Origin of the sequence: Sporosarcina quadrami, from assembly GCF_014836615.1 — a bacterium.
Lineage (GTDB): Bacteria > Bacillota > Bacilli > Bacillales_A > Planococcaceae > Sporosarcina > Sporosarcina quadrami.
In genome coordinates, this window is sequence record NZ_JACSQN010000003.1 from 57,672 (window position 1) to 173,014 (window position 115,343).

At 41.7% G+C, this 115,343-nt stretch carries 126 protein-coding genes, 5 tRNA genes and 1 pseudogene (2 of these 132 cut by a window edge); 88 read left to right on the forward strand and 44 right to left on the reverse strand.

Annotation, left to right across the window (positions count from 1 at the left end; genetic code table 11):
• From secY to rpsI, 14 genes are all read left to right on the forward strand, one after another.
• On the forward strand, positions 1 to 450 hold the 3' end of the coding sequence (gene secY, locus H9649_RS03925; protein WP_191693424.1) for a preprotein translocase subunit SecY. Its footprint begins 843 nt before the window's first position; the window shows 450 of its 1,293 coding nt (coding positions 844-1,293); its start codon lies beyond the left edge, outside the window; its stop codon occupies positions 448 to 450.
• A gap of 50 nt (positions 451 to 500) precedes the next feature.
• Positions 501 to 1,154, forward strand: coding sequence for an adenylate kinase (locus H9649_RS03930; protein ID WP_191693425.1), 654 nt, complete (start codon positions 501 to 503; stop codon positions 1,152 to 1,154).
• A 427-nt stretch (positions 1,155 to 1,581) separates the two neighbouring features.
• Positions 1,582 to 1,800, forward strand: coding sequence for a translation initiation factor IF-1 (gene infA / locus H9649_RS03935; protein WP_191693426.1), 219 nt, complete (start codon positions 1,582 to 1,584; stop codon positions 1,798 to 1,800).
• 39 nt (positions 1,801 to 1,839) lie between these two features.
• Positions 1,840 to 1,953: a 50S ribosomal protein L36 gene (gene rpmJ / locus H9649_RS03940; protein WP_076758849.1), complete on the forward strand. Its 114-nt coding sequence runs from the start codon at positions 1,840 to 1,842 to the stop codon at positions 1,951 to 1,953.
• Between the two features lie 24 nt (positions 1,954 to 1,977).
• Positions 1,978 to 2,343, forward strand: a complete 366-nt coding sequence (gene rpsM / locus H9649_RS03945) for a 30S ribosomal protein S13 (RefSeq protein ID WP_191693427.1) — start codon at positions 1,978 to 1,980, stop codon at positions 2,341 to 2,343.
• 25 nt (positions 2,344 to 2,368) lie between these two features.
• Positions 2,369 to 2,758 carry a 30S ribosomal protein S11 gene (gene rpsK / locus H9649_RS03950; protein WP_009499031.1) on the forward strand — a complete coding sequence of 130 codons (390 nt, stop codon included), beginning with the start codon at positions 2,369 to 2,371 and terminating at the stop codon, positions 2,756 to 2,758.
• Positions 2,759 to 2,894: 136 nt separating this feature from the next.
• The gene (locus H9649_RS03955) at positions 2,895 to 3,839 is read left to right on the forward strand and encodes a DNA-directed RNA polymerase subunit alpha (RefSeq protein ID WP_191693428.1); all 945 of its coding nucleotides are present in this window, start codon (positions 2,895 to 2,897) and stop codon (positions 3,837 to 3,839) included.
• A 30-nt stretch (positions 3,840 to 3,869) separates the two neighbouring features.
• Positions 3,870 to 4,250, forward strand: a complete 381-nt coding sequence (gene rplQ, locus H9649_RS03960) for a 50S ribosomal protein L17 (protein ID WP_191693429.1) — start codon at positions 3,870 to 3,872, stop codon at positions 4,248 to 4,250.
• 296 nt (positions 4,251 to 4,546) lie between these two features.
• Positions 4,547 to 5,392: an energy-coupling factor ABC transporter ATP-binding protein gene (locus H9649_RS03965; protein ID WP_191693430.1), complete on the forward strand. Its 846-nt coding sequence runs from the start codon at positions 4,547 to 4,549 to the stop codon at positions 5,390 to 5,392.
• Entirely contained in the window at positions 5,368 to 6,237 is an 870-nt protein-coding gene (locus tag H9649_RS03970) for an energy-coupling factor ABC transporter ATP-binding protein (protein ID WP_191693431.1), read from the forward strand. Before H9649_RS03965 ends, H9649_RS03970 begins: the two co-directional genes overlap by 25 nt.
• Positions 6,237 to 7,040, forward strand: a complete 804-nt coding sequence (locus tag H9649_RS03975; RefSeq protein WP_191693432.1) for an energy-coupling factor transporter transmembrane component T family protein — start codon at positions 6,237 to 6,239, stop codon at positions 7,038 to 7,040. The genes H9649_RS03970 and H9649_RS03975 overlap by 1 nt, the downstream gene beginning before the upstream one ends.
• A complete protein-coding gene (truA, locus tag H9649_RS03980) occupies positions 7,041 to 7,787 on the forward strand; it encodes a tRNA pseudouridine(38-40) synthase TruA (RefSeq protein ID WP_191693433.1) in 747 nt (248 codons plus the stop codon).
• Between the two features lie 166 nt (positions 7,788 to 7,953).
• Positions 7,954 to 8,391: a 50S ribosomal protein L13 gene (gene rplM, locus H9649_RS03985; protein ID WP_191693434.1), complete on the forward strand. Its 438-nt coding sequence runs from the start codon at positions 7,954 to 7,956 to the stop codon at positions 8,389 to 8,391.
• Between the two features lie 19 nt (positions 8,392 to 8,410).
• Positions 8,411 to 8,803, forward strand: a complete 393-nt coding sequence (rpsI, locus tag H9649_RS03990) for a 30S ribosomal protein S9 (RefSeq protein WP_191693435.1) — start codon at positions 8,411 to 8,413, stop codon at positions 8,801 to 8,803.
• Positions 8,804 to 9,550: 747 nt separating this feature from the next.
• On the opposite strand, the gene H9649_RS03995 is transcribed toward rpsI, so the two are convergent.
• A complete protein-coding gene (locus tag H9649_RS03995; protein WP_191693436.1) occupies positions 9,551 to 10,516 on the reverse strand; it encodes a nuclease-related domain-containing protein in 966 nt (321 codons plus the stop codon).
• Between the two features lie 273 nt (positions 10,517 to 10,789).
• Between H9649_RS03995 and H9649_RS04000 the strand changes: the two genes are divergently transcribed.
• From H9649_RS04000 to H9649_RS04010, 3 genes are all read left to right on the forward strand, one after another.
• Positions 10,790 to 11,089 (forward strand): rhodanese-like domain-containing protein, encoded by a 300-nt coding sequence (locus H9649_RS04000; protein WP_191693437.1) that lies wholly within the window; start codon positions 10,790 to 10,792, stop codon positions 11,087 to 11,089.
• A gap of 121 nt (positions 11,090 to 11,210) precedes the next feature.
• Positions 11,211 to 11,921: an N-acetylmuramoyl-L-alanine amidase gene (locus H9649_RS04005; RefSeq protein ID WP_191693640.1), complete on the forward strand. Its 711-nt coding sequence runs from the start codon at positions 11,211 to 11,213 to the stop codon at positions 11,919 to 11,921.
• Between the two features lie 77 nt (positions 11,922 to 11,998).
• Positions 11,999 to 13,057 (forward strand): Mrp/NBP35 family ATP-binding protein, encoded by a 1,059-nt coding sequence (locus H9649_RS04010; RefSeq protein WP_191693438.1) that lies wholly within the window; start codon positions 11,999 to 12,001, stop codon positions 13,055 to 13,057.
• 22 nt (positions 13,058 to 13,079) lie between these two features.
• On the opposite strand, the gene gerD is transcribed toward H9649_RS04010, so the two are convergent.
• Complete coding sequence (gene gerD, locus H9649_RS04015) at positions 13,080 to 13,679, reverse strand: spore germination lipoprotein GerD (protein WP_191693439.1); 600 nt, start codon at positions 13,677 to 13,679, stop codon at positions 13,080 to 13,082.
• 143 nt (positions 13,680 to 13,822) lie between these two features.
• Here gerD and H9649_RS04020 point away from each other — a divergent pair, with 143 nt between their 5' ends.
• Complete coding sequence (locus tag H9649_RS04020) at positions 13,823 to 14,530, forward strand: KinB-signaling pathway activation protein (protein WP_191693440.1); 708 nt, start codon at positions 13,823 to 13,825, stop codon at positions 14,528 to 14,530.
• Between the two features lie 135 nt (positions 14,531 to 14,665).
• On the opposite strand, the gene H9649_RS04025 is transcribed toward H9649_RS04020, so the two are convergent.
• On the reverse strand, positions 14,666 to 15,331 hold the full coding sequence (locus H9649_RS04025; protein WP_191693441.1) for a polysaccharide deacetylase family protein: 666 nt from the start codon (positions 15,329 to 15,331) through the stop codon (positions 14,666 to 14,668).
• Between the two features lie 186 nt (positions 15,332 to 15,517).
• Between H9649_RS04025 and H9649_RS04030 the strand changes: the two genes are divergently transcribed.
• The 13 genes from H9649_RS04030 to H9649_RS04090 all read left to right on the forward strand — a co-directional run bounded on the left by H9649_RS04030 (position 15,518) and on the right by H9649_RS04090 (position 26,350).
• Positions 15,518 to 15,592 (forward strand) — tRNA-Asn (locus H9649_RS04030).
• Between the two features lie 8 nt (positions 15,593 to 15,600).
• Positions 15,601 to 15,673: transfer RNA gene (locus H9649_RS04035), tRNA-Thr, on the forward strand.
• A 206-nt stretch (positions 15,674 to 15,879) separates the two neighbouring features.
• Positions 15,880 to 15,954 (forward strand) — tRNA-Glu (locus H9649_RS04040).
• 35 nt (positions 15,955 to 15,989) lie between these two features.
• A tRNA-Tyr gene (locus tag H9649_RS04045) sits at positions 15,990 to 16,074 on the forward strand.
• Positions 16,075 to 16,110: 36 nt separating this feature from the next.
• A tRNA-Gln gene (locus tag H9649_RS04050) sits at positions 16,111 to 16,185 on the forward strand.
• Positions 16,186 to 16,554: 369 nt separating this feature from the next.
• A complete protein-coding gene (locus H9649_RS04055; protein ID WP_191693442.1) occupies positions 16,555 to 18,654 on the forward strand; it encodes a sensor domain-containing protein in 2,100 nt (699 codons plus the stop codon).
• Between the two features lie 78 nt (positions 18,655 to 18,732).
• Positions 18,733 to 19,638: an arginase gene (rocF, locus tag H9649_RS04060; RefSeq protein WP_191693443.1), complete on the forward strand. Its 906-nt coding sequence runs from the start codon at positions 18,733 to 18,735 to the stop codon at positions 19,636 to 19,638.
• Positions 19,639 to 19,818: 180 nt separating this feature from the next.
• Positions 19,819 to 20,382: an RNA polymerase sigma factor SigW gene (gene sigW / locus H9649_RS04065; RefSeq protein WP_191693444.1), complete on the forward strand. Its 564-nt coding sequence runs from the start codon at positions 19,819 to 19,821 to the stop codon at positions 20,380 to 20,382.
• A 13-nt stretch (positions 20,383 to 20,395) separates the two neighbouring features.
• Positions 20,396 to 21,028: an anti-sigma factor family protein gene (locus tag H9649_RS04070; RefSeq protein WP_191693445.1), complete on the forward strand. Its 633-nt coding sequence runs from the start codon at positions 20,396 to 20,398 to the stop codon at positions 21,026 to 21,028.
• A gap of 134 nt (positions 21,029 to 21,162) precedes the next feature.
• Positions 21,163 to 21,993: a diadenylate cyclase CdaA gene (gene cdaA / locus H9649_RS04075; RefSeq protein ID WP_191693446.1), complete on the forward strand. Its 831-nt coding sequence runs from the start codon at positions 21,163 to 21,165 to the stop codon at positions 21,991 to 21,993.
• Positions 21,990 to 23,288 carry a CdaR family protein gene (locus tag H9649_RS04080; protein WP_225229659.1) on the forward strand — a complete coding sequence of 433 codons (1,299 nt, stop codon included), beginning with the start codon at positions 21,990 to 21,992 and terminating at the stop codon, positions 23,286 to 23,288. The genes cdaA and H9649_RS04080 overlap by 4 nt, the downstream gene beginning before the upstream one ends.
• Positions 23,289 to 23,332: 44 nt before the next feature.
• Entirely contained in the window at positions 23,333 to 24,685 is a 1,353-nt protein-coding gene (gene glmM / locus H9649_RS04085) for a phosphoglucosamine mutase (RefSeq protein WP_191693447.1), read from the forward strand.
• Positions 24,686 to 24,745: 60 nt separating this feature from the next.
• Complete coding sequence (locus tag H9649_RS04090; protein WP_191693448.1) at positions 24,746 to 26,350, forward strand: diguanylate cyclase; 1,605 nt, start codon at positions 24,746 to 24,748, stop codon at positions 26,348 to 26,350.
• 50 nt (positions 26,351 to 26,400) lie between these two features.
• Here the strand turns inward: H9649_RS04090 and pstA are convergent, their stop codons facing one another.
• The 5 genes from pstA to H9649_RS04115 form a co-directional block, all read right to left on the reverse strand.
• Positions 26,401 to 27,285, reverse strand: coding sequence for a phosphate ABC transporter permease PstA (gene pstA / locus H9649_RS04095; RefSeq protein WP_191693449.1), 885 nt, complete (start codon positions 27,283 to 27,285; stop codon positions 26,401 to 26,403).
• 1 nt (position 27,286) lies between these two features.
• On the reverse strand, positions 27,287 to 28,237 hold the full coding sequence (gene pstC, locus H9649_RS04100; protein ID WP_191693450.1) for a phosphate ABC transporter permease subunit PstC: 951 nt from the start codon (positions 28,235 to 28,237) through the stop codon (positions 27,287 to 27,289).
• A gap of 74 nt (positions 28,238 to 28,311) precedes the next feature.
• Positions 28,312 to 29,322 carry a PstS family phosphate ABC transporter substrate-binding protein gene (locus H9649_RS04105; protein ID WP_191693451.1) on the reverse strand — a complete coding sequence of 337 codons (1,011 nt, stop codon included), beginning with the start codon at positions 29,320 to 29,322 and terminating at the stop codon, positions 28,312 to 28,314.
• Between the two features lie 177 nt (positions 29,323 to 29,499).
• Complete coding sequence (pstB, locus tag H9649_RS04110; protein WP_191693452.1) at positions 29,500 to 30,318, reverse strand: phosphate ABC transporter ATP-binding protein PstB; 819 nt, start codon at positions 30,316 to 30,318, stop codon at positions 29,500 to 29,502.
• A 247-nt stretch (positions 30,319 to 30,565) separates the two neighbouring features.
• Positions 30,566 to 31,006 carry a YtoQ family protein gene (locus H9649_RS04115; protein WP_191693453.1) on the reverse strand — a complete coding sequence of 147 codons (441 nt, stop codon included), beginning with the start codon at positions 31,004 to 31,006 and terminating at the stop codon, positions 30,566 to 30,568.
• A 109-nt stretch (positions 31,007 to 31,115) separates the two neighbouring features.
• On the opposite strand from H9649_RS04115, the gene H9649_RS04120 reads away from it, so the two are divergent.
• The 10 genes from H9649_RS04120 to H9649_RS04165 all read left to right on the forward strand — a co-directional run bounded on the left by H9649_RS04120 (position 31,116) and on the right by H9649_RS04165 (position 38,045).
• Positions 31,116 to 32,687: an amidohydrolase gene (locus H9649_RS04120; protein ID WP_191693454.1), complete on the forward strand. Its 1,572-nt coding sequence runs from the start codon at positions 31,116 to 31,118 to the stop codon at positions 32,685 to 32,687.
• 82 nt (positions 32,688 to 32,769) lie between these two features.
• Positions 32,770 to 33,183 (forward strand): hypothetical protein, encoded by a 414-nt coding sequence (locus H9649_RS04125; RefSeq protein ID WP_191693455.1) that lies wholly within the window; start codon positions 32,770 to 32,772, stop codon positions 33,181 to 33,183.
• Between the two features lie 110 nt (positions 33,184 to 33,293).
• Positions 33,294 to 34,331 carry a hypothetical protein gene (locus H9649_RS04130; protein ID WP_191693456.1) on the forward strand — a complete coding sequence of 346 codons (1,038 nt, stop codon included), beginning with the start codon at positions 33,294 to 33,296 and terminating at the stop codon, positions 34,329 to 34,331.
• Positions 34,332 to 34,430: 99 nt separating this feature from the next.
• Positions 34,431 to 34,613: a hypothetical protein gene (locus tag H9649_RS04135; protein WP_191693655.1), complete on the forward strand. Its 183-nt coding sequence runs from the start codon at positions 34,431 to 34,433 to the stop codon at positions 34,611 to 34,613.
• A 28-nt stretch (positions 34,614 to 34,641) separates the two neighbouring features.
• Entirely contained in the window at positions 34,642 to 34,830 is a 189-nt protein-coding gene (locus H9649_RS04140; RefSeq protein ID WP_191693457.1) for a hypothetical protein, read from the forward strand.
• A gap of 82 nt (positions 34,831 to 34,912) precedes the next feature.
• Positions 34,913 to 35,566 carry a uridine kinase family protein gene (locus H9649_RS04145; RefSeq protein ID WP_191693458.1) on the forward strand — a complete coding sequence of 218 codons (654 nt, stop codon included), beginning with the start codon at positions 34,913 to 34,915 and terminating at the stop codon, positions 35,564 to 35,566.
• A gap of 34 nt (positions 35,567 to 35,600) precedes the next feature.
• Positions 35,601 to 36,116, forward strand: a complete 516-nt coding sequence (locus H9649_RS04150) for a GNAT family N-acetyltransferase (protein WP_191693459.1) — start codon at positions 35,601 to 35,603, stop codon at positions 36,114 to 36,116.
• Between the two features lie 75 nt (positions 36,117 to 36,191).
• The gene (locus H9649_RS04155) at positions 36,192 to 37,025 is read left to right on the forward strand and encodes an alpha/beta fold hydrolase (RefSeq protein WP_191693460.1); all 834 of its coding nucleotides are present in this window, start codon (positions 36,192 to 36,194) and stop codon (positions 37,023 to 37,025) included.
• Positions 37,026 to 37,122: 97 nt separating this feature from the next.
• A complete protein-coding gene (locus H9649_RS04160) occupies positions 37,123 to 37,584 on the forward strand; it encodes a DinB family protein (protein WP_191693642.1) in 462 nt (153 codons plus the stop codon).
• Positions 37,585 to 37,697: 113 nt separating this feature from the next.
• The gene (locus H9649_RS04165; protein ID WP_191693461.1) at positions 37,698 to 38,045 is read left to right on the forward strand and encodes a thioredoxin family protein; all 348 of its coding nucleotides are present in this window, start codon (positions 37,698 to 37,700) and stop codon (positions 38,043 to 38,045) included.
• A gap of 68 nt (positions 38,046 to 38,113) precedes the next feature.
• Here the strand turns inward: H9649_RS04165 and H9649_RS04170 are convergent, their stop codons facing one another.
• The 5 genes from H9649_RS04170 to H9649_RS04190 form a co-directional block, all read right to left on the reverse strand.
• Entirely contained in the window at positions 38,114 to 40,768 is a 2,655-nt protein-coding gene (locus H9649_RS04170) for an MMPL family transporter (protein ID WP_191693462.1), read from the reverse strand.
• A gap of 3 nt (positions 40,769 to 40,771) precedes the next feature.
• Entirely contained in the window at positions 40,772 to 41,218 is a 447-nt protein-coding gene (locus H9649_RS04175) for a MarR family winged helix-turn-helix transcriptional regulator (RefSeq protein WP_191693463.1), read from the reverse strand.
• 227 nt (positions 41,219 to 41,445) lie between these two features.
• On the reverse strand, positions 41,446 to 41,886 hold the full coding sequence (locus H9649_RS04180; RefSeq protein WP_191693464.1) for a hypothetical protein: 441 nt from the start codon (positions 41,884 to 41,886) through the stop codon (positions 41,446 to 41,448).
• A 161-nt stretch (positions 41,887 to 42,047) separates the two neighbouring features.
• On the reverse strand, positions 42,048 to 43,202 hold the full coding sequence (locus tag H9649_RS04185) for a S26 family signal peptidase (protein ID WP_191693465.1): 1,155 nt from the start codon (positions 43,200 to 43,202) through the stop codon (positions 42,048 to 42,050).
• Complete coding sequence (locus tag H9649_RS04190) at positions 43,186 to 43,695, reverse strand: RNA polymerase sigma factor (RefSeq protein WP_225229660.1); 510 nt, start codon at positions 43,693 to 43,695, stop codon at positions 43,186 to 43,188. The genes H9649_RS04185 and H9649_RS04190 overlap by 17 nt, the downstream gene beginning before the upstream one ends.
• Positions 43,696 to 43,792: 97 nt before the next feature.
• Here H9649_RS04190 and H9649_RS04195 point away from each other — a divergent pair, with 97 nt between their 5' ends.
• Positions 43,793 to 44,254, forward strand: coding sequence for a DUF2691 family protein (locus H9649_RS04195; RefSeq protein WP_191693466.1), 462 nt, complete (start codon positions 43,793 to 43,795; stop codon positions 44,252 to 44,254).
• Positions 44,255 to 44,697: 443 nt separating this feature from the next.
• On the opposite strand, the gene H9649_RS04200 is transcribed toward H9649_RS04195, so the two are convergent.
• The 5 genes from H9649_RS04200 to H9649_RS04220 form a co-directional block, all read right to left on the reverse strand.
• Positions 44,698 to 46,275, reverse strand: coding sequence for a DUF4179 domain-containing protein (locus H9649_RS04200; RefSeq protein WP_191693644.1), 1,578 nt, complete (start codon positions 46,273 to 46,275; stop codon positions 44,698 to 44,700).
• On the reverse strand, positions 46,253 to 46,819 hold the full coding sequence (locus tag H9649_RS04205; protein ID WP_191693467.1) for an RNA polymerase sigma factor: 567 nt from the start codon (positions 46,817 to 46,819) through the stop codon (positions 46,253 to 46,255). The genes H9649_RS04200 and H9649_RS04205 overlap by 23 nt, the downstream gene beginning before the upstream one ends.
• Before the next feature lie 283 nt (positions 46,820 to 47,102).
• Positions 47,103 to 47,309, reverse strand: a complete 207-nt coding sequence (locus H9649_RS04210) for a hypothetical protein (protein WP_191693468.1) — start codon at positions 47,307 to 47,309, stop codon at positions 47,103 to 47,105.
• Positions 47,309 to 47,497, reverse strand: a complete 189-nt coding sequence (locus H9649_RS04215; RefSeq protein WP_191693469.1) for a YvrJ family protein — start codon at positions 47,495 to 47,497, stop codon at positions 47,309 to 47,311. The genes H9649_RS04210 and H9649_RS04215 overlap by 1 nt, the downstream gene beginning before the upstream one ends.
• The gene (locus H9649_RS04220) at positions 47,463 to 47,975 is read right to left on the reverse strand and encodes a sigma-70 family RNA polymerase sigma factor (RefSeq protein ID WP_191693470.1); all 513 of its coding nucleotides are present in this window, start codon (positions 47,973 to 47,975) and stop codon (positions 47,463 to 47,465) included. Before H9649_RS04220 ends, H9649_RS04215 begins: the two co-directional genes overlap by 35 nt.
• Before the next feature lie 352 nt (positions 47,976 to 48,327).
• On the opposite strand from H9649_RS04220, the gene H9649_RS04225 reads away from it, so the two are divergent.
• Positions 48,328 to 49,443 (forward strand): S-layer homology domain-containing protein, encoded by a 1,116-nt coding sequence (locus H9649_RS04225; RefSeq protein ID WP_191693471.1) that lies wholly within the window; start codon positions 48,328 to 48,330, stop codon positions 49,441 to 49,443.
• 94 nt (positions 49,444 to 49,537) lie between these two features.
• Here the strand turns inward: H9649_RS04225 and H9649_RS04230 are convergent, their stop codons facing one another.
• Positions 49,538 to 50,812, reverse strand: coding sequence for a hypothetical protein (locus tag H9649_RS04230; protein ID WP_191693472.1), 1,275 nt, complete (start codon positions 50,810 to 50,812; stop codon positions 49,538 to 49,540).
• Between the two features lie 149 nt (positions 50,813 to 50,961).
• Between H9649_RS04230 and H9649_RS04235 the strand changes: the two genes are divergently transcribed.
• Positions 50,962 to 51,465, forward strand: a complete 504-nt coding sequence (locus tag H9649_RS04235) for a class I SAM-dependent methyltransferase (RefSeq protein ID WP_191693473.1) — start codon at positions 50,962 to 50,964, stop codon at positions 51,463 to 51,465.
• Positions 51,465 to 51,659: a YwbE family protein gene (locus H9649_RS04240; protein ID WP_191693474.1), complete on the forward strand. Its 195-nt coding sequence runs from the start codon at positions 51,465 to 51,467 to the stop codon at positions 51,657 to 51,659. Before H9649_RS04235 ends, H9649_RS04240 begins: the two co-directional genes overlap by 1 nt.
• Positions 51,660 to 51,663: 4 nt before the next feature.
• Here H9649_RS04240 and H9649_RS04245 read toward each other — a convergent pair whose 3' ends face one another.
• Both H9649_RS04245 and H9649_RS04250 read right to left on the reverse strand, forming a co-directional pair.
• On the reverse strand, positions 51,664 to 51,945 hold the full coding sequence (locus H9649_RS04245; protein WP_191693475.1) for a hypothetical protein: 282 nt from the start codon (positions 51,943 to 51,945) through the stop codon (positions 51,664 to 51,666).
• A 68-nt stretch (positions 51,946 to 52,013) separates the two neighbouring features.
• Positions 52,014 to 53,351: a nucleobase:cation symporter-2 family protein gene (locus tag H9649_RS04250; protein WP_191693476.1), complete on the reverse strand. Its 1,338-nt coding sequence runs from the start codon at positions 53,349 to 53,351 to the stop codon at positions 52,014 to 52,016.
• A gap of 187 nt (positions 53,352 to 53,538) precedes the next feature.
• On the opposite strand from H9649_RS04250, the gene H9649_RS04255 reads away from it, so the two are divergent.
• From H9649_RS04255 to H9649_RS04270, 4 genes are all read left to right on the forward strand, one after another.
• Complete coding sequence (locus H9649_RS04255; protein ID WP_191693645.1) at positions 53,539 to 54,516, forward strand: aromatic ring-hydroxylating dioxygenase subunit alpha; 978 nt, start codon at positions 53,539 to 53,541, stop codon at positions 54,514 to 54,516.
• A 109-nt stretch (positions 54,517 to 54,625) separates the two neighbouring features.
• Entirely contained in the window at positions 54,626 to 55,774 is a 1,149-nt protein-coding gene (locus H9649_RS04260; RefSeq protein WP_225229662.1) for a PstS family phosphate ABC transporter substrate-binding protein, read from the forward strand.
• Between the two features lie 98 nt (positions 55,775 to 55,872).
• Positions 55,873 to 56,877 (forward strand): NAD(P)H-dependent flavin oxidoreductase, encoded by a 1,005-nt coding sequence (locus H9649_RS04265; protein ID WP_225229663.1) that lies wholly within the window; start codon positions 55,873 to 55,875, stop codon positions 56,875 to 56,877.
• 123 nt (positions 56,878 to 57,000) lie between these two features.
• Positions 57,001 to 57,429, forward strand: coding sequence for a HEAT repeat domain-containing protein (locus H9649_RS04270; protein ID WP_191693478.1), 429 nt, complete (start codon positions 57,001 to 57,003; stop codon positions 57,427 to 57,429).
• 785 nt (positions 57,430 to 58,214) lie between these two features.
• Here H9649_RS04270 and H9649_RS04275 read toward each other — a convergent pair.
• Entirely contained in the window at positions 58,215 to 58,823 is a 609-nt protein-coding gene (locus H9649_RS04275) for a hypothetical protein (RefSeq protein ID WP_191693479.1), read from the reverse strand.
• Between the two features lie 40 nt (positions 58,824 to 58,863).
• Positions 58,864 to 59,367, reverse strand: a complete 504-nt coding sequence (locus H9649_RS18075; RefSeq protein ID WP_404828701.1) for a peptidoglycan-binding domain-containing protein — start codon at positions 59,365 to 59,367, stop codon at positions 58,864 to 58,866.
• 853 nt (positions 59,368 to 60,220) lie between these two features.
• On the opposite strand from H9649_RS18075, the gene H9649_RS04285 reads away from it, so the two are divergent.
• The 3 genes from H9649_RS04285 to H9649_RS04295 all read left to right on the forward strand — a co-directional run bounded on the left by H9649_RS04285 (position 60,221) and on the right by H9649_RS04295 (position 64,283).
• Positions 60,221 to 61,960, forward strand: coding sequence for a sensor histidine kinase (locus tag H9649_RS04285; protein WP_191693480.1), 1,740 nt, complete (start codon positions 60,221 to 60,223; stop codon positions 61,958 to 61,960).
• Positions 61,957 to 62,688, forward strand: a complete 732-nt coding sequence (locus H9649_RS04290; protein WP_191693481.1) for a LytR/AlgR family response regulator transcription factor — start codon at positions 61,957 to 61,959, stop codon at positions 62,686 to 62,688. Before H9649_RS04285 ends, H9649_RS04290 begins: the two co-directional genes overlap by 4 nt.
• Before the next feature lie 134 nt (positions 62,689 to 62,822).
• Positions 62,823 to 64,283, forward strand: coding sequence for a carbon starvation CstA family protein (locus tag H9649_RS04295; protein WP_191693482.1), 1,461 nt, complete (start codon positions 62,823 to 62,825; stop codon positions 64,281 to 64,283).
• A 31-nt stretch (positions 64,284 to 64,314) separates the two neighbouring features.
• Here the strand turns inward: H9649_RS04295 and H9649_RS04300 are convergent, their stop codons facing one another.
• Positions 64,315 to 65,061, reverse strand: coding sequence for a DUF3888 domain-containing protein (locus tag H9649_RS04300; RefSeq protein WP_191693483.1), 747 nt, complete (start codon positions 65,059 to 65,061; stop codon positions 64,315 to 64,317).
• A gap of 151 nt (positions 65,062 to 65,212) precedes the next feature.
• Between H9649_RS04300 and H9649_RS04305 the strand changes: the two genes are divergently transcribed.
• Positions 65,213 to 66,094: a DMT family transporter gene (locus tag H9649_RS04305; RefSeq protein ID WP_191693484.1), complete on the forward strand. Its 882-nt coding sequence runs from the start codon at positions 65,213 to 65,215 to the stop codon at positions 66,092 to 66,094.
• A 703-nt stretch (positions 66,095 to 66,797) separates the two neighbouring features.
• Here the strand turns inward: H9649_RS04305 and H9649_RS04310 are convergent.
• Positions 66,798 to 67,244: a hypothetical protein gene (locus tag H9649_RS04310; RefSeq protein WP_225229664.1), complete on the reverse strand. Its 447-nt coding sequence runs from the start codon at positions 67,242 to 67,244 to the stop codon at positions 66,798 to 66,800.
• 271 nt (positions 67,245 to 67,515) lie between these two features.
• On the opposite strand from H9649_RS04310, the gene H9649_RS18025 reads away from it, so the two are divergent.
• Complete coding sequence (locus H9649_RS18025; protein WP_191693485.1) at positions 67,516 to 68,259, forward strand: GyrI-like domain-containing protein; 744 nt, start codon at positions 67,516 to 67,518, stop codon at positions 68,257 to 68,259.
• Between the two features lie 152 nt (positions 68,260 to 68,411).
• Positions 68,412 to 68,831 carry a GyrI-like domain-containing protein gene (locus H9649_RS04320; protein ID WP_191693486.1) on the forward strand — a complete coding sequence of 140 codons (420 nt, stop codon included), beginning with the start codon at positions 68,412 to 68,414 and terminating at the stop codon, positions 68,829 to 68,831.
• Between the two features lie 48 nt (positions 68,832 to 68,879).
• On the opposite strand, the gene H9649_RS04325 is transcribed toward H9649_RS04320, so the two are convergent.
• Positions 68,880 to 69,875 (reverse strand): MraY family glycosyltransferase, encoded by a 996-nt coding sequence (locus H9649_RS04325; RefSeq protein ID WP_191693487.1) that lies wholly within the window; start codon positions 69,873 to 69,875, stop codon positions 68,880 to 68,882.
• Between the two features lie 236 nt (positions 69,876 to 70,111).
• Between H9649_RS04325 and H9649_RS04330 the strand changes: the two genes are divergently transcribed.
• The 12 genes from H9649_RS04330 to H9649_RS04385 all read left to right on the forward strand — a co-directional run bounded on the left by H9649_RS04330 (position 70,112) and on the right by H9649_RS04385 (position 83,350).
• Positions 70,112 to 70,831 carry a MerR family transcriptional regulator gene (locus tag H9649_RS04330; protein WP_191693488.1) on the forward strand — a complete coding sequence of 240 codons (720 nt, stop codon included), beginning with the start codon at positions 70,112 to 70,114 and terminating at the stop codon, positions 70,829 to 70,831.
• 460 nt (positions 70,832 to 71,291) lie between these two features.
• Positions 71,292 to 71,888, forward strand: coding sequence for a hypothetical protein (locus tag H9649_RS04335; protein ID WP_191693489.1), 597 nt, complete (start codon positions 71,292 to 71,294; stop codon positions 71,886 to 71,888).
• Between the two features lie 88 nt (positions 71,889 to 71,976).
• Positions 71,977 to 73,173 (forward strand): class I SAM-dependent rRNA methyltransferase, encoded by a 1,197-nt coding sequence (locus H9649_RS04340; RefSeq protein ID WP_191693490.1) that lies wholly within the window; start codon positions 71,977 to 71,979, stop codon positions 73,171 to 73,173.
• Between the two features lie 420 nt (positions 73,174 to 73,593).
• Positions 73,594 to 74,889: an ABC transporter substrate-binding protein gene (locus H9649_RS04345; RefSeq protein WP_191693491.1), complete on the forward strand. Its 1,296-nt coding sequence runs from the start codon at positions 73,594 to 73,596 to the stop codon at positions 74,887 to 74,889.
• Between the two features lie 63 nt (positions 74,890 to 74,952).
• Entirely contained in the window at positions 74,953 to 75,771 is an 819-nt protein-coding gene (locus H9649_RS04350) for an HAD family hydrolase (RefSeq protein ID WP_191693492.1), read from the forward strand.
• A 21-nt stretch (positions 75,772 to 75,792) separates the two neighbouring features.
• Entirely contained in the window at positions 75,793 to 76,890 is a 1,098-nt protein-coding gene (locus tag H9649_RS04355; RefSeq protein WP_191693493.1) for an ABC transporter ATP-binding protein, read from the forward strand.
• A gap of 1 nt (position 76,891) precedes the next feature.
• Positions 76,892 to 77,761, forward strand: coding sequence for a carbohydrate ABC transporter permease (locus tag H9649_RS04360; protein ID WP_191693494.1), 870 nt, complete (start codon positions 76,892 to 76,894; stop codon positions 77,759 to 77,761).
• Between the two features lie 16 nt (positions 77,762 to 77,777).
• Positions 77,778 to 78,602 (forward strand): carbohydrate ABC transporter permease, encoded by an 825-nt coding sequence (locus H9649_RS04365; protein ID WP_191693495.1) that lies wholly within the window; start codon positions 77,778 to 77,780, stop codon positions 78,600 to 78,602.
• A 32-nt stretch (positions 78,603 to 78,634) separates the two neighbouring features.
• Positions 78,635 to 79,375: a glycerophosphodiester phosphodiesterase gene (locus H9649_RS04370; RefSeq protein WP_191693496.1), complete on the forward strand. Its 741-nt coding sequence runs from the start codon at positions 78,635 to 78,637 to the stop codon at positions 79,373 to 79,375.
• Positions 79,376 to 80,353, forward strand: coding sequence for a glycosyltransferase family 2 protein (locus H9649_RS04375; protein WP_191693497.1), 978 nt, complete (start codon positions 79,376 to 79,378; stop codon positions 80,351 to 80,353). It begins immediately after the preceding gene.
• Entirely contained in the window at positions 80,343 to 80,711 is a 369-nt protein-coding gene (locus H9649_RS04380; RefSeq protein ID WP_225229665.1) for a GtrA family protein, read from the forward strand. The genes H9649_RS04375 and H9649_RS04380 overlap by 11 nt, the downstream gene beginning before the upstream one ends.
• On the forward strand, positions 80,708 to 83,350 hold the full coding sequence (locus tag H9649_RS04385) for a YfhO family protein (protein ID WP_191693499.1): 2,643 nt from the start codon (positions 80,708 to 80,710) through the stop codon (positions 83,348 to 83,350). The genes H9649_RS04380 and H9649_RS04385 overlap by 4 nt, the downstream gene beginning before the upstream one ends.
• Before the next feature lie 18 nt (positions 83,351 to 83,368).
• Here the strand turns inward: H9649_RS04385 and H9649_RS04390 are convergent, their stop codons facing one another.
• The 5 genes from H9649_RS04390 to H9649_RS04410 all read right to left on the reverse strand — a co-directional run bounded on the left by H9649_RS04390 (position 83,369) and on the right by H9649_RS04410 (position 86,882).
• The gene (locus H9649_RS04390; RefSeq protein ID WP_191693500.1) at positions 83,369 to 84,208 is read right to left on the reverse strand and encodes a metallophosphoesterase family protein; all 840 of its coding nucleotides are present in this window, start codon (positions 84,206 to 84,208) and stop codon (positions 83,369 to 83,371) included.
• 275 nt (positions 84,209 to 84,483) lie between these two features.
• Positions 84,484 to 84,894 (reverse strand): DUF3021 domain-containing protein, encoded by a 411-nt coding sequence (locus tag H9649_RS04395; protein WP_191693501.1) that lies wholly within the window; start codon positions 84,892 to 84,894, stop codon positions 84,484 to 84,486.
• Entirely contained in the window at positions 84,891 to 85,349 is a 459-nt protein-coding gene (locus H9649_RS04400) for a LytTR family DNA-binding domain-containing protein (RefSeq protein ID WP_191693502.1), read from the reverse strand. The genes H9649_RS04395 and H9649_RS04400 overlap by 4 nt, the downstream gene beginning before the upstream one ends.
• 53 nt (positions 85,350 to 85,402) lie before the next feature.
• Positions 85,403 to 86,146, reverse strand: coding sequence for an ABC transporter permease (locus H9649_RS04405; RefSeq protein WP_191693503.1), 744 nt, complete (start codon positions 86,144 to 86,146; stop codon positions 85,403 to 85,405).
• A gap of 16 nt (positions 86,147 to 86,162) precedes the next feature.
• Positions 86,163 to 86,882 carry an ABC transporter ATP-binding protein gene (locus H9649_RS04410; RefSeq protein WP_318241646.1) on the reverse strand — a complete coding sequence of 240 codons (720 nt, stop codon included), beginning with the start codon at positions 86,880 to 86,882 and terminating at the stop codon, positions 86,163 to 86,165.
• Positions 86,883 to 87,136: 254 nt separating this feature from the next.
• Between H9649_RS04410 and H9649_RS04415 the strand changes: the two genes are divergently transcribed.
• The 11 genes and pseudogenes from H9649_RS04415 to H9649_RS04460 all read left to right on the forward strand — a co-directional run bounded on the left by H9649_RS04415 (position 87,137) and on the right by H9649_RS04460 (position 94,925).
• Positions 87,137 to 87,682 (forward strand): AAA family ATPase, encoded by a 546-nt coding sequence (locus tag H9649_RS04415; protein WP_191693505.1) that lies wholly within the window; start codon positions 87,137 to 87,139, stop codon positions 87,680 to 87,682.
• Positions 87,676 to 88,221: a GrpB family protein gene (locus H9649_RS04420; RefSeq protein ID WP_191693506.1), complete on the forward strand. Its 546-nt coding sequence runs from the start codon at positions 87,676 to 87,678 to the stop codon at positions 88,219 to 88,221. Before H9649_RS04415 ends, H9649_RS04420 begins: the two co-directional genes overlap by 7 nt.
• A 77-nt stretch (positions 88,222 to 88,298) precedes the next feature.
• A pseudogene (locus H9649_RS17805) lies at positions 88,299 to 88,826 on the forward strand (GNAT family N-acetyltransferase); the annotation flags it as partial.
• Positions 88,827 to 88,841: 15 nt separating this feature from the next.
• The gene (locus tag H9649_RS17810; protein WP_318241650.1) at positions 88,842 to 89,240 is read left to right on the forward strand and encodes an NUDIX hydrolase; all 399 of its coding nucleotides are present in this window, start codon (positions 88,842 to 88,844) and stop codon (positions 89,238 to 89,240) included.
• A gap of 54 nt (positions 89,241 to 89,294) precedes the next feature.
• Complete coding sequence (locus tag H9649_RS04430; protein ID WP_191693508.1) at positions 89,295 to 89,798, forward strand: NUDIX hydrolase; 504 nt, start codon at positions 89,295 to 89,297, stop codon at positions 89,796 to 89,798.
• A gap of 130 nt (positions 89,799 to 89,928) precedes the next feature.
• Entirely contained in the window at positions 89,929 to 90,396 is a 468-nt protein-coding gene (locus tag H9649_RS04435) for a GNAT family N-acetyltransferase (RefSeq protein ID WP_191693509.1), read from the forward strand.
• Positions 90,397 to 91,362: a S66 family peptidase gene (locus H9649_RS04440; RefSeq protein ID WP_191693510.1), complete on the forward strand. Its 966-nt coding sequence runs from the start codon at positions 90,397 to 90,399 to the stop codon at positions 91,360 to 91,362. It begins immediately after the preceding gene.
• A gap of 109 nt (positions 91,363 to 91,471) precedes the next feature.
• Complete coding sequence (locus H9649_RS04445) at positions 91,472 to 91,858, forward strand: hypothetical protein (protein ID WP_191693511.1); 387 nt, start codon at positions 91,472 to 91,474, stop codon at positions 91,856 to 91,858.
• A gap of 240 nt (positions 91,859 to 92,098) precedes the next feature.
• Positions 92,099 to 92,815 carry a nicotinamide riboside transporter PnuC gene (pnuC, locus tag H9649_RS04450; RefSeq protein ID WP_191693512.1) on the forward strand — a complete coding sequence of 239 codons (717 nt, stop codon included), beginning with the start codon at positions 92,099 to 92,101 and terminating at the stop codon, positions 92,813 to 92,815.
• Positions 92,816 to 92,848: 33 nt separating this feature from the next.
• A complete protein-coding gene (gene nadR, locus H9649_RS04455) occupies positions 92,849 to 93,904 on the forward strand; it encodes a multifunctional transcriptional regulator/nicotinamide-nucleotide adenylyltransferase/ribosylnicotinamide kinase NadR (RefSeq protein WP_191693513.1) in 1,056 nt (351 codons plus the stop codon).
• A gap of 103 nt (positions 93,905 to 94,007) precedes the next feature.
• Complete coding sequence (locus H9649_RS04460; protein ID WP_191693514.1) at positions 94,008 to 94,925, forward strand: NUDIX hydrolase; 918 nt, start codon at positions 94,008 to 94,010, stop codon at positions 94,923 to 94,925.
• A 60-nt stretch (positions 94,926 to 94,985) separates the two neighbouring features.
• On the opposite strand, the gene H9649_RS04465 is transcribed toward H9649_RS04460, so the two are convergent.
• From H9649_RS04465 to dacB, 4 genes are all read right to left on the reverse strand, one after another.
• A complete protein-coding gene (locus H9649_RS04465; protein ID WP_191693515.1) occupies positions 94,986 to 95,216 on the reverse strand; it encodes an ATPase in 231 nt (76 codons plus the stop codon).
• A gap of 408 nt (positions 95,217 to 95,624) precedes the next feature.
• A complete protein-coding gene (locus H9649_RS04470; RefSeq protein WP_191693516.1) occupies positions 95,625 to 95,912 on the reverse strand; it encodes a hypothetical protein in 288 nt (95 codons plus the stop codon).
• A 60-nt stretch (positions 95,913 to 95,972) separates the two neighbouring features.
• A complete protein-coding gene (locus tag H9649_RS04475) occupies positions 95,973 to 96,923 on the reverse strand; it encodes a hypothetical protein (RefSeq protein ID WP_225229666.1) in 951 nt (316 codons plus the stop codon).
• Positions 96,924 to 96,996: 73 nt separating this feature from the next.
• Positions 96,997 to 98,523: a D-alanyl-D-alanine carboxypeptidase/D-alanyl-D-alanine endopeptidase gene (dacB, locus tag H9649_RS04480; protein ID WP_191693517.1), complete on the reverse strand. Its 1,527-nt coding sequence runs from the start codon at positions 98,521 to 98,523 to the stop codon at positions 96,997 to 96,999.
• 241 nt (positions 98,524 to 98,764) lie between these two features.
• Between dacB and pxpB the strand changes: the two genes are divergently transcribed.
• From pxpB to H9649_RS04500, 4 genes are all read left to right on the forward strand, one after another.
• Positions 98,765 to 99,463, forward strand: coding sequence for a 5-oxoprolinase subunit PxpB (gene pxpB, locus H9649_RS04485; RefSeq protein ID WP_191693518.1), 699 nt, complete (start codon positions 98,765 to 98,767; stop codon positions 99,461 to 99,463).
• Positions 99,460 to 100,455, forward strand: coding sequence for a 5-oxoprolinase subunit C family protein (locus H9649_RS04490; RefSeq protein WP_191693519.1), 996 nt, complete (start codon positions 99,460 to 99,462; stop codon positions 100,453 to 100,455). The genes pxpB and H9649_RS04490 overlap by 4 nt, the downstream gene beginning before the upstream one ends.
• An 11-nt stretch (positions 100,456 to 100,466) precedes the next feature.
• Positions 100,467 to 101,243: a LamB/YcsF family protein gene (locus H9649_RS04495; protein ID WP_191693520.1), complete on the forward strand. Its 777-nt coding sequence runs from the start codon at positions 100,467 to 100,469 to the stop codon at positions 101,241 to 101,243.
• 420 nt (positions 101,244 to 101,663) lie between these two features.
• Positions 101,664 to 101,864, forward strand: a complete 201-nt coding sequence (locus H9649_RS04500; RefSeq protein WP_191693521.1) for a cold-shock protein — start codon at positions 101,664 to 101,666, stop codon at positions 101,862 to 101,864.
• Between the two features lie 123 nt (positions 101,865 to 101,987).
• Here H9649_RS04500 and H9649_RS04505 read toward each other — a convergent pair whose 3' ends face one another.
• The 4 genes from H9649_RS04505 to H9649_RS04520 all read right to left on the reverse strand — a co-directional run bounded on the left by H9649_RS04505 (position 101,988) and on the right by H9649_RS04520 (position 105,714).
• Positions 101,988 to 102,707 (reverse strand): YebC/PmpR family DNA-binding transcriptional regulator, encoded by a 720-nt coding sequence (locus tag H9649_RS04505; protein ID WP_191693522.1) that lies wholly within the window; start codon positions 102,705 to 102,707, stop codon positions 101,988 to 101,990.
• Positions 102,708 to 102,870: 163 nt separating this feature from the next.
• Positions 102,871 to 103,575, reverse strand: a complete 705-nt coding sequence (locus H9649_RS04510) for a Crp/Fnr family transcriptional regulator (RefSeq protein WP_191693523.1) — start codon at positions 103,573 to 103,575, stop codon at positions 102,871 to 102,873.
• A gap of 13 nt (positions 103,576 to 103,588) precedes the next feature.
• Positions 103,589 to 105,478, reverse strand: coding sequence for a heavy metal translocating P-type ATPase (locus H9649_RS04515; RefSeq protein ID WP_191693524.1), 1,890 nt, complete (start codon positions 105,476 to 105,478; stop codon positions 103,589 to 103,591).
• A gap of 14 nt (positions 105,479 to 105,492) precedes the next feature.
• On the reverse strand, positions 105,493 to 105,714 hold the full coding sequence (locus tag H9649_RS04520; protein ID WP_191693525.1) for a heavy-metal-associated domain-containing protein: 222 nt from the start codon (positions 105,712 to 105,714) through the stop codon (positions 105,493 to 105,495).
• Positions 105,715 to 105,876: 162 nt separating this feature from the next.
• Here H9649_RS04520 and H9649_RS04525 point away from each other — a divergent pair, with 162 nt between their 5' ends.
• Positions 105,877 to 106,560: a phosphoribosylaminoimidazolesuccinocarboxamide synthase gene (locus H9649_RS04525; RefSeq protein ID WP_191693526.1), complete on the forward strand. Its 684-nt coding sequence runs from the start codon at positions 105,877 to 105,879 to the stop codon at positions 106,558 to 106,560.
• 164 nt (positions 106,561 to 106,724) lie between these two features.
• On the forward strand, positions 106,725 to 107,276 hold the full coding sequence (locus tag H9649_RS04530) for a superoxide dismutase family protein (RefSeq protein ID WP_191693527.1): 552 nt from the start codon (positions 106,725 to 106,727) through the stop codon (positions 107,274 to 107,276).
• A 37-nt stretch (positions 107,277 to 107,313) separates the two neighbouring features.
• Here H9649_RS04530 and H9649_RS04535 read toward each other — a convergent pair whose 3' ends face one another.
• A complete protein-coding gene (locus H9649_RS04535) occupies positions 107,314 to 108,444 on the reverse strand; it encodes a CAP domain-containing protein (protein ID WP_191693528.1) in 1,131 nt (376 codons plus the stop codon).
• Between the two features lie 126 nt (positions 108,445 to 108,570).
• Here H9649_RS04535 and H9649_RS04540 point away from each other — a divergent pair, with 126 nt between their 5' ends.
• From H9649_RS04540 to H9649_RS17930, 4 genes are all read left to right on the forward strand, one after another.
• On the forward strand, positions 108,571 to 109,434 hold the full coding sequence (locus H9649_RS04540; protein WP_191693529.1) for a putative RNA methyltransferase: 864 nt from the start codon (positions 108,571 to 108,573) through the stop codon (positions 109,432 to 109,434).
• Between the two features lie 569 nt (positions 109,435 to 110,003).
• Positions 110,004 to 110,651 carry a pentapeptide repeat-containing protein gene (locus H9649_RS04545; protein WP_318241651.1) on the forward strand — a complete coding sequence of 216 codons (648 nt, stop codon included), beginning with the start codon at positions 110,004 to 110,006 and terminating at the stop codon, positions 110,649 to 110,651.
• A gap of 44 nt (positions 110,652 to 110,695) precedes the next feature.
• A complete protein-coding gene (locus H9649_RS04550; protein ID WP_191693531.1) occupies positions 110,696 to 111,181 on the forward strand; it encodes a hypothetical protein in 486 nt (161 codons plus the stop codon).
• Positions 111,178 to 111,309: a hypothetical protein gene (locus tag H9649_RS17930; RefSeq protein ID WP_263613661.1), complete on the forward strand. Its 132-nt coding sequence runs from the start codon at positions 111,178 to 111,180 to the stop codon at positions 111,307 to 111,309. Before H9649_RS04550 ends, H9649_RS17930 begins: the two co-directional genes overlap by 4 nt.
• A 77-nt stretch (positions 111,310 to 111,386) precedes the next feature.
• Here the strand turns inward: H9649_RS17930 and H9649_RS04555 are convergent, their stop codons facing one another.
• The 4 genes from H9649_RS04555 to H9649_RS04570 all read right to left on the reverse strand — a co-directional run.
• Positions 111,387 to 113,516: an MMPL family transporter gene (locus H9649_RS04555; RefSeq protein ID WP_191693532.1), complete on the reverse strand. Its 2,130-nt coding sequence runs from the start codon at positions 113,514 to 113,516 to the stop codon at positions 111,387 to 111,389.
• Positions 113,517 to 113,713: 197 nt separating this feature from the next.
• The gene (locus H9649_RS04560) at positions 113,714 to 113,914 is read right to left on the reverse strand and encodes a cold-shock protein (protein ID WP_191693533.1); all 201 of its coding nucleotides are present in this window, start codon (positions 113,912 to 113,914) and stop codon (positions 113,714 to 113,716) included.
• A 165-nt stretch (positions 113,915 to 114,079) separates the two neighbouring features.
• The gene (locus tag H9649_RS04565; protein ID WP_191693534.1) at positions 114,080 to 115,078 is read right to left on the reverse strand and encodes an inorganic phosphate transporter; all 999 of its coding nucleotides are present in this window, start codon (positions 115,076 to 115,078) and stop codon (positions 114,080 to 114,082) included.
• 12 nt (positions 115,079 to 115,090) lie between these two features.
• Positions 115,091 to 115,343, reverse strand: the 3' end of a protein-coding gene (locus H9649_RS04570) for a DUF47 domain-containing protein (protein WP_191693535.1). It continues 368 nt past the right edge of the window; only the last 253 of its 621 coding nucleotides appear in the window; its start codon lies beyond the right edge, outside the window; its stop codon occupies positions 115,091 to 115,093.

Sequence of the window (115,343 nt, forward strand, 5' to 3'; positions counted from 1 at the left end):
ATTACACCACAACAATTAGCCACTTTCTTCGGTGAGAACAGCGTAACAACATTCATTGCGCGGACATTTGACTACAATCAACCTGTCGGCATGATCCTGTATGTTTCACTGATCCTCGCATTCACGTACTTCTATGCGTTCATCCAAGTGAACCCTGAGAATATGGCGGATAATCTGAAGAAACAAGGCGCATACATCCCAGGCATTCGTCCTGGTCAGAATACACAAAACTACTTAACGAGCACTTTGTATAGACTGACATTCGTCGGCTCGATTTTCCTTGCAGTCGTTGCAGTCATGCCGATTTTCTTCATCAATCTTGCAAACCTTCCTGCTTCTCTCCAAATTGGAGGAACGAGCTTGCTCATCGTTGTCGGGGTTGCACTTGAAACGATGAAACAATTGGAATCTCAACTTGTGAAGAGGCATTACAAAGGGTTCATGAAATAATATTTAATATAGGCGCCCCCTATATTGAGTACGGATGGAGGGCAAGACGTATGAATATCGTATTAATGGGTCTGCCGGGTGCTGGCAAAGGCACACAAGCAGACAAAATTGTCGAGAAGTACGAAATCCCTCATATTTCTACAGGCGATATGTTCCGTGCTGCAATTACAGAAGGCACGGAACTTGGAGTCAAAGCAAAATCGTTCATGGATAAAGGTGCTCTTGTTCCTGATGAAGTAACAATCGGCATCGTACGTGAACGATTGAGCAAATCCGATTGCGATAATGGATTCCTACTTGATGGTTTTCCGCGTACAGTTCCTCAGGCAGAAGCATTAGATGCACTGCTTTCGGATATGGATCGGAAAATTGAGCATGTCCTCAACATTAAAGTAGAAACAGATGAACTTATCGCTAGATTAACCGGTCGCAGAATTTGTAAAGTATGCGGCACATCCTATCATCTGCAATTCAATCCTCCAAAGGTTGAAGGCGTTTGTGATAAGGATGGCGGAGAACTTTACCAGCGAGCGGATGATAATCCGGAAACTGTCACGAACCGTCTGGAAGTAAATATGAACCAAACAGCACCTTTATTGGCGTTTTACGATGCCAAAGGCGTGTTGACAGACATAGATGGTCAAAAGGACATCAATGATGTATTTAAAGATCTGGACGCAATCTTACTAGAGAGTGGTCAGTGATCCTTTCCGGACGCAATTCATGCACGCCATATTGTGGGCAGCAACGGACTATTGCACGGAAAGAACGTTTAATTAACGAGCTGCAAAAGCATATGGTGCCCGGTATAGGAATTGGTGATAATCCATTGGTATTGCATGTTCAGGCCTTCATAAATGCATTTTTTCACTTAGGTGAGTATAATGTAAAAAGTGTCTTGAACTGTAGTGCGAAACTGGAGTACACCTGCGGCAATCCTGTCGTTTGTGTCTTTTCCGATGCGATTTTCCACAACAATAGTCGGGGACTGACTTACGGGAAACGAAGTGTGACATACGTCTTTCGAACATCACTCATGCAATCCGGACATATGTTGAAGGAAGCTTTGAAGGCGACTTCTGCCGCTCGATGGTTAAGACCTTTATTGTATATAGAAGGGAGACAGGATTGATGGCGAAGGACGACGTAATTGAAGTTGAAGGTACTGTTATCGAAACATTGCCAAACGCAATGTTCAAGGTGGAATTAGAAAATGGTCATACGATTCTTGCACACGTATCAGGCAAGATCCGCATGCACTTTATCCGTATCCTACCTGGAGATAAGGTAACGATGGAACTTTCACCTTATGATTTGACACGCGGTCGTATCACATACCGTTTTAAATAAACTTTTGCAACTCCGGAATATTGAAGGAGGTTGGGTAAGATGAAAGTAAGACCATCTGTAAAACCGATCTGTGAAAAATGTAAAGTTATTCGCAGACGCGGCCGAGTAATGGTAATCTGTGAAAATCCGAAACATAAACAAAGACAAGGCTAATACTAAGGGAGGTGCACAATCTATATGGCACGTATTGCTGGTGTAGACGTTCCGCGCGATAAGCGCGTAGTCATTTCGTTAACATACATTTTTGGAATTGGTAAAACAACTGCACAAAAAGTTCTTGCTGCAGCGGGCGTTTCTGAAGAGACACGAGTTCGTGATCTTACTGAAACTGAGCTTGATAAAATCCGTGAGCAACTTGACGGCTTGAAAGTTGAAGGGGATCTTCGTCGTGAAACATCCCTTAACATCAAACGTTTGATGGAAATCGGTAGCTTCCGTGGAATCCGTCATCGTCGTGGATTACCTGTTCGTGGACAAAACACGAAAAACAACGCACGTACACGTAAAGGTCCTAAGCGGACAGTTGCGAACAAAAAGAAATAATAGGTAAAGGAGGTTTTTCGTAGACATGGCACGTAAACAACAAACTCGTAAACGTCGTGTGAAAAAGAATATTGAAACTGGTATTGCACATATCCGTTCGACGTTCAACAATACAATCGTAACGATCACTGATAGTCATGGTAACGCCCTATCTTGGTCTAGTGCTGGTGCATTAGGATTCAGAGGGTCTCGTAAATCGACTCCGTTTGCTGCACAGATGGCTGCTGAAACAGCTGCTAAAACTGCTATGGAGCACGGCTTGAAGTCTTTGGAAGTTACAGTTAAAGGACCAGGTGCTGGTCGTGAAGCGGCTATCCGTTCACTACAAGCTGCAGGTCTTGAAGTAACAGCAATCAGAGACGTAACTCCGGTTCCACATAACGGATGCCGCCCACCAAAACGTCGTCGTGTATAATGGTTTGTACTCCATTTGATTGAAAAGCACAATTTTTGGCAAAAATGAATTGTGTAATTGCTTGTTGATTAATTTTGATAAACGATTTCAATATGGAACGACCAATATATTAGACGTTTTGAAGGAGGGTAAATGAATGATCGAGATTGAGAAACCGAAGATTGAATCAGTTATGATCAGTGAAGATTCCAAGTTTGGTAAATTCATTATTGAACCATTGGAGCGTGGATACGGAAACACTTTAGGTAATTCCTTGCGCCGCGTGCTTCTTTCCTCATTGCCAGGAGCTGCCGTTACTTCTATCCAGATCGATGGAGTACTTCATGAATTCTCTACAATTGAAGGTGTCGTCGAAGACGTTGCAACAATTATTTTGAACGTGAAGAAACTTGCTCTCAAAATCTATTCAGATGATGAGAAAGTGATTGAAATAGATGTGAAAGGTGAAGGCAAGGTAACTGCAGCAGATATCACTCATGATAGTGATGTTGAAGTGCTGAATCCTGACCTTCAAATTGCTACTTTAGGTAAAAATGGACACTTGCGCATGCGTATGTATGCTGTTCGTGGCCGAGGATATGCGCCTTCCGATCAAAACAAACGTGAGGATCTTGCGATAGGTGTAATTCCGATCGACTCTATTTACACTCCAGTTTCACGCGTCAATTTCCAAGTCGAGAATACTCGCGTTGGTCAAAGTACGAACTTTGACAAGTTGACGTTTGATATTTGGACAGATGGTAGCATCGGTCCGAAGGAAGCTGTTTCGCTTGGAGCTAAAATCCTAACGGAGCATCTGAATATATTTGTCGGTATGTCCGACGAAGCACAAACTGCAGAAATCATGGTAGAAAAAGAAGAGGACCAAAAAGAAAAAGTGCTTGAGATGACTATCGAAGAGCTCGATCTTTCTGTGCGATCTTATAACTGCCTGAAGCGTGCAGGCATCAATTCTGTACTCGAACTTGCTAACAAGTCCGAAGACGAAATGATGAAAGTTCGCAACTTAGGCCGCAAATCACTTGAAGAAGTGAAGGCTAAATTGGACGAGTTGAACCTTGAGTTACGCTCGGAAGATTAAGAACAAATAGATTGAGGGAGGGAAACTTCTATGGGTTACAGAAAACTTGGACGCACAAGTTCACAACGTAAAGCGATGCTTCGCGATTTAGCGACTGACCTTATCGTACATGAGCGCATCCAGACAACTGAAGCGCGTGCAAAAGAATTGCGTTCTGTTGTTGAAAAGATGATCACTCTTGGTAAGCGCGGTGACTTACATGCACGTCGTCAAGCTGCACAATTTATCCGTCGTGAGTTGGTTACAACTGAAGACGAAGAAGGCAATGAGAAAGAAATCTTTGCTATTCAGAAATTGTTTGATAACGTTGCACCACGTTACGCAGATCGCCAAGGCGGTTACACACGTATCATGAAAATGGGACCTCGTCGTGGAGACGGAGCACCTGTTGTCGTAATTGAACTAGTTTAATTACAACTTATATAAAAACATTAAAGGGTGTGTCTGGCACATACGCACAGCCACACCCTTTTTACAAACAAATTTATACGACAAAATATTAAAAGCTGAGTGTTACGATCGACGGTTTAGCCGATCGGTCTAGCTCTACGCATCTCATCCGCTGGTCCGGATTGAGCACCCGGCATCAGAATAGACTTGAGCGCATTTCTTCGGATGAGGTGCGCGCTTTTTTTATTTAAAGAAATATAATATTTCATTAATCAATTTTTTTATACATAATTAATACTTTGCCGGAGGTGGATAATGTGAAAGAAATATTGTCGTTGGACCATGTGTCTTATACATATGAAACAGAAGATGAAAAACCGCACAAAGCAATTGACGATGTCTCCTTCACTGTCCAAGACGGTGAATGGATTGCGATTGTCGGTCATAACGGTTCAGGCAAATCGACATTGGCAAAACTGATGATGGGTTTAATGTATCCGAATGAAGGGAAAATCCGTGTCTTTCTTGAAGAGTTGAATGATGAAACTGTCTGGGAGATCCGTTCGCGTATGGGAATTGTTTTTCAGAATCCTGACAATCAATTCGTTGGTTCCACCGTACAAGATGACGTAGCCTTTTCTCTTGAAAATAACGGTGTTCCATTTGAGAAGATGGTGCCACGAGTTCTCGACTCGCTTGCTCAAGTACAGATGGAAGAATTTCTTGATCATGAACCACACCATCTTTCTGGCGGACAGAAACAACGGGTGGCTATCGCAGGTGCTCTTGCAATGGAGCCACAAATGCTTATCCTGGACGAAGCGACTTCCATGCTTGACCCGCAAGGACGTGATGAAGTCATTCGTGTTGTGGATGATTTGAAGCGTGCAAAAGGATTGACAGTGCTTTCCATTACACATGATTTAGAGGAAGTACTACTTGCGGATAGAGTCATCGTTATGAATGAAGGAAAAGTGATGATGACTGGTAAGCCGGAAGAAATCTTTGCCCATGGAGATGTTTTGGAGTCAATTGGATTGGACTTACCATTTGCATCGAGGTTGTCGCGTGAATTACGGAAACACGGTGTTAATATCCAAGGGGAACATATGACAGAAAAAGAGTTGGTGAACGAATTATGGACATCTCATTTCAACAAGTAGGCTATTCGTATGCAGTAGGAACGCCATTTGAAAAACGCGCACTGTACGACGTTAACGGTTCAATCGCGTCAGGTTCTTATACTGCAATCATCGGTCATACGGGGTCAGGAAAGTCTACTCTGCTACTTCATCTCAATGGATTACTTAAGCCGACGGATGGCGTTGTACGAGTAGGGGATGTGAATATCACTTCACATACGAAGTCAAAAGAATTGAAAACGATTCGTAAACAGGTTGGCATTGTTTTTCAGTTTCCTGAACATCAGTTATTTGAAGAAACAGTTGAAAAAGACATCATGTTTGGACCGATGAACTTCGGAGTACCGGCTGAGGAAGCGAGAACTCGTGCACATGAATTAATTAAACTGCTTGGTCTTCCGGAAGATGTTGCAAAGAAGTCACCATTTGATTTATCCGGTGGACAAATGCGACGCGTTGCCATTGCGGGCGTTCTTGCTTTTCAACCGTCCATACTCATTTTGGACGAACCGACTGCAGGCCTTGATCCTAGAGGTCGTAAAGAGATTATGGAACTGTTTTATACATTACATAAAGAACAGAATCTGACGACAATTCTCGTTACGCACAGTATGGAAGATGCTGCTCAATACGCCGACAACATTCTTGTTATGCATGAAGGACGCTCTGTCTTGTCAGGGACGCCTGAAGAGGTATTCAGTAATGCTGACAAGCTGAGTGAATATCGGCTTGGTCTGCCGCGCACAGTGGCATTCCAGAGGGACATTGAGAAGTTGTTCGGCAAAAGCATTGGAAGACTAGCTTTGACTGAGGATCAACTAGCAATTGCTGTTTCACAAGCGCTCAAGGAAGAAGGTGAGCGTTAATGTTAGAAAAGATGATCTTTGGACGGTATGTGCCAGGCAATTCATTCGTTCATAAATTGGATCCCCGTTCTAAGCTTTTATTTGTTTTTTTATTCATTATTGCAGTGTTTCTAGCAAATAATACGATTACGTATGCACTATTATTGGCGTTCACCGTACTAGTCATCCTTATCGCTAGAATTCGTTTTTATTTTTTATTTAACGGATTAAAACCGATTTTGTTTTTAGTCGTCTTCACTTTGCTCATGCATTTCATTTTCACGAAAGAAGGAGCTTTGCTGTTTGAATGGAAATTCATCAAAATTTATGAAGAGGGAATCCGTCAAGGTATTTATATATCAATACGATTCCTCGTGCTTGTTCTAATGACAACGGTGCTGACTTTGACAACATCACCGATTTCAATTACGGACGGCATGGAGACGTTGTTAAATCCATTCAAGAAACTTAAATTACCTGTACATGAATTGGCTCTAATGATGTCCATTTCGCTTCGTTTCATTCCAACATTGATGGATGAGACAGATAAAATACTGAAAGCACAACTTGCACGCGGATCGGATCTCACTAGTGGAACGATTAAGCAGCGAATTCATGCTGTTGTTCCACTGCTAGTCCCGCTGTTTGTCAGCGCGTTTAAGCGTGCCGAAGACCTTGCAATTGCGATGGAAGTGAGAGGTTATCGAGGAGGAGAAGGACGGACGCGTTATCGTCAACTTGCCTGGAAGAACCGTGATACTTTTGTCATCTTTTTGTTCGCCTTTCTCGTTGCCGTGCTTTTCTGGTTGAGAGGAGGGAATTGAGTGAAACGTATAAAATCCACTGTCGCTTATGATGGGACAAATTTTGCCGGCTATCAATCACAACCGGGCCTGCGCACTGTTCAGGCGGAAATTGATAAAGCGTTACGAAAAATTCATAAAGAAGATACTGTCTTTTCTGTTGCAAGTGGTCGTACGGATGCTGGAGTCCATGCATGGGGACAAGTTATCCATTTCGATACACCACTCGGACTTCCAATTGATCGGTGGAAAACAGCGCTCAATGTTTTATTGCCGAAAGACGTTCGGATTGTGGATGCAGTTTTTGTGAATGATGATTTCCATGCCCGCTATTCAGCAGTAGGAAAGACCTATCAATTTAAATGGTCGGCAAGTGAAGTGCAAAGTCCGTTTGAACGAAATTATGCCGTCCATCTTGAAAAGTGGCGTCCTGATATCGAACGAATGCGGGAAGCGGCGCAGTACTTGATAGGTACACATGATTTTACAAGCTACTGTTCTTCTAAGACCGCAACGTCCAATAAAGTGCGGACGGTGAGAAAGCTAGAATTGGAACAAAACGGTGAAGATCTGATTATGACGATTGAAGGCGATGGTTTTCTCTATAATATGGTGAGAACGATTGCAGGAATGCTCTTTGCTGTCGGAATCGGTTGGAATGAACCTCTGGACATCAAAGAAATCCTTGAAGCGAGAGATCGGAAAAGAGCAGGGAAAACCGCGGCAGCACACGGTTTATACTTGATGAATGTCACGTATAATGACTGAGTCAACTTTTCCTGGTGTTTTCTCGGAAAACGCTTGACTTATTATCGAATTCAAGATAAGATGATAAATGGTATTTCAATAACCCCACAATAAGCCCCGGAAAGTTTATTTGTGTTTAGGGATAGAGAAAACGGAACAGATTGATATTTTTAGGAGGAAACAATACATGCGTACAACATTCATGGCTAAAGGTCACGAAGTAGAGCGTAAATGGCTCGTTGTCGACGCTGAAGGACAGACGCTTGGTCGTCTTGCTTCTGAAGTTGCATCTATTTTGCGCGGCAAACATAAACCTACGTTCACACCACACGTTGACACTGGCGATCACGTCATCATCATCAACGCTGAGAAAATCCAACTGACAGGTAACAAGTTGAAAGATAAAATCTACTATCGCCACTCTGGCTATACAGGTAATCTTAAACAACGTACTGCTTTGGAAATGCGTACTAACTATTCAACTAAAATGTTGGAACTTGCGATTAAAGGGATGCTTCCAAAAGGTCCACTAGGTCGTCAAACAATCAAGAAACTTCACGTCTATGCTGGAGCAGAACATCCACATACGGCACAAAAACCAGAAGCATTCGAGCTTCGTGGATAATTAAGAGGAGGAAACACCTTTGGCACAAGTACAATATATCGGCACTGGCCGTCGTAAAAGTTCAGTAGCTCGTGTACGTCTAGTTCCTGGCGAAGGCAAAATCGTCGTCAACAACCGTGACGTAGAAGACTACGTACCATTCGAAACACTACGTGAAGTTATTAAGCAACCGCTTGTAGCTACACAAACACTTGGCAGCTATGATATCCATGTAAACGTCAATGGCGGCGGATTCACTGGACAAGCTGGCGCAATCCGTCACGGTGTCGCACGTGCTCTACTTACTGTAGATCCTGACTTCCGTGGTACATTGAAAGCAGCAGGTCTGCTTACACGTGATTCACGTATGAAAGAACGTAAGAAGCCAGGTCTTCGCGGCGCTCGTCGTGCACCTCAGTTCTCAAAACGTTAATCGATTGTTTATACAAAACCCTTCCCCGGCTTTGCCGGGGAAGGGTTTTTTTGATGGTTGATAACTTTATAATTGGCGTTTGATTAGTTGGAAGCGCACGCGCACTCAGTGCACATGCGCGTGCAAAAATCGTCTAGTCGGTAATAGAGGATCGCTCTCAGTGCCTGTGCGCGTACAGAAATCGTCTAGCCGGTAACAGAGAAGTGCCCTCAGTGACCGTGCGCGTGCAGAAATCGTTTAGCCGGTAACAGAGGAGCGTCCTCAGTACCCGTGCGCGTGCAGAAATCGTCTTACCGGTAACAGAGAAGCGTCCTCAGTGCCCGTGCGCGTGCAGAAATCGTTTAGCCGGTAACAGAGAAGCGACCTCAGTGCCCGTGCGCGTGTAGAAATCGCCTAGTCGGTAACAGAGGGTCGCCCTCTGTGCCCGTGCGCGTATCGAAATCGTCAAACCGGTAACAGAGAAGTGCCCTCAGTGCCCGTGCGCGTGCAGAAATCGTTTAGCCGGTAACAAAGGAGCGTCCTCAGTGCCCGTGCGCGTGTAGAAATCGCCTAGTCGGTAACAGAGGGGCGCCCTCTGTGCCCGTGCGTGTATCGAAATCGTTTAGCCGGTAACAGAGGAGCGTCCTCAGTGCCCGTGCGTGTGTTAAAATCGACTTATCAGTAACAGAGGAGCTCCCTCAGTGCTCGTGCGCGTATCGAAATCGTCAAGCCGGTAACAGAGAAGCGACCTCAGTGCCCGTGCGCGTGTTAAAATCGACTTACCGGTAACAGAGGATCACACTCTGTAGCAGTTCGTTCGTCACCATAATGCCTATGTTTATTGTCCCCTGTAAATACGAAGTTCTGCGCAAGCACGCGTCTAATCGTTTTCTTGGAATCTACAATTGTACACCAATCCAATACAAGAGGCGTAGTAACCTTCATCTTCGGAAAAAGTAGTTTTAATTCATTAACGTTTCGAATGATGCTTACATCGAGTGCTTCTTCGAATCCACATGTCTTGCACATAATTGTGCGGATATTTTTCCTGCTCATAAATCTAGAACATTTAAGGCAAACGATTCCCTTCTGCAGCTGTTCGTATTGATAATCCGGCCCCCGTTCATAAGGTGAATTCGGCAAGTGCATATTCAGTAGGTGATCCGCCAGCTGACTATGTTGCTTGTTCAAAGAAGAGGGCGTCTGACTTAGGCGATTCAGAAAACGTTTTAGCTGAGACGGAAGAATGATCGGCATGTCTACAGGAGCTTGAAACAAAGTAAACTCTTCATTGACGAAAACAAGATACCCTTTAACCGGTATGGGCATCTTCATTTTAGTTAACAATGAACGTAGAAGAGAAACGCTTCGATTCAGCTGGTACAGGGGATTCAGAATTTCCTGGTTTGTCGCAAGAATGCGGAAAGCTCCTGAATCATAAACATATTCGCCTTCGTAATTTTTAATTTCAATTAGCCACACTACTTTTTCGGAGATCAGCAGTGTATCCATTTGAAAAACTGAATGATTCTGCTCCAGGCAAATATCATGCAGAACATAAACATCTGAATGCATTGCTTCTAAAAACTGTTCAAATCGTTTTTCGCCTTCCCAGCCTTTCGTGAGGTTGGAAAACCGTCTCGACTGATTTTCCGGTAGCGCCATCCTGCTATGTAGCAAGCGCAGAACTTCCGTTTCTTTGGCCGATGTACGATTCTTTAAAACAATTGCCATGCCTGACAACTCCTATTCTCTTGTGTTGTTTCGAATTGGGCGATATGAAAGATGGGGATTTGGTTGGAATAAAGGGAGCATTGCTATAAGGAGAAAATGACCACTTATTCTTTATTCTGCATACAGAATGAAAAACCTTCTTTATCCGAAGAGATGTACCGTGGAGTTGCTGCACCATGAACGGTGTTATCCATCTTCATTCAAATCAAACTGCTGGACGATGCATATGTCCGTAGATAAAATGAAAGAAATGAATGGTAAGGAGGAATCGAAATGAAAGAAATTTCGACAGTAGATTTACAGCATAAATTAGAAAATGGTGAAACAATCCATATGATCGATGTGCGGGAAGCAGATGAAGTGGCTGAAGGTATGATCGACGGTGCAGTCCACATCCCACTTGGTGAAATCCCAGAACGTATGGAAGAGCTTGATAAGGCGACTCCGTATGTAATAATTTGCCGTTCAGGAGGACGCAGCGGGCGTGCTACTGAGTTTTTAAATGCAGAAGGTTATGATGTCACTAACATGACTGGCGGCATGCTGGCGTGGTCTGGTGAAGTCGTGCTATAAGAGTTGTAAAGGAGCCCTAACGGCTTCTTTTTTTGTGGAATTAATTGCGAAGCTTATTTAGGAGCTCATTCATATCATGCTAAAGATTTACGTATAGTGGAGGAAAAAGGCGGTGTGGATGTTGAAACGATGGCTAGTCATTGGTTTGTTGTTTGCGACTTCTCTTCTTGTAGTAGTGTATGGAGTAAAAGCTTCAGATCGTGGTTTCTTTATGCCGGAACTGGGGGGAGTGAAGATTGTCATTGACCCTGGGCATGGCGGCTTGGATGGAGGTGCTTCAGTAGGCGATATTGTTGAGCGCGATATTACTTTGAGCATTGCACATGAGTTAAAGAAAAAGCTTGAAAAGAAAGGTGCAGTCATTGTGATGACACGAGAAAAAGAGGGAGATGCCATTGCGGAGCATGCGCCGAGTGAAAAGTTCAGCACAACGCGTCAACGGAAGATGGCTGATCTGAAATTGAGAGAAAGCATTGCCATTCAGGAAGAACCGGATATGTTTTTAAGCGTGCATGTTAACGCGATACCTGAAGAAAGATGGAGAGGCTCACAAGTGTTTTATCATGCAGAGGGACATGAAGGTGGCGAGCTATTAGCGAAGTCCATACAAAGTTCGTTCGCAGCTAATCTTCAAAACACGGATAGAGAAGCGATGGCTATCAAAGGGGTTTATTTATTAAAAAAGGTTCCAATGCCTTCCGTTCTTATTGAAACAGGCTTTATCTCTAATCCGGAGGAACGAAAACTGTTGACAGATCCGGCATACCATGCAAAAGTGGCAGATGCGATTATCGAAGGAATTGTTGAATTCCATACATCCGAGCAAAATTAAAGGCATATCCTCATTTGAAAAAGAATCACTATGGTATACTTAGGAGAGATTGAATTACCTTCTAAGGGGTGGCCATATTGTTGAATGAACAAATTATCCGTGACGTTGTAGGCGAATTGAAGGATCCATTTTTACATAGAACACTAGCGGAAACCGATGGAATCGTCAGTGTAACGGTTAAGCCGGAGAAGCAACATGTGAGTGTAAAACTGGCAATCGCCAAAATTAATACAGCGGAACAAATGACTTTGCAAATGAAAGTGGTTGAAGTGATTAAAGCGGCAGGTGCTGATTCTGTAGGCATCCGTTTTGAAGAACTTCCTGCTGAAACACTTGAAAAGTTCCGTGGGACAGCAACTGAATCGGAGGCACAAGATCTTTTATCTCCGCTAAATAATATTGAATTTATCTCGATTGCATCTGGTAAAGGCGGCGTTGGGAAATCTACTGTTTCGGTGAATTTGGCGGTTGGTCTTGCGAGACTCGGCAAGAAAGTCGGTCTGATTGACGCAGACATATATGGATTCAGTGTTCCTGATATGATGGGTATTACTGAACTGCCGGTCATCCGTGAAAACCGCATCATTCCTGTCGAGCGTTTTGGCGTCAAAGTCATTTCCATGGGCTTTTTCGTGGAAGACAATGCACCTGTCGTCTGGCGTGGACCGATGCTCGGTAAAGTGCTTGACCAGTTCTTCCGGGATGTGGATTGGGGGGATCTTGATTACCTCATTCTTGATTTGCCACCGGGTACAGGTGATGTAGCACTTGATATCCACCAAATGATTCCGGCTTCAAAAGAAATTGTGGTGACAACTCCGCATCCGACTGCAGCATTCGTTGCGGCACGAGCAGGAGCAATGGCATTGCAAACAGACCATACATTACTTGGTGTAATTGAAAATATGGCGTGGTTCCAATCACAGTCAACTGGTGAAAAGGAATACGTATTCGGCAAAGGCGGAGGTACTCGTCTAGCTGAAGAGTTGCGAACTGAATTATTAGGTCAAATTCCACTAGGGCAACCAGATTGGAATGAAACCGACTTCGCACCATCTGTCTATGCAAAAGACCATCCAATCGGTCAAACATATGCAACGATTGCGCAGGAAATTATTGATAAAACTTCAAAGTAAACAGTAAAGCAAGCGGTGAAGGTCATTTGCCTTCGCCGCTGCTTTTTTTGTCCCCACCTGAATCTCCACCACCATCTCCACCCTTTTCGGAAGGAGTAATTTCTCCTGCTTTCAAAATTAATTCTTGCCACTTGCCCTTTAGTAAAGGATTGTTAATAGTATCTTCTACAGATTTTTCAACTTGCTTTTTCATATTTGCTGACTGCAAAATTGTTTCCATTTGTTTTTGCATTTCAGCACCACCAAAAAAGGATTCCATCTCTTTAAGAAATGAAGAATCGTTCATCAGACTTGTCATAATATCCTGTTGCTGCTCTTTCATACTTTTTGCTATCGACTCAGTGAACTTTGGATCTTCAAAAGCGTGCTTCCAAAAGTCTTCTCCTTTTTTTGATAACAACACATCTTCAATGGACTTTTTCACTTCAGGTTGTTCCAAAACAATCAGTTCTCGGAATTCCGGATCGGCTAACATTTTTCGAATGGCTTTCTTTCCATCTTCTGTTTGCAAAGCATCCGTCATCATTTTTTTCATCTCATCATAGTTTGGACTTTGCGCTTGTTGGCTACAGCTTGCCAAGAGGAAGATGAGAAGTAGGCAGGAAACCCATTTATTCTTCATGGAATCAAAATCCCTTCCGTTATGCGTTTTCAATTATTGTTCACAATATAAGAAGGAATATGCATGAAGCGTACAATGAAATAGATTTTTACTTGAAACGTTGTTACACTATTGGAAGCAATTAAAAACGGGGGAACATAATCGTGACCATACGAAATTGGGTAAAATTCTTTTTTAATGCCTTACTAATAGGAGGAGCTGTCACGGCGATTGTCGGTTTGATCGTACGTTGGGAGTTTTTCTCGCAATATTTATCTAACGGAGAGTACTTTCAATTTTTCAGTGCGTTCGTTTGGATGATTTTCTTAGGTTTCACAATGAGTGTAGTCGCACAAATGGGATTCTTCGCTTATTTGACGGTTCATCAATTTGGTGTCAATATGTTCAAAACGTTGACATTATGGAATTGGGTTCAGCTACTCATCATTATAGTCGTGCTGTTTGACCTTGTCTTTTTCCGATTTAAATTAACAGAAGGCGATACTGGACGAACAGTTCTTTACTTAACTTTACTGTTCTCATTATTGGCAGTCTCTGCCATAACTGCTTATTTCAAAGCGCAATGGACTAAGAAACACGCACTCATATCAGCACTCTTCTTCATGATTGTCATAACGACACTTGAATGGTTGCCAGCATTAATGGTCCGTTCAGGTAACATCGATACATGGGTAACAATCTTATTGTTCCCGCTTTTAGCCGTCAATGCATACCAACTTCTCATGCTCCCAAAATACAATCGTCAATCAGACGAAGACAAAGCGAGATTGGACGCGCGTAGACAAGCACGTAAAGCCACTGAACAATCAGCTTCAAAAGGAAAAAAGAAAGCTTCAAAAAAAGCAAAATAACGTAAAAAGGCACAACTTCCACATACAAACGGAAGCCGTGCCTTTTTTAATTCAATAAAACCTTTCAAATCGTCCTCAGAAGTCCATAACTCCATTCAAAAGTCCATAAACGCGCATAGAAGTCCATAATCTAGATCACTCTGGTATTCTTTTCGTCTTAATGGACATCTTAAACAAGACGTTCTCTAAAGATGTGTATTTCCGCGTTTCGTTTAACTTTTTCAAAGAAGCGAGACTGACCCGCTCTTCCCTGTGATGGGGTAGTGAAATAATTTCTCCTTCGATAACCGGAGGCGGCTCACCATCAATCCATTTTACAGAAGAGCCGAGCGCATTTATTTCCACATCCCATAAAGCTGTACGCAACGAGAGTGGAAACTGTTCATCGGCAGTTCTGAACCATAAAGGATGTGTACCGAAATGACTTTCGAACTTACTGATTTGCTCCATCAATAAGGGAATGTCTTGTTCATATGCTTCGCCGGCATGTCCTAAAAGTCCAACGGGAATATTTCTCTTCTTTATGAGCGCGACAATTTCAGGAAATCTTTCTGCCCAATCCATGTCTAGAAATAAAACCGGATAAGGCGTCTGTAAATCACGTACTAGTTGCTCAACTTCTTCTTCTCCAAATGAAATATTGATGGTCAACGCAGATCCCGCCATACCACGGACAATGACTTCCCCTGGTTCATCCGTTAAACGGAAAACTTCTTTTAACGAGTCGGTCCCAGGAATAGTAGTGAAAAATAGTACGACAGCAGTTAAAATTACTGTGAGAACGAACAGTTTTACTTTCAAGACACACGTCACATCCCCTTTACCAACAAAATCTATACAGCATTTTATGATAGTCACTTGACCATTATGAATAAGACATGCTACTATTATGAAGGCTTCAAAAGACAAGTGAAAAAAATGTTGATTTTTAATTAGATCTTAGCTATAATAAATCTTGTCGTTGGAATGCAGAAAATATAATACGATTCCGCAGTAGCTCAGTGGTAGAGCAATCGGCTGTTAACCGATCGGTCGTAGGTTCGAGTCCTACCTGCGGAGCCATTTTTTATGCTTCCATAGCTCAGTAGGTAGAGTGCTTCCATGGTAAGGAAGAGGTCACCGGTTCGAATCCGGTTGGAAGCTTCCGATTGGATTTTACACGTTCTTCTATAAGAAAAGTAAGGCGCTTTTTTTATGTCTACGAATGAATGGATTCAGCTTAAAGGCTATCAGAAACAGAATTAATAAATTAAAAAGCAAAATAGGCTTGCACACACCGTATAAATTTGCTAATATAACATTTGTGCGATTCATCAACGGCTTTTGATAGACACATGCCTTCTTATTAAGGCCCCTTGGTCAAGCGGTTAAGACACCGCCCTTTCACGGCGGTAACACGGGTTCGAATCCCGTAGGGGTCACCATGTTTGTTTTCATCCTATTTTATATAACTAATTTTGGTGGGGTAGCGAAGTGGCTAAACGCGGCGGACTGTAAATCCGCTCCCTCCGGGTTCGGCGGTTCGAATCCGTCCCCCACCACCATTTTTTACTAACGACTTCCACTGACTATAAAAAAAATGGGGTATAGCCAAGCGGTAAGGCAACGGACTTTGACTCCGTCATTCGTTGGTTCGAATCCAGCTACCCCAGCCAATCTTTTTTAACGAGAAGCGTTAAAAAAGATTTGCGAGAAATACCGAAGGTATTTCGAGCACATGGTTCTAATATCCAAACGAAAAAAACAAAAAAACCGAGTACAAAAGTAAACAATAACAAATAATTCCATACATACAACAACCCAAAACCTTACAAAAATAAGGCTTTTTTTATTGCCTAAAACCAACCCCTCGCCTTAGCATCCCTTCACAAAACTTCAAATAAAATTCATATAGACCATACCCATCTAGCATCACAAAGAAGTATGATAGAAAAGGAATATATTACATAGATAGTTTAAACAACATCCCGCTAATACTTACAATTTACAATAAGTTTTTCCGAAGAAAGGAAAAGTGAATAGATATGCATGAGTATATCCATCTACTGCGCAACATGACCGATGTCAATTCTGAAGCGACGCTCCAAAGCTTATTAGGCGATATTGCATACGCTCTTAATCAATCCGTCATCATTGCCGTAACAGACCGAACTGGAACAATTACATATGTAAACGACCTATTTGTCAAAACATCAAAATATAGCGAAGCTGAATTAATTGGGAAGACGCACGCCATCGTTAATTCCAATTACCATCCTAAATCCTTTTTTAAAAATATGTGGGCGACAATAGGACAAGGACATGTCTGGCAAGGGGAAATCCGCAATCGAGCAAAAGATGGCAGCTTTTATTGGGTGGATACTAGGATTGTTCCGTTCTTAACGGATGCAGGTATACCAAACAGATATATATCAATCCGTTATGACATTACGGATCGAAAAAAAATGGAAGACCGTATACGGAAAGATAGCGAAGTGTACCGGCTCATTACGGAAAACTCTTTAGATTATATATCCGTTATTGATCCGTTGGGGAATTTTCAATACATGTCACCTACCCACGGGCATTTATTTGAATTGGACAAGATAGCAAGCAATTCGATATATGACGTCATCCATTCAGACGATCATGAAAAATTTGCGAAAGCGTTGAATTTAGCAAAGGAACAATTGAAGTCAATTCCTGCAGAGTTCAAAGTAATGGATAAAGAAGGATTGCCTATAACGATGGAAGCGAATTTACAGCTTATCGTTGAAGAGGGAGAGTTTTTCAATTGCGTTGTCGTTTCTATGCATGATATATCCAATCAAAAAGAATCAGAGTTGCTCATTAAAGATCTCGCTTATAAAGACCAGTTAACGTCATTATTGAATAGAACAGCTTTTAGTGAAAAGTTATTTAATCGGCTTCAAATTAATAAGAAGAATGATTCGCCAATGAGTCTAGTCTATTTAAATATTGACAGGCTACGATATGTCAATGATTCGTACGGTCAAGAAACTGGGGATTACGTATTAGCCGTTGTTGCGGAACGCCTACGTAATCTTTTATCCGATGAAGATTTGATAGGTCGTATATCTGGTGACGAGTTCGCTTTCACATTGCTACAAGGGACGACAAATACAGATGCGGAAAAGATGACAGCAAAAATAAAAGAAGAACTTGAAAAACCGATTTTGATGGCGGAGAAGACAAGTAGCATTTCTATCAGTTGTGGGATATCGATGTTCCCCAAACATGCAAAAACTCCGTCTGCCCTAATTACAAAGGCTGAAAAGGCACTCCATTATGTGAAGGAGCATGGGGGTGGCGGATTTAAAATGTATGAACCGGGCACAGCGACCAAAACGTTGGAACGTATATTACTGGAGAATGAATTAAGAAAAAGTGTGCAAATGGGGCACTTTACATTAGAATATCAGCCCAAAATGAATTTGAGCGAAGGTGAATTAACTGGAGTAGAAGCACTAGTAAGGTGGAATCATCCAGACCTAGGCCGAATAGCTCCTGATAAATTCATTCCGATTGCAGAAGAAACCAAAATCATCCTGCCACTAGGTGAATGGATTTTAAGAGAGGCATGCAAACAAGCTTATATATGGAAGCAACAAGGATACAAATCATTTCGCATAGCTGTGAATATGTCGACTGTTCAATTGGAAGAACCAACAATTGTCGAAACGATCAACAGAATCTTAAACGAAGAAAGGGTAACAGCAGAATTGATTGAAATTGAATTGACTGAAACGTCATTTGCTAACCGTGATGAAATGCGAGAAACGATTCAGCGAATAAGAGAGCTAGGTATTCAAGTAGCTATTGACGACTTTGGAACGGGATACAGTACATTCAGTTATATAAAAGAATTGCCTGCTGACACGCTTAAGATCGATATGTCATTCATTCGTGATATTGATGTGAATGAAAATAGCCGCGCCATTGTCCAAGCAATTATTACATTGGCAGGAACTGCAGAACTACAAGTGATTGCTGAAGGTATTGAAACAGAAAAACAGGCGAAGTTATTACTGGAACTTGGTTGTACAGAAGGACAAGGTTATTTTTATAGCAAACCCTTGCCTCCCGAAGAATGCGAATACATGATTTCGAAGACACATACATGAATAAATATTCGAAAACTTGTTAGGTTGAGCCATTTCATTTTAGGATTTACAATAGGAATGGTAAGGGAGGTCGTTAAGATGAAAAAATTAGACATAACTGTAGTTGGTGTTCCGCTTGATTTCGGTCAAAGCCGTAGAGGCGTCGATATGGGACCTAGTGCAATTCGTTATGCGGGCGCTATAAAGAGACTCGAAGCGATCGGGCATACGTTGAAAGATGAAGGCGATATCCAAGTAAGTGCAATTGAACGGTCACATCGTGAAGATACGAATTTAAAGAATCTTGAAGAAGTCGTTTCAGCGACGACAGAGCTTGCTGAAAAAGTAGCTGCTATCATCGAAAAAGGTGAGTTCCCGCTTGTGCTTGGTGGAGACCATAGCATTGCTATCGGTACAATTGCTGGATTGGCTTCAAAATATAAAAATTTAGGCGTTATTTGGTATGATGCGCATGCAGATATGAATACGGCAGAGACATCTCCGTCAGGCAATATTCACGGTATGCCACTTGCGGTAACAATGGGTCTTGGACATGAAAGACTCGTCAACATTTACAAAGACGGCCAGAAAGTTAAGCCTGAAAACATTGTTATCATTGGTGCGCGTTCGGTTGATCCCGGGGAACGTAAACTAATTAAGGAAAAAGGCGTCAAAGTATTTTCTATGCACGAAATTGATCGAGATGGTATGACGGTAGTTATGAACGAAGCAATTGCTTATTTGCAATCGAAAGATCTTGATGGCGTACATCTATCATTGGACCTCGATGGACTTGATCCAATTTATACGCCAGGCGTCGGAACGCCAGTACAAGGCGGTATTAGTTATCGCGAAAGTCATCTAGCAATGGAAATGCTCGAAGATGCTGGGATTATTACTTCGGCAGAATTTGTAGAAGTGAATCCGATACTCGACGAGAAAAATAAAACCGGTGAAGTGGCAGTAGAACTGATGGGTTCACTGTTCGGTGAAAAATTATTATAAATATCATAGACTGCTTGGATTATTCCAAGTGGTTTTTTATATATTCCAGCTGATAATTCTTATAAATAAGGAAATACTTCTCAAAGTTTGGTAAAATAAAAATATATATAAAAAATGAAACCTGTTGCACCCTTCAAACGTATAGAAGGAACAGCCGCATAGAGCGGAGGATGAAAGTCATTGGATGAATTAGTTAATAAACGAATAAATCAAGTTCTTAAAGGTAATCAGGAAGCGTTCGAAGAAATCGTAACGTTATTCCAGCAACGGCTGTATCAAGTCTGCTATCGAATGTTAGGCAATGCCCAGGAAGCTGAGGACATTGCACAAGAAGCATTTGTGAGAGCATACGTGAACATTCATACGTACGATCAAAAACGCAAATTCTCAACTTGGCTTTACAGAATTGCGACAAATCTATGTATTGATAGAATCCGTAAAAAGAAACCGGATTATTATCTTGATGCGACTGTACCTGGTACAGATGGTCTGAATATGTATTCCCAGATTGCTGCAACGGGCGACCTGCCGGAAGAAGAAATTGAACGTATGGAAACGCAAGATCGGGTCCAATATGAAATTAGCAGGCTACCTGATAAATACCGTACAGTTATCATACTTCGGTACATGGAAGAATTGCCGTTGCAAGAGATTAGCGATATTTTAGAACTACCGTTAGGAACCGTAAAGACCCGGGTTCACCGTGGACGTGAAGCGCTTCGGAAACAAATGGGTAATATGTAGGAGGGAATTAAGAATGAATACGTGTCAGCAACCAGTTATCCATTTAATGCACGCGTATTTAGACGGAGATATTAGCCGTGATGAAGAGCAGGCATTGCAACAACATCTTTCATCATGTCCTCAGTGTAATGACATGATGGAAGAATTTAAAATGTCGGAGCAGTTGCTTCAAAGCGCATCTCCCATAAGGGCACCGGAAGGGTTCGTTTCAGGTGTCATGACGCGACTGCCGAAAGAAAAGTCGCAAGCAGGCATTTCACGCATTTTAAGAAGACACCCGTTAATAGCGGCAGCAGCATTATTTTTCCTCTTAATGAGCGCAACGCTCTTTTCGAATTTTAGTAACAATCAGCAGTTTTCATTCACAAAGCAGCCGAATCTGATTATTGAAGGCGAGACTGTTGTTGTGCCAGCAGGTGAGATCATTAAGGGCGATTTAGTCGTGAAGAACGGAAATGTTCGGATCGAAGGAGAAGTGGATGGAAATGTCACTGTCATCCGCGGTTCTAAGTATATGGCTTCAACAGCTGTTGTAACTGGTAGTATTGAAGAAATTGACGAAGCCTTTGATTGGCTTTGGTATAAAATCAAACTGTTCGTCAAAGACGTGATTCCGTCTTCAGACAGCGAACCTACAACAGAATAGAACAAAAAGTCGATCGGCTGCTCGTTATCAGATGCAACCGATCGACTTTTACGTATAGCTTTTTCAAGGCATTGGCCTGCGCCTATATGTTATACTTATTGTATAAGAATGAGGGATGAAGGTGAGGGAAGCGCATGCCAGTCTGGGAAATGATTACAAACTTAAGTCCGATTGAAATAATTAAAAATATAGTGGATGTGCTTCTCGTTTGGTTCGTCTTTTATAAATTAATTACCATTATAAAAGGAACGAAAGCCGTTCAGTTGTTGAAAGGAATTTTTGTCATCCTATTCGCTCGTATTCTGACTGAATACCTCGGTCTCGATACATTGAAATGGATGATGGAACAGGTGGTGGTATGGGGGTTCCTAGCCATTATCATTCTCTTCCAACCTGAAATCCGTCGTGCACTTGAACAACTTGGACGAGGACGTTTGTTTGCAAGTTCTGCAATGCATGAAGATGAGGAAAGAGACCGTCTAATCGAGGCATTTAGTAAGTCTGTCAGTTATATGGCGAAACGGCGTATCGGTGCGCTTATTTCCATTGAAAAAGAAACCGGTTTAAGCGAATACATAGAAACCGGAATTCAGATGAATTCAAATGTCACATCAGAACTAATTATTAATATATTCATCCCTAACACGCCACTGCATGATGGTGCTGTTATCATTCAGAAAAACCAAATTGCAGCAGCAGGTTGTTATTTACCACTTTCAGAAAATCCCTTCATCTCTAAAGAACTAGGTACGAGGCACCGTGCTGCAATAGGTTTGAGTGAAGTGACCGATGCTATTACGATTGTTGTGTCAGAAGAAACAGGTGCAGTGAGCCTTACAGCAAACGGAGATATCAATCGGAATCTGACAATGGAGGAATTTGCTAAGCAGTTGCGTGAAGCTTGGTTTGGCGTGGATAATGAAGATACGCCTAATCCATTCTGGAAATGGGGGAAAAGAAAATGATCGATAAGCTCATGGACAAACCGTGGTTTTTAAGAGTCACGGCATTGGCACTCGCGATCATCTTGTTTTTTTCTGTACAAGTGGAAGATTCCAAAACGGATCGCAACACGGTTGGAGATACATGGGATGTCATCCGCGATGTTCCTGTCGAAGTGTATTATGATAACGAAAATCTAGTCGTAACAGGGGTTCCTGAAAAAATAGATGTCACGATTGATGGCCCAGTGAATATTGTGCAGACGACAAAAGTGATGAGGGACTTCATCTTGAAAGTCGACTTGAGAAGTCTGAACAACGGCAAGCATACAGTCCGTATCGATACGGAAAACCTGTCTGAAAAGCTGAATGTTCGGCTTGACCCTGCCACTGTAGATGTAGTCATCGAAGAGAAGATTTCAAAGACATTTAAAGTAGATCCTGAATTGAATGAACGATTACTTGCAGAAAACTATAATCTAGTCAAAATGGAAGTTGAACCTTCAGAAATTCAAGTAACTGGAGCGAAGAGTGTTGTTGACGCGGTTGAATTCGTAAAGGTTTCAGCAACTGGAGATAAAGGTATTAATAAATCATTTGAACAACGCGCGAAAGTCCGTGTACTCGACCGCGAACTGAACAAACTGAATGTCACAATCGAACCTGCTGAAGTAAATGTTAAAGTTGATATTGAAGAGAATAACAAAGAAGTTCCTATTGTATTACGTAAGCGTGGCGTTCCTGGTGACAATGTTACAATCGATTCACTTACGACAGAATTGAAAACGGTCAAATTGTACGGGTCTAAGAAAACACTCGATTTGATAAAGGATTTAAAAGTGGATGTAGACATATCGAAGGTAAAAGAGTCTGGCACAATTGAATTGACTTTACCGAAGCCAAAGGGAGTTACTAAGCTTTCTGATGATAAAATCACTGTCAACGTAGCGGTGACAATCCAGTCAGAAGAAGATCCCCCACCTGATATATCAATGGATCCGGGCATAGAAGAGACTACTGAAGAGGCAGAAGCTGACGTGACGAAACAATTTAAAGATGTTCCTGTCGCAGTGAATGGGCTTGACGAGAAGTATACTAGTTCCTTTCTCAAGCCTACGCAAGGCGTTGTAGACGTTACAGTCACAGCCAAGAAAGACTTGATAAATTCCTTGGAAAAATCGGATTTCACAATTACAATCGACGCATCTGAAACAGATGCTGAGGGAGAGCACAGTTACCCATTATCGGTAAATGCTCCGAATGGTGTCGCTTGGAAACTATCAACTGATGAAGTTACTTTGGAAGTAAAACTTGCATAATGATGAACAAGCTGTTGACTCAGCATTGAAAGGGAGAATGGATTATGACTAAGTATTTTGGAACTGACGGAGTACGTGGAATTGCCAATAAGGAACTGACACCTGAGTTAGCATTTAAATTGGGGAGAATTGGCGGCCATTTATTAACGAGAGATTCACATGAAACGTCCCAAGTACTTGTTGGTCGGGATACGCGCATTTCAGGTCATATGCTTGAAAATGCTCTCATTGCTGGACTTTTATCCATCGGAGTGGAAGTGATGCGCCTTGGTGTCATCAGTACACCGGGGGTTGCTTATTTGACTCGTGCTATGAACGCGGAAGCAGGCGTCATGATTTCCGCGTCTCACAATCCTGTTGAAGACAATGGCATCAAATTTTTTGGTGCGGATGGCTTTAAACTGACAGATGAACAGGAAGAGGAATTCGAAGCGTTGCTAAATGAAGAGACTGACAATCTTCCACGTCCTACGGGAGATGCAGTTGGAACTGTAACTGACTACTTCGAAGGCGGCCAGAAATACATCCAATACTTGAAACAGACTGTAGATGAAGAGTTTACAGATCTTCACATTGCGCTCGACTGTGCACATGGCGCGACATCTACATTGGCGACACATATATTCGCGGATTTAGATGCAGACCTTACGACTATCGGAGCTTCTCCTAACGGTCTAAATATTAATGATGGCGTTGGATCTACACATCCCGAAGGACTTAGCAAGTTAGTTGTTGAGAAGAACGCTGACATCGGTCTTGCATTCGATGGTGATGGCGATCGTCTTATTGCGGTGGACGAACTAGGAAGAATTATCGATGGTGATCAGATTATGTTCATTATCGGTAAGTTCCTACATTCGAAAGGTCGATTGAAGTCCAATACAATTGTCTCAACAATTATGAGTAATCTCGGTTTTTACAAGGCACTGGACGATAACGGTATGACTAGTGTCAAAACAGCTGTCGGTGACCGATACGTTGTGGAAGAGATGAGAAAGGGACAATTCAATTTGGGTGGAGAGCAATCTGGCCATATTGTATTCCTCGATTTCAACACGACAGGGGACGGTTTGTTAACAGGCTTGCAGCTCGTCGACATCATGAAGAAGACAGGCAGAAAATTGTCTGATTTGGCAAATGAAATGACGATTTTCCCGCAGGAACTTGTCAATGTCCGAGTGACGGATAAAAACAAAGTTGCCGATAATGCGCGTGTCGTTGAAGTGATCAAGCAAGTTGAAGAAGAGATGGCAGGGAATGGACGAGTGCTCGTTCGTCCTTCAGGTACAGAATCACTTGTCCGTGTCATGGTAGAAGCAACAGACCACGAAACGTGTAAACGTTATGTGACGCGTATCGCCGATGTTGTCCGTGAAGAGATGGGTACTGAAGCGTAAGCGATAAATAGATATAAGTCATTCTGATTCATGGTAATTAATCTGGGGGTATGGAAGATAATGAATTTTGAACACTATCGGAACATACTTCGCGATCGATTAGAACAGACGTATGAAGAGTGGAGATTGAAGAGCTTCATTTCCGAAAAAGAGCTTTATACATTCCTTGATACATTGAAGGAAATGGCTGATGAGTTTGGTATGAGCGGGGTAGCGGGTTTCACGGAATCACAACTGAACAAACTCTCTTCCAGTAGTGAAAATCGAATACCATTCTCCTCGTTAGTAAATTATTGGAACCGAATTGCGGAAGTTGTAGAAAGAGACAAAGAACTTGTTGCATATGACTTTTCCGACCTTCCGACGAACCGCTTTGGAGATGGTGTTTTTGTATTAGTCATCGGTGACAAGTTAGAATCAGTTTCTTACATTAAAGGGTTAATTGAGAAACTAGGGGCGCAAGTCCTTGTCGCCATGAGTGGAAAACGTGGCATTGAACAATTTTATTCTATGCGTCCAAACTATGTGTTTACAGAAGTAAAGCTTCCCGATATGACGGCTTTTGACATATTGGATCAGATTGCTGAAGCTGCACTTGTGAAACGTGTGCCAATTATGGTTTTTAGTGAAGATTTCTCTAATCAAAACCGGATAGCTGCATATGAAAAAGGGGCGATGGATTATATTCGGATGCCACTTGAATTGGATGTGTTCGTCCCGTATTTATTGAATCGGGAAAATATAAGAAAGTCCATGGACGAATCAGTATTCACGGACGGATTGACAGGCATTGGAAATCGGCGGTATTTTGATGACTGCTTGCACGAATTCAGCAGTATTTCTGAGCGTACAGGTCTGAATCATACATTAGTTATGGTGGATATTGATTATTTCAAGAAAGTGAATGATCGTTATGGTCATATGGCAGGAGACAAAGTGTTGCGTAAGTTTGGGGAAATGCTACGCAATGTAAGGAGAGACGGTGATAAGGTCTTCCGTTATGGTGGCGAGGAGTTTGCTGTTATCCTTGCAAACACGAATGTAGAAGAAGCGGATGAGCTCGTAAAAAGATTCCGCAACCGTTTCAATGATCTTGTCTTCGACTTAGAAAATGACACATTCTCTGTAACCTTCTCTGCTGGCATTGCAGAGTATCGTGGTGATTCTAATAAGATGATTCTGACGGCAGACCGGGCGTTGTATGAAGCCAAGCGGACAGGACGTAACAAAACCGTCATTTTCACGGGTGCAAACGTTGAGTTGAAGCGGAAAGTTCAAGTAATTATCGTGGACGACGATCTCTTTTTCCGAACGATGTTATCCGATATGTTGAAAGGTTGGACATCCGATGACATCGATGTATCCGTCAAAACGTTTGAAGATGGACCTTCTTTCTTACAATCGGATTGGTACCGGAATGATGTCAATATCATTATTTTGCTTGACGGCGTCATGCCGCATATGGATGGACTTGAAGTGCTGGGCCGTCTGAAACAGGTGAACGATGAAAAGAACGTTCTCGTATCGATGATGACAGCTCGCACAAGTGAAGCGGATATAAAGACCGCTCTCTGGCTTGGGGCAGATGATTATATTATGAAGCCATTCAAGCCGGAGGAAGTATTGTTGAAGATTCAAAACTTAGCAGCACGGATGTTCAAATAAAAAGACGGAAAGCAAAGAATTATCTCTTTTGCTTCCCGTTTTTTTGTTGTTTAGAAAACACGTTGGAATTTATTGCGTACAATAATGGCTGTCGCATTCAAGATGAATAACGTCACTAGAAGGACGATAATCGTAGCCGCTGCTAGATTCGCATATTCCGATACGAGTGAAGCATCAAGTGTCCAATAATAAATTTGCATTGGAAGTACCGTAAATCGATCCATTATACTTCCAGGGAAAGGGATGAGTAAAGCAGGAATACCGATGACGACAAGTGGTGCTGTTTCACCGATTGCCCGTGAAAGTGAAAGGATGGCCCCTGTTAAAATGCCGGGAAGAGCGGCTGGTAAAATAATGCGCTGAATCGTCTGCCATTTTGTTGCACCGACTCCGTAAGAAGCTTCGCTCAAATGAAACGGAATGGCGCGAATCGCTTCCTGACTGGCGACGATGACGATTGGCAAAATGAGTAAGGACATTGTTAATCCTCCAGCTAGAACAATATTGCCGAGGTTCAAAGTCCGAACGAAGACAGTCAATCCAAGGATTCCATAGACGATTGATGGAACGCCTGCTAAATTCGATATATTCGTTTGAATGAAACTGACGAGCTTACCCTTCTTTGCATACATTTCTAAGTAAATAGCAGTTCCTACACCGACAAACATCGTGACGGGAGCAACGACGAGCATAAGCCAGAAAGTACCAAGAATGGCACCCATAATACCTGCTCTTTCAGGTTGGGTTGATAGTTTTCCTGTTAAGAAGCCGAAGTTAATCGAGCCTATACCTTCTGTTACTACCCGCACAAGAAGGACGGCGAGGAAGAACAGTCCGAAAAAAGCGGATAACATGAAGATGAATTTAGAGATTTGATTCAACAGTAAACGGGTTTTCATATGGCGCAAACGTATCTGTTCAGTCTGCATATGCATATTAGTATTCCTCCCTGAATTTCTTGGAAACGGATCGTGCGAGCAGATTCATAATGAGTGTGAAAACGAAAAGTGTCATAGCAACTGCATACAAACTGTAATAGACCGTTGAGCCAGTGGCAGCGTCTCCGCCCGTAACTTCAACAATATAAGCTGTCATCGTTTGCATCGATTGCGTAATATCGAACGTGAAGTTCTTCGTGCTCCCGCTCGCGATCGTTACAATCATCGTTTCTCCGATTGCGCGCGATATACCAAGAACAAATGACGAGATTATGCCAGAAAGTGCGGCCGGGATGACTACGCGTCGTGTCACTTCAAGTTTCGTGGAACCTAAACCGTAAGCTCCTTCGCGCATTGCGTTCGGTACAGAACTCATCGCGTCTTCGGATAGGGACGCAATCATTGGGATTATCATGACACCCATGACAATTCCAGGGCTTAATATATTTGTCGCCTGAAGACTAGGGATGAGCTCTCGTAAAATAGGTGTAACGAATGTGAAAGCAAAAAAGCCGTAAACGATTGTTGGTACACCAGCTAATAGTTCAAGAAGTGGCTTAACGACTTTTCGTACTTTTAAAGAAGCATACTCGCTCAAGTAAATGGCGGCCATCAGTCCGATAGGGGCGGCGACCACCATGGCAATTAAAGATGAAGTGACTGTACCCATTAGTAATGGAAGAACGCCAAATTCAGGATTTTGGCTTAATGGTTTTAAGATAGTGCCTGTGAAAAAATCTAGAAACGGAACGCGTTTGAAGAATTCAACGGTCTCGGAAAGTAAAGTCCAGATAATACCTAGTGTCGTTAAGATTGACAGTGATGCAAGTAGCATGAGACCTATCGGGATAAGTCGTTCGGTCTTCCTGCGCAATGAATTACCACGCTGGTTTTCGTCAATTAACGATCGGATACTGACCTCTTTTGTTTTTGTGAATTCACTGTTCATCAGTCGAGAAACCCCTTCCGCAAAGTTGCAAGAGGATGAGAGCTGTCAGCAGCCTCATCCTCCAGCATGTTAAATTATTTTAGACCTTCCAAGAAGCTGATAACTTCCTGCACTTCAGTTTCTGGGATAGGTGCGAAGCCTGTTTCCCCTGCAAATTTATTAATATTGTTCATGACGTAAATAGCATAGTCGCGTACTTGTGGCTTTTCTTTTGCATGATTTACGTTCAAGTATGTGAAGACTGGACGAGTGAAGTCTGCATATGCACCGTCTTCAGCAATCGTGTCAAGCGCAGGTTCTACTGGACCGTTACCAAAATCAACGCCAACAGCTTGTAGCTTCTCTTGATTGTTCACGTAGTAGCCAAATCCGAAAAATGCGATACCGTTTTTGTCTTCAGCCACTAAGTTCACAAGTGTTGAATATTCTTGTTGCAAGTTTACATTGCTGTTCATATCCTGTTTGTCTAGAATTTTTTCATAGAAGAACTCATATGTTCCGTGATTTTCATTCGGTCCCATTGCATTGATTTTTTCATCTGGCCATTCTGGATTGATGTCAGACCACTTCTCAACATTACCGTCAGCGAGGAAGATACTAACCAATTGTTCTGGAGTCATTTCATTTGCCCAGTCATTGTCTTTATTAATAACAAATGTGAGACCATCGAGTGCGACTTTCAATTCTTTTACTTCAATACCAAGCTTGTCCGCTTCAGCAGCCTCTTCGTCTTTAATTTGACGGGAAGCGTCGTTGAAGTCCGTTCCGTTTTCAACGAGGAACTTCTTGAAGCCAGCACTTGTTCCTGCACGGCTCACTTCAACAGAAACGCCTTCTTGCTCGTTTATCATATATTCTTCAGCGAGGCGGGCCATTAATGGGTAAACCGTTCCAGATCCGTCGATAACTACACTGCCTTCAAGATCTTCAGTTTCCGTTTCTTGAGCTGCTGCTGTATTATTTTCAGGAGTCTTACTTGCTGCACTGTCATCTTTTTTCGTGTCGTCTGACTCTGTGCCGCATGCTGCGATAAGTGCTGTGAATGCTGCAATAATCATGAATAAAAGAAACTTGTTGACCTTCATGTAAAATTTCCTCCCCTAAGTGAATAATCATTTGGCATGAAAGGTTTTCCCCTTCACAATTACAGCATAATAGATGAATGTTAAGTGAGTGTTGTTTAAATGTAAAGGTTATGTAAAATGGTTTTTGACTTAAAAATAAAAGCGCTCGTGGAATAGTAAATTCCTAGAGCGCTTTTATTAACCGAATCGTCCGTTGACATAGTCGTCTGTCAGGGGGTCAGCAGGATTGTTAAATATAGTGGATGTTTGGTTGTGTTCGATGATTTCTCCGTTAAGGAAAAATGCAGTACGATCTGAAATACGAGCAGCCTGTTGCATATTATGAGTGACGATTGCGATTGTAACGTCGTTTTTAATGGAGCGAATAAGTTCTTCAATTTTATGGGTGGATACTGGATCGAGCGCGGATGTCGGTTCATCCATGAGAATCACTTCTGGGTCGATGGCGAGGCAACGGGCAATGCATAATCGTTGTTGTTGGCCCCCTGACAGACTATATGCACTCTTATGCAAACGGTCTTTCACTTCATCCCATAGTGCTGCTTTTTTAAGACTTTCTTCGACAATCATTTCAAGCATCGCTTTGTTACGGATGCCGTGTACTTTCGGACCATAGGCGACATTTTCAAAAATCGACTTTGGGAAAGGATTCGGCTTTTGGAAAACCATTCCGACTTTGGAGCGAAGTATTTCAACAGGCATGGATTTGCCAAGTATGTTATTTCCTTTGAATGTAACATTACCGGAAATGGTGACGTCCGCTGCGGTTTCGACCATTCGATTGAGCGTCTTAAGGAATGTGGATTTTCCGCAACCGGATGGTCCGATGATGGCGGTGACTTCTCGTTCGTTTATGGAGAGTTCGATATTTTTTAGCGCGTGCGATGTACCATACCAAAGATTGAGTCCGTTCGTTTCATAGATCGGTTTCGTCCAATTCTCATTGCGAACAACGGAAAATGAATTTTCTTTTATGCGTTCTTTCAAGACAGTCATATGGAAATCCTCCTAATGGTGGTGAGGCTTTTCTCTAGTATAGGGGTGGATTGTTGAGGGAGTATGAAGGGAATGTAAAGGTTTTGTTAAGGGGGAGGTTATGGACTTTTAGAAAGACTTATGGACTTTTAGCGGCATTTATGGACATCTAGATAGGTTTATGGACTTTTAGGAGGATGTATGGACTTTTATAGAAAGACTGATCGCCAATTAAAAAGGCTATCCACTTTCAAGGATAGCCTGATGTTCATTCGAAAATATAATGGAGTGCTTTGACGGCTTGGTCGACGTTTTCGACGGTCGCATGTGCTTTTCGTGACAGTTCTTTCAATGCATGATGATGCTGCTCAGAACGGATGAGGATGAGTGGCTTGCCAAAAGCGACGGCTGCGCTTGCGTCCATCGCTGTGTTCCATTGCTTGTACTGATCGCCGAAGAGAGCGATGACAAGGTCGGCTTTTTTCATTAGAAGTTCGGTGCGCAAATTGTTGAAGTTTGAGGCAGCGGCATCTTTGAAGATGGCATTCGGCTGCTTACCTAAAATCTCCTCGCCGATATTGTCGGAACGGTCGTGGTTTTCCATCGGGCCGACGAAGTCAATCGGCAATTTCAATGCGGCCACCTTCTGTTTTACTTCTTCGCGCCATTCGGTATGGATCTCTCCTGCAAGATAAACGGTTAGTCTCATATATAATCCCTCCTACAATCGATACTAACAGTATAGCATTCTTGCACTACGGGATTGCCCATTGTTGCTTGAAAGTTTAGAATAGGAGATAAGAAGAGGGGGAGTCGGGATGAAAACACTTTGGCATAATGGAACACTATATACAATGGATCGAGAAGGAGAAACAGTTGAGGCGCTGTTGACGGAGGATGGCAAGATTGTAGATGTCGGTCTATATGAAGAGTTGAAGGGCCAAGCCGATGAGGCGATTGACCTTAAAGGAGCAGTATTGTATCCCGGCTTCATCGATAATCATATGCATATGATCGGACACGGGCAGAAATTGCTGAGTCTGGATTTATCAAAGGCGAAGTCGTCTAAAGAGATGATGGACATGCTCGTGAATGCATATCCTGGGTTAAGTGAAGACGAATGGTTCATTGGTGAAGGGTGGAATGAAAACAATTTCCTGGATCAGAAAATCTTCACGCGTCATGAACTTGATAAGATTACAAATTCACCAATGGTTCTAAAACGCGCGTGCAGGCATGCAGCGATTGCGAATACGAGAGCATTAGAGTTGGCGGGCATCACAAAAGATACACCCGATCCGGGAGATGGCGTCATTGTCCGAGATGAAAATGGTGAACCGACAGGCTATTTGAAAGAAGGACCGATGGATCGGTTGTTGCAACTCATCCCGGAGCCAACTGAAGCGATGTTAACTGAAGCATTGGAGAAATCCGTAGATGACTTGCTGTCATTAGGCTTAACGGGAGCAGTGACGGATGACCTTGGTTATTATGGAGACTATGACAATCCGTTGCAAGCGTTTAAAAATGTCATTGGAGAAGGCAAAAAGAAATTCCGTGCGCATTTATTGAGAAGGTCGACCGTTTTTACGAAATTGATGGATGAAAAAGCGACGTATGACGAGCCATGGATTGACCCAGGTGAGATGAAGTTCTTCATTGACGGAGCACTTGGTGCACGGACTGCATTATTAAGTGAACCATATACCGATGCGCCTGAAACGTCAGGCAATGCGGTTGTAACAGATGAAGAAATCGATGCGCTTGTGGCGATCGCTCGAAAGCATGGAGAAGCTGTCGCCATCCATCTAATCGGGGATTTAGCCGTGGAAAAAGCATTGGATGCAATCGAAAAGCATCCGGTACCAGAAGGAAAGCGCGATCGGCTAATTCATGTGAACGTGCTACATGATGATTTAGTGGAACGGATGAAGAAACTGCCAGTCGTTCTCGATATCCAGCCGGCATTTGTCCCGTCCGATTTCCCATGGGTAATGGACCGACTGGGAGAAAGTCGTCTCGACTGGGCATATGCATGGAAACGGCTATTAGATGAAGGGTTCATTTGCGGGGCAGGATCGGACGCGCCGATTGAAGAAGTTGATCCGCTACTCGGCATTTACGCGGCTGTTACGCGCAGAAAACCTGGCGAGACACATGAAGGCTATTTGCCGAAAGAGAAGCTCAGCCGCTTTGAAGCAGTCGGTTTATTCACAACAGGAAGTGCTGCGACAATCAACAAAGCAGATTCACGCGGAAAATTAAAAGTTGGTTTTGATGCAGACTTCACGGTGCTGGATAAGGATTTGTTTCAAGTGGAAGAAGAGGAAATCTTGGCTGCAGACGTTATCATGACGATTGTAGCAGGAGATGTTATGTACCAATTGTAAAGGCCTTTTCGATGTGCGGCTTAAAATTAATTCTGAATTTACGACCTAGTTGTTTCTTGCACACATAAAGGGGGATTGAAGCATGAGTGAGTTTGAATACATTACTTTTTCGCGTTTGTATTTCGACGAATCAATCGAGTTTTTCTTTATCCAAGGTGTTGATAACTATGAAAACTTCACATTATGGTGGGATGGAAGATCGTATAAGGTAGTCGGGTATCTTGTTTCTTACGTTGATGTCATTGAGAATGAGCAAAAGAATATTATTTATCTAATAGAAAAAGAAGGTCGTACTTTTGACTGGATTATTAAACATACTCGAAAGTTTATTGAAAATATGAGTACATCCGGCCGATTGACCGAATGGGAAGATGCAGAAATCATCATGACGGATATCATTGGCGATTCTGTTCTACCACCTTTTACGGATTTTGTAAAAGAAGTCATTCAGCATGAAGTCCCTCAAGCAATCTTGGATAAGATAGAAGAGAAATAGGAAACGGGCCAGGGAGGTGTGATGTGAAGGTATCTGTGTGATGCAAAACATAGAATTATAATAAATTGTACTTAAGTTGTAAAGATACCGGAATAGAAGGAGGTTGGAAAGTGAGGAGACTTTTACTCGTCGTTGTGTGTGGAGCAGTAATCCTTGGTGGATGCACAAACAAGTCGAATGGGGACCAGTCAAATACTGATCAGACAGAAGAGATTGCGGATTTAAAAAAGCAAGTTGAACAACTGTCATTGGAAAAAGATGCTCTGGCACAAACGGTGGAAGAACAGAAGAGAGCGCTTGAATCTACGGAAGTTGCAACACCATCAGAGCCACAGAGCGATGTGAATAATGACTCTGGTTTAATTAAAGCATCAGCGATTGAAAAGTATCCTCAAACGCTTTATAAGGAAATGAAGTTGGACATCAATGGAGACGGTCAGGAAGAAAGTATCGAGTTGTATGTGAATGCAGGGAAAATGGATGATGGTCAATTTGCTTGGGATGACGGGCAGAACTGGTTGCTTGTTGTGAAAGACGGGGAGAAAACATATCCACTTTTCGATCGCTATGTTCAGATGGGAACAATCGATTTCAGTACGGCAATATTTGACAGAAAACCGGGAATAGTCATGTTCATGCAGCAGCATGGAGATCGAGTTGCGCAGAAATTCATGTACGATGAAAATGAAAAGGGATTTGTGCTAGAAACCTTTTATAAAAAAGAGAATACGCAGGATCACTACAATCAGTCTGCCTCATTCGCTTTTTTTGAGGAAGCACAGCAGATGATGAATACAGTTTTTACAACTGAGCTGGAAACTGTGCTAGAAGCCGGAGAGGATGTTCTTCAGGATTCAGAGAAGAGAAGAGCAATCATTGAGCCGATCTATGCAGATGTGGAAAATGCACAGCGAAAGCTGGACATAGTTGGTGAACTGAATCCTCAGCTGATGATTTCTCTGGATAACGTGGCTAGTATTCTGTATCTAATGTCTAACAATACGCCGACAGATGAGCAAATGGAACAGCTGAAGTCAATCGTAAATGTGTTTAAGGAAATTGGAAATGATGAATGGGTCGATAAACAAGGGAATCGACTATATCCTGAAGTAGCAGAAAAACTTAAGACAATAGGATTTGATTCGTAAAATCTCGTGATATGGTTTGTGGCAACAGTTTTTAGCTGTTGCCCTATTTCATATTTATAGCGTGTGAGAAATGCGTGTAAGTATCGGAGGAGGATAAACGTGGAAATCGTACTATGGTTGTTTGCTATGGTTGTTTTATATTTTGTAATCTATGCTGCGGTGAAGGATGCAATCGACAGGTCTGAGGTCGGGAAGATAATTATAAAAAGGTATGGTAAGAAGAAAAAGAAAGAGGAAGTCAGTGATGAAGAAATTGAAAAGGAATTCGATGACCGGTTTTAGAAATTGATAGGTGAAGGGTTGGAACATCATGGAGATGCTATTCCCATTTGTGCTGTTGCCGGGTTTAGGAGTTCTTTGGACGTTGAATTTAATGACGTTTATTGAAAGACTGCATAAAGGCAAAGACACGCATAATCAAAAAGTTCTTGGCGGATTTTGGACAATTTTGTTCTTAGTTGTTCTGTTCTACTGTTTTATAATGGTAGCGGGTTACTAGAGGACAGGGTATAAGTTGCCTGTGTGATATAGAACAGTAGTTGAGTTGTTTCTCACGTGGCATCAAGTAAAAGGGGATAGTTATGAAAAAGCTATTACAAGAAATTATAAAATGGGTCGATACGAATAACAATCAAATTATTATTGGTATTTCAGGACATGGGGCTGCCGGAAAAACTACATTTGCCAATGAACTCATAAATTTATTCAATCAAAATGAAGTGAATTATTTCAATACGGATCCATATATTGTTAGTTCTGAAATCCGGAAGCATTCAATTATTAAGTATACATACCAAAACGAAAACCATCGTTATAAAATGACGGCTTGCCATCCATCAGCACATCATTTACTTTCTTTAGAAAGAGATGTTCGGATGGTTAAAGCTGGTTTAGATTTATATACGGTAAGTTGGGATTATGCGGACAGTACGTTAATTTCCTCGAAAAAGAAAATAACGATTATAGAAGGAATGAGTGTTGCATTTATTAATCCTAATTTATTTGATTTGAAAATATACTTTTATACGGATGGAGAAACAGAATTTAAGCGAAGATCGAGACGTGATGTCATTGAAAGGGGTACTGATATTAACTACTTAAAGCAATCGCATAAAGAACGTCGAATTCAATATGACGTGTTTATGCATAAAAACAGTCAGCATTTCGATGTTATTGTGAAAACTATTGATGAAGACATATGTATCGAAAAATCGTTTAAATTTGGAAACGAATAATGCAGTATTAAAAATTGATTGGCGGGTTGTATGCATGGGTATTTTCATTAAAAAGTTGCAAGACGCGGATGCGGAAGATTTGTATAAGTTTGAGCTTGGAAACAGAGCCTTTTTCGAAGAAATGGTACCTACGCGCGGAGATGACTATTATGAGCCTGAGATTTTTAAAATTAGGCATGAAAGCTTACTTGAAGAACAGGCTGAAGGGCTTTCATGTTTTTATTTGATTAAAGATGAAGATGGTTCTATTCTAGGTAGGATTAATGTAGTTGATATGGATGAATCCCGTGAAACCGCTCATCTAGGCTATAGAATAGGACAGCTACATACTGGAAAAGGTGTTGCTAAAAAAGCATTGAAATTAGTATTGGAAACAGTAATAGAACGAGGTATTAAACAAGTTTTAGCGAAAACAACAACCAATAATATAGCCTCCCAAAAAGTTTTAGAGAGAAGTGGATTTACGCGTATAGAAACCAGTGATGAAGAATTTGAAATGAATGGGCAGAAGGTGAAATTCGTTACCTATTTTTGGACCAGTAATGCGTAAGTAACTTGAGCACTTTGTAGATTAATAAGAGGGATCGGACGGAATAACAGTATAAAAAGAAAGTGGGAAGACCTTATGTGGCAGAAGAGATTTGTTGAAACCGAGCGGGGAACATTTGAAGTTTTTGTTTCAGGAAGTGGAGAACCGTTGTGTGTAACTCATTTATACAGTACTTTTGACGAAAGGGGAAACACGTTTGCAAATCCATTCACCTCACATTATCAAGTGTATTTGGTGAATCTTCGTGATTGTGGTAATTCTGTTACCTCGGAAGATCAAAGTCAATATAGTATGAATGAATCAGTAAATGACTTAGAGGCTATACGTATCGCATTGGGATTTAAAAAATGGGGATTTGCTGGACATTCAACAGGTGGAATGCTTGCTTTGAAATATGCTATTTTAGCGCCTAACTCTTTAACGAAAATTATTGCAGGGGGAGCTGCCGCTAGTAAGGAGTATAGTTCAGATCCAGGTTCGATCTATTGTCAGGAGAACCCTAAATTCCCACGAATAATAGAGATTATGAATCAATTAAATGATTCATCCACCCCTATGGAAATTCGGAGAGAACTAGGTAACGAATGGGCAGAGATGTCTTATTATTCAAAAGAAAAACTATTGAAAGCTATGAAAATGCCTAATAGCGGAAAGACAGTTGGACCGCGATTGGACTATTTTAGAAAGGTTGAAATCGGAACATATGATTTGAGAGAAGACTTGGCTCGCGTAACGGTACCAAGCCATATTTATGCAGGCAGATACGATGCTCAATGTCCGTATAAATACGGCGTAGAGATTGCTGAAATAATGCCTAATGCCAAGCTGACAACATTTGAGCAAAGCAACCATAATCCTTTTGTGGAAGAACAAGAAGAATTTATGCATTTTGTAACGTCAACATTGTAAAAGACAAAGCTAGGAGGAAGATATCGTGGAAAATGAAAATCTATTGTTAATTGACAAAAAAGAAGGGTTAAGTTTGGAATTCAGCAAGCTCGTATCTATGATGGCGTACACAAGAGAGACGACGCTCGCGGAAGTGCGGGAATTATCGGTGGAGCAATTGGATTTCTTGGTACACGCGCAAGCGAATTCAATCGGTATGCTGCTTGCGCATATGGTGTCTGTTGAAAAGGCTTATCAAATTGCTACGTTTGAAAACCGTGATTTTACGGAAGAGGATATAGCAATGTTGAATCCAGCACTAGAACTTGGCAAGGCGGCACAGGAGCAAATCCAAGGCAATCCTGTCGAGTTCTACTTGGAGGAATTAGAGCAAACAAGACAAATGACAATTGAGAAGTTCCGAACGTTGCAGGACTCGTGGTTGTTCGAGCAATCTCCATTTTGGGATGGAGAGCAGACAAATAACTATTTTAAGTGGTTCCACGTATTTGAGGATGAATTGAGCCACCGCGGACAAATAAGAATGATTAAGAAAATGATGGAGATTTCCGGCGAATAAAGTAGAACCTTGCGTACGTATCATGCATTGGATTTATTCATATAAGCCTACTTTTTTAAAGTAGTTCCGAATTGTTGTATAATACTTGTATTAGTGAAAGGAGATTGAGGATAATGACTACTTATGAAGAAAACGTAGCAAGTTTTGAAAGAATCGACTCCGCAAAAGCAGAAGAATTGGTAAATGGGGAAGCTGAAGCTGTCATTTATGTCGGCAAAAGTGTCTGTCCTTTTTGCCAGGCATTCGTTAAAAAGCTAGATAAAGTAGCAAAAGAAACGGCTACTACTATTTATCACGTCAATAGTGTTGAAGAATCTGATATGGAAGGTATTAAAGCTTTCCGTACGAAATATGACATCCCAACGGTTCCTGGTTTCATCTATACGAATGGTGAAACAGTAAACGTAAAATGCGATTCTACGATGTCAGAAGAAGAAATCAAAGACTTTATGAATAAATAAAAATCACTCTACGCAAACAGAGCAAGAAGCCTATTCATCCGGCTACTTGCTCTGTTTTATTTATTTAGTTACCCTCTAAACGGCCACCAAACACCACGCCCGAAAGAGACGGTAATCGCGGGAATAAGCAATGGCAAGATGATTAGGCCATACAGCAATAATCCCGAAATGACGATTGTTGCGATTTGCATGAGGCTCAGTACGCCTGAAGGCATCATTGCACCGAACGTTCCTGCAAGGATGATCGCTGCTGTAATGATGACTGTCCCCATTTTCGCCATCGATGTCAATAACGCTTCGCGTACATTCAATCCACCGATGCTTTCTTCGCGGAAGCGATCGAGCAGGAAGATGGAGTAATCGACGCCGAGCGCAATGAGCATGATGAATCCGAAGAACGGAACTGCCCAGCTGATGCCGTCATAGCCAAGCCCATTGACGAAAATAAGCTCCGTAATAGCGATAGATGTATAATACGTCAACAGCAACGAGCCGATCATATAAAGCGGCATGATCGCTGAACGGAATAAGATGAGCAACACAATGAACAGCCCGACAAGCATGATTGTCACTGTGCGTGTGAAGTCCTTGGACGAGATATCATCCAAATCGGAGTTCATGACAGAAATGCCACTGAAGGCAAGTTCTGCATCTTCAAACGGAGTTCCGATGACGGAACGCTTGACGGAATCCTTGATTGCGTGAACGGTCGAAATTGCTTCACGTGAATACGGATCCTGATCTAAAATCACTTCCATAATGATTCCTGACTGGCCGTCGATCGTATAGCGGTCGAGAACAGGTTCGAACTCTTCTCCTTCAAGTGTTCCGGACGGGATGAAAAGCCCTGTGTCACGGACACTTGTGGAATCGCCCATCTCTTTCATCATGGCCACAAGTTCTGTCAGTCCTGCATTGATCTCACCGAGACCGCTTCCAGCAGCTTCGATACCGTCTGCAAGTTCATTCAAACCACCGGATAATGCACCAATCTGACCGCCCGAACCGTCTATCTGGTCAGCAGCACCATAAAGACCTCCGCTGATTTTCTTCAGTTCGCCTTGAAGGGCTTTCAATCCGCCTGCTGCCTGAGCTGCGGGCATCCCTTGTTGAAGTCCTCCTGCAATTTGAGCTAGCTGATCGTTGATGGCACCGATACCTCCAGCGGCTTGACGCAGTCCTGCACCGCCAGAAGAAGCTTCAGAATCAGAAGGTAATTGACTGGCCATTTCATCCAGACCGTCTTTCGCCTGGCCGAGACCATTCTGTACTTCTGTCAGTCCATCGATGGCATCACCAAGACCGTCAGCCATCAAAGTCATCTGATGATCCACGTAAAGGTCTTCAATCATATCACCTGTAGGGCGTGTCAAGGTACGGACACTTTTAACGCCTTCCACTTTTTCGAGATCCTTGCTGATTGACTCCAAATAGGCGACGTCGCGTTCATTCACAATCGGTCCGTCTTTCTTCAGAATCACTTGGACGGGCAATGAATCCCCTTCGCCGAACGCTTCGGATATCCGATTAAGTCCCATGACGGATTCTTTGCTTGCGTCAATTTCGTCGACCGTATTGAAGGAAATGTCATTGTCGTACGTCAACAGAAGCGGGATGGTGATAATCGCTACAACTAACATCGACAACAACGGACGCATGACGGACAATTTACCGAACGCTTTCCACATGCCACTGTCCTTATGCGAAGCAGCCCCTTTGGAAGGCCAGAACAATTTGTCTTTCAATAAAACCATGAACAACGGAACGACGGTAAACAGGATGAGCAGTAATACGGCGATCCCGACTGCAACTGCAACCGCCGATTTAAAGATCGGAAAGTCTGCAAACCCGATGGCGGCGAATCCGATGAAAACGGCTGCTGCACTGATGAACAATGTGCGGCCAGCAGTTTTGTACGTATTCACAATCGCATCTTCCACCGCGTGACCGGCTAATAATTCTTCCTTATAGCGGCTCAACAAAAGAATACAATAGTCGGTCCCCAGTCCGAATAGGATGGCGACAAGGAATATTTGCGTATAATTCGATACCGGGAAATCAAACCAATCGATGAAGAATGCTACAAATGATTGGCTCAGCAAATAACTCATACCGACTGCGATCAATGGAACGAACGGTGTTACGATAGAACGGAAAACGATGAGTAATAAGGCGAAGATCAAAACTACCGTAATAATTTCCGTCTTCTTCAATCCTTCTTGCGCACTATCATTTACATCATTGTTAATAATAGCTTCACCAGTCAGATAGATCGTCTGATCAGCAGGTAAGATATCTGCATGGATTTTATCCGCCAGTGCAATGATTTCTTCATGTGTGCCTTCGACAGTGATTGGCAGAAGTATCGTCATTTTATCTTCAGAGACAAGTTGCTTTTCCATGTCTTCACTTTCAAACGGATTCAGTACCTCTTTTACGGGACTTCCAATCGCCTTGATTTGATCAGCAGTTTCTGAAATCTCTTTGCGAAGACTATCATCTACAGGCTTATCGAGAGGATAAACGAGTGATAATGTATCTTCAGAAGCACCCGCTGCCTTCAGGATATCTGCGGCTTTCTGTGAATCAGCGGTATCAGGTAACTGGAAAGAACCCGCATCTTCCGCTTGTTTTGCAAGATCTGGAGCCAATATGAATAAACCGACAGTCATGATCAGCAGTCCAATGAAAATCGGCCATTTGAATTTTAATATGTTTCTCATCTGTTACATCCCCTTAAATTGAAGAATTGTTTTTAATTTGCGGAACGTCTCTACGAACGATTGAAGCTCGTGTTCATCGATTTGATCGCCGAACAGTTTAATGATGCTATCATATACGGCTTCACCGGATACTTTAAGGAGTTCTGCACCTGACTCCGTCAGCAATACGATTTTCGCCCGCTGATCGAGCGGATCACGGCTCGACTCGACAAGTCCCATCTGTTCAAGTTTTTTCAGACGTGTGGAAATCGCACTTTTATGTACCCCTTGGATCTCTGCTAGTTTACTGTTAGATAAAGGCCCTTGTGTCGCCAGGATTTTTAATACTTGAATCTGTTCAGGCGAGTACTCTTTCCAAATGTCTACATCGACGGATTTCATCACATGCTCCGTCCCGTAAATCATCACTTCCTCAAACAGCTCAACTGCTTCTTTTAATTGCTCTTTCAATATAGTAGACCCCCTCAACTAATATACATAGTTTAGGGGGTCTACTAAATAACGTCAATAGATAAGAGTAGAGATGAATCGCATCACTTCTTTATAAAGCTTGATAGTGAAGGGATAATAGAGATTATGACAATTTAATGACGATGTTTTCTAAAGAGGAATGGCAAAGAAGAGAGGAAATGAAACAGGAGCCATAAAGCCCTCAAAAGGCAAAATGACTCCTGATTTCATAACGCTGGGCTAGTTGTCCTGACGAACCGACGGATCATCCAGGCGACCACAAAACTGAACACAAGATGGCTGGCTGTCCAGTAGAACCAAGCCATGCCATCATCTGCGGCGGGCGGCTTGTCAGTGAGCAACGTCAAAAAGAATAATAGTCCGCTGCCCACGGTGTATATTAGGACGTAAGGCCATAAGTGATAGTGCCAATGAAAGAAGAACAGCACATAATAGAGTCCAATGACACTGACAATGCAGAAAACATAATGGAAAAAAATTCCGAACAGCACACTGTCTTGAAAGACATGGATGACAGGGAAGTAATCCACGTTATACAGCAGGACATACGCTTCATTCCCTGTCAGTATATGGACGAGAAGCATCAGTACAGCTAATACACTCCCGCTTACGATTCCAATGCCGATCAGCTGCATGAATGGCTTCATACGATTTCCTCCTCGGACTATAGATGCTTTTCTATTCCCAAAGCCGTCCGTCGTAAAACCGTCGGGTACTGCATGTGATAGAAATGTATTTGTAAGATAGGTTTCTTAACTTTTTGAGTAAGCGGGCAATGTCCGATCCGACGAGGGTTTTCGAGAAAAGATTATTCAGCAGTACCGGTAATGACTCCTTCAATCTCCCCGATCGGCAAAGGACCGTACTCACGGCTATCGTAACCTCGCCACCATTGATCCACGAGGATGAATACCGTATTTACTTCTACGTTTTCCGCTGGCATATCCATATTGAAGTATGCCCTTGTCGCTTGTTCATCCGCGATGGCGCTTGAGGGGGTCACTTCAAAGTACTCTTCTTCGCCAAAGCCGCGCGTTGTTGCTTTGCCGTAAAATGTATCAAGCATCTTACCATCGATAAACACTTGCCCGCCTTTAATTTCAACCGTTTCACCAGGTAAGCCAACGACTCTTCCAATATACATTTCAGGAACTGCCGGATTTTTAGCAATCACGGAAGATGGCATATGATAGTAAACGGCTTGGCCCCGTTTGACCTCGTTGAAATCAGTTGAAGCGACAAGATGCCCGTGCTCATGGGATTCGAAATCGTGATTTCCTCTATCCATCGAATCGGATCCCCATTCAATCAAAAATGTATGTTCATTTTGTGGTGCAATCTCCAAACGCTCGGGTGTTATGTCATCGGTAATCACTTCTGGGTTATCCAAATATGTGCGAGTTGAAAATTCTACTCCATCTTCACCCCTAAGTCTTCGTGGACCAAATTTCTCCAATGAGTATGTGAATCCTTGTGTGCCGTTCACTTTAATGGTAAACGTGTCGCCGTTTTGTTCAATTGTGTAATTTTCATACGTGCCAGGAGTTAAAAGAGGTTCCTTGATTTTATAACTACGCAAGTATGCTTCCTTATCCACTTTACCTGACATAAAACTTGAACCAAGGAAATTATCTTCAATCGTCAATGAAGTTCCATTGAATGATAAAACGTATCGTGTAGGACTCGTTTGACTCGTTTGTTCCAAAAGCATGCCATCCCATGAAGTCGTTACATTCGTTGTTCCTGACTCACCGATGTTGATATACAAGCCGATACCGACGGAGAATAAAACAATCAGTGAAACGATGGATGGCAGTAACGACTTCATATGGAACTTCCTTTTGAAAGGTTGCTGTTGGAAGAGTAGACGGCGTGCCTTCTCCTTTTGCACAGGAGTCGGTTGAAATGCATTTTTGAGATTTTCGAAACCCTGTTCCATATCTTCGTCAGATAAGCGTTTCATTCGAAAAACCACCTTTCTCCAGTTCTTTTTTGAATGCAACAAGTGCTCTCGATAAACTCATCTTCACTTTTCCATCTGACCAATTAAGGATAGCTGAAGCTTCTTTCGTCGAAAAACCTTGGATTTTCCGCAGAAGGATCACTTGCTGGTAACTTGGTTTCAATTGATGGAGCGCTTCGTAAAATTGCTGCTGCTGAGAATTCAAAAGGACAATTTCCTCTGAGGACCGTTCGTTCTTTGGCGTATAACCATGTAAGTCAAAGTAATACAAAACAGGATGCTTCTTTCTGAGATAACTGATAGTTGTTGTATAGGCAATGCGGAAAATCCAGGTTTTCACATGGGAGTCGCCCTTGAATGTATGTTCATTCCGGATGACTTTCATAAATGTCTCCTGGGACAGATCCTCGGCAGTATGGGGATCCTTCACAAGCATAAGGATGTAGCTAAAAACGGAATCATAATAATCACTAAACCATACTTGACTGGACAAATCGTTCACCTCACTTAGTAATAACTTAGACGCAATCTATGAAAATCGGTAACGGTTTTATAGTAAGATTAGGGGAAATCATTAGGAGGAAAGTAGAATGAGGGGAATCATGTTTCAAATAAGAAACGAATATGGCAAACAGTTGGCGGATCTCTTAGTGGATATCGTCGACCCGGCATGGGTGTGGTCCATCGATCCGGTCGAATCGTACAAGGTGGAAAATGATACCTTGGCCTATCCGCTCTTCTCGGATGTTATTATGGATGGTCAGGAGTTTTCAGAGTTAATTAACACGCATGTCTACTATCTCATATTTGCGGATTTGAAAGCTTTTCCAACGAGAGAAAGTATCGTTAAAGTAAAAAAAGATGAGGACTTCATGCGAAGTGAATGCCAGTTGGCTATTTTATTGATCGATTCTGTGTATACGCTGATTTTAGCTAAAGACGAAGAGGTGATCCGTAAACTCGGCGAATGTGCTAGGTCGAAAGAATTCACGGAAATTGAATATGTAACGGATGAGCAAGCGAGCGGAATGATGCTGACAGTTTGGGGATAGGGTTTTATAAGCGCCCGTTCCGTGGAGAAAAGGAGCCGCACGGTCACATAGAGCGGTTCTCTGTGCCCGTTCTCTGAAGAAAAGGAGCCGCACGGTCACATAGAGCGGTTCTCTGTGCCTGTGCTCTGAAGAAAAGAAGCCGTCCGGTCACATAGAGCGGTTCTCTGTGCCCGTTCTCTGAAGAAAAGAAGCCGCACGGTCACATAGAGCGGTTCTCTGTGCCCGTTCTCTGAAGAAAAGGAGCCGCGCGGTCACATAGAGCGGTCCTCTGTGCCCGTCCGCCGAAGAAAAGAAGCCGCGCGGTCACATAGAGCGGTCCTCTGTGCCCGTCCGCCGAAGAAAAAGGAGCCGTTACTCGTAATTACGCAATCATAACAACAAAAATAGAGCTATCACAGAATCAGGATCATTCAACTGATATCCACGACAGCTCTCTCTTTTATTTATTCACCCATCAATGGAACTTTCCATTGATTTTCGACAGGATAATAACTTCTCGTCGATACAAGATGCAATGTTAAATCCTCTGGAACTTCTTCTAATCCAATCAATTGTAAGTCGAATTTCGCTATATGACGCCCGTTCTCATCGGTTTCATTTAAAACAGAACCGCTATAAGTAGTAGGGTAACTATTTCCTTCTCCATCTACTGCAATCCAATCCCCGAAACTTGCATCAGGTGACTCCATACCACCTTTCAATTTAATGATGACTGATTTGTCTTCACCAAATAGAGGCTTTTTCACACTATGAACTGTTAATTGATTCCCTTTGAAGTCGAACACCACAGGATCTTTCTTAATGCTATCCGGTTTAAATGTCTTTGAAATATCCGTTGCTTCTGTTTTATATACGCCATCGAGTACAAAAGTTAGTTGGTTTTCATCTTTAGGTACAAAGGAGTTTACCCATTTAGTGCCTCCAGCTGCACCGATGTCTTCGCCCGATCCTTGCAACATGCCGGATGCTTCCGACTCTGTACGTTCAGTTGAATAAATCACTTTTCCGTCCTCGTTTTCAATATGGTACATAATTTCTGTACTATCACCAAGTACAAGTGAATTCATGATATTTTTACCGAATTTATCCTCCAACATAAGCTTCGCTGCCTCGAAATTCTGTTGTTCATCGTTAGTGAATTTCGTCTCAAAGTAGAGTGCTGCTGTAGAAGGCGCTGTTTGTAATTTTTTTAGTTGAACTTGAACTCCATGGTGAACAGATGTTGCATTTTTCAAGTCCACCATTTTTGTCAATTTGCGATTTTCCTGCAAATCAATCGGAACTTCCAATTTCCAGTTACCTTTTACCCCATTCATTTCGACTAAGTCAAACCGGATAGTTACATTCTCTGATTCACTATAATTATTCATGGAAAACTCAATGTTGCCGTAGTCGCTTCCTTCCTGCCAACTTGTTCCCCATTGACCTATTTCACGACCGTTTTGATCGGAGGCTGTAACGGTATTGCCAGACTCATGAAATTTTAAATCCGTATCCATCGGTTTGCCATTTTTATTCAAAATCTTATAAGAAAGCGAGACTCTTGAGGAGTCAGCGATGACGTCTTCCACGACAAACGTCAGTCCCTGATCTTCGACTTGCAAATCCACCCGTTGAATGAGACCGGCATCCGCAGCCATTTTCAGTCCATCATCGACTTGATCGGTTGAGAATAGACCACCGAGAAATTGGGCAAAGCTTGGGTTGACTGTTACTCCGATGCCAACTGCCAAAACGAGTCCTGCAGCTGAAACCGCAACACGCTTCCAAGTGGCATTGCGCCAAATTTTTTTTGGTTTCCTATAAGGCTCTACCTGTTCCAGAATTAAGTCAGTAAAGTTTTCTGGCAACAAGGGTGTTTGTAAAGTTTCTTCGATGAAGCGATTCTCTTCCTTAAAGGCATCTACGACTTTCGAACAAGACTTACAAGAATCCACATGCATTTCTATAGTATGTTGTTCCTCTTTCGATAACAGATTATCCGTAAACTGTGATAGTTTATCCACCGTTGGACAGTTCATGAAAATAGCCTCCTTCACGTTTCGTAGTTTCTCTCATTTTTTTCTTTGCCCGATGCAATTTATTACGCACGGTTGAAAGCGGAACGCCCATAATCTCGCTAATCTCCTCATAGTTCACTTCATTTATATAGCGCAGGAGAATAATCAAGCGTTCATCGTCTGGTAAAGTCGAAACTAATCGTTCCAACTGCCGTTTTTTCTCGTGTTTCAAAAAAATAATTTCTGGATGATTCGGATTGACCACTTTTTCTTCGTCTACTTCAATTTGCACCGTTGTATACTGCTTTTTCCGGAACTCATCCATACAATGATTGACGGCCACCCGGTAGAGCCAGCTTGAGAATGAACCGTCTGCTTTGTATTTATCAAGATTACGGTACACTTTGATGAATGCATCTTGTACGAAATCTTGTGCATCTTGTGGATTTCTAGTCATCCGCAAAACGGTCGCATACAGTTGATTTTTATATTTGTTGATAATGTTGGCATACGCTTCTTTATCGCCAGCTAACACTTGTTGAATCCACAGCTGTTCTTCTTCCATAGTAGCCTCCTTGCTAAAACGATCATGCGCATGGTTCGTTTTGTGTTTCATTTAGTATAACGGGTGGAGCGACTAGAAAATTTCAATGATGTGAATTTAATTTTCGTGGATAGGTTTTATTCGATAAGAATTACATCGGGTTCATATATTTTTTATTGTTAGATAATACTCTTAAGATCTATATACCGGAATTATCTGCTAACATTTCTCCGTTGGCTGTAATAGAAACGTTTCCGTTTTTCACAGCGCTTACAACGATGAGAAGGAAGAACAGTTACAACATCTATTCTTCCTTTACTCTTTTGAGATATTCAAAAAAACCTGGGACGCTACTATCAATTTTTCCTTCTTTTAATATTCGAATAATCTTTTCTTTCAAGTCTTGTTCAAGATCATCTTTATTATTCATACTAGTTTGAGATAAAGAAGCTACTATCTTAGGCTGTACTTTTTCGATGATAAATTCGATATCTTGTTCTCTTAAATCCATTATTTCTTCTCCTTAGAAGAAAGGATGATTGTTAATTTATTAATAGCAGTTTCTAACATCCCAATTTTTTTCTCAAACCGAATAAGAAGGTAAACGGCTACAGCTATGGGAAAACCTAAATTACTAATTAAATTCATCGACTCTTCATTCAATTTACGACATCCCCTTTCTAAGTTTGGATATTGCATTTTTTTTTGCTTTTGTTACAGCCTGCTGAGTAATACCAAGAATCACAGCAACTTCGGTGTCCTTCAAATTATCCACGTAAATACGATTCAGAAGCATTCGTTGCCTGTCAGTAAGGCTAAGAAAAAGACTATATAAAATAGGATCACTTATTACCTGTTCTAACTTTTCTCCAGGATACTCCTTGATTTCATGGTCTGTTATTAACTCAATATTTCTTTGACCACTCTCATTTTCTTGGTCTAAAGAGAGTTGGTATATTTTGTCTCTTTTTCTCTGTTTTTGGTCGAAATGTCTGCTTTCAAAATGAATCAGTTTAATAAAATAACTAATACAACGAATGATATAAAAATGTTTTTTAAAGTGGTGGTCCAACCTTTCTTTGTTTTCCTGTGTTGGATTTTTCATATATATCTTGTAAACATCTTTGTTTTCAGCGATACTCATAAAACTCTCTAAAATTCGATCATTTCCTTTCATGCTTCCACCCCTCTAACGTTGAATAATATAGATCATATGTTCGCTTTAAAGGTAAAAAAAATTAGTTGTTAAATATAAAGGGGAATTCCCCTGTAATTTAACAACCCAAAAGAAAATATATCTAATACTATTTGATTATACTATATAAACTACTTCTATTCCATATTTGGTAAAAATCTAATCGCTTATCTTCAATATTTTCATGACTTATTTGCTTTTAAACCTAATTTCAGGCCATTGAGTCCATTATTAAATAAATGTTATACGTTTTTTTATTTTCTTTTCGTCGCAAAGTTTTAACTCTGATAAGTATTCGTGTTAATATAAAAGAAAATCAGAAAGGAAGTAAAGTATGAAAAAAAATAAGTTATTTTTAGCAAGCCTAACAGCATTAATTGCGATCCCTTCAGTAATATATGCTATTCCCACAGATGATACTGGCGCTGTCAAAGCAAATAAAAGTACTTCACACGAGAAGATATTCATAGATGTGTCAAGCGAAAATCCTTATTTTGAAACCATTAATGAGATGTATAACTTGGGCTTTATTAGCGGTTACCCTGACGGTACATTTAAGCCAGCAGAAAATATTAGTCGTAAACATGTAGCTGTCTTATTAGCAAGAGTTTTACCGCTCGAACCAGTACGGCAAACAAAAGAGTTTAAGGACGTGCCAAAGACAAATCTTCATCATGATAGTATCCAAAAGGTTCAAAGGTCAGGAATCATGGATGGAGATGAGAATGGTAACTTCAATCCCGATGCTTCTTTGACTCGCGTACAAATGGCCAAAGTAATTGATTTAGCGTTTGATTTGGCCGTGAAATCAAACAAAGATTTTATTGACGTTCCTCCCACTCATTGGGGGAATGAACACGTAAGGGCTCTTTATTCCAACGGAGTCACTACTGGTTATGAAGGATATTTCAAGCCTAATGAGAAAGTTACTCGGGCTCATTACGCTGTATTTATTCACCGTGCTTTGAATCTTGGAAATGAGAATCAAGCTGCACCTGTCGATCCGCCTTTAGCAGAAAAAATTCCTGGGCAACTTGATTATTACTCGGAAGCCGAATTACGATATCAAATCCCTATGGCAATCACAATGTATACAATGGCACGTCAAAAAGTAACAATGGATAATCCTAACGTGGTTTCCGATAATGAAATCAGACTAAGAATAGATAATGACAAAGCAGGTCAGATTTCCAAAGAAAATCTTCTTTATTTAAAACGTTTTGTAGAAAGAGATTCGTATTTTGACGAAATTCTGGACAAATGGCTGGAAGGCGATTTTTCAGATATCGTTCAAGACTATATTCTTCTATTAGGTTTAGAAAGTGCTGATAATGTGGCTGGAGATCTTGAGCTATTCGTGCATGAACGTACAAAAAAAGCAGAAGAATATTACATTAAGGAAATCTTCGGAGAGGAAGCATTAAAACGACATAAAGAACAATATGAATAATTTATGTCTGTTGCACGTTTTTTTACAACAAAAACGTATCACTCAATATAAAAACCCAAGTCTTTGTCAAGAACTTGGGTTTTAAACTAAAGTTTTATTTTCCTTCAGTAATATGCGTAATACCTCGTTCAAGCAGTCCAGCAAAACCTGAAAGAATTCGATTAGCTGCAGCTGCATTCACTGTAGCAGGGTTCTTTGCATTCATACACGCTCTCATTGCTGAGACTCCATCTAATTTTTTCGCTTCACCCGAGAGAACAACTCTTCTATCCAGCGCAGCTAGGAAAGTGGTGTCGCCTACCCATGCTAAATTGTAAAGATAAGCACTAGGCTGGGCATGGTCGAGTAACTTTGTTGCGTCCTTTACATCGGAATTCTCAGTGATTAAGCTTGGAGAAGATCCTCTGTTCTCAGCGATCATTAATGATTTTGCTCGATCAATACTCGCTTTAGTAGAAGGCGTGCCCGCAAAATCAAAAGGCTCGTGAATCTCTTGAGCCTGAATCTTATCTAGAACCGAAGTATAGAATGCGGTTATTTGCTTGGCTTGGGTTAAATAATTTCCACCATTTGAAGGATTTTTCAAAGCCCCCGTCCCAGTGTGACCATGTGCGGCCAATGCTAATCCCATTCCGGTGTAGGCATTATATCCAGACGATCCGAACGGTTTTCTTACGTTACCTTTGCCTCCCATAGGGATAAAGGTGCGTAAACCATCTGTATAACTTTTTGTGTAACCATACCTTCCCACTACCGTATTAGAATAAGTTACAATTGCGCTTCGGTGAACTAATGAATTGTTGACTAAGTCTGAATAAGCACCTAAAGCGCCCGCGACTAGTGCTGGGATGTTAAGCGAAAACTTAGGAACAGCGTATGAATGTTCGTATTTATACGGCGCTGTATCGGTATTAACATCATCAATACAGAACTTATACAAATGTTCACCAAGAGCAACAAAAAGATATGCTGCGTTTACGTCCACAATTCTTTTCCCGGCAGTTGTTAAAGCATTATAAGTAGCTCCTTTTTTTATTAAAGCCAAGCCTAGCAAGACCATTCCATAGCCGGGATCTCCTAAGACATTTCCGTAAGTTAGTTTACTTTTGTCAAGCTGGCCACTGTCATTAAGTATGCTAAGAATTAGGCTTATTTCATTAGCAACTCTCAATTTTCGATTATTAGTATCAGTTGTTCTAGGATACAAAGCTGCTAAAAATTGAAGTTGCATTCCCATTCGTTGTAAACTAGTTGCATCATCAGGGTTTCTGGATCCAGTAATTTGGGTTAATGTTCCGTTGTAGTTATTCCCATTTACAAAATAAGTTTCAAACGCTGATTCAGATTCATTTAGAGTAAGTAGTGCCATTTTAAAATACCTCCATTTTTCATTTTTTGTCGACACCTTATAAAGGGGAATATAAATTTAAAAAACAACTTCTAATCGAAATATCAAACGAACATTTTAATTTACTTAGAAAAACAGCAATAACATAAAGGAAACAGGCAGCCATTACTTTGCACAATCAAATAAAAAAAGAAGCGATAGCTTCTCCTATAACAAAAGCTGTCGGGTTAGACGTGACTGCCTGGAATTATGCACAAGCAGGATTGGATAAAACCGTTCGATTGGCGGATGAAAAAGGAGTCACTGTCAAAACGGAACTTCGTGATTTGGCCGATGTAGACTGGGAAGCGGAACAATGGGATGCAAACATTCATATATTTGGCCATTTACCAGTAGATGTAATGGAACGGACATTCAACGGTATCGGGAAAGCGCTGAAACCAGGCGGCTACTATGTAAGCGAGTTATACACAAAAGAACAGCTTCGTTATGGAACAGGTGACCCACGCGTGGAATCAATGCTCGTCAATCCTGCTATGTTGCTCGAAGAATTTGACGGATATTTCATCAAGCACTTTCACGTTGGTGAAGTGAATCGCGAAGAAGGTCAGCTCCATACCGGTACAGCCCATGTAGTCCAAAGCATTTTTCAAAAGAGAGAGGAAGAGAAGTAATGGATGGTAAAAATAGAAGCGATGTAAAACCAGGTTTGAAAGTAGCAGTCATCTTAAAGAAGGATCAGCGGTCAGGTGTGAAAACAGAAGGTGTCGTCAAGGATTTATTGACAAACTCCAGCTTCCACCCGCACGGCATTAAAGTGCGACTAGAAGATGGACAAGTCGGCAGAGTGTGTGAAATTTTGCAGTAACGTTTTATTTGTGCACGTGCCAGTGCTTGTTTGTGGAATCGCGTACAAGCATTGGAACCGCACGATTAGTTGAAATCTCCGCGCCCGTAAAGGATGCCCCCACGCTCGAAAAATCCATCTCCACGCCCATAAACGTTGCCGCCGCGCCCGAAAAATCCATCTCCACGCCCGTAAACGATGCCGCCGCGCCCGAAAAATCCGTCTCCACGCCCGTGAACGATGCAGCCGCGCCCGAAAAATCCGTCTCCGCGCTCGTAAACGTTACTCCCGCGCCCGAAAAAATCATCCGCTATTAGATAATCTCATAAAAAACCGACAAGAATGTAATCCTCGCCGGTTCTTCACGCCATATCCTTACTCAGAAATTCCATCCGCGTCATTAGGTTCCTCTTTATTCGCAGGAATAACCAAATTCAGCAGCACCGTAGCAATCGCACCCACCGTAATACCGGAAGAAAGGATATAGTTCGCCCAATCCGGTACATTCGCAAGTACTTCTTTCGGAAGAACAGTAACAGCGATTGTCAACAAAATCGGAATGCCGATGACCATCATATTGCGGTCATCGATCATGATCGGTTGAATGACTTTCATACCATTCGTCACGATCGCAACACAGACGATGCCGAAAATCCCGTTGATGACGGGCTCAGGAATACACGTAATAAGTGTCGATAATTTCGGCACAAGCCCCAGACATATGAGAATTCCGCCACTCATCATAATGACCGTTCTACTAGCAACACCTGTAATGGCGAGCAGTCCTGCGTTTGAAGAATAACCTGTCATCGGAGTACTTCCGACAAGCGCTCCAGCGAAACAACCGAGTCCTTCACCGACAGACGCACGGTTTAAGCGTTTTTCATCTAACTTCTCGCCCGTTACAGATGAAACAACAAACCACGTTCCAGTCGTTTCAATTAGGATAATTAAATAAACAAAAATCATCGAAATGATGGCACCCATGTCGAAAATCGGTTTTCCGAATGGTAGCAAGGTTGGCAATGAAAACCATGCTGCATCTTTCACAGGACTAAAATCTACTGTGCCGAAGAACATAGCTGTTACAATACCACCCAAAATAGCAAGCAAGACAGAAACGATTCTAAAGAAAGTACCGACTGCCCCAAGTCTCCTCCCCAGCAACATACAGACGATAACAATAATTGCAGAAACAGAGGCGATGATGATGTTATCTCCGATATTTCCTTCAGCGATGAATATATTATTTAAACCAATCGGCATTAACGCAATTCCAACAATGATGATAACTGTTCCGCCGACTAATGGTGGAATTGCTTTTTGAACAGCTTTCGCAAACCATTTTAACGGATAGCCGAGTAAAACGATCAATATAGCACCAGGAATGAGACTACCTGCAATGGCGCCGAGTCCGAGTTTACTGCCAATCGCTGCAATTGCCCCGACAGGTACATAAGAAGGACCTTGTACGACAGGCATTTTAATACCAGCACCCGTTTGAATGAGCGTAGCAACACCTGTTGCTAAAAAGCACATTTGAATGAAGAATGCTGTGTTTTCAACTGTTAATGAGAGAAGTCCAGCGATAATGATAGGTGCAATATAAAGGTCCATAGCTAGTACATGCTGTAAACCGAGGACGAAAGCTTTTGGAGCACTCACTTTGTCATTCACACCAATAATAATGCCGTTAGCTTTGTTTTTAGTCACTACTGAATTCCTCGCTTTTTCGTGGATTTGTTTATTTTCAATTGAATTATATAGAAAACAAGGCACTTTGTATATAGAATCCGAATAATAATATGATAAAGTTTTTATTCGTTCGTATATTAGACTTGACGATTATCACCTTCATTCGGTAAACTAAAAGCACGAAAACACGTCAGGAGGAAATGACATCATGATACAGGATCAAGTATTGTTGGAAGACTGGCTCGTTGCTTGCCGATCTGAAGACGTGAAGGATAAACCAATTCAAGTCAAATTAATGGGAGAGCGCCTTGCCGTATTCCGCAATAGTAAAGGGGTACATGCATTCAGGGATTTATGTATCCATAGAGGGGCAGCTTTGTCTTTAGGTGAAGTGAAAAACGATTGCCTCGTCTGTCCTTATCATGCATGGGAATATGATGAGGAAGGGAAATGTGTCCATATTCCACAATTGCCAGAAGGACGTGCGATCCCGAAGAAAGCGAAAGCTTCATCGTATAGTTGTATCGAGAAATACGGTCTCATTTGGGTGAACTTTGCGGGGAATGAACCTGCTATCTTTGACTACAAACCGATGGCTTCCAATGATTATCACAATGTCATTTGGGGACCGCAAGAAGTTTTTGCGAAGCCGCCTCGTATCATTGAAAACTTCCTCGATGTCGGCCATCTTGCTGTTGTGCACGAAGGTTCTCTAGGAACGGAAACGCACCGGGAAGTTATGGATTATAAAGTGCATCATGAAGGAAATCGTATTTTCACTGATGAAATCGCGATTTTCCAACCGGATCCAGATGGGTCGGGTATTCCGAAATATGTCTACTATACGTATGAAATCCACAGCCCTTTCACAGTAAGTTTCACAAAGAGGGATAAGGAAAATGATACGCTGATGACGATTCTTTTGACGGTACGACCTATAGATGAAGAACGCTCGGTTGCATACGGAATTTTATCGTTTAATTATGAAACGGGCTTAACAGATGAAGCAATCATCAAATTCCAAGACGATATTTTTGCACAAGATAAACCGATTGTTGAAAACCAAAAACCTGAAGAATTGCCACTTGATCTGCAAGTCGAACTTTCACTTGTTTGCGATCGGATGAGTATTGCTTATAGGCAGTATTTAAAAGAACGTGGTGTAGAGTTAGGAACTGCATAATCCCAAAAGAACGGTGTCAAAAGCGTAATGCTTTTGACACCGTTTTTTAATAATTAAAAATATGCTATTCTATTAGAAAGAAGCTTTCCATAGTTTAGGAGGAAAATCATTGAAAACCTTTTGGGGAATCCTATCCGTCGCATTCATCATGGCACTGGTGTTTCCAATCGTTGCGATTGTTGTTTTCATCTCATACTTTTCAGATTCACGGTTTATTTTTCCACTTGCGATAGCAGCCTATTTAGCACTCGGCGGATTTCTCGTCATGGCCCGGTTTGAGTTGCATCGATTTAAGAAGTACTTTTTTATGGGTGCGGGCGTACTAATGGTGATTGCTTTGATATTCATCACGCCCGACCTTTACGATAAAACGCGTAAAGTTATTAGTGATGGATCACTCGAAGTGGAAGAGTATAAGCCGTTTCAAAAGAATACAAAGGCAGTGATACTCGATGAACCGGCTACGCTAAAAATAGAGGACGATTTGCCGATAATCGACGGTGCAACTGCACTATATCCAATCTATTCCGCATTCGCCCAGGCGGTTTATCCGGAAGCAGATTATGCTGTACATGGCAGTGAAGTCATGTCGAACCGTACAGGTCAGGCATACACGAATGTCATTAATGGTACTGCTGATATTGCTTTTGTACTTAGTCCGTCTGCCAATCAGCTCAAAGAGGCAAAGGATGCAGGAAAGGAACTAAAATTGACGCCGATTGGAAAAGAAGCGTTTGTGTTCTTCATCAATTCTAAAAACCCTGTTGAGTCATTGGATGTGGATGAATTGAAAGGAATCTATGCTGGGAAAATAACAAATTGGCAAGAAGTCGGCGGGAAAAATGAAACAATTCGTGCATTTCAACGGCCTGAAAACAGTGGCAGCCAAACAGCACTTCAGAAATTCATGGGTACAACGGTGATCATGAAGCCCCCAACGGAAGATATTGCGTCTCTCATGGGCACGGTCATCGGTGAAGTCGCTGATTATAAAAACCATAATAATGCTATCGGTTATACGTTCAGATATTACTCCTCCCAAATGGTGAAGAACAATAAGATCCGCCTGCTCCAAGTGAATGGTGTGGAACCGACTGTCGACACAATCCGTTCTGGAGAATATCCAATTACCAACGAGTTCTATGCGGTAACGGCGGGAAGTGACAATCCGCACGTAGAAGCTTTTCTAGAGTGGATACTGTCTGATCAAGGTCAGGAAATCATCGAAAAGACCGGGTATGTGCCGATTCAGAAATGAGTGGATGGCTTTACAATATTCTTAAATAGCATCAAGCTTGACGTGCGGAAAGACATCTATGATTTCCGGAAGGATAAAAAGTAAAGGGGTGAATGTCCATGAACTTCTTAAATGACTTTAAAATTGAGCATCCTATCATACAGGCACCTATGGCAGGAGTGACGACACCAGAATTTGTGGCGGCAAGCGCAAATGCAGGGATTTTAGGTTCTGTAGGGGCAGGGTATTTATCCGCTGAAGCGACACGAGGAGCAATCCGGAACACTCGGAAGCTGACCGACAAACCATTTGCGGTCAATCTATTCGCACCCGAAGAATTGGAGATGGATCAGGAACTACTCCGGCAAGCATACTTAGCATTGCAGCCGATTGGTGAAAAACTCGGAATGCCTTTTTGGAAAGCGCCTCTATCTGAATCCTGCTTTGATGAGCAAATTGATGTCATCATTGAGGAAGGCATTACAATCTGTTCATTCACATTCGGACTTCCAAGTGAAGCGATTGTCCGAAAGCTGAAAGAGCACAACATTTTCCTAATCGGCACGGCGACTTCAGTAGAAGAGGCAATACTTGCTGAAGAAAGTGGAATGGATGCGGTTGTAGCACAAGGCAAAGAAGCAGGCGGACATCGTGGTTCATTCATCGGGGAAGCGTTAGTTCCCCTGGGGAAATTGGTGACGGAAGTTGTTGCGAAAGTCCACATACCAGTCATTGCGGCTGGTGGTATTGCGAATAAAGAGCAAATGGATCTCATGCTCGAAAAAGGCGCACAAGCCATCCAGTTGGGTACAGCACTTCTTGCAACTGAAGAAAGTGGGGCACATCCATTGTATAAACAAGCAGTACTGAATGCCGAGGAAGGATGCACAGTTCTGACGAAAGCTTTCTCGGGAAAAGCAGCGCGAGGAATTCTAAATCCATTCATCACAATGATGGCAAATACGCCAATTGCGCCATATCCTATCCAGAACGATCTGACGAAAAAGATCCGGAGCGAAGCGGCAACGCAAGGACGACCAGAATTCATGTCACTTTGGGCGGGTGAAAGCGTACATGAAACTACAAGAGGAACTGTAACTGAAATTGTTAAAAGTTTTATCTAACTAGCTGCAGCCATTATCTATCGTTCCCTGCGATTCATCGCTATTTTTCCCTAGACAACGTATAATAAAAGAAGCGGAAGAAGAAGTCATTTTTCCTCTAGTTAGAAAAAGAGGTGTAAGTACTTGGAACAGTTTGAAACAGCATTACCCGAGCAGTATGAATCATTAAAAAAACAGGCCAACTATACGTCTAGCTGGCGTGAGCGTTTAGAAGCAGTCACAATGTTATCGGCTTATAAACATGACAAAATCATAGATTTATTAAAAAATCGCATGCAGCACGATACTGTCAGCAAAGTGCAAATAGCAGCCTATGAAGCACTTGTAGCATTTGGCGAGGACGTTGAGAAGCCATCACCCGCACGTTTTGATATTATCAAAGGTACAGACAAAATTTTCCTGCGAGTGAAAAAGAGTTTGCCGAAGGACCATACAGTAGAAGACTTTGCTGATAAACTAAAACGTATGCGTATAGATGTCTTTGATGCGTATGAAGGCGATAAAGGTGCACAATTTATGAACTGGTTAGAGGAACGTTGGGCAAAACTGTAATCAGTAGTTTTGATAGTTATGAAGGAAAGTCATTTTCTCCGCTTGTGGAGGGAATGGCTTTTTTTTAGATAATCCATCTTTCTTAAGTGATAAAAAAACAGGCATACTATGTTAATTTAAAAAGATAAAAAGTTGCATTAGCATCTCGATGATCTTCAACTAGTGCGCCCTTTAAAGGCATAAGGTTTGACCACGTTGATTTCTGTTCCAGACGGCACGCTTTCCGCGGGCATGGCTTCAGCCTCCTCGTCGCTTCGCTCCTGCGGGGTCTTCTGCTCATGCTATTCCCGCAGGAGTCGTCCGTCTTCCACTACAATCAACTAAGTGAGTAGTTTACGAGAATAGCGCCCGATTGTAGTACGAGTTACTACTTTTTAGTACTGCCTAATAAATAATCCTCTACCTCTTCTAATTGGTTTGTAAGTAAAACAATACCTTTATTATCAAAAACAAAAGTAGGATGGGTAATCATGCAAATCGAGTGTTTTTTCGAACTTGGTTGGTATTTGATGGTGTGTCTTCAATTATATCCTCGTACCAAAGAGAATTGATTTTATACGAAAATCCCTTTTCGCCAATTAAGTCATTAATTCTTTTAGAATAATCACCAGAAGTCATAGCTTCACTCACATCAAGAGTCCCATCAATACAACTATTGTCCAAGTACGTACCTACATTTCGCAAAAGTACACATGTAGGATCTGATTATTTTAGGCGAAAAAATTCCTCCTAACCATTTCAAAAATGAAACGGTCAGGAGGATACTAAAAAGCAAACCTTACACCTTATTTAAAGGGTGTTTTTTCGGCTAATTCCAATAGAACATCAAGCCTATCGCCTATAAAACTATATACATAATCATTTGTGACAACATAGAGTCCACTTTCATCCTCTGATCCTTGACGAACAATCGCCCGGTAATCTTTCACAAGTAATTCTTCTAATTTTTCACCTGTATACCATTTGTTCTTTATTTCATCTGCATATTTCTCTGCATTACCTAATTCATTTGTTGATTGTGCGACCAAAATACTCTTTCCTGTTTCAGTATTAGTATATACTGTTTTAATCATTTCCATGTCATCCTGTTTCTCAATTTCAATGTCTGCAGTTCTTTGTATTTTATCAAAATCATTTTCAATCGTTAAATTTAAATTAATATTTTTCTCAATATCAGAATTGACCAGTTCCCGATAATTTATTTCTTCAGAATCATTGTCCGAAGTAACAACTTCTCTTTTTTCATCAACCAATGAGGCTTGATTTTTCAACTCTGTATCTACTTCATTTCCGTTTATTTCATCTGCGTTGTAAGCGTTTGTATATACAAAAATAGATCCTGCCAAACCAACAACAACTAGTAAGGTTAAAATAGTAAATTTATTTTTTTTCACTACACTTCACATCCCATTCTTTTTTATGAAATTCATCTTACTACGGATGAATTTTACCGCTAGATAATAGGGTACAACTTCCACTAACTGGTGGACATGCTTCCAGCCTATAATGAATATTGCTTTGATCTAGCTCATTTACATACACATGAAGATTTGTCAAAGAATCATGATAATTCAATGTGTAAGAATTAATCCACCATGATTTTTGTTTGAATTTTTTCCATGTGGCAGCCCCAGCTATACCATCTACAACAAGACTATTTTTAGATTGAAAATCTCTCAAAACTGTATATGTTGTTTGTCCAAAAACACCATCAATCCCTCCCGATTGATCAAATTTTATAGAATTATATTCAGTGGCATAAAGAAAGGATTGCAAACCGCGTACAGCAGATCCTGAAGTCTGATAATCATATCCAATAACTCTAAATTTCCCCCAATCATACCCACCCGACGCTGCTTGCACCTCTTCAACTTTCATCGAAGGTAAAACAAATAATACCATAATAAAAACTATAACTAATTTTTTCAACCGAAACAATTCATTCTGCTCCTTTCTCGTTCTATAATATTGAATATTACAATTATAGCACAAATATAATTATTTAGTTGTTCTACTTCAACTTCATAAAAAATAATTCGGAAGGGCTAGAAAATTTAATAATTTTAACTATGACTTTCAATCTGCGCTTTCAAACTCCTAACGTTTCAAATGTTGATTGATAGAAAGCAGAAATAACAAATACCTCTTTCACTAACGGGTTCGGTTGATGGGGAGAAAACGTTAAAACACATCATTTTATATCCTAATCAGCATATGATTCGCACCATAATTAACAGCATAAAAAGCATTAAAAACGCACAGTGTTACATCACACCTGTGCGTTTTTACTTGCCGTATTCTGTTGTAGTTACTTGTTACACAATCGCGTCCATTTGCTGTTAAAAATATAGGAACAATAATATTTAAAGGTAGATACATTAAGCAACAGATTCTGTCTTCTTTAGTTTTCTTTTATAAAAGTAAAGCCAAATAAAAAAACAGACCAAGATACTAGGGGTAAAAATGTCATATATATTGTTGGAATCTCTGTGATTAGCGGAAGTAATATTACTGCTACAATAGTCGGCACCATAATAAAGAAAAGCATTCTAACTACTTTATTTTTAAAACTTAGTTCAAACCTATCGCCCATAAACCTCGCCCCTTTTTCTTTAATCTGGCCCGTTTGTTGACTTCTGAAAAATTAGAATCTAACACAAGTATACCAGAACTTTGCTGCAGGAATCTAAAAAATGAAAAAATTGAAACTGTTGACTGAAAATAATGATTTATAACACACATAAAATGAAGTATACTTATGTCAAACTTCGCAAGTAGATGGGAGATGACAATGTTGGATTTACTTGTGATCATGCTGGAGCGGGTCGGCACAATCGTGGCGGTGGCATTCATCCTCACGCGCTTCCGATTCTTTAAAAATATGGTGCATCAAGACTTGCTGTCCCGAAAACAGGAAATCACAGCGATTCTGTTTTTCGGGTTCTTTGGCATCATTGGCACGTATTTTGGGGTTGCATTCAATACGCAGACACTGAACTTCAATAGCGTAGCTATTGAATTGAAAACGGATGAAGCAATCGCCAATTCACGCGTTATCGGAATTGTCGTAGCAGGCCTTCTTGGTGGTTATCGTGTCGGTATCGGTGCAGGTTTGATTGCCGGATTACATAGGATGTCGCTCGGCGGGTTTACTGCAATATCATGCGGTCTCTCGACAATCATTTCGGGAATCTTAGCCGCAGCTTTTTATAAACGCGGCAAACATATAAAGCCGATGACCGCTTTTGGTATCGGTGCTTTTGCTGAAACCCTCCAGATGGGCTTGATTCTGCTCATTGCCGAGCCGTTTGAAAAAGCATGGTCACTCGTTCAGACAATCGGACTTCCAATGATTCTTGCAAATGGTATTGGGACAGCGATATTCATGCTAATCGTCTATAACGTTATTAGTGACCAGGAGAAAGCGACTGCGCTTCAAGCTCAAAAAACGTTGCGTATCGCAGACCAGACACTCGGCTATTTGCGAAAAGGCATGAATGTTGAAACGGCCAATGCTGTCTGTACGATTCTGTTCCGTGAATTGCAACCGAGCGCAGTCGCCATGACGAACAAAACTGAAATCCTTGCGCATGTGGGGATGGCAGACGATCATCACAAAGCAAATAGTGACTTGCAAACAGCTGTGACAAAGGAAGTCCTCATTCATGGACAACTCCTTGTTGCTGGTGAAAAGACCATTCACTGTGTTCAGGAAGATTGTCCGTTAGGTGCAGTCGTAATCGCTCCACTTAAGCTGCGGGATGAAACGATCGGAACGTTGAAATTGTACTATCCATCTGAAAAGGCGATTACGAACGTGACAATCGAACTTATTGCAGGTTTAAGTTCTTTATTAAGCAATCAAATCGAAATTGCTGAAGCGGAGCATGCCTATCAATTAGCAAAAGATGCAGAAATTAAAGCGCTTCAGGCACAAATCAGTCCGCATTTTCTGTTCAATTCAATGAATATCATCGTTTCGCTTATACGGACGAACCCTGACGAAGCGCGTAAGTTATTAATGTCTTTATCGTACTTCCTGAGACAGAATCTAGAAGGGACGACTGCGAAGAAAGTGACACTTGAACAGGAACTTGCTCATGTGGAAGCCTATCTGAAAATTGAAGAGGCGCGGTTTATTGATAAATTAAAAGTGCGTATAGATGTGGATCCTTCCATTCTGCAAGAATCGATCCCGCCGCTCACACTACAACCGCTTGTTGAAAATGCGATAAAGCATGGCATTAAAGATATGGAGAAGGGTAGTATCGTACAAATCAGTATTAAAGATAGTGGTGAGTCCATCGATATCATCATTCAAGATAATGGAGCGGGCATTACAAAAGAACGTTTGTCATTGCTTTGTGAAAATGTAATAGAATCGGAAACAGGTACTGGGATGGGGCTTTATAATGTGAACCGGCGACTGAAGATGACATTTGGTAATGAGTCCGCATTGCATATTGAAAGCCGCAATGAGCAGGGAACGGAAATTTCATTCCAAATTCCGAAAATGGGGGTGGCGGTATGAACCGGACAATCAAAGTCCTCGTTGTAGATGATGAACGGTATGCACGTGAAGAAATGATTTTTTTGCTGGAACAACAACCATTTATACAAGTCGTAGGAGAGGCGGATTCAGGGGAGTCCGCAATTATGAAAGCGATTCAGTTGCAGCCAGATGTGCTGTTTTTGGACGTGGAGATGCCCAAGATGAATGGCATGGAAGCTGCGAAAGCATTAATGGAGCTAAAGAAAGTGCCTCTCATCGTCTTTGCGACAGCGTATCCTCAATTTGCCGCGGAAGCGTTTCGCATCAATGCGATTGATTATCTATTGAAACCGTATGATGAAGAGCAAGTGAAGCAAGCAGTCATTCGGATACAGGACAAGTTATTGCCGAAAGAGCAAATTGGCACAGTTGGACGACCGGGGAAATTGGCCGTCGAAAAGGACGGGGAAATTGATTATATTCCGATCCAGGAAATCCTTTACATGTTCCGTGATGAAAAAGTGACGAAAGTGTTGACTAAAGGCAATGAATACGAGTTACGAACGTCATTGAAAGAGCTTGAAAGTAGATTAATGCCTTTTTCATTTTTCCGCATACATAAAGGGTATATTGTCAATTTGCAGCATGTGAAACGGCTGACGCCATGGTTTAACGGAGCCTATCAACTTGAACTAGATGGTCGCACTGAGAAATTGTCGGTCAGCAGAAATTATGTCCGTGATTTGCGGCAACAGTTGGAAGTCTAGCAAATTACACGTTAATTCGACAAATATACATGTTAATCTTCATTTAGAGCATGTTAGGAAAAAAATGACCGTTTTTAGAACATTTACTCTAAACTGAATGAAACCGCTAACATTCAGGGAAGGGGAAATGAATAGTGTACACGTTTTTATTTGGGATTGTCTTATTGATAGTGGGGTATTTCACGTACGGTAAATTTATTGAGAAAATGTTTGGAGTGAAGGAAGACCGTGCGACACCGGCTTATACGAGTGGGGATGGCGTAGATTATGTACCGATGAGCACGAAGAAAAACTCGCTCATACAGCTTTTGAATATTGCAGGGGTAGGCCCGATTTTCGGACCGATTATGGGAGCGCTTTATGGACCAATCGCTTTCATCTGGATCGTTGTTGGCGCAATTTTTGCAGGAGCAGTGCATGACTATTTGACGGGTATGATTTCCATCCGTAATCGTGGAGCGCATTTGCCGGAGCTAGCAGGTAAATTCTTGGGGAAATTCATGAAACACGTAGTGAATGCATTTGCAATTCTTCTATTATTACTTGTGGGTACTGTGTTTGTTTCTGCACCGGCCGGATTACTCTATAATCTGATGAACGGTTGGATGGCGATGGGTATTATCGTGACACTGATCTTCGGTTATTATATATTGGCTACATTAATGCCAATCGATAAAATCATTGGCCGTTTCTACCCGGTTTTCGGTGCATTGTTAATCATCAGTGCAGTAGGGGTCGGGGGTATGATGCTTGTTAAAGGGGTTTCAATTCCAGAATTGTCGTTAACGAACTTCCACCCTGACAACTTGCCGATCTTCCCGTTATTGTTCTTGACGATTTCTTGTGGAGCACTTTCAGGTTTCCATGCGACACAGTCACCGATCATTTCACGTACGACACAAAAAGAAGGACAAGGACGTAAAATTTTCTACGGAATGATGATTGCTGAAGCGATTATTGCAATGATCTGGGCAGCAGCAGGAATGGCTTTATTCAACGGCTACGGCGGGTTGAATGAAATGCTTGCAGCAGGAGGACCAGCGTTAATCGTAAGTGAAGCTTCTACAATGATGCTTGGGGCAGTTGGTGGAACACTTGCAATTCTAGGAGTAATCATTCTTCCAATCACTTCAGGTGATACGGCGTTCCGAAGTGCACGTATGATCATCGCGGACTATATCAAGTTCCCACAGGCTAAAATTACAAGCCGTCTATGGATTGCTGTACCATTGTTCGCAGTTTCAATCATTTTGACACAAGTCGATTTTAATATCTTATGGCGCTACTTCTCGTGGGCAAACCAATCGACAGCAGTTATCGCATTATTCGTCGGAGCGATGTATCTGTTCATTGCCAAGAAGAATTACTGGGTTGCTTTAATACCTGGAACTTTCATGCTTATGGCGACGACTACGTATATATTGAACGCGACAATCGGATTCGGTTTACCGATGAACGTAGCTTATATAGGTGCAACAGTCATTTCTATTTTCTTAGTCGTATTATTCTTCTTCGCTGCAGTGAAAGCGCGTGCTGCTCAAATTCCATTGGAAGAAGACATCACGAATTGGAAGGGATTACAGTTTAATGAATGATGTAAGAGGCGGCCGTCATGGTCGCCTCTTTCTACATATACCACAATAATTCTTTCTTCATTTTTTTTCCTTTTTCATTCCTTTTGTCAATAATTTTCCAAATGCCGTTCTCCATTTTTGCTTGATAGTAGAAGTTCGTACCGTCTGTTCTTTTAAATAAAATAAACGCTTCATCGTCTTTAACGAACGTAACGGGATTGATGACATTCTTAAATGGAGGTTCGGTTTCTGGACTCAAAATGCTCATGACGATTTCTTCGGCAATTGCTGCTAACGAGTTGAAATCATTTTGTTTTTCAGCCTTATACCGGAGCTGGTTGTAGTCGTATCGTTTGTACGGTAGTAAATTAAAATGAAAAGACTGCTTAATATCAATGAGTGTTTCTTTATAAAAAGCTAACATTTTCTTTTCTTCGTCATCACCTTCATGAGAGAAGTTAAGCATCTCTACTCCTGTCGGATTGATGTTGAAGCGAATTGTCTCTTTGCCGTACGGTGGATTGTTTGCAGTTTCAAATGTGTTTACTTGCACATCAACAGTGAATGTGAATCCACCTTGTTCATCCCGTTTGATATCTACAATCTTGGCATCGAACAGACCATACGATTTGTCATAGCCATAATGCCCGATGATTGCATCAGAAACGAAAGGATCCAGCATCGTAAGAAAAGCGTCTTTTAAAGAATCGTTGTTGACTGCCGAGTTGGCGCTTGATGGCGTTGGAAGTGTAAATGCTGAAAGTGCAAGAAGAATTAGTAGGATAACGGCCTTTTTCACGAAGAATACCTCCTAACCTGGTTTTGTCGTTAGGATTGCCTGTATAACGCAAACGATACAATAAATTTCTTGTCGATGAAATTTATGCTCGTCAATTGTTGATGGTACGCTATAATGAAAGGAAAACTTGTCTTGGGCAACGGGGGATCATATGAAGAAATATATTGGAGAAATCGGATTGTTTATTACAGCGATTATTTGGGGTAGTGGATTTGTAGGAAGTGCTGTTGCATTAGAATCGTATACGCCATATCAAATTTTAGCAGGACGATTTTTGATTGGTGTTGTGTTATTATGCGCAGTTTTTCACAAAAAGTTAACGGTCATTTCGAAAAGCGCATTGATCAAAGGATCTGTGCTAGGAATTTTTTTATACATCGCCTTTGCGTTGCAGACGGTCGGGCTGCAATATACGACGCCTTCAAAAAATGCATTTTTGACAGCGGTAAATGTTGTTATTGTGCCGTTTATAGGTTTGGCCATATACAAACGAAAGCTGGACGTATTTGAAGTTGTGGGAGCCTTTTTAGCGATGTTCGGTGTAGCCGTGTTGTCGCTCCAACTATCCGCGGACATTAATATCGGTGATTTCTTATCATTCTGCTGTGCAATTGCTTTCGCGTTCCATATTTTTTACACGTCGCAGTTTGTGAAACAGGAAGATCCTATTATTTTGACAATCGTGCAAATGGGTATGGCGACTTTCATAGGTATTATCGTTGTGCTCGGGAAAGGCGAAACTACTTTCAGTATGCAACCAGGCGCTTTAACGTCGTTACTCTATTTAGGAATCTTTTCGACGACGATTGCATTTTTATTGCAGACGGTTTCTCAGAAATTCATCACAGAAACCAAAGCCGCAATTATCCTATCGACGGAATCATTATGGGGTATGGTGTTTTCTGTCATCATTTTAAGTGAAGTACTTACACTTAAGATGGGCATTGGTGCTATTTTGATACTCGCGGCGATCATTTTATCGGAAACAAAATTAAGTTTTTTATCGAAAGGAAAAATGAAGCGGATTACTTGAGTAGATTTACATTGCTCTGCGCTACGTTTCGTTACGCCGGTGCTACGTATCGATACGAGCAGTCTACGTTTCGTTGCGCCGGTGCTACGTTTCGATACGAACGGTTTACGTTTTGATGCGGCTACTACGTTTCGATACGAGCAGTCTACGTTTCGTTGCGCCGGTGCTACGTTTCGATACGAACGGTTTACGTTTTGATGCGGCTACTACGTTTCGATACGAGCAGTCTACGTTTCGTTACGCCGTTGCGCCGTTGCTACGTTTCGATACGAGCAGTTCACGTTGTGATACGGCTACTACGTTTTGATACGGGCAGTCTACGTTTCGTTGCGCCGGTGCTACGTTTCGATACGAACGGTTTACGTTGTGATGCGGCTACTACGTTTCGATACGAGCAGTCTACGTTTCGTTACGCCGTTGCTACGTTTCGATACGGGGAGTCTACGTTTCGTTACGCCGTTGCTATGTTTCGATACGGACTCGGATTAAAAGTAAGTGCAATGGAATGTTTAGTTATCTGCACGATCTGTCAGCTTTAACAGTCAGTTGTATTCCTAGGGGAGAGGCGAAGGTTTTTTCTGCTTCACGTTGTAAAACTTGTTGATCAATAAAGTTTACTCGTTCCAAAGGATCCCTCTTCTCCATATTACTTTGCATATTTATTACATTAATAATCCCAACACTAAAACTTTTTACAATCTCATCAACGAGAACGGAGATTGATTGACTCACTTGCCTGTGTGACACTATCACTTCCTAAAGCCTGAACAGTAATGTGGTCGAGGAATATTCTATCTCCGAATTCCCACGTAGTGGACCAACCATCACTTCCATCTATGTCGTAACCAATAAGTGTTCTTTCACCCCAGGTCTCTGTTCCTGTTGGAGTTATCCAAAATAGTACCGTGTCAACATTTTCTGCTTCTACAGAAATAGTCATTGTACGAACACCTTCTGGAACGTAATGCGAACCATGTTCAAATTCTAAGTCTGTATCCACCTTTAGAATTTGAGCTTTATGATCACTATTTTCAGTTTGATTGATGGAAGCATCTGCACTTTCTCCTGGTTGGTTTTCGTCTACATTATTACATGCAGAGAGAATTAGCATAACCGTTAGATAAAGTATCATTATTGTATTGTTTTTCATATAATCCTCCATTAAGTTCGGGGTAAGTATTCAAGCTTATTCAATAGAATTAGCCATTTATCCAAAAGTGACAGCGAAAACGAAAAGTTTGAGTGATAAATCAACATCAGTATATCACATTCTGAAAATTCTATTTGATTAATCCCCATTTTTTATCTTACTGCATTTGCAGGATAATCACTTTTTTTCACGAATTAATAATTATTCATACATATCTTGTTGACTCGTACCTTACGGATACGTTTAAAGTGAAAGCAGAAGGAGGGATCATGTGTTATCCATTGGGAAAACTGCGCGTCTTGTTGGGATAACTGTTAAAGCTGTTAAGCATTATGAGGAAATAGGCCTTGTCTATCCAGCTTATGTAAACCCCGAATCAGGCTATCGGTATTATTCACAACAGGAGCAACAACAGCTTGTTCGGATTAAGACTTTACGGAAATTCGGTGTGTCCCTTGCTGCTATATTGCGAGAGGGGGATGAACAGATGGGATTGCTATTACTGAATCGAAGACGAGAAATTGAAAGTGAAATCAATGATTTACAAGAGGCAAAACAAGCAATTGAACGCCTATTATCAAAGGGGGAAAAACAAATGGAAACACGTATTGTAGAAAGTGCTGGGTTTGTCGTAAGAGGGTACGAAGTGAAGGGGCCAGTATCGGACATCCCTGCTAAATGGGATATCTTGAATGGGGACATTCGTGAAGAAAGAATTGTTGTCGAAGAATCATTTGGCGTTTGTTTGAAGATGGAAGGAGAAATTATTCATTACATAGCTGGATTGAAATCTGAGTTGGCGCAACAATTACCTGGGACGGATGAAGTAGTCATTCCGGCAGGAAAATTTGTTGTCGCGAAGGTGGAAGGCGGCATCCCAGGTATTCCAGCAGCATACGATTTCATTATTCAAATGAAAGACATACAGCTGCGAGAGTGCTATGACTTCGAACGATATGTGCATCCAGCAGGTTCGACAGAAGATATAATCGAGATTTGGATGCCGATTGAATAACGTTGTTTTATTTGCAAAACCTATATATCATCAGATAATAAATTAATGTTATGAGTAGGTCCGTCTTAAAGGGTGAGTGGTTTACAAGTATTTTGTGAACCGCTTATCCTTTTTGTGTATTCGATTATAATAAGGAAAAGGAGAGATGGATTATGGAAACACGCATTGAAATACTAGAAGAATTTAAAGTGAGAGGTTTTGAATTGAAAGGGTCGGCTTCACAAATCCCGGCACTATGGGATAAGTTGTATGCAGAAACTCCAGTAAGTGGGTCGAAAGCGGAAGAATCATTTGGAGTTACATTGGCAATAAAAGAAGGAGTGTTTCATTATTTAGCGGGCATTAATGCGGAGTTAGCAGAGGGCATTCCTGATACACAAGAGGTTTTGATTCCTAGTGGGAAGTTTATTGTAGCGAAAGTTGAAGGTGGAGTCGAAAAGATTCCTGAAGCCTTTGGTAGACTCATGCAAAGGCAAGATATTCAACTTCGTCAGAGCTATGCTTTCGAACGATATATTCATCCCGTGGGTTCTGTAGGGTATGAGACGGAAGTTTGGGTCGCAATTCTATAAAATAAAAACCCACCAGGTTAAGGTGGGGAAAGATTGACTGCTTACCTATTAAATTTGTACAAGTAACAAAATGATTGAAGATAGACATAAACATGCACTAGCTAGAAATAAAAAGGCGAGTACCTGCTTTGGTTTTAGACCAGCACGCAGTAGTCGGTAATGGATTTGACTAGCATCTGCTTCATAGATAGATTTGCCTTGCGCATAACGTTTGACTATGACAAAGAGATTATCAAAGATTGGCACACCTAGTGCTAAAATAGGAATAAACAAAGAGAGAACTGTTGCTTGTTTAAAGGCTCCATCTAATGCGATGACCGCTAACAAAAAACCTAGGAAGCTAGCGCCCGCATCCCCCATGAAAATTTTGGCTGGTGGATTATTAAAGCGTAAATAGGAGACTGCTATGCCTACTAAAACAATAGCCATCAAGGCGGAATTCGGCTGACCCTTGGCAGCAGCGACAATAAAAAGCGTAATCGCAGAAATTGCGACAAGCCCTCCCGCGAGGCCATCCATGCCATCCGAGAAATTAATGACCGTAGTCACCCCAAATATCCATAAGATCGTTAAGATGAACTGCAGAATAAATGGTAGCGTGACATATTCACCTGATAGCGGATTTACAAAACCATTAAACGTTATACCCGAAGCGAAAACAAGAATGGCGGCGGATACTTGCACGAGGAATTTCGGCAAGGCAGGGAAATCCTTCCCTTTCGTTTTGAACCAGTCATCAATCGTTCCAATGGTTAAAAGCAATACGCCTCCTCCGAAAAGTGCTCCGGTTTCCCATGTAATCTCTTTAGTAAAGAGTAGATAAACGGAAAAAAAGCCAATGAAAAGCGCATAACTCGCTGTTAGCGGAATCGGTTCACGGTGCAATTTACGTTCTACGTTTTCCTGCGGTTTATCCACAAAATCAAGATGGAATGCGAGTTTCCGTAATGGAGGGATTAACCCATATACAATAAGAAATGATGCAAAAAAAGCCAATATGTAAGTTATTTTCTTCACCACCACTTTAATAATCTCTTTTATCATACAGAATTCCAATTCTATTGTCTATTATTAGAATATTTAATGGGAGAAATTCTTTATAAAGTAGCTCAGTTTGTAAGAATACGAGGGTATTTCAATTGCAGATTACCCCTCATGATGATCTCTTTTTTTGGGTAGGATTTGATAACTACTGTGGTGCTTTTTCATTTCATTTAAATTCATATTGACTCTCACGTTACGTCATACTTTAAAGTAAGTAATGAAGGGAGGCTAGTAGCATGAAAGTGAAAGAAGTGGCTGAATTATCGGGTGTTAGTGTGCGCACACTTCACCATTATGATGAAATTGGTTTACTCGTGCCGGATACATTAACGGAGGCGGGTTATCGGGTTTATTCCGATGAAAACGTTGCAACACTCCAGCAAATATTGTTTTTTCGTGAACTTGGCTTCCCTTTGAAAAAAATCAGTGAGTTGTTGGAAAGTCCTTCATTCAACCGATTGGAGGCGTTTGAGCTGCAACGCAATATGTTGACAGCGAAGCGCGCGCAATTGGATTCGATGATCGAAACGATCGACAAGACACTGCAATTTGAGAGAGGAGAAAGAGAGATGACGAACGAAGAGAAATTTAGTGGCTTTGACCTTGGCGATAATCCATATGAACAGGAAGCAAGAGATCGATGGGGGAACGAAGCTGTCGATAAAGCAAATAAGAATGTTGAGAGTTTTGGAAAAGAGGCTAAGGAGGATATGAATCGCATTTATTTCAAGCTTGCAGAGCTACGTTATACAGATCCTGCCTCCGCCGAAGCGCAAGAGACCATCGGGGAATGGTACACATTTTTGAACAAAATCGGTAATTACTCGTTGGAAGCTTTTGAAAGTCTAGGTGAAATGTATGTGGCGGATGAGCGTTTTATGAAGAATATTGACAAGTTCGGGGAAGGTTTGGCGGAATTCATGCGGGATGCGATGAAGGTGTATGCTGGGAAGTAAGCGAAGGATTTTGGACTTCTGGATGCAAATATGGACTTTTGTGAAGACTTATGGACTTATCTAGAGAGATATGGACTTTTGAAACGTTTTATGGACTTTACGCAAGAGCTGTTTTTTAAAAATGAATGCGAATGCCGTGTGGGGAATCCATGCGGTATTTTTTATTTTCAAGAAAAGAGGGAATGTTGGTGTGATTCGTAGTATAATAGGAAAACCAGCAATAGATGTTTGTTTAATTCAACCACCTTTCGCCTTTTTTTCTTTCATACATACGTTGAAATTTTCAATCTAGTGAAACTCCAAGCATAGTTGACACGTATAATACATATAGAGAAAAATTTTGTATGTTATATCTGTAAACAACTGCAACTTAGGGCTTAGTAAGGTTCCATCTGCAGACCGTTTAGCTTCTGGGAGAGATTGTACATACTTGTAGAGAGAAGAGTTAGGGGTTGGGAGAATGACGAAAACAATCTATATAGTACTGACAGATACCGGCACATTGCTGTCCAAAGCGATTGGGATGTATACCCAGAAGGATTTGAACCATGCATCCATCGCATTTGACGAGCAATTGACCGAAATATACAGTTTCGGACGGAAGCAGCAATACAATCCGTTTTTAGGTGGATTTGTCCGCGAAAATGTGGGAGCGGGCATTTTTGAACAATCCGTTTGTGCAGTGTATCGATGTGAAGTTTCGACGGAAGCGTATGTGCGGATCCGTCAAAAAATTGTCCAGTTCGAAATGAATCAGGATGAGTATAAATACAACTTTATCGGTTTGTTCGGCGTGGCGCTGAATAGAGAAATCATACGTAAACGGGCATACTTTTGCTCGCAATTTGTTGCAACGGTCATGCAAGAAAGCGAAACGCATCGTCTTATGACGAACCCTTGCTTAACGATGCCGCACCATCTGGCATACTTGCCTCACATGCATCTTGTCTATGAAGGGAAATTACAAAACTATTTACGATCAGTAAGAGGGCAGCAAGCGGAACGTCCGATTCGGATGGGACTCTGGAAAAGTTTGGCGTTCCGACTGCTCGCATGATGAAGAAGGAAAGCTTCTCAACTATAGGAGAAGCTTTTTTTACTTTTAAGTGAGATAATGAAAAAAATGATGTAAAGAGGATGACAAAATGACTAAAACAGTTGATGTACAAGTGAACGCCCAAAGTATTGCAGCCTTGAAAAAGGGCTATCCGTTGATTTTAAAGGAAGCTGTGATGAATCCCGACGTGTTGCGCGAAGAGGGCACGATTATCCGCCTAGTGGACAAGTTCCGTAAATTCGTTGCAAAAGGTTATTATGGCAATCAAAACAAAGGTATCGGTTGGGTTTTGACAAGAGATGACAAAGAGGAAATTGACTTTCCGTTTTTCGAGTCGAAAATTGCTGCTGCAATGGAAAGACGTGAATCGTTCTTTGAAGATGAGAGAACGACAGCATTCCGTATGTTCAATGGCGAAGGCGACGGAATCGGCGGCCTGACAATTGACTATTTCGACGGCTATCTGATGGTGAGCTGGTATAGCGAAGGAATTTATTCAATGAAGCATCACGTGTATGGTGTGTTGGATAAAATCATGGACTATAAGGCTGTCTACGAGAAGAAGCGTTTCGATACAAAGGGCCAATATATCGAGCAGGATGATTTTGTTAAAGGTGAGCCTGGCGATTTCCCGATTATCGTGAAAGAGAACGGTATGAACTTTGCGGTCGACTTGAACGATGGGGCAATGACAGGTATTTTCCTTGATCAGCGTGATGTACGTAAAGCGTTGAAAGTTAAATACTCGGAAGGCAAGCATGTGTTGAATACGTTTTCCTATACGGGCGCATTTTCAGTGGCAGCTGTTCTCGGCGGCGCGCGCGAGACGACAAGTGTTGACTTGGCGAAACGCAGTTTAGCTAAAACGATTGAGCAGTTCAGTGTCAACGCGATTGACTATGAAGCGCAGAATATCCAAGTGATGGATGTTTTTGAATACTTCAAGTACGCAAAGCGTCATGAATTGAAATTCGACGTCGTTGTCCTGGATCCACCAAGTTTTGCCCGATCCAAGAAATACACGTTCAGTACAGCAAAAGATTATCCAGCTCTGATCATGGATGCAATTGCAATTACTGAAAAAAACGGCATCATCATTGCTTCGACAAACAATGCAAGCTTTAGCATGAAGAAGTTCAAGACATTCATTGCCAAAGGATTTGAAGATGCAGGCTCGAGATACAAAGTTCTGGAAGAGTCTTCATTGCCGAAGGACTTCCGCGCAAACCGCGACTTCCCGGAATTTAATTACTTAAAAGTCGTCATTTTGCAGAAATTAAAGTGAAAATTGAAAGCCATCTCTAGCGGAAGTATTCGCGGAGATGGCTTTTTTGCATTTATCGATTGGATAATTGTGTTTATCGGTCGGATAGCAACATATATCGATTGAATAATTGTATATATCGATTGAATAGCAAAATATATCACCAAATCGAGACTTAAAGACCAGTCCTCCGACCACCCTCACAACCCATTCGAGTCTTCATTCAACGTTTTTACCCCATTTATTCACTTTACCGCTAAGATGCAAATTGAACTGCCTATATATATTAATGAATCTTTACATTTAGAAGATATGCCCTTAACAATGCCCCTGTAGAATATGGGCTGTAAGGTGATGCTGCTGCACGAGTGAATTCACATCTGACAATGAGTACGCATCATCTGCAACTGATAGCAAAACAATCATTTTGGAGGGGTTAAGTTGAAGAATGTTAGTAGATTTGCATGGCTGTTAGTAGTACTGCTTGTATTGACTGCTTGTGGAAACGATGAAGACAAAGCAAGCAAGGAAAACAAAGTATCAGCGGACAGCGGAAGAACAGAAATCACGTATTGGTATGCATTCGGCGACAAAATTGGTGAAAACAATGAAAACCTCGTAAAAATGTTTAATGACTCCCAGGATGAAATTTTAGTGAAAGCGGAGTTCCAGGGAGGATATGGTGATTTACATTCTAAAACGCAGGCGGCATTTGCTGCTAAAAATGCACCGGAAGTGACATTGAATGAGATTGCGTCAATGGGTGTTTTTGCAAGGTCAGGTATGACTCAGGACTTGACGCCTTTTATAGAGAAGGATAATGACATTAATCTTGATGATTTCAATCCGGGTTTAATGGGCAACTCCTATGTCGACGGGAATATTTATGGCTTACCTTATTTACGTAGCACGCCGATCCTGTACATGAATGTGAGCATGTTAAAAGATGCTGGACTAGACCCGAAAGGCCCAAAAGATTGGAAAGAATTCGAAGAGTACGCGCGTGCATTGACGAAGGAAGGTACTAGTGTTGGTATGAGTATGCCGGTTAGTATTTGGTATTTTGAAGCATTTGTTGGTGCAAGTGGAGGAGATATGTTGGCTGCTGAAGACAAGGAAGTCGCATTCAACGGACAAGCAGGGGTAGAGGCATTGGAATACTGGAAGCGATTGTCACAAGAAGGTATTTTGAAAATCCCTGCCGGCGATGAGGCATCTGCCCAAGCTGCCCAAGATTTTGCGAATGGAAGATCTGCAATGATTTTTGGTTCAACGGCAAATCTTACAAATAACTTAGCGATTGCGGAGGAAAATGGTTTTGAATTGAACACGGCATTTATGCCTTCCAATAAAGTGAATGGTGTTCCAACTGGTGGTGCAAACCTGGTTATGACAGCTGGATTATCACCAGAAAAACAAAAAGCTGCTTGGGAATTCATTAAATGGATGACTGCCAAAGAGCAAACGATATATGCGAGTAAATATACTGGTTATTTGCCTAGTCGACTGTCAGCAGTAGAATCGGAAGATATGCAATCTCTTTATAAAGAAATCCCGCAGTACAAAGTGGCAGTGGACCAGTTGCAATACGGGAAAGCACGACCGATGGCAGAAGCATATCCAGAGATTTCAACGATTCTAGCAGATGAGATTACAAGAAGTCTATTGGAAAGAGATTTATCTCCCAAAGAGGCATTGGACCAAGCGGCTAAATTGGCAAACCCACTTTTACAATAATATGAGTCAGGAAGATGAGTGAAGATGTCCTCCTCTTCCTGCTTCCATAAAGGAGACGAAGATATGAATTGGATGAATGAATTAAAGGTAATCATTTTTGACATGGACGGTACGTTATATCAAGATGATGCATTCTTAGGTCGATATGTGTCTCATTTGTTGGATGAAACACTTTTTGACGATGAATTAGGGAGAGTCATCATGGAAGCCTATGACATATTAGATGGCAAGCATGCTGTGCAATTAGGGTACTTTTTTGACAAAGGTCATCACTTTGTTTATGAACATGAGCATTTTTCACCAACCGACTGTTATTCATGGGATGGTTCAAAGAGTGATCGCGTTCCTAGTGATGAGGATTCGTTACAATTCATCGGAGATTCTTGGGGGATTGCACATCTGTATGCGGAGAAATATGGCATTGAACGTGAGAAGAGAGCACGTGCTTTTGAGAAAGTCCGATATGAAATGATTGAGCCGCGTTATGGAATTCTTCGCCATGATCCATTGTTTGAAAGCATCGCTGCATTAGATGTTGAACGCAAAATCTTTATGACGAATACACCTGGAGAAACTGGCCCAGCTTTTGTGGAGTATTTAACAATCGGTTCGCTCTTTAATGAGTATATATATGATGCCAAAAAGCCTCTAGGCATGGAGGCGATTATGAAAGGGTTAATGAAAGAAGGGTATGCACCCCATGAAATTCTTTCAATCGGTGATAATCCCTACAATGACTTAGCGCCTGTAAAAAGATTGGGCGGTCGTACATGCCTCATTTCTCAATATCGCCATTTTGGTGTGGGAGATTGGGATGGTACGGTCAAAACTGTCGAAGAACTTACGGATTTTTTGAATCATCGGTCTACAGTGAAGTTGTAATGTGAAAAGGAGATGGAATGAGTGGCTGAAATCAGATTAGAAAACATCGTTAAGAAATTCAATGAAGATACAGTCGTGAAAAATCTGAACCTGACAATACAAGATGGGTCATTCACAGTAATTGTTGGTCCATCTGGTTGTGGAAAGTCGACGACACTTCGCATGATCGCAGGACTGGAAGCACCGACGAGTGGAGACATTTGGATCGGAGATGAATGTGTGACACATACCGAACCAGGTAAACGTAATATCGCCATGGTTTTTCAAAACTACGCACTCTATCCAACGATGACAGTTAGAAAAAATATTGAATTCGGTCTTGTGAATAAAAAAGTTCCTAAAGCAGAGCGAGAAGTCCTCATTCGAGAAATTAGCGACATTGTTGGCTTGACGGAACACTTAGATAAGAAGCCGCAGCAATTGTCTGGTGGACAAAGGCAGCGTGTGGCCTTGGCGCGTGCAATGGTGAAGAAGCCGAAAGTCTTCATTTTGGATGAACCATTATCCAATTTAGATGCCAAACTGCGGGGACAAATGAGAAGAGAACTAATTGAATTGCATCAAAAGTTAGGTATAACATTCATTTACGTCACGCATGATCAGGTTGAAGCAATGTCAATGGGAGATCAAATCATTTTGTTGGATAAAGGTGTTATGCAGCAAGTGGATAATCCAATGAAAATGTACCATGATCCGAATAATGTGTTTACAGCTGAATTTATTGGAACACCTGCGATGAACATAGTAAAACGTACAGAAATGGATCGCTATTTGCCTGATTTATTTAAAAAAGCAGCTTTTGTAGGGTTTAAACCTGAGCACGCACTACTAGTAGATGAAGAATGGGCTATTTCGAATTACGTCATCATGGAAAGTGAAATTTTAACGACTGAAACATTGGGTGCTGAGACGATTTATGCTGTGCGGAATGAAGCAGGAATGATGAATATTAAAAGCTTCACTGAGCCGATTACGAATACGAAAAAAATCCATGTTGCTGTTGCATACGACAAACTCTATTTCTTTGATATTGCAGAAGAGCGTATTAGACATTCGTATTCTCATAATACAATACCTCTAAGTCAAGTGAAGAAACCTGCACTTGTCGGAGGCAACTGAAATGAGTTGGATAAAGGCAAGACCATACGTGATGATTTTTCCGGCGATCCTTGTATTTACACTTTTTTTTCTCTACCCAATTGGCTATATGATTTTCTTGAGCTTTCATGATTGGAACTTTGTTAGCCCTGTGAAGGAGTTTGTTGGATTCTCCAATTTCACTTCACTTATGGAGGATGCGAAATTTTTGCAAGTATTGCGAAATACGTTTATGTATTCTGGTCTGACAGTATTCTTGACGATTAGTATCTCCTTATTGCTAGCCCTATGGTTGAATAAAAAAGGGGCAATGTACGGAATGGTGCAGGGGGCAATTTTCAGCCCTCATATTATTTCCCTTGTCTCGATTTCCATGCTCTGGATGTGGATTATGGATACGGATTATGGATTGTTGAATTGGTTTTTAGGATTATTCGGAATTACGAATATCCCTTGGTTAACAGATCCTAAAACATCGTTGTTGTCGCTTATTATCGTGGCGGTTTGGAAAGGAATTGGATACTATACACTAATCTTTATAGCAGGGCTCCAAAGTATTCCACGAGATATTTATGAAGCAGCTGCATTGGATGATACGAACCGCATACGGACATTTTTTAAGCTGACACTACCGATGTTGTCTCCGACATTGTTTTTCCTAACGATTATCGGTTTGATAGGATCATTTCAAGTGTTTGAAACCATTTCCATCATGACGAAAGGTGGACCTATCAATTCTACCAATACAATTGTTTACTACATTTATGAAAATGGCTTTCGATTCTTTAAGATTGGCTATGCTTCAACTGCAGGTGTCATATTGCTGTTGATTATTGGGATATTCACAGTTTTTTACTTCAAATTATTAGGACGTAAAGTTCATTACCAGTGATGAAAGGTAGGGAATTATGAAAAAGAATCCGTTCTGGAAAGTCATCAATGGGATTGGTTTGCTATTGCTTATTTGTATTTTTGCACTTCCGTTTGTATGGATGATCTCTACGTCCTTTAAAACATTAGGAGAGACAATGACATTTCCACCAAATTGGATTCCTAATCAGTTGTTATGGGAGAATTTCTCAAAGGCTTGGAATTCCGGTCCTTTCCTTAAATACTTTCTGAATAGCACAATCGTTTCAGTAGGTATTTTAATCCTTCAATTTGCAACGATTATTCCAGCGGCCTATGCATTTGCACGCTATCGCTTTAAAGGAAACAACTTTTTCTTTGGCGTCACGATGGTCACATTAATGATTCCTACACAGCTAATTTTTTTACCGGTATATTTGCAAATGAGCGCTTTTGGCTTGCTGGATTCTTTGTGGGGGTTGATATTGCCTTTTGCTTCAAGTGCATTCGGTATCTTTTTATTGCGCCAGTCTTTTAAACAAGTTCCTGAAGAACTTTTGGAAGCTGCACGACTAGACCAGGCAAGTGAGTGGAAAATCATCATAAAGATAATGGTACCAATGGCTAAGCCAGTTCTCATAACGTTTGCGATGTTCAGTTTTATCGCCCATTGGAATGACTATTTTTGGCCGCTCGTGATGACGACAACAGAAGCTTCCCGTACACTTCCACTTGGTATTGCAAAACTTCGGGAAGTCGATGGAGGGGTTGCATGGAATATCTTAATGGCAGGGAATCTCATATTGGTCATACCGATTTTAATCATCTTCTTTTTTGGACAGAGACAAATTATACGAGCATTTGTCTATACAGGTGTTAAGTGAGTAAGTGAAAAAATAGATAGGAGGTTTTTCTAATGACGAAACTAGTTGCACATCGTGGATGGTCAGGGCTAGCACCCGAAAATACAATGAGTGCTTTTAGTAAAGCGTTGAATCATCCGGACATTGATGCAATTGAGTTGGATGTACATTTATCAAAGGATGGTGTACCTGTTGTCATTCATGACTTTACGTTAGATCGGACGACTTCTGGTGAAGGATTTGTCTCTGATTATCCGGTAGATGAATTGAGACAATTGGATGCGGGTGGATGGTTTGATGCTCGATTTGCGAATGAACGTATACCGTTATTAGAGGAAGTTTTAGTGCAAGCAAAAGGAAAGAAAAGAGTTTTGGTGGAATTAAAGCAAAAAGGAAATTGGTATGAAGGATTAGAACAGGCGGTTGTGAATTTGATTCAACGAAATGACATGTGCCAAGAAGTACTCGTCATTTCATTTGACCATAAAGCATTACAGAAAGTGAAAGAGCTTGATAAATCTATTTCTATAGGTTTGGTGTTTTTTGGATCAACAATGCTAGTTGGTGAACAAGTTCGATATGCAAAAGCGAGCTATGTCGGGATGCACCATGAGTTCGTGACACAAGCAATCATTGATGAAGTTCAAGGTCTCGGAATCGAGATGGGCGTATGGACAGTCGATGAGGAGTATTCAATCGAAGAGCTGATTATGATGTCCGATCAATTGACAATTACTACAAACCATCCTGAGCGTTTTCCAGTTAGAGAGAATTTGATGATAGTGGGTGAGTGAATGGAAAGTCTAATGATTTCTTTTGTCATCCCTTCTTATAATGAAGCAGGGAATATTGCAGGAGTGATGGAAGTAATTGCTAACGAGATGCTTCATCAGAGAGTGGGTTACGAAGTGTTGTTTGTCGATGATGGTAGCACAGATGGGACAATGAATGAAATCAGAGACCTTTTATTCATGTATCCTGAGGCTGAGTATATTTCGTTTACGAGGAACTTCGGCAAAGAGGCAGCCATATTAGCGGGTTTGCAATTTGCTAAGGGGCATGCGGTTATATTGATGGATGCTGACTTACAGCACCCTCCATCGCTAATACCCGAATTACTGAAAGGGTTCGAGGAAGGATATGACCAAGTGATTGCAAAGCGGAATCGAAAGGGAGATTCCTATTTTCGATCGTTGTTATCAAGTACCTATTATCGTTTCGTGAATAAGGCGATTGATGTGCAATTAGAAAATGGAGAGGGCGACTTCCGTCTGCTCAGCCGTAGGGCGGTAGATTCAATATTGCTTTTAAGTGAAGGCAATCGTTTCTCAAAAGGGATTTTTGCTTGGATTGGATTAGAGCAAAAAACAATTTCTTATGACAACGTCGTTCGGCAAGTCGGAGACACAAAATGGTCTTTATCAAAGCTCTTGAATTACGCGATTGATGGTGTAGTTTCCTTTAACACAAAGCCGTTAAGACTTTGTATGTATATGGGGCTCACAATAGTAGGGGCGGCGATTGCATATATAGTCGTGACGCTCATCGGTATTTACAAGCATGGAGTTGATGTACCTGGCTACTTTACAACGATAACTGCCGTTCTTCTGCTCGGTGGAATTCAACTATTGTCTTTAGGAATCATTGGAGAATACATTGGGAGGATTTATAACGAAACAAAGAAACGCCCACATTTTCTAGTACAACAATCGAGTGTTGAGTCTACGACGAAGGAGCAGACGGGACAACATGCGGCAATTCATGGATCATGAATTCAATAAGTTTATCGTAGTAGGGATATTGAACACCGGTTTTTACTATAGCGTGTACGTTGTAGGACTTCATGTAGTTATTCTTCCATACATACTTGCGCATATTGTCGCGGTTTTTATGAGCATGATTGGATCCTTCTTTTTAAATTGTTACATCACATTTGAGGTGAAACCAACTTGGAAAAGGTTTATTAATTTCCCCCTCACTCAACTTGTAAATATTGTAGCGACGCTAGCGATGCTATTTATTTTAGTCGAATGCTTCCGTATAAATAGTAGTTTAGCACCGATTGCGGCGTTAGTGGTGACAGTGCCAATTACGTTTGTTGTGACAGGGAAGGTGATGAAAGCTGCATGATACTAAACGTTAACATGCAAAGAGTGGCAGTAGGGATAGGTTGTTTACTCGTTGCCATTGTAAGCCATTTATTTTTTATATCGGAGTTTTTCAATGGACGTTATATGACGGGTTTAAATGATGGATTATCACAAATGATTCCGTTCAAATATTTTCTCTACAATGCTTTTACTAATGGTGACTTTTTCTATTCGGAAAATTTCGGACTTGGCGGAGGAACCTTCTCTCAACTAGGCTATTATTTTTCGACGTCTGTTGTATTTATAGTGACGGTTATCATAACGTTTCTACTAGAGAAAATGGGGATCATTGATTCTCCGAGTTTATTCTATTGGGCAGATGCCATTTTAGTCATTAGTATTTTACGAATGACAAGCATTATTGCTCTCACTACATACTATTTTCAAATTGTACGATTTAGTAGATTTCCTGCCTTCATAGGAGCCTGTATTTACGGAACGAGTGTCATTTATTTTAGGCATGTAACATATTGGGAGTTTTTCGCAGATGCCATGCTGTTCTTTCCGCTGTTGTTAATCGGCGTAGAAAAGATTATGCGTGAAGGAAAAGCTGGTTGGTTTATTGCTGCGGTTGCACTCAATATGATCGACAATTTCTATTTTGCCTACGTGAATTTCTTGTTGGCTTTCATATATATTGTATTTCGTTGGGGAGTTCCCTTGTTTCTAGAAAAGAAGAAGAAGTGGCAACAAGTAAAATTATTCCTAGCTGGAGGGTTTGCTGGGGCAGGAATCAGTGCACCCTTTTTCATCCCTTCTGTCTATGGTTATTTGAACAACTTCAGACCTGCATATGACGATGCAATTCCTCTTATTGGAGCTGTCGATAATTTGCTGTTACATGGCCGGCTTGTGATTTTGCCTGCCTTTGTTCTACTTTGTTTGTTAATTGTTCCTTTTTATAAAAATCGTACGTTTCGTTTTTTTGCAGGCTTGACTGTTTTCTTATGTATCATCCATTACAGCCCAATGGTAGGCAGTCTATTCAATGGTTTATCGGCTCCTCAATATAGATGGGAACACTTTCTCTCACTTGCGGCGGGTGGAGTGGCGGCTGCTTCATTACAACAACTCCATTCGTTGCGAATGAAAGATTTGATATATGCCTCTGTCACTACAGCAGGACTTTATACAATTTCTTATGTCTTTGATCCAAAGTTGAAACTAAAGATGTTTGAGTCCTATCTACTTATTTGTGCAGTGATTACAATTAGCCTGTTTTTCTTATTCGTATGGAATAAAAAGAAATGGGTTCAGCAGCTCATGATTGTATTTTTACTGTTTACAACTTTGTTGACGGCTAACATGTTCCAAGCGGAAAAACTGACGTATAAAGATCGTGGGAAGAACAAAGGCCCAGACTACGGCATCACACGTGACTACATGGAGAGTGAACACTATTACGGAGTGGATCAGCGTACGTTAATTCGAAAATTACAAACTGCAGAAACAGATCCCTTCGCAAGAATTGATTGGATGGTCGATACACGAAACAATACGCCAATCGTGCAGGACTTTAAAGGAATGAGTATTTACTCCAGCATTTTAAATAAGCATTTACTGTCGTTCTATTTACATGATCTCCAAATTGATATGCGACGGGAAAGCGTTAGTCGCTATGCATCGCTTGGAGATCGAGCCAACTTGTATAGTCTGTTGAATGGAACATATGCAATCCGAAAAGAGGGAGGCGATCCGATACCTTTCGGATTTACCGAAGCCGCGAAGGAAGGGGAGTATCGCGCCTACAAAAATGAGTATGTCCTTCCGTTTGCTCGTACGACGTCCACTTTATTCGCTGAGGAGGACATGAAAGACTTACCTGCATTAGCGAAAGAACATGCAATGCTAACAGGCGTAATTATGCCGAACGTCGTAGGTGACGCACCACCTCAAGTAGAAAATCTGATTAGTAATGTCACTATTAAACCTATTGGTGGAAGTTTTGAAGATGGTGTACTGAAAGTAACGAAGAAAATCGGAGGCGTTGACCTCGTCTTATCCGCACCTACTATGTTGAAAGAGGATAGCTTCGTCTCGTTCTTTATTCAACGAAAAACAAATGATAAAGATTTCACATTGAAAGTGAATGATTTTACTACGGAACGGAAGAAAAATGATTCGATCTATCGGACTAAAATTAATGAGCTGATGATAAGAGTTGCATCAGAAGAGGAAATTGCTATCCGGGTTCCAAAAGGAGAGTATGAATTACGGGATATCTCCTTGTATACGGAAGATTACACGGTGTTAAAAACAGCAAAAGAAAAAAGTGAGGATACGCCTAGAATAATGGCGGAGTGGAGTGGTAACAAGGCAAAGGTGCTTGTAGATAATCAACAAGAAGACACGCATGTTGTTTTACCAATACCATATGAGTTAGGATGGACAGCGAGAGTAAATGGCCAAAAGCAACCGGTTTTACGTGCGAATTATGCATTCTCAGCAATTGAACTACAGGATGGCGCCAACGACATAGAGATGACCTATTATCCACCTTATTTTTTCCCGTCAATCGGCATCTCGATTTTCACGATGGGGTTGGTTTTAATAGGTTATCGCAGAAGAAAAATTAACGAATTGCACTTAAACAATAAAAGGCTGCCATCAGTAATATGAGGCAGCCTTTTTAATGATTTAATTCATCGAAATGGCAGGAATCAGAGATATGGTGCAGTTACGCTGATCGTCTGTTCCACGAGCATCAGGTTTATGACGGAAGTGATTGATATTTTCGTAAATGATAGAAGCATTAATCGCTAATTCTTCATCTTCTAAGTCGATTGAGGAAATCGTAATCGATTCGTCATCAAGTTCAATAAGCCGAAACGCTTGTTGATCTAAACACGCGGAGGTCTGTATGAATGTCCAATTATGCTCTTTGACAATGGAATCACAATGCATATGGCCATTAAAGTAGATGCCGATACCCTTTTTTTGCTGTAGTAAATTCCAAATGTCGATACTTGGATGAATGGAGCCATTTTCAAAATCAGAGCCTTTTGTCGTGTTAAAGACAGGGTGGTGCGCAAAAACAAGTAACGGTTTTTCACCGGAATTTTGAATGATATGCTCAAACCATTCTAACTGATCTTCATCCATCCACCCGCCCCAACGCTCAAAATCCAATTCGCGTGCTGTATCTAAAAATGCAAAGACAGCCTGTTCTGTTTCAAATGAATGATAGCTCTTTTGGCCAGTTAGATCGAGTAGTTCTTGTTTGGTTAAAGAATAGTTATCGTGATTACCTAGTACATGAATGAATTCGTGATGATCTCCAATTAAAGAATAAATGTTGTTCAACTCATGGGGCATACCGTAGTTTGTCAAATCTCCAAGAGACACATACAGTTGTGCATCGATTTCTAAAAAGCGTTCAATAAACTCCTCATAAAAGGTCGCTCTCGCTTGAAGTAATCCTGGGATTCTCTCATCGACGGCAGGGTAATGTAAATCGCTAAACAATGCAATTTTCATGGAATGCTCCTCTCAATTTGAATTCAAATTCATCATACATCTTGATTATAAAGAGCATGTAGTTGTCGTGTTAATAACTTGTAAAAAAGATGTGCGAAAAAGAAAGCCATCTCCAGTGGAATTATCCGCAGAGATGGCTTTTTTGCATTTATCGATTGAATAATTGTGTTTATCGATCGAATAGCTCCATTTATCGATTGAATAATTGTATATATCGATTGAATAGCAAAATATATCACCAAAAAGTTACTTAAAGACCAGTCCTCCGCTCGCCTTCACAACCCATTCAAGTCCTCATTCAACTTTTCAGCTTGTTTTCTGAAGTACATATAGAAAGCGAACCAAATAATGGCGTAGACTACAACGAACAAACCAAGTGTGCCGATGAATCCAACTGTTGTAAATGGAATCCAACCTAATACGAAGGCGATGATGAAATAGAGGACGGATACACATAGGAAATGCAGCAAAGTCTGAATTGGCAATGTCAGTTTTTCATTTTCAAACAGCAAGGGCGTCACTGTGAAGAACCATCCGCAAAAGACTTGCCCGATTGCGTTTTTAACTAAAATAGAGGAATCCAGGGTTTCATTTCCCCCGATGAAGATAACCGCAAATAACACGACAAGTGTAAGAAATGAACCGAAAAAGATCCCGAGTATACTTCTAATCAGAAATGTTTTCATCCGTTTTTCCTCCTGTTCAATTTCAATGCTTCCTTAATGCCGTTGACATAAGTACGCGAAACGTATTCTTTCGCGCCGGACTTAAAATGAACACAAAGTGTCCCGTTGAAAGAAGCTTCGAATCGGCTTAACTCGTGTAAATTTGCGATGACCGATTTCGACAGCCGGATGAATTTCGCAGAAGGCAACATATCTTCAAGTTCATATAATTTCTCTTTTAGCATGAACGATCCATCCGAAGTCACGGCAACAACCCCATCATTCTCTGTATGGAAGTAGTGAATGTCATCTGGTTTTAAAATATGTTGCATCTCTCCGTCACGTCCGACAAGAAACTCAGTCTTCTTCCCTTTAAGAAAATCCAGAATTTCTTTTATTGAGTCATCCACTTCATTACAATGGATGGTCACTTTTGTTTCTTCATAATCGCTATCGATGTCCAATGAAACTTTCATCCGCAGTATCCCCCAGTGAAATAAGTATTCTTCATATCGTACCATTTGCTAGCTCATTTCTTCACTTTATATACAAAACGAAGGAGTAGGAGTGAAATCGTTACACAACCGAGAATATATCCGATGGACAGCAACGATTGATTATCCACAATGAATTGACCATTCCACACAGCAATAAATAATTGGTTCATATGATAAAGTGGGTTGAAATCGGCAATTGTCTGGACAAATGCAGGCATCATATCAACGGGCATCGCAAAGCCGCCTGAAATCATACCGATTTGGAAGATGACGATGGAAAATACCAACGCCGCATTCACACTTGTGAATAATGAGTAAATCGCTGATGAAATGATGAGCAATGCAGCGTTCAGTAACATGAAGAAACCAAAAGATGCTACGAAATTAAGTGGTACAAATGAAAGATCATGTACAATCATGCCGATGAAAAACACTAAGAAGTAGCCAAAACTTGTAATGATAATCGATTTGAGTATGTTTGACAGCAAGAGTGTTTTCTTTGGAACAGGTGTTATGCTAATTCGCTTTTCTACGCCGATTGTCCGGTTCATCACCTGATCGAATCCGAAAGCGAAAAAGACGACACCGAATGTGATCAGTAATATGAAGGAGGGCGTATACGTTTCCGCATAATTCAAGCCGCCCGCATAGGTGAAATCTCCGTATAGTGTCCCCATGAATAGATAGGTTGCAGGAGGAACGATGATTGTGAAAATAAGATAAAACAATTCCCGTGAAAATAATAATAGATCATATTTTAACTGGTTTACTAACATGTGAAAGCCTCCTAATCTACATAGATACTTTTGAAAGATAAAAGTCGTGAATTGATTTATAGCCTGAATCCAAAATTCTTTTTGTCGTATCAAACGTTTCTCCTACTCCATCATTCAACAGCATCACTTTATCGCAATACAATTCAACCTCATCCATATTATGCGTTGTCAAAATCACGGTTCCCCCCGTACGTTTGTTGTATTTCGTAATGTACGCCCATAGTATGTTCCGCATATGTGGATCGAGGCCAGTCGTCGGTTCATCCAATATAAGCATTTTCGGTTCGGATAAAAAGGCAATTGCTAAACTCACAATTTGCTTCCAGCCCCCGGATAATTTATTGAAATACGTTTTCCGATAAGGCTCCAATTTAAAATCAGCAATGATTTTTTCGATGTTGACTGAGGATTTGTAATAAGCTTTGAAGAGCTTCAACAATTCCACGACTTTCAACGATTTGTAAAATTGTGTAGGCTGCAAGACGACTGAAATCTGTTTGCGGATGCCTTCAAGTTGATGTGTAGATAGAGAACGGACCTCCTTATCAAACACGAATACATTTCCTTCGTCATACGTTTTCAATGTCATCAGTATCTCTAAAAATGTCGATTTCCCAGCTCCGTTTTTGCCAATGACTCCGATGATTTCCCCAGCTTGAGCAGTAAAATCAATCCCGCGCAACACTTTGTTTGTCCCATACGACTTCTTCAACTGTTTCACATGCACAATTTCCACTGTCATCCCTCCGTAGTTGTTCTTCGTATCTCTACTATAGAAAGAAAACGGAAATTCGTCTGCTAATTCTCGGTCACTGGCCCGTTTCGGTCGGTCAGTTGCATTTAAACGTATGTGAGATGCACAGCATGTAAAAGGAGATTACGGAGTATTTGTAGAATATGAACTAGGGGGTTCAAAATTACACGTTTTTAAGCCCTTAACGCTTTTTGAATTTATTACTAATATTTTCTTTGGTAAATGGGGAGAGCAAAATGATACTTATGATAAATGGCGCATTTGGTGTCGGAAAGACGTCCGTTGCAAATGAATTATTGAGCAGGATGGATGGGGCAATGCTGTTTGATCCGGAAGTGGTGGGATTCATGCTTCGGCATATCATTCCGGATGATGTAAAACTTGAAAACGAGCGAACAGGGGATTTTCAAGACTTGGATATGTGGAAACCATTAACGGTTGAAGTGGCAAGACAACTTCGCAAGACATACGGCAAGGACTTGATTGTACCGATGACAATTTATAATGAAGACTATTTTAATACGATTCATGATGGATTTTTAGAAATGGATTCTGAAACGTATCATTTTTGTTTGGTTGCGGAAAAGGAAATAATCCATGAGCGGCTTATTGAACGAGGGGAAGAGGAAGGCAATTGGTGCTTCCAGCAGACGGATAAATGTCTGGAAGGATTTAAGAATTTTGACGTGAATCAATTCATTGAGACTGATGATATTAGTATAGAAGAGATCGCGGAATTCATTTGCAAAGAGATTGGACAGGGAGTGAAGTCATCATGTTAGGTTTGGATAAAGACGTAGTCGCGTTAAATGCGTATGACAAGGAATGGAAAGTGCTTTTTGAAAAGGAAAAAGAGTTATTGGAGTCGTTGATAGGTGAGCATATCGTTGAAATCCAGCATATTGGGAGTACAGCGATTGAAGGAATTGCAGCGAAGCCAATGATTGATGTCTTAATAGGCGTGCAGGCATTGGACGATGCGAAGAAGTTTGATAAATATCTTTTGAGAGATGCCGACATCTATCAGTTAGGACGAGTGGAAGTTGAAGGGAAAGTCGTCTATGCGAAGTTTTCGGATTTAGAAGCACTGACAAAAACGCATGTTTACCACGTCGTTGAACATAAAGGTGATTGGTGGCAACAACATACATTGTTTAGGGATTATTTGAATGAGCATCAGGATGTAGCAATGGAATACGAAATATTGAAGAAGGAACTTGCAGTGAAATATCCAGATAATGAGCGGGATTATGCGGACGCTAAGAAAGCGTTCGTGGATGAAGTAGTGGAATTGGCGGAGAAAGAATTATTTGCTAAATAGTATAGATTCTATGATTGCATTAGTAAACTCGGAAAATATTGTTGATTTACGTACATGAATCTATTGGAGGAAGTGAAATGTTAATTCAAAATGGTCGATTAGCTATCCGCGAACTACTAGAAGAGGATAAACTTCTTTTAGCTAAGTGGTTGTCAGATCCTGAAGTTCTCCAGTTTTACGAAGGTAGGGATCGCCCATTAGACATGGCGAAAGTAGAAGAAGACTTTTTTGGAGAAGCGGACAATGAAACTCGTTGTTTGATTATATATGATGAAGCCCCGATTGGATACATTCAGTTTTATCCCGTAGGTGAAGAAGAAAGACAGGTGTATGGCTATTCAAACCCAGCTGAAGTTTTGTTTGGCATGGATCAGTTCATAGGGGAGCCAGTCTATTGGAATAAAGGTATCGGCACACAACTGATTGAGACAATTGTGGAGTATTTATTGACTGAGAAAGGTGCAGAACGCATTGTAATGGACCCTCAAACGTGGAATGAGCGAGCAATCCGTTGCTATGAGAAATGCGGATTCGAGAAGGTGAAGCTGCTACCAAAACATGAATGGCATGAAGGTGAGTATAGGGACTGTTGGTTGATTGAGTATGTTAGAGGTAAGGGAATCCAACTCCGGAATCGGGGATCGGCCGTTATCATTGAGTCAGGAAAAGTTGCGGTCATCAAAAGAATACGTGAAGGTAAAGAGTATTTCGTATTTCCTGGCGGTGGTATTGAAGAAGATGAAAGCCCGGAACAAGCTACTATCCGGGAAGCATTTGAAGAATTAGGTGTACATATTGAAATTAAAGAAAGCATCGGAACCGTCCACTTTAATGGTGTGCAGTATTATTTCTTATCGGAAATTATAGGCGGAACATTTGGGACAGGTAGCTTTGAAGAATACGGAGAAAATCATAATCGAGGTAGTTACGAACCGATGTGGTTACCAATTGACAAGCTCGTTTCACTTGATGTGCGTCCAATGGAAATTGCGGAGGTGGTAACGGAACTAGTGGGCTAGAAGAAGTATCAGCGGAAATAAGACTGATGGGATAGAGAAGGGTGGGGAGTAGCTATGTCGTTTACATACGTAGATTGGGGCGGGCATAAAGTGAAGCTCACATGGATTCAGGATCTGATGCCCGAGCGAGAACTGATCACAAGTGTCCATGCATTTTGTTTTCATGAAGAAAAGCTGTTATTAGTTAATTTAAATCATAGAGGGTGGGATTTTCCGGGAGGGCATATTGAAGTTGGTGAAACAGTAGAAGCATGTATCCACCGTGAAGTGTTAGAAGAAGCTTATGTTGAAGGTGATTGTCATTTTCTCGGTGCCATCGAAGTGAATCATGAGGAAAACCCATTATGGAATGAAACAAGTCCTTATCCGAAAGTGGGTTACCAAGTTTTTTGTCGGATGGATATTACGGAATTCTTCCCCTTTGACGCGGCATTTGAGTCAACGGAGCGGACGCTAATTACGCCGGAAGAGGCGGCTCATTATCACAAAGGCTGGCAGAGGGGATATGAAGAAATCATGGAGGCTGCCTTGCAATTTAATAGGTTATCTATTGAATAGGATTTGGCATCTATTTCATAACAATTGTACTCACCTAGTAGGGACAAGCGGGTTACGAAAAGGCTTGCAGTGAACCAAATAATGGACTCCTATTTACTAATAGAATAATAAAATGAAACAGGTGGTCTGCATGCGAACTAGAAAACTGGAACCACATGAATCACCTCCATACGACCTACTCCTCCTAGCTGATCCATCACGTCAGCTCATTGAAACTTACTTAGCTGATGGTGAATGTTATATTGTCGAGGAAAAAGGTGAAATTATTGGGGTCTTTGTAGTAGTAGAACTACACAACGAAACAATGGAAATTAAAAATATCGCCGTCCGTGAACATATGCAAGGTCAAGGGATTGGCAAGAAGCTAGTATTCGATGCGATACGTATTGCAAAAGAGAATGGCTATGCAACCGTTGAAATCGGCACAGGCAATTCCAGTATCGGGCAGCTTGCGCTCTATCAAAAATGCGGATTTCGCATTACGGGTGTGATCCAAGACTTTTTTATGGATCTATATGATGAAATTATCATGGAAGATGGCATTCAATGCATGGATATGATTCGACTTGAAATGAACATACAGAAAGTAGGAGTGTAAATGCTAATACCACAGAAGCTTAAAAAAGGGGATGAAGTACGCATTGTTGCACCGAGTCGCAGTGCGAGTATTTTATCAGAAGAAGGCGTCCGGTTTGCGAAGGAACGGTTAGAAAACTTAGGTTTTACTGTAACCTTTGGCAAAAATGTTTTTGAATCTGATATTCAAAACTCAACATCGATCGAGCAAAGAATAGAAGATCTGCATGCTGCATTCGAGGATGAAAACGTGAAAGGTATTCTGACTGTAATCGGTGGGTTTAATTCAAACGAGATATTGCCTTATATCGATTATGATCTCATAAAAAAGAATCCGAAAGTTTTCTGTGGGTATAGCGATATAACGGCTATCGCTACGGCGATTACTACGCAAACGGGAATGGTCACCTATTCCGGCCCTCATTTCTCGAGTTTTCAAATGAAAAAAGGCCAAGGATATCAAACAGAGCATTTCATGAAGTGTCTCATGCAAGATGAGCCTTATTGTGTAGAGGAATCTGTTGAATGGAGCGATGATGCATGGTATTTGGACCAGGAAAATCGTAATTTCGAGAAGTCTGCATGGAAAACCTATACGCCGGGAATGGCAACAGGTCAGTTATGGGGTGGAAATCTCTGTACGCTCAATTTGCTGCAAGGAACGAACTATATGCCTAAAATCGAAAATGCCATCTTGTTTGTGGAAGACGATGAAATGACCATTCCAGAAACATTCGCAAGGGATTTGACGTCGCTTTTGCAAAATGCACATTCAGTTAATGGAGTAGTAATCGGAAGGTTCCAGCGTGAATCCAAAATATCGGAGGAACAACTGATCTTCATTCTTGATAAGCACCCAATGCTGAAAGAAATCCCTGTAGTATACGATGTGGATTTCGGGCATACACAACCAATGTTCACATTTCCTATTGGAGGAGAAGTACAGGTGGATGCAACAGAACGGCAGTTGAAATTGATCAAGTTCTGAGCGAATCCTCTTCCTGGAAATGTTCACAAATACGTTGGATGACAACCGGCAGTTTTCCTATTACTCTGAGAGTATATGATTGTGAAGTTTCCGTGAGGAGGTTGTCGGGGTGAAACGGCTATTGTTGCCAATACTACTAGTTGCAGCTGGCGTCATGAGTGGTTGTGTCTATGAATATACAGATGAAGATGGTTATCGGATGGCGGTCATTAACGAAGGGTTCCCAGTTCCGAAAAATGCGTATGAAGTCAAACCAGAAGACTGTACGACAGAAATTGCGAAGTCGGCGAAATACAAGTTGAAAGGGATCGGGGATGAAGAAGGTACCCCGCCTGAAGAGTATTTGGAAGAAATCCAGAGCTGGGGCTGGACAGAGCTTGAAGACAAGCGGGTTGGACATATCCATTACTATGAGAAAAAAGGAAAAATCATGTCGCTCATCATCCAGGAAAATGTATTTGATTTGTTTGAAATGACGGATAACATAGAGTTGTAACACGCCACCCCTTAAATCGACTAGGAAGGCTGTCGCCTGTGGGATTCTAGCGTTCTCCGTCCATTTAAGAAAAGGTTGAATGAGAATAAAGGTAAGGAAGCTTGCACCTGCGCTTTTAAGAAGCGCAACGGTGTGGGCTTTTTTTTTTCGAAAATAGTAGTTGACTTTACATAGATACAATCATATACTAAGTATAACAAATAGGTACGATTTGTAACTAAGTTAAAGGAGGAGTATGAAATGGTCGGAAATCTAAAGAAGTACTTGGCAGATTGGTCAATGTTTGAAAAGCTTTGGGTAGCGGTATTTACGGGAATCACAGTCTATCTGTATTTTGCATTTCAAGACACACTTCTTGGTTTGATCAGTTCGATAGCCGGGATGCTATGTGTGGTGTTGGTAGCAAAGGGGAAAGTATCCAACTATCTTTTCGGAATTGTGCAAACGGTCACATATGGTTATATAGCCTACGGATACGGGTTATACGGGGAGTCGATGTTAAATTGGTTGTTTTACTTCCCGATGCAGTTTATCGGAATATGGATGTGGATGAAGCATTACAAGAAAAAAGAAGAATCGGCGCAGGGTGAAAACGTTTATGTGAAACGGCTGACGCTAAGAGGTTGGGCATTTGTGGCCGGCTCATTTGTTGCAGGTGCTTTCGTATATGCGGAGTTATTGACATTGTTGTCTGCGCAGCAAGTCCGAATCGACAGTATGGCGGTCGTCCTTTCGGTAATCGCGCAGATTTTAATGGTGCAGCGGTATGCGGAACAGTGGGTGATTTGGATATTGGTGAATGTCCTAACGATTACGCTATGGGTCATCACATTGTTGCAGACAGGTGGAAACGATTGGAATATGGTTATTATGTGGACGGCGTTCCTTGTAAACTCAGTGTATGGATACGTGAACTGGGTGAAATTATCGAAAGTGCAAAAAACAGAAATGAGTTAAATAAAAGACGTTTGAAAAAGGGAGAAGATGACAATGGAAACTACTCAAAGGGAGTCAAAGATGACGGTAGGGCATTATGGTGGGAAATTCATCCCGTTTCATAAAGGGCATTTATATGCGATTACGAAAGCGGCGGCACAAGTCGATAAACTATATGTGCTCGTCAGTTATGACGAAGGTCGAGACAGGAAGTTGTGTTACGATGCAGGCTTGGACTATATTGACTTCAAAAGAAGGCAACAGTGGATTACGACATCCGTGAAAAATATGTCGAATGTGACGGTATTGGCGGTTGAAGAACCTTATTCGTCAGATACGGAGTATATGTGGCTGGAAGGCGGCCAGAAAATGATTGAAGCGATTCCCGAACAAATCACCCATATTTTCAGTTCGGAAAGTGAGTATGATACGTGGTTCAGACGGATTTATGGAGAGGATATCATCCATATCGTTATAGACGAGGCTCGTGAAATCTTCCCAATCAGTGCAACGAAGATACGCGAGGAAGGGGTCTATGCAAATTGGGATATGATTCCTGATGCAGCAAAGCCCTACTATACAAAAAAGATTGCCATTGTCGGTGTTGAATCTTGCGGTAAGTCTACGTTGACCAGAAACCTTGCGCAATTGTTCAGCACGGAGTATGTAGAGGAATATGGTCGTACTGTGAGTGAAGAAATTGGGGATGGCAGTTCTTTGCTGACAGAAGAGCATTACAAGGAAATTGTATTCGGCCATAAGCATATGGAGTATCAAAAGATGAAAAAGGCGAATAAGCTGTTGTTTATCGATAGCGAGGCGGTCGTTACGCAATATTACGCCAAGATGTATTTGGGACGCGAGTTGAACTTTATCGAAGGAGCCATTGAGTCACAGGATTATGATTTGTATTTGTTTTTAGAACCGGATGTGAAGTGGGTGGCGGACGGGTACCGCACATTCAATGATCCAGCTATCCGGGAAGAGACAAATAGATTGTTGAAGAAAATGTTTGAGGATCGTGGCATCCAGTACGTTACCATTAGCGGCAACTATGAGGAACGGTTAGACCGGTCGATTGCACAGATTACAAAATTGATTACAAAGTGATAGAGAAGGGTTCTGAGCAGCCCTTCTTTTTTAGTTGTTTGCAAAAGAGACCGAGTAGTATTACTATGCAACTAAGTGAGAGTACAGAAAGGGGCAGAAAACTATGGAAGAAAAGGATTTACAGAACCTCAGTGAGACGGAATTTATCGAGCAATATAAAAAGACGGAGAAGGACAAGTATGAAAAACCATCGATCGCAACCGATATGGCCATCTTCACCGTTGCGACAAAAAAAGTAACGGATAATCGGAAGAAAGCGGATAAGGAACTGCAAGTGCTGCTCATCCGGCGAGGGGGGCATCCGTATAAGGGTGACTGGGCACTAGCGGGCGGATTCATGGGAATTGACGAAGACGTTGAAACGGCTGTGCAGCGTGAGCTCAAAGAAGAGACGGGCGTGGATGGAGTTTATGCAGAGCAGCTTTATACGTGGAGTGCAGTAGACCGTGACCCCCGAATGAGAATTGTCAGTGTCAGTTATCTAGCATTGGTCGACCAGGAGAAGTTACCGCCGCTTCAGGCAGGTGACGATGCAGACGATGTAAGATGGTTTACTGTAAAAGATCGTGTCATGGAATCCCGGGATGAACTGGTGGATGGGACGATGATCAAGACGGACAAAATAGAACTGACATTGATTTCCGATGAAGTGACGGCTTCGGCAGTTATTGAGAAAACAACAATTACAGAAGGAGCAAACGTCAAAACGGTAGTTACAATTAGTGAGCGGAACGGGATTGCCTTCGACCATGCGGAAATCATACTGTATTCTCTAGAGCGGTTACGCGGAAAAGTGAACTACACGAATATCGCATTCAATTTGGCGGGGGAAGAGTTCACCTTGCCAGATCTCCAACAGATCTATGAAGTTATTTTGGGCAGGGAGCTGAACAAAGTGCAGTTCCGCCGACATGTGGAGAATATGGTGGTAGATACGGGAAAAGAAATCAAAACAGGTGCCTACAGACCGTCAAAGCTATATCGATACAATGCGGCGTGGGTGTATGACCAGTGGAAGTAGGTCATTCTCGTGTGAAAGATGCATTGTGAAAATGATCTTACTAACTCAGCAACGGGGTGGTTATCTGTTCTTACGTTTTAATAAATATTCAACAACAAAACCTATAACTACCCCGATTGCTATTGGTAATAATGCAATTTCTGTAACTTGCATTGCTCCATTTCCTACTGGTTTATTTTGGAGGATCTTAAAGTAAAGAAAAGGAACATCAAATAACTCGCCAATCAAGTACAAGATTGTCATGGTACCAAACGCTGCAAGAAAGGCAATCTTGCTTGCCTTATCGGACATTGTAAACCAGCCCTCCTTAATCAAAACGAATAATTAACACGGTTTAGCTTATGAAATAATTTCTTTTTGAAAACGCGCACGGAAAATGACTATTAAAGTCAAGAAAAGAAGGGGCGAGAAACCTATAAAAGATAGGGGTGGATTAACATTTATGAAATACATAGAGATAGGCAGACTCGAAATGAAACAGACTAACATGGCTTTCCATGAACGATTAATCACAGCATAGAACAAAGAGAGGAATGTCAATAATATTGAAAAGCCCATTGTTATTGTCACTAATAAACCCACTTGAAACACCTCCTAAATTAGTTGAATGGTCAGATTAGAACACCATTTTTCCTTGTTTAGTAAATGACCCTGTAAGGGAATAGGGTGCAATCCATCTGAACAACTATGTCCAAAACATCATATGGATTTATTTTTTTGAAACTTCAAATCATCAACATACTGCTTACCTTCTAGCAATGAAAGCCCCAATGTTTTTCGTGCGATTTTTTCTGCTTTAATCTCTTCGCCGATGACAATTAATTGTCGTAATTCATCATTTATCTGGTTTTCTGGAACATTTATATGTGTAGACAACTGATCTAGGGTATATTTGATCCCTTTAACATGACGACTAATCTTAAAAACAGCAAAAAGTAAATACAGCATCCCAAGTAATGACAGCAACACTATCAAATTAATTTCCATTTCAATTCTCCTTTGCGAATTTTCTAAAATGCTGCATGCAAGTAGGAATTCATGATGTCGTTATAACGCTCCTATATGATATGCATGAAGCAATCTTAAATTTTCTAGTGTCAACACGCCACTCCATTCCTGCTTTGCAGTTTCCCATTCTTTATCAAACTGACCCCATGCCCAGGTCGGCTTCCAACTGCCATCTTCCGCTTGGCTGTCTAGCAGATGCTGTAAATTGGAAGGGATGATATCTTTAAAATCCTCATACAAAAATGATTTTGTTGAAGCTACAACTTGGAGGGGAAGCAGGCAATAGTCATGCCATTTTTCCGAATCTGTCGTCACGCTATTTCGGGCAATTTCTCGCACTTTATCGGAAACCTTCTCTGCTTCTTCAACAGGCAGTTCTTTCATTAATCTGACCAAGCATTGCAATTCATGATGATCATACGTTTCTAATTGGTTAATGTATGTAACTGCGTGAGTCGTCAGTTTTTTAAGGAAATCGGCAGGTACGAGCCCATTATAGTGATGAAGCAATCCTGTCATTTCTGCACTTGGATTCCCCCAAGGCCAATCACCGCCATAATTCCACCAGATGGCTCTCGGTGCAGATTCCACTTCCTTCGGGACAATCTCCCATCCCATTTTTGCATTATCAAATGTAGATAATGCATATTGAATAGCTCTTTGTACCATTGGATTAGATTCATCTGCACCAACACGAATCAGATGCTGCAACCCGATTGTCGTTGCCAAAGCAGAAGAGGCCTGGCACCTGAAGTCAGGCTCTAACCCATTGCCAAAACCACCGTCTTCATTTTGATAAACTGTAAGCTCCTTCAATACCTGTTCACGACTGCCATCCTCAAATTCAAATTCATATAGAGCTGTTTCCAACGGCCGGGCTTCTGATTTGAGGAATGCGATTACGTTTTTGAATGGTTCTATTGATAAATTTTCCATTGTATCCACCACTTCCTTGAGAATGAATGCTATCGTATATTTCGCTATTGTCATCAGTGAATCCTTTATTTGCAAAAAATAAAGGCATCCATTGTGTCCTTTGGATGCCTTCATTAATAGTAGTCAATTAAAACTCATGCTCCGCTAATACAGTCGTGATTGCATCTTCAATCGGTGTAACTGGTCCGGTAACGTAGTTATTGATCAGTATGGAGAATACCAATTCCGTCCCATCTTTCGCGGTGACATAACCGGAAAGGGTGGATACACCGGTGATTGATCCGGTTTTCGCTTTGACGTTTCCGATTGTCAGACCTTGATCCATTCGGTTACGGAGCGTACCACCGACCATCCGATCAGGTTCACCTGCAATTGGCAGAGATGCTTCAAAAGCGGGGAACCAGCTTTTGTTTTGTACGTTATACAACAGCTTCGTGAACTCTTCAGCCGACACAAGATTTTTGTGAGACATACCCGAGCCGTCACGAAGGACAACCGCATCTGTATTGACGCCGAATTCCTTTAGTTTTTCCTTCATCACTTTAAGACCTGCATCCCAGCTACCCTCATCTTGTTGAACTTTACCCATTTCCTTCACAAGTGTTTCAGCATGGCCATTGTTGCTAAGCTTCATGAATGGAATGAAAAGCTCTCGAAGAGGCATGGATTTTTTTGTTGTTAGTACTGTTGCGTTTTTGGGTGTGATACCTGTTTTTGCGACATGATTCCCGACGAACTGGATGCCTTGTGCTTCGAGCGATTGTTTAAATACATCCAGAACGAGCTCGGTCGGTTCCCATACGGCTGACCATGAGCGGGACCTTGCACCTTCAAGAGGCATATTCCCTTCGATGATGATTCGGTTCGTCCCGTGCTCACGTTCTATGGAAATGCTCTTTGTTGAACCTTTTGCAACAGTTGTAGCGCGGTTGACAATTTCGACGTAGTCGGTCGAAGGTGTGACAGACACTTTCGGAAGATCCCCTGCTTTATTGCCAGCATTTACTTCAACAATAACTGTGCCAGCATCATAATCATCGTTTGGAGAGAGTGTCAAGGCAGATACTTGAGCACCGACATAATTATGTTCATCTGACCAATTCAAGTCTTGCGAATAACGGACATCATCATACCAACTGTCATCCGCTACTAGGTTTCCGTTAATTTTATTAATGCCTTTCTCTTTAAGTTCCTTTACGAACTGATCCAAATCTTCTTTAACTAAAGTCGGATCGCCTTTTCCTTTTATGAACAAATTACCATGAAGCATTTTATTTTTGATGTCACCATCTGTTAGGATTTCAGTTGAAAACTGATAATCAGGTCCCAATATATCCATTGCTGTTGCGCCTGTAATCAATTTCATATTAGAAGCGGGTCGCAGTCGGATATCGCCAAAATGCGAATACATCGATTCCCCTGTCTGTGCTTTCCGCACGCTAATGCCTGTAATGCCTCCTTGTAACTTCGGATCGTCTAAAATAGCTTGTAGTTTTTTCTCTAATGATGTCGATTCAATGGATGCTACGGGAGCTGTGTTTCCGGCCGCAGCAACAACTGGTGTAATCGTGCTTTCATGTGCCACCGGAAATAATGCGATCAAAGCAATCGTAGTTGCTAAGAAAGCCCTTTTAAGTAGATTTTGCTGTTTCATAAAATAGCGCACATCCTTTCATCCTTTAGTTTGATTGTACTTCATCACGTTACGTTTAAATAGGTGTAAATGCAGAAAATTCTAAATTGAAACGTTTTGCCTAATGAAGTATATAGATATTCCTTAGTAGTTTATGCAATAGAATACTCGAAAATGTAAAACAATAGTTTGAGGAACTTGTGGAATAATGTAGAATAATCATTACTTAAGAAAAATTTTAATGGTGGGGAGTGAAAACTACATGATGTACAACTTGTCCCCACTTGGTGACCAAGCCGTCGTCATCGAGGTGGATACAGAAATCAGTCAACTCGCTAAGAAGAACGTGAAGTCAATCGTTGCGTGTTTGAACGCGGCGAATCCACCGTGGATGATTGAATACATACCTGCCTATACAACCGTCACGATTAGTTATGCTGTGGAGCTGGATAGCTGTGAAACACCATATGACTTCGTGTGCAGTGAGATTAATCAACTGCTCGCGAATGTGAAGGAAGTCTCGAACAGCCATCGTGAAATCGTAAGGATTCCTGTATTGTATGGCGGCGAGCATGGTCCTGACCTTGATTTCGTTGCAGCACATAATGGACTAACAACTGAAGAAGTAATCACGATCCACACTTCAGGCGAGTATACCGTACATATGATAGGCTTCGCGCCAGGCTTCCCATTCATCGGAGGGATGTCAGAAAAGATTGCTGCACCAAGAAGAGAAACGCCTCGGCTGGAAATTCCTGCACGGACAGTTGGAATCGCAGGAATGCAGACTGGCGTCTACCCGATTGCGTCGCCTGGTGGTTGGCAGCTCATCGGTAGGACACCGATTGAATTATTCTTGCCGACTGAGGATCCTCCAAGTTTATTAACCGCAGGGGATCGAATCCGATTTTACGAAATCACACCTGAGCAATACAAAGAGATGCGGGGTGATGTGGAATGATTACAGTTATGAAATCAGGCCTTCAAGATACGATTCAAGATACCGGTAGAAAAGGTTATCAGAAATTCGGTGTCGTTGTCAGTGGCGCCATGGATCCGTTCTCTCACCGTGTTGCCAATCTTTTAGTTGGGAATGAAGGGCAGGAAGCTACACTTGAAATGACGCTCGTCGGACCTCGACTGTTATTTGAGAAAGACGTGGTCATTTCAATATGCGGAGGGGATTTGCAACCGAAAATTGCAGGTGTTCCTGTACCGATGTGGAAACCGGTTTTCATTCGCAAAGGAAGTGAACTCGCATTTGGAGCTGCAGTCGCAGGAAGTCGAGCCTATTTAGCTGTTGCAGGTGGAATTGACGTACCTGTAGTCATGAATAGCCGATCCACGTATGTGAAAGCGAAGATTGGCGGGTTTCATGGTAGGGCACTCCAAACAGGCGATTTGCTGTCGATTGCGAATCCGACAGGTGTTTCTGCTGCCATTAAACAACGTCTCGGAACGAATGAGGAGGCTTTCCGTGCTGCAGACTGGCTAATTGCAGCCAAGCTATTGCCCAATTTATCGAATCGATATGTCATCCGTGTCATGCGGGGCAGGCAATATGATTTATTTGACGGTCAAAGCCAAAATGGTTTTTGGAATGAACCGTTCACCGTCAGCTCCTTATCAGACCGAATGGGCTACAGGATAAATGGCCCCGCCTTGAAGTTGAAAGAACAAACTGAAATGATTTCAGAAACTGTTACATACGGTTCCATTCAAGTACCGACAGATGGGAATCCAATCATTCTTGCTGCAGATCGGCAAACGACAGGTGGGTATCCGAAAATCGGACAAATCTCTTCTATTAACTTTACGAAGCTGGCACAAGCAAAAGCGGGTGACCAACTGACATTCAATGAAGTAACGATTATAGAGTCACAAAAATTGATGGCGATGCAGGAGATGAATTTGAAGGAACTGCGAGCGTATATCTCAACTAAATTCAGATAGGACTGAGCGTAATGACATATAAAGTGGATTTGAATTGTGATATGGGTGAGAGCTTCGGGCCGTACACGATCGGGAATGACGAAGAGATTTTAAAAACAATTACGTCCGCCAATATCGCATGCGGTTTTCATGCAGGAGATCCAACGACAATGCGTAAGACTGTGCGCATGGCCCTTGAGAGAAACGTTGGCATTGGTGTGCATCCCGGATTACAGGATTTAAGCGGATTTGGACGTCGTGAAATGGCGATCACTCCTATTGAAGCATTCGATCTTGTTGTGTATCAGATCGGTGCATTATCCGCTTTTGTCCAAGCGGAAGGTGGAAGAGTGCAACATGTAAAGCCTCATGGTGCGCTTTATAATATGGCGGCGATAAGCAGAGAACTCTCCGAAGCGATTGCAGAAGCGGTATACAAAGTAAATCCTGAATTGCTGCTCTTCGGGCTGGCTGGCAGCGAACTTGTAAAAGCAGGTGAACGTATAGGATTAAAAGTGGCGAATGAAGTGTTTGCGGATCGAACATATCAATCAGATGGAACCTTAACATCCCGCAAAGAGTCAAATGCATTGATAACGGATCATGAAACAGCTATCCGCCAAATCGTCAGAATGGTGAAAGAAGGGAAAGTCACCGCAACGGATGGAACGGATGTCACGATTCAAGCGGACACGATTTGTATACATGGGGATGGCAAGACGGCGCTTGAGTTTGCGAAGGTAATACCGGGAGCATTGCGTAATGAAGGGATTGAAGTGCAACGGATTGAATCCAACAAGTACAATTGAATGTAAGCAACAGATAAAACACATGGATTCGAGCTTTATTTGGAGAGGTTATTGAAGAAAGGGTCGGAAATACGAAGTTTCCAACAAAGTGACGTAAACTTTGAGGGAATATATATGGACTTTTATGGGATGAATTCGTAATTGTTAAAAATAGATATGAAAGAATAAGTAGCGGTGCATCAACATTTCTTAACATTATTTTAAGGTGAAGACAAGAACTTTTTATAGAACTAACGTGAAATTCATCAAAGTGCATTTTAAATATCAATCATAAGGGTTGCAATTTTAATCTTCTCGTGTTATTCTTAATAAGAGTTATTTTTGTTCTTTTCAGATTGAGAAGTCAGTTTGATCTTCATCTAAGGTATTTGAGCAAGGATAGTAACATTGTGTGGATAGACACACTAGGAGGAAACAAACATGGAACAAGGTACAGTAAAATGGTTTAACGCAGAAAAAGGTTTTGGTTTTATCGAACGTGAAGGCGGAGAAGATGTATTCGTACATTTCTCAGCAATCCAAAGCGATGGTTTCAAATCTTTAGACGAAGGTCAAAGCGTAACATTTGATATCGAGCAAGGACAACGTGGCCTACAAGCTACAAACGTTCAAAAAGCTTAATAATCGCAAAAAAGAGATCCTACTTGTAGGGTCTTTTTTGTTTCCGAAAAATTACACACAGAAAAAAGACCGCTAATCATTTGAATTAGCGGTCTTTTTAACCTTCTGTGGAAGGGAAATCTCTTATTCCCCTAAATCCACATTGTGATGTACTTGTTGCACGTCTTCCAAATCATCCAGTGCATCGATCATCTTTTCGAATTGTGCTTGTGCGTCTGCATCCAGCTCAATTTCGTTCTGTGCCAGCATCGTCAATTCAGCAACAGAGAATTCTGTAATACCTGCGCTTGCCAGTGCTTCTTGCACAGCGTGGAACTGATCGGGTTCAGCATATACGATCACTGTCTCTTCTTCTTCGAGAATATCACGGACTTCAATATCTTCTTCCATCATGAGTTCCAATACTTCATCCGCTGATTTGCCGGCAAATCCGAAAACAGCTGTTGCATCGAACATGTAAGCAACGGAGCCACTTACACCCATATTTCCACCGTTTTTGCCGAATGCAGCGCGCACTTCGGAAGCGGTACGGTTAACATTGTTTGTCAATGCATCGACGATAACCATGGAACCGTTTGGACCAAATCCTTCGTAACGTAGCTCGTCATAGTTCTCTTCGCCACCGCCTTTTGCCTTTTCAATCGCACGGTCAATGATGGCTCTTGGTACATTGTACGTTTTCGCGCGTTCAATGACCATTCGCAATGCCTGATTCAATTCGGGATCAGGGTCACCTTGTTTTGCGACTACATATAATTCACGGCCGAATTTTGCGTATATCGCGCTCGTATTCGCATCCTTCGAAGCCTTTTTCTCTTTAATATTATTCCATTTACGACCCATTTTCACTCACTCGCTTTCGCTCTGTGCATTGATTTCTACGAGTCATTATACACCTTATTCATGAACGCTGACAAGTCGAAAACCCTAAAAATGGAATAGAGATGAATTTTTCGTTCGGGTGCAAAAAGTTCTTCAATGCCCTAAAAAAGTTTGCTGTCCACGGTCAAATAAGTAACAACGCATCCATATCTAAAATCTCAATCTCCCGCTGGCCCAATTGCCGAATCCATCCCGCATCTTCGAATTCGGCGAGCTTCCGACTGATTGTTTCGGGCGAAGTACCGATATGTGATGCTAAGTCTTTCCGAGTCATCGGCAGATTAATACGGTCTGAATTCCGTTCTTCGGCGAGATCTGCAAGGTACATGGCAAGTCTAGAGTCGGTCGTTTCCATGGCGATCCGAGCGGCTTGCTTCTCTGTTTTTGCAAGCCGGTTGGAAAATTCCCCAAGAACTTTTAGAGAGATAGCAGGATATTTTAATAAAAACTTCTGGAAATCGTCCCGGCTCATGACACAAAGTTCAACTTTCCCCATCGCTTCCGCATAGGCGTCATGCACCGTTTCATTGAATAAAGAAAGTTCTCCGGTAAAATCACCGGATTCCAAAATCCGCACTAACTGCTCCTTGCCATTCTCAGAAAGTCGATAGATTTTCACACGGCCTTTATGAATGATGTACAAGCCATCCGAAGTATCTCCTTCATGATAGATTGTGTGTCCGCGAGGATAGCTTACTGAATGTGTATGCTTGACGATTTCATTCATTTCCGCTTGTTCCAAATGGTTGAAAATCGGAACGATGGAGATGCACATTTTTTGCATCTCCGCTGTTCCATTGCTATGTCCACAATTTACGTTAGCTGTCATCATCGTTCACTCCTCATTCCGGTAGTAGTTCGTGTTCTGAATTTTTCCGTTTTAACGTCTTTCTCATAGTATAGCGGATTAACCGGATGGCGTTCAAAATAACGAGCAGGACGCTTAATTCATGAATTAACATGCCGGAAGCGAGAAACACTTTGCCTAATAGCACACCTGCAAGCAGCAAAGCGACTGTGCCAACTGCAAAGAATGTGTTCTGTTTCATATTGCGGACGGTTGCTTTCGCTAATGAATAAGCATGAGAGAACTGGTCGAGTCGGTCTGCCATTAGTACAACGTCGGCAGTTTCCATTGAAATATCGGTTCCGCCTTCTCCCATCGCGAGGCCGATATCTGCTGTTGCGATTGCTGGAGCATCGTTAATACCGTCGCCTGCCATCGCGACGCGGTGTCCGGCGTCTTTCAGTTTTTTGACCATGGCGACTTTGTCTTCTGGCAGCAGTTCAGCATGCACTTGATCCAATCCTAATTGAGTACCGACGAGTTCAGCGGTATGGCGGTTGTCACCAGTGAGCATGATAATTTGTTTGACGCCGCTTGCCCGCAGTTCGCGGATCGCATCTGCCGCTTCAGGACGAATCCGGTCCGCGATTGACAGAACTCCGAAAATCTTGTCATTGATGCTTGCGAAGATTGCGGTGTTTCCGGCTTTCTCGCGATTGATAGCGTAGTCTTCAATTTCGTTAGCAATTTGAATGCCTTCAGCAATCATCAGTTGCCGGTTCCCGATTGCGAGTTGCTTTCCTTCGATTGTGGCCCGGATGCCATTTCCTTTGATCACTTCAGCGTTTTCGGGTTCATTACGCAGCTCTAGACCTTGGCTTTTCGCTTCTTTGACGATTGTCTGACCGAGGTGGTGCTCCGAGATCATTTCGGCTTCCGCGACGAGGCGCAGGAGATCAGTCTTTTCAATGCCGATTGCATGGATGTCTGTTACTTCTGGTTTGCCGCGTGTTAATGTCCCGGTTTTATCAAAGACGACCGTATCGATTTTTGCGAGCTTTTCCATAATGTCGCCGCCTTTAATCAAAACCCCGTGACGAGCTCCGTTTCCGATACCTGCAACAATCGAAACGGGTGCAGAGATGACGAGCGCACCTGGGCAGGCGATGACGAGGAATGTGAGTGTCATTTCAATATTTCTTGTGAATAAATAAACGAGTACAGAAAGCGCAATGATTGCAGGTGTGTAAATATTGGCGAAGCGGTCAAGGAATTTCTCTGTTTTCGATTGAGATTCCTGTGCTTCTTCCACAAGTTCGATGATGCGTGCGAATGTCGTGTCATCTCCGACACGCTCCGCGATGACTTCGATGAATCCGTTATCAACGATTGTCCCGCTGAAAACACGGTCGTCAACCGATTTTGAAGCTGGAACGGATTCGCCTGTTATTGCTGCTTCGTTCATTGTTGCGTTCCCTGTCAAGATTTTGCCGTCGATGGCGACTTTTTCACCGGACCGGATGATAACGCGGTCGCCTTCTACAACGTTGTCGACCGAAATTATCATCGTTTCTCCGTCCCGGATGACTGTCGCTTCGAGTGGAGCCATGTCAACGAGCGCTTTCAGCGAAGAGCGAGTTTTTTCAAGCGTACGTGCTTCGAGATACGCGCCGAATAAAAACAAGAATGTCACTGCAGCGGATTCAACGTATTCTCCGATGAACAACGCACCAACAACGGCGATTGTCACTAATAATTCAATGCTGAAAGCTTTCATTTTCAATGCTTTGAACGCTTTAAAGGCGATCGGGATGCCGGCAAGGACTGTTGCCGCAATGAGCAAGATTTGCCGCCATTCATGGAATCCTATTAAATGGAGCCCGATTGCCGCTGCGAGCAATAGGCCTGTGGCAGCGGTGATCCGGGTTGTCTGTTTCGCATTCATTTACTTTCACTCCTTCATGAGACTTTTTGTGAGATGATCGGATACCCAAGTCCGGAAACTGTTTTCGCGATTGTTTCCGCTTCGATTTTGTCCTCATCGAATTGCGCGCGCACCTTCCCGGAGTTGAACATCACTTTAGCTTCGGTTATGCCGTCCAGTTTTCTCAACGCACTTTCAATTTTCTTAATGCAAGATGGGCAAGTCAGCGGCTCCAAGTTCAATACGATTTTTTTCAATATCCTCTACCTCCATGTAGTTGTTTTGTTCTTCTTAACTACATAATAGGGTGTTTTGTAAAATGAAACCTTGACCTCCGTCAAGTTTTCACTTTTTATCAATAGGAAACTGCTCTATACTAGAAGTGGGACTACATTTTCGAATAGAGAGGAAACGTGGGCATGGAACTTGTATACAAAGGAAAGACGAAAGACGTTTATAAATTGGAAGATGGCAATGTGTTATTGAAATTTAAAGATGATGTAACTGGAGAAGATGGTGTATTCGATCCTGGTGCAAACACAGTCGGATTGACGATTAAAGGTGCAGGCCAATCGGGTTTGCGCATGACGACGTTCTTCTTCGAGAAGTTGGCAGAGCAAACGATTCCAACGCATTTTATTACATCGGATATTGAAGAAGCGACGATGACTGTTAAAACCGCAACCGTTTTTGGCAAAGGACTTGAAGTCATCTGCCGTTTCCGTGCAGTCGGCAGCTTCCTACGTCGTTATGGTGCGTATTGTGAAGAAGGACAAACGCTTGACGCGTTCGTTGAAGTGACGATCAAGGACGATGACCGAAACGACCCACCCATTTCAAAAGACGCACTCGCTCAACTTGGCATTCTGACAACTGAGGAGTATACGGTGTTGGAAAAACAGACGAAGGAAATTTCACTAGTCGTGAAAGATGAACTTGCAGCAAAAGGACTGGATTTGTACGATATTAAGTTAGAATTTGGCCGCGACAGTGAAGGCAATATTATGCTGATCGACGAAATTTCTGGCGGCAATATGCGCGTGTATAAAGAAGGGCAATATATTGCACCGATGGATCTTGAGAAATTGGTACTTGCAAAGTAAATTATGGAACCCGCTGTTCATTCCGAGAAATTGGATTGAGCAGCTTTTTTTAATGGACATTCCTTCTCTTTTTCAGTAATGCCCTTTGCAGAAAATATTACCATACATAAATTCATGTTGAATGGGCAAGCTTGGCAAGAGTGAAATTAGAGGAGGAATGGAATATGAAGAAAAAGTTTATAATCCTTATAGCTATGAGCATCATGCTTGTCATTGCGGGGTGTGGAAAGAAAGATAAGAAAATGCCAGTCAATGGGGAACAGGTGAAGGCGATTGTAGCACCGCTCATCAATACGAAAGGCGAGCCGATTGGGGAAGTGTCGCTCGTTCAGGAGCCTGAAGGGGTAACGATTCATGTTGAAGCGAAGGACTTGACGCCAGGTGTGCATGGTATTCATATTCATGAAACGGGTACATGTTCACCTCCTGATTTCAAATCTGCTGGAGGACATTTCAATCCGACTGGCAAAGAACACGGCTTCGACAATCCGAAAGGTTTCCATCTCGGAGACTTGGTGAATATTGAAGTCGATGAATATGGTAAAGTATCCAAAGTACTGACAACGTCCGAAGTTACATTGAAGCCAGGACTTGAAAATTCGATTGTAAAAGAAGGCGGAACAGCAATCGTCATTCATGAAAAAGCAGATGATTACAAAACTGATCCAGCAGGGGATGCTGGAAATCGAGTCGCATGTGCTGCAATCGGAAAGTGAAAAAATGGCCTACGCTGAAATGAGCGTGGGCCATTTTCTATTGCAAAAAGAAGTTCTCTGTATAATACGGCTGGAATTCCTCATTGAACGCGACGCCAATGCCAAGATGACTATAATCTTCAATGAGAATATTATCCCGGTGGCCTTTCGAATTCATCAGTCCCTCATGCGCAAAAATGCTGCTCGACTGTCCGTATGCTAAATTTTCGCCAGCCCTGCGGTACTTGATAGAATCCTCTTTCATTCGGTCGAACGGAGACTGTCCTTCCAAATTATCATGACTGAAGTAATTATGAATCGCCATGTCTACACTGTGCTTGCGGGCGGTTTCTGAAATCGCATCATTCCATTGTAAAATGGAGCGTCCGTGCCTGACACGGGCGGCGTTCGTCAAATCGAATAGTTGCTGTTCGAAACCATTGCGCAAAGAGGCATCTCCTTCTGCGTACATTCCGGATTTCTGGTGTTCGAGGGCATTTGTTACAAGTTGCAAAGCAGTCACAGTAGTGCCTTCGTGGATATCATAAAACACATACGTATAGCTGTCGCCTGTTTTAAAGAGGTCCATCCCTTCATTATCCTGAAGGACATAAATGCCGAACCCTTTGCGAATTTCTTTCAGAGGAGTTCCATACGCATTTCGGACTTCTTCTTTCGTGCTGCCGTAGCGGATTCCTGCTTTTGAAGTGATGAGATCGTCATTAGTATATAGGGCGTTCACTTCCCGTTTTTCATCAAAAGAGACCATGACGAAGTTCTGGTAATCTTCATGGTAGGTGAACCACTCGGTACCGTAATCATTCAAAGTATAATTTTTCGATTCTCCGAGTTCCGCTGTCACTTCGGCTTCGGTTGCGCCTAGTTCAATATTATGAATGGAAATAGCGGAATGATCGGGTTTCAGAAGTTCTGGTTTAGCGATCTTTTCAGGAATGATCCGTTCGACTCCAGATGATTTCGACGTGATGAAAATAGTGACGTCATTGACTGTATCGCGAATGGAACTCATCGCGGAAGTGATGGATTCTTTATTAAGCATGGAATCTATTTTTGCATCTACGGGATCCAGGAAGGAGAGGTCGACGTACTTCGAAACAGGCTCTTCCCATAAAGGTTTTGCGATATAGATACCGACTATGAGAATGACAAATAGTAAAATACGTTTCAAACAATCATCTCCTTTCTACTATTGTACCCGCAGAAGCAGCGATAGATACAGCGGAAACCATCGATAGTTTGAGTGCGCGTGAAAAGACGGTATACTAGAAGAACAATAAGAGATCGGGGTAATGATATGAAGCTATCTAAAAAGATGCAAAATGTGAAAGTTATGGAGAATAATGAGCGGCTTTTTAGCTGTCCAATCTGTTCCTCAGAGATGATGCTTGAGGATCAGGTGAGATTCGTCTGCACGAATGGACATTCATTCGACTTGGCGAAAAGCGGATATGTCAATCTGGCGCCTCAAGCCCATACGACAAAATATGATAAAACGCTTTTTGAAGCACGAACAGCAGTAATGAGCAGCGGCTTTTTCGAACCGATTATCCATAAGCTTGTGGAGCAGGTGATTCAACAAATCGGACATGTGGACAACCCTGTTATATTGGATGCGGGTTGCGGAGAAGGTACGCATTTATCCATGATGCATGCACAGCTTCCGGGTGAAGCTGTCGGTATCGGCATCGATCTCGCGAAAGAAGGGATCGTTACTGCATCCAAAATGTATCCGGGTTTCATCTGGAGTGTTGCGGATCTAGCGGCAATGCCGTTTCGAGATGAACAGATTGATGTCATCCTGAATGTGTTGTCACCAGCCAATTTCGCCGAGTTCACTAGACTGCTGAAACCTGGCGGCGCTGTAGTGAAAGTCGTGCCGGAAAGCGGCTATTTGAAAGAGTTGCGGGAAGTTTTTTATGAAGGTAAACCACAGAAAGAAGAGTCAGACCCGGTCGGCCGATTTGCGGAACACTTTGATAGTGTGCAATCAGAGCGTGTGACGTATACATTTGAATTGCCAGAAGGACTACTCTCTCCGCTTATCCATATGACCCCGCTTGCGTGGGGCGCAGGAGTAGAGAAGATTGAGGAAGCATTGCGTATGGGAATTCGTGAGATTACGATTGATTTGCGAGTGATTTGGGGGATTAGGCGATAAAATTATTGGGATAATGTGGCGGACGCTACTAACGAAACGTAGAGTGCGCAACGAAACGTAGGTATCGCGTATCGAAAAGTAGAAGGGTCGTAACGAAATGTACTGGCTTCGTAACGAAACGTAGAGTGCGCAACGAAACGTAGGCATCGCGTATCGCAAAGTAGAAGGGTCGTAACGAAACGTAATGGCTTCGTAACGAAAAGTAGAGTGCGCAACGAAACGTAGACAGCGCGTATCGAAAAGTAGAAGGGTCGTATCGAAACGTAATGGCTTCGTAACGAAAAGTAGAGTGCGCAACGAAACGTAGACAGTGCGTATCGAAAAGTAGAAGGATCGTAACGAAATGTACTGGCTTCGTAACGAAAAGTAGAGTGCGCAACGAAACGTAATAAGGCGAGGTAGCGGTGATAATCGGTCTTATACCATGTTTTATTCAAAATAAGGGGGCTCGTTACATGTTCAGTGGAATTAGTTCGATTCCAAGTTGGTTTTACTTGTTGGCGTTTATTGTCGTCATCTTGCTCGTCATCATTATTGAATGGAAAACGCGATAGGGGGAGAAAGCATTGGTGAAAGCGAAAGATAAGCGGCAGAAGCCGAAATTGTCGGTGGATCATCAACTGATTCGGCTGGGAGATATTTGGAGCAGGGACGGATTTATTGATCAAGTACGCATTGAAGGCGGAACGATGCCGGACGCGGAAGAGGAGCGGCTTGTTTTCGACAATTGCCTATTCAAAGATGTGTCTTTTGCGACAGGTAAGTGGAGAGGTGTGGAGTTTGTCGATTGCCGATTTGAGCGTTGCGACTTCTCAAATGCTCATTTGGAGAATGGTACGTTGCATCGATGTGAATTCGTTAATTCGAAGCTGACAGGTACTGAGCTTTCCAATGCTAAAATTGGTCATATACTCATTGACGATTGTGATGTCCGCTATGCTAATTTCAATTTCTCGCTATTGAAAGAAGTGGAGTTTGCAAACTCGAGTATAGAGGACAGCGATTTCTATGAGTGCGAATTCAAACAAGTGCGTTTTAAGAAGTGCAAATTGCATAATGCAAACTTCTCGGAAACAGATATGAATGGTGTCGATTTGTCCGATAATACATATGAACGCATTGAAGTGTCGCTTGATAAAATCGAGGGTTGCATCGTTTCTAGAGAACAGGCAATCGGATTTGCGCGTGTACTAGGTTTAACGGTGAATGAAGAATGATGGTATACTGAAAACACATTTGAAATAGAAAGAGTGGCAAAATTATGCTTACATTTGAACAAAAACAACAAATTATTGAGACGATTCCTGGACTTACACGCAAAGAAGTGTCGATGAAGCGGGTTAATTATCATTTTGAAGATAGCTTATATGAAAAAACAGTCGTTGTGCAGCATTTGCATCCTAACGGTAATGGATTTGTTTACGTTGAAGGAATCGAAGGATACGAAACGGATGATCGTGGACTTGTCAATATCCGTGAGGCATCTGAAGAGGAATTAAGAAAGACGATTCTAGATGCAATCCGAGCGTTGTCGACAGAAGAAGATAAGGAATCTGAAGTGCAACATCGTGAAGAAGTATGGGTAAACGGAGAAGGACATTCGTTGACGCTGTTAGAAGAGGATAATTTCTTTAACATCTACCATGGCCTTAACCTGGAAGAAAGTTTCGGGGATTATGGTGAAGCGACAGCTTACTTGAAAGAGGAGAACTTCAAACTTGTAAAAAGCGGAGGGGAAGCTGAGTGAATGGAAAAACGCTCGTTATCGGGCTCGTCTTATTCGTCATTGCAATTTCAGCAGCTATCTATTTCACAATGATGGCGGAGTTTGATAAGGATACACCTGAAGAAACGACAACTGTTGTTGTTGAGTAATGAAAAACCGCCTGTCTCAAAGGAGTATCCAATGAGACAGGCGGTTTTATGTTACTATTCAGCGTTATTATAGCGGATCAATGCCAGTTCCCGGCCTTATATTTGCCTTTCCTAAAAGGCATCCACCAGTTCCACTTACCAAACAACTTCATCAAACTTGGGACGAGCAACAAACGAATGATCGTTGCGTCAATGGCAACCGCGATCGCGATACCGACACCGATCTGTTTGACAGGCATGACGTCCGTAAATGCGAAAGCGCCAGTGAGGACAATCATAATCAATGCGGCGGATGTAATGATTTTACTTGTCGTCGCAAGCCCTTCGACTGTCGCGTGATCATTATCGAATGTCTTTGCATATTCTTCCTGCATCCGTGAAATCAGGAACACTTCATAGTCCATGCTCAAGCCGAATACAAGGCTGAACACGATAACCGGAATAATTAAAGCGATCGTTCCTGGATGCAACCCAAAGTGGCCATATTGGAAAATGTACACGAGAATGCCGAATGTCGCTGACAGTCCGACGATGTTCATGATGATCGCCTTGAAAGGGATCAAGATTGAACGGAATGCAATCATTAAAATAATGAACGTGGATACTAAAATGAGCAACAAGACAGAAACGATATTGTCGAAAATTTCATCGAAAATCTCCTGGTTGAACTTTGGTTCACCGCCGACGAGCAAGTTCCAATCGGCATTCGCTGACCAGTCGCGTGACCATTGTTGCGCTTCGTCTGTTGACCCTTTCGCATTTAACGTCACAGGAATGAGCAATTGATCATCTTTCACAAATGTCTCAAGCAACGGTTCGAGTTGCGCCTCCATGTCAGGCACTTGCATCGCTTGCTCCCATTCTTCAGGAGAGGATACACCACTTGCTGTAAAAATTGTTGTTACATCATCAACTAACGAATCCTCCGTCAAATCATCTTGCAACGCTTTCAAATCTTTCAATCCATCTTCGTCTACCCAGCCCCCTGGACGTTCTGCGACAATGTACACACTCGATTGGTCGCCGAGTCCAAATGTCTCGTCCATCAGCTCGTAAGAAGAGCGTGAATCATACGAAGTCGGCAATGAATCAATTTGGGGAATTGTCAAATCCATGTTCTTTACAGGGATCACGGCTATTCCGAGAAGAATGAGCGCGCCGATTGTAATCATGACCGGGCGTTTAATGACGGCGTTTGCAAATTGTCGCCATCTGTCTGAACCGTTTTCTTTCACTTTAATAATTTGGCCTTTGTTCAGACGATCACCAAGCGCAATTAAAATCGCAGGTAACAACGTGACGGAACTGAGTACAGCCATTCCGACAACAATCATGCCCCCGAGTGCGATGTTTTGGAAAATCTCCACTTTGATAAGGAACATTGCGCCTAGACCGATGAATACACAAAACGCAGAGAAAATCACCGAACGTCCAGCCGTCCGAATCGTTGTTGCAGCAGCTTCAAGGACATCACTTTTCAAACGCTCTTCACGATAGCGGCTTATGAAAAGCAGAGAGAAATCGATGCTCAAGGCAAGACCTAACATCGGAACAATATTTAGTACAAATATTGCTAAATCCATCTGTCCTCCGATAAGCGACAAAATGCCGAACGTCGTGGCGATTGTTGTCACGCCGACAATTAACGGAACGACGGATGCCATAATCGTACCAAAAGCAAACAGCAACACAATAATCGCAATTGGTAATCCAATCGCTTCCGCCTTCATCAAATCACGCTGACTCGCCGCGTTAATGTCTTTTGTAAAAGCGGACTGTCCAGTTAAAACGATTCCTTTTTCGTCACCGATTTTGTTTCGGATATCCGTAACAACAACGGACATGTCACGGTCGGTATTATCGAAATGGAGCATTGCGTAAGAGACTGAATCGGTATACTGTTCCTTTTCATCAAGAGGAGATACGATTTCAGAAGTCAAACCGAGCTTGTCAACCTTTTCCAGTGTGGATGAAATTTTTTCGTCATTCACGTTTTCGAATACGATAAACATCGTTTCAGCAGGTAAATCGAAGGTCTCGGAAGCAATCTTCATCACCTGCTCGTGTTCTGCATCCATTCTGAAACCGTCACCTTCGAGAAGTCCTGGCAACCGAATTGCAAGTAGGGCCATAATGACAAACAATACTGCCCACGTAACGATAATGGATTTATAAAACTTTGTAACAAACCGCGCCAATGTGCGCATGACATCGTCCTCCCAGAATCTTCATCTATTCTCTTATCATAGCTGAATTGTAGTAGAATGTCTTTTCTTGAGAGTAAGGACTTTGAGGTTTTGTACGCGGGAATCATATAATGCTTAGGAGTATCAGGTTAGCGTTTGAATAAAAAAGCAAAAAAAACCACTTCTTAAAAGAAGTGGCTTTGAAAGGTTAATTTAAATTAGTTTTTTTCAACATTAGTAGCTTGAAGTCCACGTTGACCTTGTTCGATTTCGAAAGTCACGTCTTGGCCTTCTTCAAGTGTTTTGAATCCTTCGCCTTGGATTGCGGAGAAATGTACGAATACATCGTCGCCGTCTTCACGTTCGATGAAGCCATAACCTTTTTCTGCGTTAAACCATTTTACTTTACCTTGTTCCATGTTTGTTTCCTCCTAGTGTGGTTAACTATCCACACAATGTTACTATCCTTGCTCAAGTCGTGAAGCGGTCTAGCGTTAAATCGAGACCTTCATGCATGTCGAACAAAAATAATTCTCCTTTATCATAACAGAAAAGATTTTACAATGCAAGAAGAAAGATTTCTATTAGAAGAATAAGTTCAACAATTGATAGATGATTGCAGCGAGAGCGGCAGAGATTGGCATTGTAATGATCCATGTAAGAACAATCTTCTTAGCGACGCCCCATTTTACACCTTTGACACGTTGCGCCGAACCGACACCCATGATTGCTGAAGAGATGACGTGTGTCGTGCTGACTGGAAGATGGATTAATGTTGCACCGAAAATGATCATCGCTGAACTCAGGTCGGCTGCAGCACCGTTAACAGGACGGATTTTCATAATTTTACCGCCGACGGTTTTGATGATTTTATATCCGCCGATGGATGTTCCGAGTCCCATCGCGGTCGCAGCAGCAATACGAACCCATAGTTGGATGTCGTCGCCGGTTTGCAGTTGTGCTGCGATCAATGCCATCGTAATGATACCCATCGCTTTTTGCGCATCATTTGTGCCGTGTGTGAATGATTGTAGAGCGGCAGTCCCGATTTGTAAGTAGCGAATTCGTTTATTCGCTTTAAACAGGTTCCGGTTTTTCAGCAATACTTTAAACAGCGTCATCATGAGGAATCCGCCGGCGATTGCAATGAACGGTGAAATGAGCAATGCTTGCATGATTTTAATGAATCCGGTGTAGTTCAGTACTCCGAAGCCAGCAGCAGATATTGCCGCTCCAGCGATGGAACCAATTAAAGCATGGGATGAACTTGATGGAATCCCGAAGTACCATGTAATAAGGTTCCATGCGATTGCAGAAATAAGCGCTGCCAAAATGACGATTGACCCTTTTTCCAGTAAGAATGGATCTACAATGTCTTTTGATATCGTTTTTGCGACCCCTGTAAAGGTCAGTGCACCGATAAAGTTCATAACTGCAGCCATATAAATAGCTGTCCGTGGTTTTAACGCGCGTGTCGAAACTGAAGTAGCGATGGCGTTAGCAGTATCGTGAAATCCATTAATGAAGTCGAATGCGAGTGCGAAAACGACTATTGCTATTGTGAGAAACAAAATCATGTCCATGAAGTATACTCCTTATGCGTTGCGCATGATGATTGTTTCGATTGTGTTAGCAACATCCTGGCAGTGGTCTGCGACATCTTCCAGTAGTTCGTAAATGTCTTTAAATTGGATGATGCGGATTGGATCTTTTTCACGGATGAATAACTGCTTGATGGATGTTCTGAGCACTTCATCGCAAATCCGTTCATACTCTTTTATGAGCACAGCATGATCGCGCATTTGAACAAGCTTCTTTTTCGCCAATAATTGCATTGCTTTGACGATT

Coding starts and splice junctions, on each gene's coding strand:
- H9649_RS03930 (WP_191693425.1), top strand. CDS start 501: ATGAATATCGTATTAATGGGTCTGCCGGGTGCTGGCAAAGGCACACAA.
- infA (WP_191693426.1), top strand. CDS start 1,582: ATGGCGAAGGACGACGTAATTGAAGTTGAAGGTACTGTTATCGAAACA.
- rpmJ (WP_076758849.1), top strand. CDS start 1,840: ATGAAAGTAAGACCATCTGTAAAACCGATCTGTGAAAAATGTAAAGTT.
- rpsM (WP_191693427.1), top strand. CDS start 1,978: ATGGCACGTATTGCTGGTGTAGACGTTCCGCGCGATAAGCGCGTAGTC.
- rpsK (WP_009499031.1), top strand. CDS start 2,369: ATGGCACGTAAACAACAAACTCGTAAACGTCGTGTGAAAAAGAATATT.
- H9649_RS03955 (WP_191693428.1), top strand. CDS start 2,895: ATGATCGAGATTGAGAAACCGAAGATTGAATCAGTTATGATCAGTGAA.
- rplQ (WP_191693429.1), top strand. CDS start 3,870: ATGGGTTACAGAAAACTTGGACGCACAAGTTCACAACGTAAAGCGATG.
- H9649_RS03970 (WP_191693431.1), top strand. CDS start 5,368: ATGGACATCTCATTTCAACAAGTAGGCTATTCGTATGCAGTAGGAACG.
- H9649_RS03975 (WP_191693432.1), top strand. CDS start 6,237: ATGTTAGAAAAGATGATCTTTGGACGGTATGTGCCAGGCAATTCATTC.
- rplM (WP_191693434.1), top strand. CDS start 7,954: ATGCGTACAACATTCATGGCTAAAGGTCACGAAGTAGAGCGTAAATGG.
- H9649_RS03995 (WP_191693436.1), bottom strand. CDS start 10,516: ATGGCAATTGTTTTAAAGAATCGTACATCGGCCAAAGAAACGGAAGTT.
- H9649_RS04000 (WP_191693437.1), top strand. CDS start 10,790: ATGAAAGAAATTTCGACAGTAGATTTACAGCATAAATTAGAAAATGGT.
- gerD (WP_191693439.1), bottom strand. CDS start 13,679: ATGAAGAATAAATGGGTTTCCTGCCTACTTCTCATCTTCCTCTTGGCA.
- H9649_RS04055 (WP_191693442.1), top strand. CDS start 16,555: ATGCATGAGTATATCCATCTACTGCGCAACATGACCGATGTCAATTCT.
- rocF (WP_191693443.1), top strand. CDS start 18,733: ATGAAAAAATTAGACATAACTGTAGTTGGTGTTCCGCTTGATTTCGGT.
- H9649_RS04070 (WP_191693445.1), top strand. CDS start 20,396: ATGAATACGTGTCAGCAACCAGTTATCCATTTAATGCACGCGTATTTA.
- cdaA (WP_191693446.1), top strand. CDS start 21,163: ATGCCAGTCTGGGAAATGATTACAAACTTAAGTCCGATTGAAATAATT.
- H9649_RS04080 (WP_225229659.1), top strand. CDS start 21,990: ATGATCGATAAGCTCATGGACAAACCGTGGTTTTTAAGAGTCACGGCA.
- glmM (WP_191693447.1), top strand. CDS start 23,333: ATGACTAAGTATTTTGGAACTGACGGAGTACGTGGAATTGCCAATAAG.
- H9649_RS04090 (WP_191693448.1), top strand. CDS start 24,746: ATGAATTTTGAACACTATCGGAACATACTTCGCGATCGATTAGAACAG.
- pstA (WP_191693449.1), bottom strand. CDS start 27,285: ATGCATATGCAGACTGAACAGATACGTTTGCGCCATATGAAAACCCGT.
- pstC (WP_191693450.1), bottom strand. CDS start 28,237: ATGAACAGTGAATTCACAAAAACAAAAGAGGTCAGTATCCGATCGTTA.
- H9649_RS04105 (WP_191693451.1), bottom strand. CDS start 29,322: ATGAAGGTCAACAAGTTTCTTTTATTCATGATTATTGCAGCATTCACA.
- pstB (WP_191693452.1), bottom strand. CDS start 30,318: ATGACTGTCTTGAAAGAACGCATAAAAGAAAATTCATTTTCCGTTGTT.
- H9649_RS04115 (WP_191693453.1), bottom strand. CDS start 31,006: ATGAGACTAACCGTTTATCTTGCAGGAGAGATCCATACCGAATGGCGC.
- H9649_RS04120 (WP_191693454.1), top strand. CDS start 31,116: ATGAAAACACTTTGGCATAATGGAACACTATATACAATGGATCGAGAA.
- H9649_RS04125 (WP_191693455.1), top strand. CDS start 32,770: ATGAGTGAGTTTGAATACATTACTTTTTCGCGTTTGTATTTCGACGAA.
- H9649_RS04140 (WP_191693457.1), top strand. CDS start 34,642: ATGGAGATGCTATTCCCATTTGTGCTGTTGCCGGGTTTAGGAGTTCTT.
- H9649_RS04145 (WP_191693458.1), top strand. CDS start 34,913: ATGAAAAAGCTATTACAAGAAATTATAAAATGGGTCGATACGAATAAC.
- H9649_RS04150 (WP_191693459.1), top strand. CDS start 35,601: ATGGGTATTTTCATTAAAAAGTTGCAAGACGCGGATGCGGAAGATTTG.
- H9649_RS04155 (WP_191693460.1), top strand. CDS start 36,192: ATGTGGCAGAAGAGATTTGTTGAAACCGAGCGGGGAACATTTGAAGTT.
- H9649_RS04160 (WP_191693642.1), top strand. CDS start 37,123: ATGATGGCGTACACAAGAGAGACGACGCTCGCGGAAGTGCGGGAATTA.
- H9649_RS04165 (WP_191693461.1), top strand. CDS start 37,698: ATGACTACTTATGAAGAAAACGTAGCAAGTTTTGAAAGAATCGACTCC.
- H9649_RS04170 (WP_191693462.1), bottom strand. CDS start 40,768: ATGAGAAACATATTAAAATTCAAATGGCCGATTTTCATTGGACTGCTG.
- H9649_RS04180 (WP_191693464.1), bottom strand. CDS start 41,886: ATGAAGCCATTCATGCAGCTGATCGGCATTGGAATCGTAAGCGGGAGT.
- H9649_RS04185 (WP_191693465.1), bottom strand. CDS start 43,202: ATGAAACGCTTATCTGACGAAGATATGGAACAGGGTTTCGAAAATCTC.
- H9649_RS04195 (WP_191693466.1), top strand. CDS start 43,793: ATGAGGGGAATCATGTTTCAAATAAGAAACGAATATGGCAAACAGTTG.
- H9649_RS04200 (WP_191693644.1), bottom strand. CDS start 46,275: ATGAACTGTCCAACGGTGGATAAACTATCACAGTTTACGGATAATCTG.
- H9649_RS04205 (WP_191693467.1), bottom strand. CDS start 46,819: ATGGAAGAAGAACAGCTGTGGATTCAACAAGTGTTAGCTGGCGATAAA.
- H9649_RS04210 (WP_191693468.1), bottom strand. CDS start 47,309: ATGGATTTAAGAGAACAAGATATCGAATTTATCATCGAAAAAGTACAG.
- H9649_RS04215 (WP_191693469.1), bottom strand. CDS start 47,497: ATGCAATATCCAAACTTAGAAAGGGGATGTCGTAAATTGAATGAAGAG.
- H9649_RS04220 (WP_191693470.1), bottom strand. CDS start 47,975: ATGAAAGGAAATGATCGAATTTTAGAGAGTTTTATGAGTATCGCTGAA.
- H9649_RS04225 (WP_191693471.1), top strand. CDS start 48,328: ATGAAAAAAAATAAGTTATTTTTAGCAAGCCTAACAGCATTAATTGCG.
- H9649_RS04230 (WP_191693472.1), bottom strand. CDS start 50,812: ATGGCACTACTTACTCTAAATGAATCTGAATCAGCGTTTGAAACTTAT.
- H9649_RS04240 (WP_191693474.1), top strand. CDS start 51,465: ATGGATGGTAAAAATAGAAGCGATGTAAAACCAGGTTTGAAAGTAGCA.
- H9649_RS04245 (WP_191693475.1), bottom strand. CDS start 51,945: ATGATTTTTTCGGGCGCGGGAGTAACGTTTACGAGCGCGGAGACGGAT.
- H9649_RS04265 (WP_225229663.1), top strand. CDS start 55,873: ATGAACTTCTTAAATGACTTTAAAATTGAGCATCCTATCATACAGGCA.
- H9649_RS04285 (WP_191693480.1), top strand. CDS start 60,221: ATGTTGGATTTACTTGTGATCATGCTGGAGCGGGTCGGCACAATCGTG.
- H9649_RS04290 (WP_191693481.1), top strand. CDS start 61,957: ATGAACCGGACAATCAAAGTCCTCGTTGTAGATGATGAACGGTATGCA.
- H9649_RS04305 (WP_191693484.1), top strand. CDS start 65,213: ATGAAGAAATATATTGGAGAAATCGGATTGTTTATTACAGCGATTATT.
- H9649_RS04310 (WP_225229664.1), bottom strand. CDS start 67,244: ATGAAAAACAATACAATAATGATACTTTATCTAACGGTTATGCTAATT.
- H9649_RS04320 (WP_191693486.1), top strand. CDS start 68,412: ATGGAAACACGCATTGAAATACTAGAAGAATTTAAAGTGAGAGGTTTT.
- H9649_RS04325 (WP_191693487.1), bottom strand. CDS start 69,875: ATGATAAAAGAGATTATTAAAGTGGTGGTGAAGAAAATAACTTACATA.
- H9649_RS04330 (WP_191693488.1), top strand. CDS start 70,112: ATGAAAGTGAAAGAAGTGGCTGAATTATCGGGTGTTAGTGTGCGCACA.
- H9649_RS04335 (WP_191693489.1), top strand. CDS start 71,292: ATGACGAAAACAATCTATATAGTACTGACAGATACCGGCACATTGCTG.
- H9649_RS04340 (WP_191693490.1), top strand. CDS start 71,977: ATGACTAAAACAGTTGATGTACAAGTGAACGCCCAAAGTATTGCAGCC.
- H9649_RS04350 (WP_191693492.1), top strand. CDS start 74,953: ATGAATTGGATGAATGAATTAAAGGTAATCATTTTTGACATGGACGGT.
- H9649_RS04360 (WP_191693494.1), top strand. CDS start 76,892: ATGAGTTGGATAAAGGCAAGACCATACGTGATGATTTTTCCGGCGATC.
- H9649_RS04365 (WP_191693495.1), top strand. CDS start 77,778: ATGAAAAAGAATCCGTTCTGGAAAGTCATCAATGGGATTGGTTTGCTA.
- H9649_RS04370 (WP_191693496.1), top strand. CDS start 78,635: ATGACGAAACTAGTTGCACATCGTGGATGGTCAGGGCTAGCACCCGAA.
- H9649_RS04375 (WP_191693497.1), top strand. CDS start 79,376: ATGGAAAGTCTAATGATTTCTTTTGTCATCCCTTCTTATAATGAAGCA.
- H9649_RS04380 (WP_225229665.1), top strand. CDS start 80,343: ATGGATCATGAATTCAATAAGTTTATCGTAGTAGGGATATTGAACACC.
- H9649_RS04385 (WP_191693499.1), top strand. CDS start 80,708: ATGATACTAAACGTTAACATGCAAAGAGTGGCAGTAGGGATAGGTTGT.
- H9649_RS04390 (WP_191693500.1), bottom strand. CDS start 84,208: ATGAAAATTGCATTGTTTAGCGATTTACATTACCCTGCCGTCGATGAG.
- H9649_RS04395 (WP_191693501.1), bottom strand. CDS start 84,894: ATGAAAACATTTCTGATTAGAAGTATACTCGGGATCTTTTTCGGTTCA.
- H9649_RS04400 (WP_191693502.1), bottom strand. CDS start 85,349: ATGAAAGTTTCATTGGACATCGATAGCGATTATGAAGAAACAAAAGTG.
- H9649_RS04405 (WP_191693503.1), bottom strand. CDS start 86,146: ATGTTAGTAAACCAGTTAAAATATGATCTATTATTATTTTCACGGGAA.
- H9649_RS04415 (WP_191693505.1), top strand. CDS start 87,137: ATGATACTTATGATAAATGGCGCATTTGGTGTCGGAAAGACGTCCGTT.
- H9649_RS04420 (WP_191693506.1), top strand. CDS start 87,676: ATGTTAGGTTTGGATAAAGACGTAGTCGCGTTAAATGCGTATGACAAG.
- H9649_RS04430 (WP_191693508.1), top strand. CDS start 89,295: ATGTCGTTTACATACGTAGATTGGGGCGGGCATAAAGTGAAGCTCACA.
- H9649_RS04435 (WP_191693509.1), top strand. CDS start 89,929: ATGCGAACTAGAAAACTGGAACCACATGAATCACCTCCATACGACCTA.
- H9649_RS04440 (WP_191693510.1), top strand. CDS start 90,397: ATGCTAATACCACAGAAGCTTAAAAAAGGGGATGAAGTACGCATTGTT.
- pnuC (WP_191693512.1), top strand. CDS start 92,099: ATGGTCGGAAATCTAAAGAAGTACTTGGCAGATTGGTCAATGTTTGAA.
- nadR (WP_191693513.1), top strand. CDS start 92,849: ATGGAAACTACTCAAAGGGAGTCAAAGATGACGGTAGGGCATTATGGT.
- H9649_RS04460 (WP_191693514.1), top strand. CDS start 94,008: ATGGAAGAAAAGGATTTACAGAACCTCAGTGAGACGGAATTTATCGAG.
- H9649_RS04465 (WP_191693515.1), bottom strand. CDS start 95,216: ATGTCCGATAAGGCAAGCAAGATTGCCTTTCTTGCAGCGTTTGGTACC.
- H9649_RS04470 (WP_191693516.1), bottom strand. CDS start 95,912: ATGGAAATTAATTTGATAGTGTTGCTGTCATTACTTGGGATGCTGTAT.
- H9649_RS04475 (WP_225229666.1), bottom strand. CDS start 96,923: ATGACAATAGCGAAATATACGATAGCATTCATTCTCAAGGAAGTGGTG.
- dacB (WP_191693517.1), bottom strand. CDS start 98,523: ATGAAACAGCAAAATCTACTTAAAAGGGCTTTCTTAGCAACTACGATT.
- pxpB (WP_191693518.1), top strand. CDS start 98,765: ATGATGTACAACTTGTCCCCACTTGGTGACCAAGCCGTCGTCATCGAG.
- H9649_RS04490 (WP_191693519.1), top strand. CDS start 99,460: ATGATTACAGTTATGAAATCAGGCCTTCAAGATACGATTCAAGATACC.
- H9649_RS04495 (WP_191693520.1), top strand. CDS start 100,467: ATGACATATAAAGTGGATTTGAATTGTGATATGGGTGAGAGCTTCGGG.
- H9649_RS04500 (WP_191693521.1), top strand. CDS start 101,664: ATGGAACAAGGTACAGTAAAATGGTTTAACGCAGAAAAAGGTTTTGGT.
- H9649_RS04505 (WP_191693522.1), bottom strand. CDS start 102,707: ATGGGTCGTAAATGGAATAATATTAAAGAGAAAAAGGCTTCGAAGGAT.
- H9649_RS04510 (WP_191693523.1), bottom strand. CDS start 103,575: ATGACAGCTAACGTAAATTGTGGACATAGCAATGGAACAGCGGAGATG.
- H9649_RS04515 (WP_191693524.1), bottom strand. CDS start 105,478: ATGAATGCGAAACAGACAACCCGGATCACCGCTGCCACAGGCCTATTG.
- H9649_RS04525 (WP_191693526.1), top strand. CDS start 105,877: ATGGAACTTGTATACAAAGGAAAGACGAAAGACGTTTATAAATTGGAA.
- H9649_RS04530 (WP_191693527.1), top strand. CDS start 106,725: ATGAAGAAAAAGTTTATAATCCTTATAGCTATGAGCATCATGCTTGTC.
- H9649_RS04540 (WP_191693529.1), top strand. CDS start 108,571: ATGAAGCTATCTAAAAAGATGCAAAATGTGAAAGTTATGGAGAATAAT.
- H9649_RS04550 (WP_191693531.1), top strand. CDS start 110,696: ATGCTTACATTTGAACAAAAACAACAAATTATTGAGACGATTCCTGGA.
- H9649_RS04555 (WP_191693532.1), bottom strand. CDS start 113,516: ATGCGCACATTGGCGCGGTTTGTTACAAAGTTTTATAAATCCATTATC.
- H9649_RS04560 (WP_191693533.1), bottom strand. CDS start 113,914: ATGGAACAAGGTAAAGTAAAATGGTTTAACGCAGAAAAAGGTTATGGC.
- H9649_RS04565 (WP_191693534.1), bottom strand. CDS start 115,078: ATGGACATGATTTTGTTTCTCACAATAGCAATAGTCGTTTTCGCACTC.